Below are 115,343 nucleotides of genomic sequence, written 5' to 3'. Positions count from 1 at the left end.
GAACCAAACTATTGTAGAAGGCAGTTCAGCTCCCCGATACAAAAGGTAGCAACAAATGATGGCGGACAGCAAGATGTTAAAAGGAATGGTCTTTACCGATGTTTGGAGGAGCAGTAAAAAACATTCCTGTTGCAGTTGCAGTATTTTCTTCATGAAAGTACTTTTATCAGCCCTTGGTTATAATTAAATTTCCCTATTTAATTTAATTTTAGCCAATTTTTGACTGTTGGCAGGCAAAGACTAAGCTAAGAAGATTGAAACAGGCTTGCCCCCGTTCATTTCACAAGCTTTGAATAAAGGGAAATACCCCATCTTCCGGGATAGTAACTTACCATCATCATTTATGAAATTGTAACAACTCTACTCATGGTTCCCGGGATTTTCCAAACTTAAAATCCCTGTATTGAAATCATAGGCGAAAATTTCGGCATAGCGCCCCCAGTCAATCATGGTCCGTAATACCCTGTCCGCTTCTTTTTCACTGAGATAATCTTCAAGTTTGCTTAAAAATCGTTCCTCAGAAACCCGATGGCCGAATTTTTCATCCAGCACTCGACGAATGTAGCGGGCCAGTGGCACTTTTTCGAGCAAACATCTCGCAAAGAGTTGCTTGCGGGCTTGCAAATCGGCTTCGGAAAACTGCTTGCCTAACTCACTCAATTGGATATCCCCATCTGAAACTTTGGCAAAACCTAAGATTTCCAAGGTTTCAAGAATTGGGAACAAGTCATCAATATTCATCATGAGCTCATCGGCAAGCTCAGGCAAATCGATGCGCTCCTCAAAGGATTTCATGGTTTCGATGAGGCCGGATAATTCTGAAGGCTCCACATCTGGCAATCGGTAACCCAGGCCGATTTGCCACTGTCTTTGTGCGCGTTTTGCTTTTTCTTTTGGCCCTGTGGTCATTAATTTATAAATTTTGTCGACCAGATCGCGAAACTCAGGGGTCCCACTATCGCGCGGTTGCGGCAGCGTGACTTGCAGCTCTGCACGGATATAACCTGGATCACTGCCAAAAATAACAATGCGATCAGCCAAGGTTGCTGCCTCTTCAATGTTGTGGGTAACCAATAAAATGCCGTTGGTGTTGGTTTTCTTTTCCTTCCACAATTCCAACAAATCGGATTTTAAATTTTCGGCAGTAAGGACGTCTAAAGCGGAAAAAGGTTCATCCATTAATAAAACGTCAGGATTAATCACCAAGGCACGTGCGAAACCAACGCGTTGACGCATCCCCCCTGACAATTCCTTGGGAAAAGCCGATTCAAAACCATCCAGGCCAATGGTATCAATGGCTTCAATCGCCCGGCGTCTTCGCTCTTCACGATTGACCCCTTGAGCTTCGAGGCCAAGCTCCACGTTTTCAAGCACGGTCAGCCAGGGCATTAAAGCAAAGGATTGAAACACCATAGCAATGCCTGGCACGGGTCCTGTTACCGGCTTACCGCGATAAGTGATTGTTCCAGCCGAAGGTGGAACGAGACCGGCAATGATGCGAAGGAGAGTCGATTTGCCGGAACCAGACTTACCCAGCATGGCGACGATTTCACCTTCTTTCAATTGAAAATTTACGTCTTCCAGTACTAATAAATCCTGATCAGAAGCCTTTTTAAATGATTTACGGCAATTTTCAATGGCGATAATTGTTTCTGACATAGATGCCTCAGTACCTAATTAAAATGGAAGCGTTCTTGAGCCAAACGGAATAAGGGACGCCATATTAAATGATTAAACATCAACACATAAAGACACATCATCGCCGTCCCTAAAGCGATTTTTGGAAAGTCACCGGCAATGGTACTGGCTTGAATGTACTCACCCAAACCCGTGGCCCTCAATGTCGTATTACCCCAACTCACCCATTCAGCGACAATGCTCGCGTTCCACGCGCCCCCTGCTGCAGTAATTGCGCCTGTAATGTAGAAAGGGAAAATACCCGGCAAAGCCAATCGTTTCCACCATTGCCATCCGCGCACGCCAAAATTATCAGCAGCCAAATAAAGATCCCGTGGGATATTCGACGCACCGGCGATAACATTGAATAAAATATACCACTGGGTACCAAGAATCATGAGCGGAGTCACCCAGATTTGCACATTCAAATTAAATCTTACGATGGCTATTACAAATAAAGGATAAAACAAATTAGCAGGAAATGCTGCGACGAATTGGATAACCGGTTGAATTTTTTGCGCCAAACGTGGTCTTAATCCCACCCAGACACCAACAGGAATCCACAGCAAGGAGCTTAAGACAATCAGCACAATGACACGAGCGGCCGTAGCCGAACCCAATACAAACACATGAAAAATTTCGCTCACTTTTACTTGAGCCAGTATAAATTTTAACAAAAGCCAACCACCCACAATAATGGTCAGTAAAACAACGGTATTCCAAAGCCAATCCATGTGTTTTTGATGACGATAATCAATTTCTTTGATGGGCTTGTTATGTCTCTTGCTGAGCCAGCGAGCATTGATAAAACGTTCCTTTAAACGGGCTGCCGGTTGGCTTAACCGTTTAACAATGCGGCTGCCCCGAACCAAGTCAATCAGCCAGGATTGATATTCTTCCTCATCAGGTGAAGGCTCCATTTTGAATTTTTCAGACCAGGCGATTAAAGGTCTAAACAGGATTTGATCATAGAGGAAAATAACAATAACCATAGTTAAAATGGCATAGCCTACTGCGTGTAAGTCATGGCGTTCTATTGCAAGCGCAATGTAAGATCCCACCCCGGGCAAGCGAATTTGTTGATGCGAAACGGCAATGGCTTCGGATAAAACAACGAAAAACCAGCTGGCAGACATGGACATCATCATGTTCCAGAGCAAACCGGACATGGAAAAAGGGACTTCAACTTTCCAAAATCGTTGCCATGCGGACAGTTGGAACATGGCTGCTGCTTCTTTTAAATCATGGGGTAAAGTCTTCAGCGATTGGTAAAAACCAAAAGTCATATTCCAAACCTGGGCCGTAAAAATAGCAAAAATGCTGGCGCATTCAGGACCTAACAAACTCCCAGGGAATAAATGAATAAAACCCGTCACGGTAATGGATAGAAAACTTAAAACAGGGACTGATTGCAAAATATCAATGGCCGGAATAATGATTTGCTCTGCTCTCCTGATTTTGGCAGCCATTGCGCCAACAACGAAAGTAAACGTCAGTGACAAGCAAAGAGCAATAAACATCCTGAGAACAGTCCGGGATGCATAAAAGGGGAGTTTCCAGGGATTAAGGGAAATTGGCAAGGGTTCACCCAATTGGTAAGGACTTGCCATTTGTGTCCCTGCCCAACCGAGAAAAAAAAGAACAGAAAAAGTCAAAATTAATAATAAAATATCTAAGCGGTTAATATAGCGACTAACGTTTTCACGGTTGGCAAAATAAAAACGGACGTTGTGCACCACAACCCTCCCTTCTCTTTTTATTATTAAACTGATTGAAAAACCTATACTCAACCAATTAAATCATTTGATTGGCTATAAAGGGCGGGGATTTGTTAAGCACCCGATTTGGGTAGATCAGATCCCAAACCTGTATAAAATACCATAAATACCGACGTATCGATACAGAGAGGTCCATCTATAAGACGAGGAAGGATAAAATAGCTTGTTTTGCTTTGCAAGATTATTCTTAATGAGGGTTTTTTTGTTGGTCAAAGCTGTTTAGAATACAATTTTTTAGCGGGGGACATTGTATGCAGCGAAGCAAATTTTTTGCGATTTTTCTTTTCCTGGTATCCTCCATGCCCTCTTTTGCAGCCCCCGATAATACTCAGCTTGCAGTTTGGGCCAATGAAGCCATTGTAGCCACCTATACTTATGATTACAAAAATTTCTTAACTCGCCAGAAAGAAATTGCCAAATATTTCACTGCATCGGGTTGGATTGCTTACAGCAATGCATTGAATGCGGCAAAACTTCCGCAAATGGTGCAGCAGAACTCTTATTTTGTAAGCTCGGTAGCCACCTCGCCTCCAGAGGTTAAAACCATCAAAACCGATCAATGGCAAGCCAGCATGCCTCTACTGGTGCTTTATAAAAACCCGCAGTATCAGCAAACGCAGCATTTACTGGTAACCATTAATTTCATTCCAGCACCATCAGGACAAGGAGTACGAGGGCTTGCAATTGAGAGTTTGCAAGCAAAGATCAGCAAGCCTCCTTGTCGTTGTCAACCCGCATCGGCTGATGAATCCACTAAAGCAAACGATAAAAAACAATCAACAAGTGAAGTAAAATAAGGAAAGTCAATAAAACTATAATGAGATTAAGCTTGCGAGGCATGGTCGTATCGAGCACCGCCTCATTGGGATTGTCCGGGTTGTAAAACACATCCACTTCCTCATCTTTTTCATAAGCCATGGCCGCACGGTAAGCTAAATGACGCGCGTATTTGCTATTTGGACTGTTGTGTGAACTGTCTAAAAAAAGATGTTCACCCTGATAATCCTGCTCATAGACACGATAACTGTATTGAATTTTTGGCCAAAGCCGATGCCCTTCCTGTGTCCATAAAAATTGAGTAATACGCCCTTTGGTGGCATGCCAGTTTTTGGTTTTTTTTAATTGTTGTCGATCTCGCCAGAAATAACGCAATAAGGCCATTAAAAAAAAGAGCCAAATGAAGTCAATTAACCAACGCCAGGATGTCCAATAGTTCACTGCTGTCCTTAATTAAATTTACCTAATCCTTCCTGATGGGTTGTACAGGAGCGATTGGTTTAGTTTTTCGCCGCTGATAAACAAAATATATGATTATCGCAGCAACTAACAACAAACCCAATGACCATAAAGGCCGAATGGCAAACCAGGCAATGGCCGTGATTAAAACCCACAGACTGAATCCACAGAGAAAGGCCACTACACCCGTACCAAAACCGGCAATGCTGCCCAATATTGGCAAAACATCAGCCAAGACAACAATTGGCTTTAGAATGAGGGAAAATCCCAAAATCATCATCGCTAAGGAAGCCCCTCGCAAAATCCAGGTGATGATGCGATTTTCCGTTAAAGCATTCTCAATCATTTGATCCGAGGACTGTTGTCCTGAAGCAAGCAGAAGAACAGATTGGCCGGCTTTGGCCATATAAGCCTGCAAACTGTTACCCGTTTGTTGGGCGATGATGCTAACCGTTTGCGCTGGGATGACCAGAAGCGAAATGCGTACATCACCCACCTGCGGGTTTTGATAATCCTGGCCTGCATAAAGCTGATTATTGATAAGTTTTATGGGCTTATTCAAGCGGCTTTGCAAATTATTAATATTGATCTTACTTAAATCGACGGCTTTTGCCTCACTGATTTCCCTTATCAATACTTCGGGCAGTAAAAAGTCGCCTACCTTTACGGTTTGCGCATATTGCTGTTCGGATTCAACAGGCAAGGCAGCAGGGTTTTCATGACCTGGCTGTTGTTTAAATTGACTGCTGTCAATCAAGCGGCTGGACCAGACTTTTTGATAGGAATAAGTCGTAACTTGCTTTTCAGAGCCACCCAATTGAGATTCCGTTTTGGTCTCTTTATTTTCCTTCCACTGGTACATCAGAACTTTTCGTTGCAAGGAAATTGCATTTTCAGAAACCCCCAGTAGAGTATCTCTGAGTATATCCTTAGTGTTGGCGAAGCCGCTAAAATAAACGACTTTTAAGTTATTTTTGGGATCAATCGGTGAGGTCGGGACTGAAATCAGCTGTTGTTTCGCTTCAACTAATGACTGGGCGGTGTGCAAACCATGGCCTTCATTCCAGAAAGTGAGAATAATGCCGGCAATGATCAGAAGAATACCAAAGAGAATGCCCATAAATGCATCCTTTATGCGGCTCCCCCAGGATTTGCTGATGATTTCCTCTGCCATAGTTTAATTTCCCCGCCAATGTGACCGTCTTTAATGAATTGCTGGCAAAAAACATGCCGAAGAGCGATAGCTCCTTGGGCATGTTTGAACATTTAACTGCATGAAAAAGTTGTTTCTGCTTGTTGAGCTAACCCTTGCTTAAGACGAGTTTCAAACTCGGTCAAAAGTTGAGTCTCTGGTTTCGACAATCTTAAAGATTCATTTTGAATCTCAACAAGCATTTTTTTCGCCATTGCCTCTCCTTGTTCCAGAACATGCTTTTGATAAAAAGCCTGGTATTTTTTAAATTCATTTTCATCTTTCATCGTATTGATGCCTGCAAACTCTAAAGCGCCGTTAAATGGATACTGAAGATCATTCTGCTTGGCCAAAGAATTTTCCAAGGGATAAGTTCTAAAATGTTTGCGAATTCCAATATACAGATCAACACAATGATTCTGCCGATTGGCAACGAAAGTGAGTTGGCAGGATTCACTAACCTCATCAGAAATGAGCTCATTGGCAATCCCCTCTATCATTTGCAGACAATCCACAGCAGGGCCATAGTCAATTAAATGCTCTTGCAAATGGACAGTCAGGCGATAACAAGCCCCTTGCCATTCAACCCGTTCAAGCATGAATTTGTCCGATTGATAAAGCCCATAGGCCTTTTTCGCCTGAAACAAGGGAATGCTTTGAACCTTTTCCCCATCAAAAAGGAATTTATTTTTATTAACCGCATAGAAATGATAATGCTCAGGAATTGAAGCCGTGTCTGAGGAATTTTGAAACAAGGCGTAATTGGCTTCAAGTGCTGTTGCAACCATCAACAGATATTCAGCATGCTCATTTTTTTTCATAGGGAAGGCCGCTTTTTTGCGAATAGGAAGATTTCGAAATACCATTTTCGCCTGGCTTTTTGGAAACAAATCATTGCTCGAGACAGGTTGCGGGGATTTTGGAGCATCGTTTTTTTCTGTAAAAAAGGAAGGGGTTGTCGATAACAGAGAGGTTGAGCCTCGTCGCTGCAGGCATTTCACTGGATTTAAACTTCGTACCAGATTGCGATGTTTCGCCTGAAGGATTTCAAACGCGCGCGAGTAATGGCCCGTAAGCAAATAATGATCTAGAGCCTTACTGATTGAAGTGATTTCTCGAACCAATTGTTCCGTTTGCAGCTCTGGCATACTGCTTGGCGCGACAAACATGAATTGCCCACCCACGATTTGAGAGGCGTTGCTTTCAAATAGACAAAGCTCTTGCACCCTACCGTTTGGCAACTTTATCTTGAAAGGAACCACCCGATCAGAGGTATAAAATAGAGACGCATAAGAAAGGAATTGTTTATCTTGCAGGAATTTATCAATTTCAGTCTGATTTTCACTATAAAAATTTTGACTTTCCACATCAAGTTCCTGCTCTTCTAAAAACTCAAGCCAAAACTCCTTGCTTCCACTCATGGCAGTAACTAGAGGATTAATCCTTCCAGTATCCGGATCCTTATATTTTTGTCCAGGCAAAACACTGAGATTTTTTCCTTTCGGACAATAAACAATCGTTTGGCCACAGGAAAGCAACTGCGCTGAGGAAAGATTTGAAGAAAATCGGCCATAATGCCCTGGCAAGGAGTAGTGTTCCTTAAGCTGACTAAACAGCCGGGAAGCGATTTCAAACAGCCTGCCCTCTTTGGTATTTTGGCTCTCTGCTTCTTCGCTTTGAGCCTGAAATGCTCCTTTTAATTTTTGTAGAAATTGATTTTTGCTGATTGGAAGCGTATTTAAATCCGTCAAGCGTTTCAAAGCACGGGCAAAATTTTGTTGCTTTGCGCAAGAAAGTTGCTCACAAGCCTTTGAGAGGGAATTTTCGTATAAATAGGAACTGTCTGTTATAGAAACTGCCATCGTTTTTCGACGAGCCGGTTGCAATAAGTCCCTTTCGATTAAGGCTTGCTTCTTTTTACTTGCCTCAGAATTTAAATCAGCATGGCCGAAAGTAAGCAGCAATTTATTGATGTAGCTATAAGCATCTGCACGGATAGCCCTGGGAACGGATAATTTATCAAGATAAATTTTAAAGAGCAGCAATTCCACGTCCGTTCTGTATTTCAGCTCACTGCTGCTTAGCCTATCGATTGAGGAATAGTTATTGATGTTATCCAAAATTTTCAGGACTTGACTGCGAACATCCAGGGGATTATCGAGCAAGCGTGAGTAGTGTTCAATTTTGGTGGCGATGTTTGCTATGGCTTTAACTTGCTCGTCTGCCAGAGGAAGGCTTAAATCCCAACCCAAATACTTGGCAATGATTGTGCTGTTAAAGCCATGCTTGTCTAAATCTGCCAGCGACATCGAGAGCAACTCTCGACGCTGAGAAAGATCACAGGCGATGTTTAAAACCTTAAGACCAAAACTCTCCTGCAATTTTGTTGCTTCCATCTCGGTGTATTCAAGCAAATCATGCAGGAAAGCCGCTACAATCAATTCGCTATCATCTGGAGATAACTGACGAACAACCTGCCCTGCAAGCTCCAGCGGATGCCAAATGAAATAACGGGAAGGTTCGTCAGGCCGGTATTTAAAACTTGCCTGTTTGGGCCGGTGACTGTGGAAATGATAAGCACAAAGAAAAGCTTTTCTTAATATTTTCTCGTGCAAAGCAGAGGCTTTGTCCTGAGCTAATCTGGCCTTGTCAGCAATAATCCGATTAAAAAGACTCCATAAGCGCCGCGGTTGATCACCGTAATAGGCCGCCCCCAAAATTCCATCGTTATCGTCGTCTAAAGCCCAACTAAAAAGCGAATGCACCCGTTTAGCAGGAATTTTATTGTTCAAGCAAACAGTTAATAACGCCGTTTCCAGCCGCTCTTTAATGGCCCTGGCAAAGCCTCCCATTAAAATAATGCGATCGGTTCCCCCTCTTGCGATTTGCAGGATTTCCTCGCCAATTTGTTCAACAATCTGCTGAAACAACGGCTCAACAAAGGGATCTTTTTTATTAATGGCTGCACAAAGCAATTGGTTATCCATCACGACGGCACAAGCCAATGCCTCAATGAGTTCAGGATCGGAAGAGCACTCCGTTTTACCTTGGATAAAGTATGAACTCATTTCATCAATGGGGGCAATGGGGATTCCTTTTTCGTCTAGAATTTTTTTGATGTAGGGATCTTTTAGAATGGCCTCTATCTTTGATGGAGATAAAGACAGTAATTTTTGCTTTGCCGGGTAAAATAAAAAAGACTGTTGAAAAGCAGCACGTTGTGAAGATTGGGTGGCATCAATTGCCATGCGGATGATCTGGTGCAGGGCTCCTCGTCCAGACACATAAGGTTCCAAATGCCCATATTCGCCACAATCGCATTGCAAACTGTTTTCTTCATTGAATTTTTTCTTATGGCCGATGGAGATGACTTCCTTATCCTGATTTTGTTCACCAATTGAGAAATAAGCGGCGCCAATGCCTGTGCTTAGAGTGAAGATACAAATGCTATTCAGTTGCGAATAATAGGGGTCAGTGCCATAACGCCATGCGGCGGCTATTACGTCATTGATTAAAGTAAACTTTAAATTGGGCATGGCTGACTCCAACATATCCTGCAAGGGCACATTGGAAGCTTCCCCCCAAAGGGAGGCTGATTTTAGCACCACGCCTTTCTTTAGTGTGCCTGCAAAAGAAATAATTACTTGTTGCAAGTCCTCTTCGGGAAATTTCTCTTGAGCTTGCCGCACATATTGTTTGATAGCGCCAATTAATGACCGTTGAATTTCCTTAAGTGAAGCTTCAGGCATTGATTTTATGGAGGGCGTAGGATTTCTCGTTTCATACACCAAGGTGCCATTTGACAAATAAACACCGCAGCGTAAATTCGTGCCTCCAACGTCGAAAACTATTGAAGCTTGTGCTTCAGTTGGCCTGAATTCATCGACTATAAACTGTTGGCCCTGCTCTTGCCATTTGTCTTTATCCAACTGCTCTTTTTCATCAACCAGATAGGAGAACGCTCTCTCGAGTTCTTCCAGGCTGATGTCACGAATAAAACTGCCCTGACCCACTTTAACCGGAGCTACAACCGCGGAATCGCCTCCTTTATTGGCTTTAGCATCCCTCATTTTTTCAGCAATGTGCCCAAGATGATTTTGCCCATATAATTCATCTGCTATGGGCAAACCAATGGCATGCAACAACCTTAATATGTTATCAAGCTCTGCCTTAGCCAGTAATTGTCGGTGGTAAGCTATTGTCGAAGCCACAGCCATTCCGAGGGAAACCGCTTCTCCATGAAGCAGGCGATATTCAGACAAATATTCGAAGATATGCCCAATTTCATGGCCAAAATCAGCCAATCTTTCTAAAGTTCGATCTTCATAAATGTTGGGTTGCAATTGATGGAGCATGCAATAAATGGCAGCGCTCATCAGCACTGAGGTATTCTCGTTGAAATCCTTTGTGAGAAACTGTTTAAAATGCTTCTCCAAGCGATAAAAAGAGCTGGAATCAGTTACGATAAAGATCTTTATCATTTCTGCCAAACCGCTCTGAATGTTTCTTAATGCTTCGGTTTTAAGGAATTCTTGATCGTAAACCACAGCGCGTGGTTTATAAAAAGCACCAAAATCATTTTTGCCGTTTAAGTTAATCCCAGTTTTAATCCCTACCGCAGCATCAATAACGGCCAGTAAGGTGGTTGGCACTCTAATGTAGTCGGTATCGACCAAAGCTGCAGCCGCGCCGACTGCATCTAAAACAACGCCACCACCAAAAGCAAGGATAGCGCCTTGGCGATTATCCACACCCACGGTGAAGGCCTCGTCCATAATTTTTTTGAGAATGAACTGATTTTTGTTTTCATCCCCACCTTCAAGAAACAGAATTCGATATGTTTTCTGCTGTAGAAGAAGATTGTGACGGAAATAATCGTCCAATTTCTCCTTATGGGATTCATAAAATTTCCTATCAATTACTATCAACAGGCGTTTTTCAGGACAAGCCTGAACAATCTGATTATTATCGGGTTCTAAGGCTTTTGTGATCTCCTTTACGGTTAATGACTGCGGCAAGTGTTCGCAAAGCTTGCTATCGCCTAAAGAAACATCAAGGCTTTTCTCAATGATCACCCAAGTTGCAGGATAAAAAGGGATTGCTCTTGCTTTAGAATCCCATTGAATTTTAGGATTCAATTTAAAGGCTTCTTTAAGATCATCTTGGGTCAGTGGGTAGTACATGCAACTTGCCCCACGTCGAAATGTTCTGGCGGTCATACCCACCATATTTTGGATTGCCGCCCCCCCTACTGCGACAAAAATACCGCGACGATTGAAATTCCTTGTTTTGGCTTCAGTTGAAAGGGCAATCAGTTGCTCCCAGGCTTGCCCTGGCTGATTTGTATCGATTTCAAAAAGGATCGCCTGACTGTTCTTATGACCTTCCAGATACTTGATGATTTGACGTTTCCTATCCTCACCAAGATTTTTTTCCACGCAAATAAAGAGCTCTTTGTCCTCACAAAAAGCAGGCAAACCAAAGTGATCGTCCGGATTATTAATGATCTCGGTTTCTAATGTTTTAGGAATCAGCACCTGTTGTTCTATCCGCTGGTCACGGAAAATTGCCAGTGTAAGTCCATATTCTTTGGCATTCAGTTTAAGGCTTTTGAGGATTAAAGCAGGCTGGTTCTTGTCGGCATTAGGGGCAAACTGAAACTGAAGGGAAGAAAAGACCAGGTGATTTTGCAATCGAATTTGCTCCTCTTCGTTTAGCGCCAAACGAATTTCACAGTCACTAAGGCCTGGCAATGAAGCATATTGGTTCAGTGTATCAATAATGAAATTAAAGTTTGGACTGGCAGCTGCTCTTCTTGCAAGAAACATAGTAATTCCCATGAATTAAATGCTCGTTATATTATCATTCTGAAATTTTGTTGGCTAACGTGTTTGCCTGTCTCTCACTACGGTTTGCTATTTGGATTTTCTCCCGCAGCAGCTAAGTTGCTGTATAAATTGTATGGTTCAGATGGTTTTACACAGCTGGTGGGAAAGCCATTCCTATAAGCTTTACAGGCATGCCCAGATGTGTTTTGATTTTAATGGATTGCAAGGAGCCTAAGGGAATGTACTACTTTTATATTCTTATTGTTGGTATGGCCGTAATTATTCTGTATCAGGTGGTCTTGCGGCAATCTTTTTTTCAACGAGCCTACGCTTCACGGTCTAACCGAGTTTTAAGTCACCATGATTTACTAGACCTCATCAGCCGCTTTCATTACGTTCGCGACAATGGGGTTTGTTTCGGTTTCACCCTCACATGGGCTCAAGATGCAGCACTGGATTATGATGATGCTTTCTACCAAAGGCTAAATATCATAAAAAATCAGAAGCAGGATTTGCCCCATAAACTCTCGCAAATCAACCACAAAATAAAATTTAAAAAGCGCATCAGACCACAAGAAGATGAATTACTTGAAATCGGCAGTTTTCTTGATGCCTTATGTCTGGCACAGACCCCTGGATGGTTTCCAGACATCTACGCCTCTCATTTAACTCAGACGAGCATCAATCAAATTTTGAGCATGATTGCCTCAAGATTAGCAGCAAACAAACAGGTCTTTTGCGCATTTCGTAAAGTGTTTTCATTTCCTTCACCATTAAAGCTGCTTAGATTCATAGAAGATTTGCATGAACTTCTAAACAATGAAGATAACATTGCGATGCTTATTAGCAGTGAAGAACATACGACGGGATTCAAAAAACTGCAAAAAGATTGGCTATTTATTGATATTAACTATCTCTATGGTCAACGGCAGGACAGACCTTATCTTGTTTTAAACCATCAGGAGCTTTGCCAGCAGTTATACCTCAGTTTTAAAGAAAAGGAGCAGATTGTTTTTAACATCGATTTCATCAGTGCTGATTCTTCTTCAAAGCTGACAACCAGATTGCATCAGCTTCATAACCGTTATCCTGTACTTTACCAACATATGACCATTTTAAATAATCGCAACCTGAGTGCTTTGGTGCTTGCCGCTCAAAATGGTGAAGAGGAAACGCTAAGGGAAATCATCAGGCTTAGTAAAAAAACCAACTTTCTTACAGAGCTCCAGTTCTCTGCAGCTTTCGTCTATGCCATGGCCAATCAGCAATGGCAGGCTGTGAGACATTTACTGAGAGCACCCAATCTTGACATCAACCTTCGTTGTGGTGCAAAAAAGGAAACACCCTTGGCATTGGCTTGCCGCCAGGGACATTATCAAATCGCCAAAGAAATATTAAATATGCCGGGTGTGGAGGTGGATGCGGTCAATTGCAAGCAATTGACACCCTTAATGCTGGCTTGTCGCTCTAAATTAAGCAAAGAAAATCGTGAATTATTTCGTCTATTGCTGGCCAAGGGAGCAAGCCTGAAGAGCAGAAATTTAAATCAGGAAGACCCTTTAACAATTGCCCGAAAACACCATAATCAAGCAGCCATCTTGGTCATCGAAGCTCATCTTGCTGTACAGACGAAAAAAACGCGCCCTATTCGGGCTGCAATGGTGAACAGAAATAGAACCGGGTCGACAGGGCACTCCTATCACTTCTTTCCCAAGGGGGATAGCATAGCCAGGCAGGACAACCAAGCTCATCTTTCTCAGCCTCACTTTTATTGATGCCTTAATCAAATGGTGGATGGTAGATGCTTAAGGCAAACATGGTTTAAGTGCAATCCCACTGATGGGGGTAAAACAGAAAAATACCCTTTTATTCTTGTTTTTTCTTTTTACGAGCTTCTTTCTGGGTGATAAAAAATCCTGGGATCATCGGCAGCCAGTACGTTAAGCCTCGAAAAAGAATGGTTGCTGCCAAAGCAGGTTCTATGCTTAAGCCCAGCAAATGCAACACCCCCGTTAAACTTCCTTCAAAAACACCAAGACCTCCAGGCACAAAGGAGAGGGTTGCAACCGCTTGTGCTATGACTTGCGCTGAAAAAACCAAAGCAAAATTTAAATGAATGCCTAGAGCCAAAAGAATCATCCACAGGGTTAATGAATCAAAAATAAAAATGGCAATTGATAACGCAATGGCAGGCAAACTAACGCGTACATCCAACAGCAGCCTGGGATTTAATTTTTTAATGGCCGAAACAAGTGATTCGAGGTTTTTATGGCGTTTAAGTATCGAAGGCAGCTTATTTTTGCGTGCCAGAATCCAAAGAACAGCTGCCCCGGCAAAAATAATGACCATGATGCTGGTAAAAATTACCGTCAAAATAATCAGCGCCTTACCCAAGCCGTGGTTCAGCCAAAGAATCGCAATTGACAAGATGAATACTAAAATATAGGAAATCTGGCGCGCGAAGACATTTAAAGCAATGGCTAAAGCGATGGCTTTGGTCGATATGTCGCGCTTGAGCAAAAATTGCGTGACCACGGTTGTTCCGCTTAAGCCACTACTGGGGATGGTTTGATTTACAAATAATTGCGCAAGGCTTAATAGCAGAAGATTCTTAAAAAGAATGTTTTCCTGCAAATAGCTAAGAGCAATCCACCACACAGCAGCCAGACAAGCGTAGGTGCCAACTTGAAATAATAAGGCAAGCAAGAACCAAAGCGGTTTTATTTGCCGCAATAAAAGTACAAATTTGCTCAGTTCTGTAAAGTGAATGTAGACAAGCAGGATGAGAATAAAAACAAAAAATCCAATTATCCATTTGCTTATTTTTAATTTCTCAAACAAAACGATCCTCATTTGCTTATCTCAGGCATTAGCTGATTTCAACCGATTGCATGTTAAAATTCAAGTTAAACCGCCTCCTTTCCTGTAAAGCAATTCAATAACCGATCTGAAGATTTATGGATAGCTATGCTGCCAATATTGTGTAGAATTAAAACAGATAAAACAGCTGGATTATGAATGAATAATGAAGAATTAATTTATGGTGTCAATGACAAACCACCTTTGGTGAAACTATTTCTACTTGCCTTGCAACACGTATTATTGATGTCTGTCTATCTTGTACTCATCATCATTGTTGTTAGAGCGGCTCATTTGACCAGTGACATTGCTTTGGATGCTGTAAGGATGGGCATGATTGCCCTAGCCGTAGCCACTTCCATCCAGGCTTTGCGGCCTCCTGTGGGTTCAGGTTATCTGGCCGCACCTGTGGTATCGGCCATTTATCTTAAAGCTTCTCTTTTAGCAGCAGACGCCGGAGGATTGCCTTTGGTTTTAGGAATGACCATTTTTTCTGGCTTAATGGAAGTGCTTTTTTCGCGATTTGTTTATCAGCTGCGTGCCATTTTTCCTCCTGGAATTTCAGGATTTATCATTGCAATTGTCGGCATTGAATTGGGTCTTGAAGGTTTAAACCAGTTTTTAGGGATTGCACGCGTTGATTCTTTAAATTTTGAAAGACATATTTTTATTGGCCTTCTTACCTTAGGCACGATGGTAAGCCTTAGCATCTGGTGGCGAGGCATCATTAAATTGGTTTGCTCTTTCCTGGGCCTTGCAATTGGCTTCCTTAGCGCATACTTATTGGGCTCCATTGCGCCTGAGAAAATTGCCGAACTTAAAAACATACCGTTTTTTGCCCTGCCTCATGTGCAATTTATCTCTTATCACTTTTCTTTTTCCCTTATCCTGCCCTTTTTTGTAGCCAGCATTGCTGCTGCATTAAGAACTGTGGGGGTGATAACTACCTGCCAGAAAATCAACGATTCTTCCTGGAAAAACCCTGATTTAAAATCCATCAAAGGAGGCGTTTTTGCTGATGGCCTTGGCGCAATTGTGGCGGGCTTATTCGGTATACCCGGGATTAGCACCGGACCAAGTCTGGTGGGAGTCTCCACAGCAACAGGAGCTACCAGCCGTTACATCGCCTTTGCAGCCAGTGTGTTGTTGCTGCTTTTATCCCTGCTACCAAAGTTCGCGTCTTTACTGCTCATCATGCCCATGTCCGTTATAGGGCCGGCGTTGATGTTCACCGGTAGTTTTATGATTGTCGGTGGCATCGAAGTCATGACCTCCCGAAACATTGATACCAGGATGACTTATGTAATCGGTTTGGCGTTATTGTTTGGTCTCAGCAAGGAGATTTATCCTGGGTTTTATAATAGCTTGCCACCCCTTTTACAAGCCATTACCTGCACTTCCCTGTCCTTATCGGTGATTGTCGCCTTATCCTTGCATCTGCTATTTCGTTTAGGCATTCGTAAGCAAGCTGTATTCAGCTTTGGTGATGAACAAGAGTCCTCTGCCGAAAAGCTGAAAGAATTTATCTTGGCACGTGGCAAACAATGGAAAATTGATTCTTATCATATGGAAAGAATTGCATTGACTATTGGTTCCATCATGCACCATTTGCTTCATGGCCATCTGGCGATAAGCAGCATCAATGTTATTTTGTCCTATGATCAAATTGATGTGGCAGTAAAAATTCAGTATGAGGGGGATTTATTGATTTTGCCTTTTGTCAATCAAAAGAAAACCTCTTTTTTGGAGGAGGAAGCCTTTTCTTATGGCCTGAGTGACTTCCTAATCGGCGTCTATCCGGATAAATTTGAACGCTCGATGGTTGATAATAAGTCCGAGATCAATCTTTATTTTAATGTTTGATGTCCTGTTATTGAGCAACAAATGAATAAAGTATGGCTGCGTTTTTATGAAGAATTAAACGATTTCCTCACCTTGCAGAAACGTAATCAAGGGTTTGAACACGCAGTGGCAGCAAGGACAGCGATTAAAGACCTGATCGAATCCTTAGGGGTTCCTCATGCTGAGGTGGATCTCATTTTGGTTAACGGACAATCGGTTAACTTTTCCTATCAAGTTAAAGGTGGGGACCACATTGCTGTTTATCCTGTTTTTGAGTCGTTCGACATCAGCACCTTGACTCATTTAAGGGCGAAGCCGCTTCGCAATACTGCATTTATACTGGATGTCCACTTGGGGAAATTGGCAAGATATCTTAGGCTCCTTGGCTTTGATAGCGCTTACCAAAACAATTTTGCTGACTCCGAGATTATCCAGCGAAGCCAAGCGGAGAAGAGGATTATTCTTACACGGGATGTGGGTCTCTTAAAACATAAGATCATTACACATGGCTATTGGCTAAGAAGCAATAAACCTCTAACGCAGATTTCAGAAGTATTAAAACGGTTTGATTTGTACCAAGCCTGTAAACCCTTTAGTCGATGCTTGGAATGCAATGGTGAGCTCAAAGCAGTACCTAAAGCGGAAGTCATCATGCACCTTCAGGCCTTAACCAAAAAACATTATGAACAATTTACGCGCTGTATAAATTGCCATCGTATTTATTGGCAAGGAACACATTACCAAAAACTGAAACGCTTTGTTGAACAAATCTTAGACGAAAAAATTGCCTAACGGCCCTAGATAAACCTGGATTATCATCTATCATAATAGTACTTGCCCTTTCCATGTTAATGGAAAAGGTCTTCAGCCCCGTTAATAGGCCCGGCTCTTTATTAGCAAATTAATAACTGCGAATACAAAGATGAGTCATACGCTCTTGTCGCGGCAGTACATCTCGGTATAATCATTCGCACCAACGCGCCAAAAGAGGGATATTATGATCGCAAAGACGCCACTGCATGCTATGCATATCGCAATGGGTGCCAAAATGGTTGATTTTCATGGATGGGAAATGCCATTGCATTATGGTTCACAGCTTGAGGAACATAATCAAGTACGCGAACATGCAGGTATATTCGATGTTTCCCACATGACAGTAGTCGATGTCTTAGGCGCTGGCGGTCGTCAGTTCTTAAGAAAATTACTAACCAATGATGTTGATCAATTGTCACATACGGGGCGGGCACTCTACAGTTGCATGTGCAACGAGCATGGAGGCATCATCGATGATTTAATCGTCTATCAAAGAGCATCAGACAATTATCGTCTGGTATTAAATTCAGCCACCCGCAGTCGTGATTTAGCCTGGATTCGTGAAAAAAGTGAAGGTTTCTCAGTTGGTCTTCAGGAACGCAATGATTTGGCCATGGTAGCTGTTCAAGGTCCGGAAGCCATTGAAAAAACCCTGGCCATTTTAAGTCCGGCACAAGCAGACGCAGTATCCACTTTGACCAGTTTCGAATGCGTTGACGTGGGCCATTGGTTTTTTGCACGCACAGGGTATACCGGAGAGGATGGCCTTGAGATTATTCTTCCGAAAGAAGAGATTACTGAATTATGGTCTTCTCTCATAAAAGTGGGAGTCAAACCCTGTGGTCTCGGAGCAAGGGACACACTTCGACTGGAAGCAGGCCTGCTTCTTTACGGGCAGGATATGGATGAACTTAGCACTCCCTTGGAATCTGGACTTGAATGGACTGTAAAATGGCAGCCTGAAGATCGCGGTTTTATCGGTATGGGGGCATTATTATCCCAGAAGCAACATGGCATTAAAAGAAAACTCGTCGGTTTGCTGCTTGAAGATAAGGGAATTATGCGCTCCGGTCAGCGCGTTATTGTCGAGGGCATTGGGGAAGGCCTTATAACCAGCGGTGGCTATTCTGCCACTTTAGGTCAATCCATTGCTTTAGCCAGAGTACCTAACGCGACTGGAGATAAAGTCCTTGTAGAAATTCGGGATAAACAAATTCCGGCTAAAGTGGGCAAACCAAGATTCGTGAAACAGGGAAAAATACTTGAGCGCTGGAGTCAGTTAAAAATTAATAATAAGAAATGAGGTTAACATGGCAGATTTAAAATTTACTAAAACCCACGAATGGTTGAGAGCAGACGGCAACGAATTCACCGTTGGCATTACCGAACATGCACAGGAACTGCTCGGCGATATGGTTTTTGTTGATTTGCCGGAAGAAGGTGATGAAATCAACGCAGGCGAAGAAATCGCAGTAGTTGAATCTGTAAAGGCAGCCTCCGATGTTTATGCGCCAATAAGCGGTGTCATTGTCGCGGTCAATCAGGAAGTTAGTGAAAACCCTGCTCTCTTGAATAAAGATCCTTATGGTGAGGGCTGGCTAGTCAAAATTCAGGCAAGAGATGAAGAAGAATTAAATGACCTCCTAAGTGAAGAGGAATATCAAAACGAAATTGATGAGGAACATTAATAATGCCTTATATTCCACACAGCAAAGCAGATACCGAAGCCATGCTTGAAAGCATTGGTGTAGAAAAAATAGAACAATTGTTTGATGAAATCCCTCAGTCCTTGCTTTATGGCGAGCTAAAGAATATTCCGGAGGGACTGTCTGAAATGGCCATGCTCAAAGAAGCGCAAAAGCTGGCTCACAAAAATCAATCGGGAATCTGTTTTTTAGGCGCTGGGAGTTATGAGCATCATATTCCTGCTGCCGTGTGGGATATTGCATCTCGTGGTGAGTTTTTAACCGCATATACCCCTTATCAAGCAGAGGCAAGCCAGGGAACGCTTCAACTGCTTTATGAATTTCAAACCATGATTGCTGAGTTGACTGGCCTTGATGTTGCTAACGCATCCATGTATGACGGCGCATCAGCCCTGGCTGAAGCGGTATTAATGGCCGTGCGACTGAATAAAAAGAGCAAAAGCAACCGCGTGCTGGTTACAGGAACACTTCATCCGCTTTATCGTGAAACTTTAGAAACCATTGTACGCACACAGCACATTGAGGTCACCACTTTGCCTTTTGACCTTGAGGCAGGCATTAGCTCTATGACTGAGCTTGCGAAGTTCAACAATGATGATATTACAGCCCTTGTGATTCCGCAGCCTAATTTTTTTGGTTGCCTGGAACTGGTTGACGAATTAAGCAATTGGGCTTATGCCCATGGCGCGATAAGCATTGCCTGTGTTAATCCAACTTCTCTCGCCCTGCTTAACCCCCCTGGAGAATGGGGGGAGCATGGAGTCGATATAGCCTGTGGCGAAGGACAACCTCTTGGTGCTCCGATTGCTTCTGGTGGACCTTACTTCGGCTTTCTAAGTACCCGATTGCAATATGTGCGTCAAATGCCGGGCCGTCTAATAGGCCAAACGGTGGACAAAGAGGGCAAACCTGGCTTTAGTCTTACTCTGCAGGCACGAGAGCAACATATAAGACGGGGCAAAGCAACTTCCAACATTTGCACCAATCAAGGCTTACTGGTGACTGCAGCGACCATCTACATGAGCTTATTAGGTGCAGAAGGATTGTTTGAGGTAGCCCGACAGTGCCATCTTAATACCCAAAAACTTAAAACCATGCTCCTTGCCATCAAGGGCGTGGAAGCAGTATTTACGGCACCTTCTTTCCACGAGATGGTGTTGAAATTATCCCAGCCTGCAGACGAGGTTCTATTGAAATTGCGTCAGTATGGAATAATAGGCGGTTACGCTCTGGAATCGCATTTTCCCCAACTTAAAAACTGCATTTTAATTTGCGCAACGGAGATGCGAACGCCCGATGAAATGCAACATTACGTCGATTCACTTAAACAAATTCTGCATGTGGGAGAACATGAATGATCATTATCCAACTGACTTATAAAACTCCTTTAAGTGACGTTGATAAGTATTTGCAAGCGCATCGGGAGTTTCTTGATTACTATTACAAGCAAGGCATTTTATTAGCCTCTGGACCAATGAAACCACGCACTGGCGGCATCATTATCGCGCTTAGCAATGACAAGGCTTATGTAGAATCCGTTTTTCGCCAAGATCCTTACTATCTGGCTGAGATTGCCGACTATCAATTTATTGAATTTACCCCGGTTAAACATTTGGATGAACTGAAGGATCTTATTCAGAAATCGGAGGGCAAATTATGTTAATTTTTGAACGCTCAAAGCTTAATAGAACAGCAACTGCCCAAATTCCCAAACCTGTTCAGGGAGAATTGTCCATTCCCAGCGCATTTTTACGGACAAAAGCCCCTCGTTTACCGGCCTGTTCCGAACTGCAAGTCGTCCGTCATTTTACTGGATTGTCCCAATTGAATTTTTCAATAGACAGCCATTTCTATCCCCTGGGCTCTTGCACCATGAAATACAATCCGCGTGGGGTACACAAAGCAGCGTCACTGCCTGAATTTTTAAACCGACACCCACTCGCGCCTGAGAAAGCGAGCCAGGGCTTTTTACAAATTCTCCACGAACTGCAAGCTTATATTACTGAGATAACCGGCATGGCAGGCGTTTCCTTGACTCCTATGGCAGGCTCTCAAGGGGAATTTGCCGGCGTGGCAATGATAAAAGCCTACCACCAATCCCGGGGGATAGCGCAAGGGACGAAATTCTAATCCCTGATGCAGCTCACGGTACAAACCCTGCTTCGGCTGTGATGTGTGGTTTTAAGGTGATTGAGCTCAATACCGGCAAAGAAGGTGATCTTGATCTTGAAGAATTGCGTACCAAAGTAGGCCCTAAAACAGCGGGAATTATGCTGACTAATCCCTCTACTTTGGGCTTGTTCATGAGGCAAATTAAAGACATTGCCGAAATCGTCCATCAGGCAGGCGGTTTGCTCTATTACGATGGTGCCAACTTAAATGCCATTCTAGGCAAGGTGAGGCCAGGGGACATGGGCTTTGATGTTATGCATCTTAACCTTCATAAGACCTTTGCCACGCCACATGGCGGAGGCGGCCCCGGGGCAGGTCCGGTGGCCGTAAGCAAGCGCTTACTGCCTTTTCTCCCCCTGCCCTTTGTCGTTAAGGAACATAATGAATATCGCTGGGCAAATCATGAGGATTGTCCACAAAGCATTGGGCGCTTGTCTTGCTTCATGGGCAATGCAGGAATTTTACTGAGGGCTTATTTCTACATTCGCGTACTTGGCAAGGAAGGATTACTTCGCGTTTCTGAATACGCCACACTGAATGCCAATTATTTGCTTGCGGAGTTGAGTAAGGCGGGCTTTAAACCGGCTTACCCTGGAAGAAGGGCTACGCATGAATTTGTCATTAGTCTTAATCAGGAAAAAAAGACCTTTGGGGTTACAGCGATGGATTTGGCCAAGCGTTTGTTGGACTATGGCTTTCATGCCCCTACCACCTATTTTCCTTTGCTGGTACCAGAATGTTTATTGATTGAGCCTACTGAAACTGAATGCAAGGAAGAGTTGGATGCATTTACGAAAGCCATGAAGCAAATCCATTATGAAATGGAGCATTGTGCTGATTTGCTTAAAGAAGCACCCCATAACTTGCCCGTACGCCGTTTGGATGATGTTAAGGCTGCAAGAGAGCTGAACCTCAATTATTTTAACCAGCCAGAAGTATAAGGACGTAAAGAGCATTTCTCCAACCGCCGTGTTGGAGAAATTAACATGAATATTAGCTGGCTTAGGTCATCGCCTAATTTAAATCCCTCTGCCCATTGCTGAGACAGTCATTCCAAAAAAAAACCTGCAGATTTAGGCTGTTCCAGGCTTCATAAAATTAAAAGGACCTGAGGATCATTATTCCCAATAACTGGTTGTTTAAAATAGCAAAAAATACTTTGCGACAATAAAAAAATAAGTTATAACAGATTTACCTGTAAAGGATAGACGGGTTAGGGGTCAGCGCAGAGCTGATAAGTTATTTTTTTCATGGAGTGAAAGCAGTGAATAGTAAAGTATTTTCACAACGATTTAATCGTGAGCTCTCCTTGTTAGGATTTCCAGAAGAGCTTTCTGAGAAAACCAAAGCTGTTGCCAAAGTATTTGGTGTAACCCGCCATTTGGCCAATGCGATGATATTTGGTCATTTGCTTCCTTCTCCGGAACAATTGGATAAAATTGCTGAAGTATTGGAAGTTTGTCCTCAATGGTTAAGTGGCGCAACGGATCGAAAAAAAGCTTATCCTGGAAGAGAAACGACGGAAAGCGTGTAGTCTTAGGCAGCTTGGGTTATAATCTTTGTTAAAGTACTCGTGGTATGGCTTATACCACGAGTGAAAATTCAATAAAGGTTACACATCATGGAATGCTTAAGTTATTGCATTGCCAACTCAATTGATTTATCACGCTTAGATGCGCATTTAAAAAAAAGCTTAAAGGGTTTTAGCTCCGTAAAATCCAGGGATGTGCTAAAACTTACCCCCGATGAGCTCCCCAATGTGCAAATTTTTGTTTTTAAAAATGGCACGGTGGTATCCTGGGGCATTAAGCGCTATCAAATTAATAATTATCTCGACATCATTCGCCCTTTTGGCGATAAACTGGTAAATTTTTTGGTTCGGGATGAATTCAGTTATCAGATTGGCGATCGCACCGCGATGAAGCCTCATGACTATTTTGACGTAGACTGTTTGACCATTGATGGTGACAGCGATGAAATCAAGTTAAGTTTATCCTATGGATTTTCGCAATCCGCCAAACTGCAATATTTTGAAACCATCATTGAAGCATTAATTGAAAAATACAATCCAATGATATTAAGTCTCTCGAGCAAAGGTGAAATGCCAGTCACCCGTAATCAAATACGACAGGTCATTGGTGAAATTCTAGGGGCCAAAAGCGAAATGAACCTAATCAGTAATTTCCTTTATCACCCCAAGTACTTTTGGCAGCACCCAACACTGGAAGAATATTACACCATGATGGAGCGCTATTTACACATTCAACGACGGGTAAATGCCATCAATCACCGCCTCGATACGCTCAATGAAATTTTTGACATGTTTAATGGCTATCTTGAGACCAGACACTCCCATAGCCTGGAAATTATCATCATCGTACTTATTACCATAGAAATTATTTTTGCCGTACTCAACATTCATTTTTAAGCCTTGCAGGCTATGAACAACCCTAGAATTTCGCCATTTTGGATGCAGCAGCACAATCTGCTGCATAAGCGAGAACGGGCTGTTACTAATCCGTGATGGTTACATCAGCTGTCACCCCATGCATAGATCATGAGCCAACAGGCAAACTAATTTTAACGCTGAGGCCGCTACCCGAAGCATTGCTTAATAAGATGCTCCCTTGATGCATTTGTATTATTTCCCTGGCAATGGTAAGGCCAAGTCCCGTCCCTCCTGTGCTTCGCGAGCGAGAATTTTCACCTCGGTAAAAAGGGTTAAAGGCGTTCTCCAAATCAGCCTCAGAGAGTCCGGGGCCTGTGTCGACAATTGAAATTTCAACCTCATCCTGATGTTTTTTTAATTCTATGAATGCGCTTTGGCCATAATATACGGCGTTATTGATGATGTTATTAAAGGCTCTTTTTAACAGATTGACCGCGCCAGTTATGATGAGTTTATCCACAGTGCTTTTAAATTCGACCGGGTGATGCAAATCCAAAGCATCCTCTTTTAAGGAATTGAGCAATGCTACCAAATCAAAGCGTTGCATTTTTTCTTCGCGATGAACATCCTGAAAGTAGTCTAAGGTTTCACGAATCATTGATTCCATTTCATGAATATCCTTTAGAATTTTCTGATGATTAGCGTCTTGCTCCAAGTACTCCGTTCGCAATTTCAATCGCGTTAGAGGAGTACGTAAATCATGGGAAATGGCAGTAACGACTTGAGTTCTTGTGGACAGCAGTTTACTTAACTTGCCTTGGAGGCGATTGATTTTTTCCAAAATCGCTTTCTGATCGGCGTTGCCGCTAATGGGAATGGGCGACCAACCCTCCTGGCTCTGGTCCTCATTGAGACTGGTTAATAGTGCTTGGACTGGTGCATTTAAGCTATACACAACCCAGTAATTCAATGCAAACAAAGCGGCACACAAAATTAATGCAATCAGAATAATTAGTTCTGTATTTTGCACATTTGGAGACAAAATCTCGATGTTTAACCACACGTTCTTGCGAATAAAAACAGAAGCCTCCAGCCGGCGGTTTTCTTTCACCAAATTAAAAAGATTGGCCGGGTTGGCCTGCAATAATGCATTTTGTGGATACAGCGGTTTTTCAGACCAGGTGATTTTTGACCAAGGCACCGCTTGGGTTTTGATAATCATAGGCCAATACATTTGCGCTGTTGTTTGTAAACGTCCGATTAAGTGAAGCAGGGAACGTATGCTGTGTGGCGGAATCATGGGGGGTTTTGTTTGCACATAGTATTGCCCTAACTGCAGAAAGGCTAAAAGCAACAATAAATTACCAAGAACAAGGCTTAAAAACATTTTCCTGGCACTGGGAGTTAGCTGCTTCATATCGTTGTTACCTTGCCTTTAAGTTGATACCCCCCGCCGCGAATGGTTAATAACAAATGCGGATTACGGGAATCGATCTCGAGTTTTTTGCGTAAACGGCCAATTAACACATCAATGGTTCTATCCTGAGGATCGCAATGTTTGTCGTACAATAGATCCATGAGTTGGTCGCGACTCAAGATCCTTTGAGGGTGCTCCAGAAAAATCAACAGCAATTCATATTCTTTTTGACTAAGGGGAATGGCTATATCGTCTTTGTCTATCAAAGAATGAGTGTCTCTGTCCAAAATCCAGCCTGCAAATTTAATTTGTTTCAGGGGTGCAAGCCGTGGGCTATCACTGCTGAGTTCGCCACAAGTTCTTCTGAGTTGCGCCTTGACTCTCGCCAGCAATTCCCGTGAACTAAATGGTTTTGAAATATAATCATCTGCCCCCAGTTCCAAACCAGCCACGCGATCAGCAGTGCTATTGGCAGCGCTTAACATGATGATGGGCAAGTTATGGTTCTCCCGAATCATCTGGCACAGGCTAAGTCCGTCTGTTCCCGGTAACATGATGTCCAGAATAACCAAATCAAAATTATGTTCCCTTAATAATGATTTGATGTTTAGACCATTTAACGCGTAAGTACAGCGAAAGCCATGCTGACTCAGGTAAGTGCTAATAAGCTCACTGATTTCCTTATCATCATCAATGATTAAGATGTGATGTTTTTTGCTGTTCATAATTAAAGGGCTTGGGTAATTAGCGCAATTATAGACGCAGTTCCAATTCTAAAAACAGCTTTGTAACAGCACTGTTACAATTAGAGAACGGATTGTTATATTGCCATTACATTAAAACCCTAAGCTTCTCCTTGAGAAAACAATTTGGAGAACACAATGAATTTAAGACGTTTGTTATGCATGCCTGCTTTCCTCCTTAGCTTAGGTTTGTCACCATTGGCCTTGGCAGACGACGGTCCGCAACACAATCAAACCCTGCCAACTGGCAAGATTCACAAATCGCATGCCGGCCATTTACTGACGGCTGAGCAAAGGGGCGAAGTGGATAAGATGATTGAAACCATGCATCAGCAACTGAATCCCCTAATTAAAGAAAGACAAGCACTGCGTTTGCAACTGATGGGCAAGCTGGCAACTGCGGGAATGCAATGGGACGAGCTCTCACCCCTTGTTACCAAGATCAATGCCAATAACAGCCAAATTACTGAATTGCTGGCAAAAACACAATTACAAATCTTTCAAAAATTTGGAGTTCTCCTCCCTCCTCGACCAAGGGCGGTAATGTTTCATCACCATCACAGAGCTTTTATTTAATCTCCACTGCTTTGGGAATTCTGGTTGTGGCTGGAATTCCTAAAGCCCCTTTGCGTCTCTTAGAAGGAGTAAGGCTCATAAAAATATTTGCTTTTGTCCTTTCTTCGACGCATCAGGATCACGTAAACAACTGACTTGCTCCTCAGCAACAGCAACTAAATTCTTCCTTAGGCCAGGAAATGTTAGAATTTTTTCCGCTCTTTGTTTAGTGATCTCCAAGGCTGAATGCTGAACAAACGTGCTATCCTGTTTTTCCTGCATTGATAAGGAAGGCAACCTGGTCATTAAGAGCTCGCTCTCTTCATCTATACCACTATTGGGATTGCTCAGCTTGTAGCGTTCCTCGGAAGAAAGCAATTCCTCCTGGGTGGGAATATCCTTCTGCCCGATGCAATCGCGTACTTTTTGAAAACCAGTTGGCATAGACAGAGGATTGCCATTGAAATCAAGCAATTCTTTGCTGGATGCGCGGGTGTAATATACGGGCACACTATTATTTTGATACTCACTGAAAATATTAGAGCTCCGATCATCGTTTGCAAAAATAATCCCATTCGGTACCGGATAGGGAGGTAATTCGCGGCTCACATAATCATAAGCACTGTCCTCAGCAATTGCCATTCCGCTGGAGTGCATTTCTTGTACCGCATCAGGCTCTTTGGAAACCATTTTCTGCTCATCCTGGGCGGTAATTTGGCGGGTGGAATTATATTTCACTACCGCATCGTAATATTGATCAATGCCATTTTTCCTTAAATTCGCCAGGCAATATTTTTCATACCGGTCATAGCTGTATTTTTCCCTTTTCATTTTTTCAATTTCACTGGCGAATGCCGATGTCTTCTGGGGAATCACGCGAATCATCATGTGCATAACATGGGGCTGTTCAAACCAAGCCAAAAAGGCTTGGCCATGTTTAGCCATTAACTCCAGCCCATCACGATAACCTTCTTTTAACAACTCTTTATCCGGTTGACAGGCCACTACCTCCCCATTCTCGTCGATTTCATAAAGAACGTTTTTTGCGCCTTTACTAATGGAAATCTTTTGTATTCCGGTGATATCAAATAAAAAATAAAAATCTTCATTTGCTGTTGATAAAGCATTCATTGAGCCGCTGACAGCATCGAAAGCAGAAAAATCCTGAGGCGTTGGGCTAACCCGCTGACAAAAGCAAGCTTCTCCATCAATTAACATGGGTCTTAACTCATGAATGATTATGTTTTCAAGATGGCTGTCAGAAAGTCCTGTAAGCGTCATGACCGCAAGTAACATTCCACAATCATAGGAATACTGCTTTCGATCAGAGTCCCCTTTTACCAAAAAATCGCAAGCGGCATGTTTGCATGCCAAGGCCAAAAATTTTTCTTTCGTTGTCTCCAACAAAGCTGTAATGTCATCTCTGAATGCATCGTTTTCCATCTCAGATGGCCGTGCCTTTTTTATTCTTGTCAAAAGTAAGTCTTCGTACTCAGTGGGATCGCTTGGTGAATGTGACAAATATTCAATGTAGCCGTAATGATTTGCTAACGAATCCTTATCATCATCAATCCGTGGAATAATTAAGTAAGTTGGTAATGGTTTTGCAATGGGCTGTTTGACGGAGGGCAAAACATTTAAGTTTACGAGTTCTATAAAACTTGCCTCCCCTGTAAATGCGGGATCAATTTTTGAAAGACGCTGCAAATCACCAAAGAGCATGGCATCAGCTGTTACTGGCGAAGGTTTGTAAATCACTTTTCTTAAGCCATTTTTTCCGTCGGTAAACTCAAGGATTAATACTTGTTGCCCATGTTTGTGAAAATCGCTGCCGGAAGAAATAATTCTTCTCAGCTCAGGAGTTTGCCAATCTTCTAACAGCGAATGCTTGAGTAAATCCCAATCCTTTTTTAATCGCGCTAATAAGAGCAGCGAGTTGTCAGTGCTATTTTTACCAAGTGCCGCAAAATGAATGGACATATTGGGATAATTCTTCTTCATGTTTTTAGCGAACAACTCAGCATTATTTTTATGCCTTACATTGAAGTATTCCGAATAATCTTTGGAAGCTTGCTCCCTTGAGAGACTATCGCGGTAGTATCTTGCTTTTGAAGATAGTTTTCGATCTTGCTCAAGATATTGCATCATGTCCTTATCAAGATAATACATGACTTCTTTATCCAGCTGCCTGGCAAAATTTTCCAATAATGACTTTAAAACACTTGGCTTGAACCCATCTTGCTTTGGAACCGTATTTTTCTTAAAAAACTTAAATGTAAGATGGGGATCCATGGCAAATTCTTTTGTCATGCTTTCATACATTTTTTCCAATGTTTCCAAATAGCAAGCCGCGCGCATGGCATCAGGGACTTCGATCTCAAGGCTTTTAACTTTTAATTTAGGCATAGGTTAAAAAATAAACAGGATATGATTAGTTATAGACCATAGCCTGCTTGTTTTTTAATCAATACCGAGGAATTGCCTTCTGTAAAATTCAGAACACACTGATTGCCAGAATCGATGAACTTTTGTAGTATCAGCTTTTACGCCAGAGCTCAGTGTATGAATCTTAAAGCTCGCTTACTGAAAGAATCCTCTCTTAAAACAGAAATAGTGGCGGGAATCACCAGCTTTCTGACCATGGCCTACATCGCCTTTGTCAATCCCGCCATTCTCCATGACGCAGGTATGGATTCGGGCGCTGTATTTACAGCAACCTGCCTAGTGACCGCTTTTGCTTGTGCCTTAACTGGAATTCTTGCCAATACCCCCATTGGTATTGCTCCTGGCATGGCCTTAAATATTTACTTTGCTTATGGTGTGGTGCAGGGAATGGGCATAGATTGGCCTCATGCTTTGGCCATGGTGTTTATTTCGGGACTCATGTTTTTATTCGTCAGTTTGACCCCTTTGCGTCGCTTGCTACTGGAATCCATTCCCTACAACTTGCAAGTCGCAATACTGATTGGCATCAGCCTGCTCATCGCTTTAATCGCTTTGCGGACCAATCAGATTATCATCGCAAATCCCCATACCCTGATGAGCTTGGGTAATCTTGCCACGCTTGAAAGCGGATTGTTTTTCCTTGGTTTTTTGCTGATTCTCATTTTGGATTATTACCGGATTCCTGCGGCCATCATTTTAGGTATTTTAAGCATCAGCGTGCTGAGCTTGCTGCTTGGTTTAACCCATTGGCAGGGCTTGGTTTCTCTCCCCCCCTCCATGGCTGCCACTTTTTTACAATTTCAATTTGCAGGTCTCGGAAGCATTGCGGCCATGAAAGCCATTTTTACCTTCTTTCTGATTGCTATTTTTGATGCCACGGGAACGTTAATTGGTTTATTAAACCAGTCTGTGTTCAAAGACAGTAGCGATTATCCATTAAAGCTTAGCAAAAGTTTAACCGCAGATGCTGCCGCATCGGCCTTGGCTGGTGCATTGGGCTCGGCAAGTACTTCCCCCTATATTGAATCAGCAGCAGGAATTAAAGCGGGAGGACGCACCGGACTAACTGCCATTGTAATTGCCATCGGCTTTATCCTGATGTTATTTTTTTTCCCTTTGGCCCAAATGATTCCCAGCTATGCCGTCGGCCCGGCACTTCTGTATGTTGCTTGCAGTATGATGAAGCATCTAGGGGATTTAAAATTGACTGATTTCACAGAGGTAGCACCTTGTATGCTTACCATCATGATGATTCCTTTTACGGCCTCAATCGCAGATGGGATCGGCGGCGGTATCATTTTCTATACCCTATTGAAGCTCCTGACGCGCCAGAACGTTAATCCCTTACTTTGGATTTTAACGTTCTTATTTGTTGCCTTTTTTGCGATTCGCTAAACTGGGCTACTTGCAGCAAAACGCAAAGTTCACTGCAACTATGTATAATTACAATTATTTAAGAAAATATGCCCTATGATCATTTGCAAACCCCAACTGGATGAACAGGAGCTCAAACAATTAGAAACCTTGACTTTGGACAGTCAAAAAGTCGATGGCGGTCTCCCCAGCATTTATTTTCATCTCTTAAGGCAAAAACGTTTGGCCAAAAGCAATGTACTTTACTATCAAAATGAGCAATTGATTGCCTTCGTAAGTGCATACTTTTTTTATACAAATGCTTGTGAGCTCAGTCTTTTAGTCTCGCCCTCATCCAGACGCCAGGGAATAGCCAGGAAACTGTTCAATACCATTCTGCCCTTACTGAGGGCAAAAGACATGGAGCATTTGATTTTTTCTGCCCCTAGATTAGCCGACAACCGCTGGCTAAAACAGTTAGGCTGCAGTTATAAAAACAGTGAATATCACATGGAAAGAATCAGTTATGAGCCCATCTTGATTACCGCATCTAAACTGCAAATCCGAAAAGCTGAAGTTAAGGACATTCCAATATTATGTGCCCTAGACGAAGCTTGTTTTGCCAGTCAACCAGTCGATATGGTTTCCCGTTTTCAACTGTTGCTTAATGACAGCAATTACACGCTAATCCTGGCGATGCGAGACGAAGAACCGATCGGGAAGGCACACATTCATTGGCAAGAACACAGCACCGCATTATCCGACATCGCTATACTGCCGCAATACCAGGGTCAAGGCTTTGGGGGTGAGATGCTGGCTTACTGCATTAATCATGCGCTGATGCAAGGTAAACACCATCTGAATTTGGATGTGGAAACATCAAACCAGAATGCATTAAATCTCTACCGTCGATGCGATTTTAAGACGAGTAATGTGTGTGATTACTGGATAATTCCTTTAGAAAAATTAAGCTTACACTGGGAAAATTAATCTCGAAGACCAATTCTTGTCTACAATTAGGATAAACGCTTCCTAGCAATCGATGACAGGGATGAATCATGAAATTACTTAAAGCACTTCTGTTTTCATTACCCTTCTTGTTTTCAACCACCTTCACCTACGCAACGGTCAGGGTTGGCACCGTTTTTTTCTTTCCCCCATTTGTCACCTCTCTAAACGAGGGTTTTGATATCGAGTTAGTGCGTAGCATTTGTCAACGCCTAAACTTAAGTTGTGAATTACAACCCATGGATTTCAATAAACTTTTCCCCGCGCTGGACAATGGCAGTATAGATTTAGCTATTGGCGGTATTGTGATTAGCCAGATTAGACAGCAGAAATATGATTTTAGTTTGCCTTATATGTTGAGCAAGGGTCAGTTTCTTGTTACGCAAAACAGCAATGTCCAAACCGTTAACGATCTTAAAGGCCAAAAAGTCGGTGTAATTAAAGGCGAACAAGACAATGGTGTTTTTATCAGCTATCTAAATGACAACTTTCCCGGCCAATTTAGCGTTTCCCAATTTGATGATATGGAAGACCTTATTACCGCATTAAGTGCCAATCAAATTTCCGCTGCTTTCACTCATGAATCAACCGCATTGTATTGGCAAGAAAATGGCGGTGGCCAATTTAAATTGCTGGCAGGCCCCGTATTATTAGGTCAGGGCATTGGCATAATGGCTCTGCCAAAAAATGCGGCTTTACTCCAGCAAATTAATCAAGCTCTTCAAGACCTGGAGAAAGATGGTTCTTATTTGAACCTGTATCAAACTTACTTTGGCAATGAGAAATAAACGCAGGACTTAAACCGTCTCTTCACAAAAATGATCAAAACAGCAACATTCACTTAAGGTTCCCTTAATTATTGCATCATAAAATGGCAGTTTTTTGATTATTGGTTGATTTTAAATCATGACTATAGTTTACAAGGGTACAGAATTAACAAAAATTCGCGCAAAAACAGCTGGAAAAAACCAAAGCTCTGTAGACGGTTTTTATCGTGATTCCGACAGCAATGAGTATTTCATAAAGAAACCAAAAGATAAAAATGAATTATTCACCGAATTATTTGCGGGCTTGGTATTGAACCGATTTAAAGTCCTTATTCAGGAATTAATTAAGGAGGGGAAACTTCCTCCTGGTTCGGCTGATTCTCTGGTAACGGCCGACTGGATTAAATTCGAAGATGGTTCTTATGGTTTAATACAGCCCAAGGTTGATTTCACTCCTTTATATAAAATTATTGGCACCGGGAACTCCAGTGGCTCGGATAGGGATGCCCTCTATGAGATTTTAAATGGTCCTGCAAGCTACATGCGGCTTAAGAGCGTTGGAGATTATTTTGGTTTATCCATTTCCTTATTGTTTTCATTAGTCATCGGGGCATACAGCGTTCACAGTTCCAATATGATTGTCAAAGAAGGCGACCCTCTTGGCTATCGTCCGAAACAATTTGGCCGAATTGATTGGGGGGATGGCTGGCGGCATTATGGTGCCCCTGAAAACAATAGGGATATTCTGTCCCCCTATGAATATCAGGGTTTGGCTATATGGAAAAGAGTGACTAAAAACTACATTAGCAATTACAAAAACTTACCTGGCGTTTTTGCCTCGATAGGGCAAAAAGCCAAGCTGTTTGTTGATGCTATGACTAAGAAAGCTCAAGCATCCAACCCAGAATCCAGCATGGAATCCGTATTGACTGGCATCATCAGCCAAGCACTTGCCCAGATTCCTGCTGATTTCGTCTCTGAAGAGCAAAAAAAGAGTTTGGCAGCTTATATGCATATCCCTTCTTTTGCCTCCATCCAGTTTGACGGCAACGTCGAGGCAGTTGCCAAGGATTTTGCCCGGGTGATGCAGGTTCGTTTTGAACAAGCAGAGAACCTGCGCAATTATCAAGTGGCACAAAGTTCAACCCCAGTGGCAGAGGAAGATTTATTTCAAAGCATTCTTTTTAATCCCAATAGCGGCCCTGCAAATGCCAGTCAAAAGACGAACGCTAAAACAGTGTTAAAACTGGATGGAACCCTATCCCTACCCGCCATTGCCGAAGCATGGACTACAGACCTGGCGTTGGCCAAAGCAGCTGAGATCGATTTCTCAGAAATCCAACTGCATGCGTTGATTGAACGGTTCAATAGCTATATTGAAGCCATTGCAGCTCATGCAGAAGCTTCTAACTTCTGGCAAAAAAACAGGTCTGAGGACGATGGGATTCCTGCAAACCACAATATGTTATCCCCACACCATGATGGCAATAATGGGCTGCAATATGGACATGCTTTCGTACCACAGTATCGTGAAAGCACCATACTCTGCCGTTTGCTGACCCTAAATCCACAAAATCAGGGAGCCATCCGGATTAAGCCTTATGAGGAACCCAGCCGGTTATTTAGTAGCGAACACGAAGAATCAGTCTGGAATATTCTGCAGACCATTTCTCTAGCAGGCTTAGACATCTTCACCTCTGTCAGGGCGGTAAAAAAATTACAAGAGGATAACAGTTCCGATCTAACCTCCCAGGAAAATATTGCAATATCCATTAACAATTTAAAACAAGCTTTGCAGACATTAAAAGAATCTCATGGGAAATTGCTGAAATTGTTTGAACATTCTGAAGAGGCCTCATTTCCAGAATACGACAGCTTGTTTTTCTATCCCATTAGCGATAAGGAATTGGCTTTAATGAACGGGGCACAACTGGCTACCATTTGCCTTGAAGAGTTAAATGCAAGCCAACCCAGTCTGTTGATTTACCGTATCGTTCGGGACGAGCAGCTTTGGCAGAAATTAAAAACCGCTCTTGTTGAACACCGTGCAGAATTTTTAAACCGACAAGATCAATGTGAGAAAAAAATTGCTGATTTGATGCTGTTTAGGCAGCAAATTCAAGCATTCCAAATTGCCCATACTGCTTTTTCCGTAGAAGAAAATCTCGAACAAAAAGAACTTGCTTTGCATGAGCTTGAGGAAATGTTCGCAGTTTTGCCAGAGGCTTTCCAGGCTGAAAACAATTTGCAACTCATTAAAGCCAAGGAAGAATTAAGGCTCTTGCATTTGCAGGCTGAACTTGACATTCATTTTGCAGAATTCAATGCTGCATCCTTTGAAAACTTCTCTCAGAAATACCACAGCTTATGTCAATTCTTTGAGGCCTTGCCCCATGAGGTACAGAGCAACACCCGGATTAAATTTAATAAACAAGGGCTTATTCATCTGGCTTATAAAACCATGGGGGACTGGATGAATCCCGCTTCCTTGTCGAGCAAAATCAGCAGTTTTGAACAGGTAAGAAATACTTTTGGACAAGTTGAAGAAGCACCACGAGGTCTGATTGATCTCTTCCAGCAACTGGAAAAACAACATCACATTTATCAGCTGCTTGCACAAATTCTGCCCCAAAACAGCCCAAGTGAGCAACTGAATATAGACATTACAAAGCTTGAAGAATGCACAAAACATCTTGAACAGTCGCTACAACAGCGTTTTAAAACTGCAGTATTTGGCGATCTCATTCTTTGGAATGCTTTAAAAGCCAGCCCATTGTCACAATTAAGCGCTGAAGTCGTAGAAGATATTCTTGCCCTTAGAGTATTCCATCAACAAAAATTGGAATTGAATAAGGAGAATGAATTTGGCGAGAAGTATAGTGCGTCCCTGAACAAATTCTATGAACAAGCCGTAGGCATTCGCCTATCCGATAAACCCGCCAAACAACAAGCCGATGCCATTCTAGAGGCTGCACATAAAGAGTTTAGCCATCGTCATGACACAAGAAGACTATTAGCCGATGTGTTGCTAGTCATTGCAACCCTTTTTGGCGGCTTGGGTGCCATTTTTATGGCGGCTCGCGTATTCATACAGAAACAACCGGCTTTCTTTAGTAAAACAGCCACTGAACGGGAAGTGGATTTGAGAAAATGGGTCAATATTCCAGTAGAAGACGAAGCTAATACTCGATTGGTTTCCGTGCCGGCCTAATTCACACCCACTCTGATTTTGGAGGGAGAGTTTCTCTCCTTCCAAAGCTTTCTTGCACCTCCTTGATTAATCGTGTTAGTTTATTGGCTTATGACGCTGACTGGCCAATGGGCCAGAGTCCAGGAAGACAGCAACAATGAAATGTTTATATTTTCTTTTTTTAGCTTCGATTTCAACCTGCCTTTCTGCTTCCACTCCACCAACAAAGGCCCCCCTAACTCCGAATGCAGCCATCACTCGAATGCTGCAAGCTCATCTTGAAAAATATGGAAAGGATGAATTTTTTTCAGCCATCCAGGTTTCTGTCAAAGTTAAGGATCAGTTAAATACCTATGTTGCGGGTAGACGCTCAAGGCAAGCGGATAGTGAACCAATCACCCCTGAGGATTTATTTGACATTGGCAGTATTACCAAATCGTTTACCGCCTCATTGGCCTTGTTAGCTGAGGGGGAAAATAAACTCAAACTAACTGCCCCAGTCAGCAATTATCTTAACGATTACCCCCATTGGGGGGATATAAACCTAAACCGTTTATTAAACATGAGCAGCGGTATCCCCAATTACAGCGATGCTCCCAAAATTAATTATTTAATGAGTCAAAACCTGCGGCAATTCTGGAATGCAACTGATCTTTTGGCCTTGGTTTATCCAAAAAATGTGAACCCTCCTCGCAAGCCAGGCTATTTCTACAGCAACACCGGTTATATTTTAATTCAGTTAATCCTCGAAAAAATTCATCAAACCCCTTTCCAGGCTCTCATCACCGACAAAATTATTAAACCTCTGGATTTGAAAAATACCTTTTATCCTGTTCCAGAGTATCCAGCTGAAGTCAGTAAACGGTTGGTTCATGGCTATTCTTATAACATTTATGATAATCCAGAGTTACTAGGCCAAGACGTGACGGATAACAATCTCAGTTGGGCGGGAGCGGCTGGTGCTGTTGTTGCCAATAGCGAAGATGTCATTCATTGGGTTTATGAATTATTCCTTGGTAATAAACTGCTCAATGCCCATCAAAAAGAGCAAATGCAAACTTTGGTTTCGCTGTCCTCCGGACTGCCTCTAAAGATTACTCACAGCAAAGAACCTTATGGCTTTGGCTTGGGAATTGCTCAAGGTTTTGACGCCAAAATTGGCCATTACTGGTTTTATGAGGGGGAGACACTAGGCTATCGAGCCATCTATATGTATGTTCCTTGCAATGAAATCATTATCAGTGCGTTATTTAACAGCGCCACCAACCAAGAAAATGATCATGCTCGAGAACTCGTGCAAAATATATATCATTACCTCTTACAGCAAAATCAGCTTTTAATCTGTGAAAAAAAAGAAGATGAAGCTTAAGCTCAGAGAATTGAACTTGACAGATTTTCTTATGCACCTTTAGTATTTGTTTTTTTTAGCCTGCAATGGAAAGGCCAAAGGGGAAGGAATGAAAAAACGCGTTGTGATTACTGGAATGGAAATAGTTTCTTCCATTGGCAATGGCTTGGAGGCCTTCTGGGAAGCAGCTGTAGCTGGCCAATGCGGCATTGAACGTATTCAATTGTATGATCCCAGCCCTTATCCAACGCAAATCGCTGGCGAAATCAAACAGTTTTCGCTGGACCACTTGCCGGAGTTCGCCAACAGCAAACGCTATCCAAGAGTAGCTCAATATGCGCTTTTCTGCGCGTCTCATGCCATTGAGCGCTCCGGTTTAAGCAAGGCAGAATTAAGCCAGGCAGGAACCTATATTGGCACCAGCTTAGGCGGCACCCCAGAACTTGAAGCGGCTTATCAAGCATTTTTCAGCCAGGGTTGGAAAAAAGTTCCTCCTCTGAGTGTGATTCGCGGCATGCCAAACTCTGTGGCTAATCATGTGGCCATTGCTTTTGGACTTGGTGGACCGAACTCAACCATTTCCAACGCTTGCGTTTCCTCCGCTGAAGCCATAGGTTCCGCTTATCAGCAGATTGCCCACGGTCAGTTGAAAGTGGCTTTATGCGGCGGTACTGAATCCCTTCTTTGGGAAACAATCATGGCAGCCTGGTGCAAATTAAGAGTCATGTCGACCCAAAATGAAAATCCGAAGCAAGCTTGCCGACCCTTTGACATCAACCGTGATGGTTTGGTTATGGCTGACGGAGCCGGAATTTTAATCCTCGAGGAGTTGCAACATGCTAAAGCAAGGGGAGCTAAAATTTACGCTGAGATCATTGGCTTTGGGGCAAGTTGTGATGCCTACCATGTAACCGCCCCGAAATCAGAAGGACAAATCAAAGCCATCCAAGCCGCACTCGATGATGCCAGGTTAGCCATTGGTGATATCCAATACATCAATGCTCACGGAACAGGTACCCAGCTCAATGACATCACTGAAACCGAAACCATTAAGGCGGTTTTTGGCAAACTAGCCTACAAAATTCCAATAACAGCCCAAAAATCCATGACAGGCCACGCTATCGGTGCAGCCGGTGCAATGGAAATTATTGCCACTGCATTGAGTTTGCAACATGATCTTCTTTTGCCAACCATTAATTTGCATGAGCCGGATCCTGCTTGTGATTTGGATTACGTGGCCAATGAGGCTCGAAAGCAACCGATTAATATTGCTTTGTCCAATCATTTTGCCTTTGGTGGCGCAAACGCGGCTTTGATCTTGAGACGAGCCTAATAGTGGCGATGTGAATTTTATAAACAGGTTCGGAAGTTCTTTATTGATTTAAGATTCGCAACTGAAGCAGCATCGGAGTATAATCCCGTTATTTTGCAAAATTTATAGGGTTTATCTTAATGAATGCTTCGTTGTGTGAGATTGCCAATTTAGTGAATGGTTCAGTAATTGGTGATGACAAAGTTACTATTTCTTCGTTAGCACCAATTGACAACATAACGGCTGGCTCTTTGGTTTTTGCGGATGGTGATGAAAATTTGCTGATTGCTGAAAATTCTGCGGCTGCAGCAATTTTACTCAGCCATTCATTCAACAGCTCTTCCAAGCCTGTTGTCCAAGTATCCCACCCATTCAAAGCATTTATTCAGCTGCTTAACCATTTTTACCCTAGCCAAAAACCCCAGGCTCAAATTCATCCTACTGCCGTTATTGATCAAAACGCCGCGATCGGCAAAAACGTGAGCATTGGTCCTTACGTCGTGATTGAGTCAGGTGTTAAAATTGCTGACAACTGCATTATTAAAAGCCACGTTCATATTGCTGCCAATGCAAGCATCGGTTCGGATACAACGATTCATCCGCAAGTAACCATTTATGAAAATTGTCAAATCGGCTCTCGAGTGACCATTCATGCATCCACAGTCGTGGGTTCAGATGGTTTCGGCTATACTTTTGTAGATAATCAACATTTAAAAGTACCCCATGTCGGGAATGTGATTATTGAAGATGATGTAGAAGTGGGAGCCAACACGGTAATTGATAGGGCGACCCTAGGCTCAACAGTAATAGGCGCGGGTACTAAAATTGATAACCTGGTACAAGTCGCCCACTCCGTAAAATTAGGAAAGCACAACATTCTATGTGCTTTTACGGGTATTGCAGGCAGCACCACCAGTGGTGATCATGTTATTTTCGCAGCCAATGTAGGCGTAAGTGATCACGTTCGCATCGATGATGGCGTTATTCTAGCCGCTCGTGCGGGTGTCCCCCCCAAAAAACATCTAAAACGAGGAAATGTCTACTTGGGTAACCCTGCTCGACCTAAAGACAAAGCAATCGAACAGGAGCTTTCCGTGACAAGAATTCCTCTAATGCGGAAAAATTTAAAAAATTTAAGCGAAAAAGTTGATAAGCTCAGTCAACTTTTAGCACAGCAAGAGACGGATAAATGACGGCACCTTTGATTCTTATTGATGGCTCTTCCTATTTTTTTCGGGCCTTTCATGCTCTTCCCCCTCTAACGACCTCAAAAGGCCAACCTACCGGTGCAGTGTACGGGGTGGCCAATATGGTCAAGCGTTTAATCAAAGATTACAACCCAACGCAAATAGCGGTTATTTTTGACGCCAAGGGAAAAACATTTCGCGATGACTGGTACCCAGAATACAAAGCCCATCGTGCCCCCATGCCTCATGACTTAAGTTGCCAATTTCAACCTCTGCTAACGCTCTTAGAAGCAATGGGTTTGCCTATTTTGATCATTGAAGGCGTTGAAGCCGATGATGTTATTGGCACTTTGGCTCATTGGGCAACCGCACAAGGGCAGTCAGTACTGGTTTCCACAAGTGATAAAGACATGGCGCAACTGGTCAATGAGCATGTCACTCTCGTCAATACGATGACGAATCAAACCCTCAATAGAGAAGGAGTCAAAACAAAATTTGGCGTGGCCCCAGAGCAAATTATTGACTATTTAACGCTTATTGGCGACAGCATCGATAATATTCCCGGAGTCAATAAATGCGGGCCTAAAACGGCGGCCAAATGGCTGGAGGAATACCAAACCCTCGATAACCTTAGTGCCAATGCCGATAAAATTAGTGGCAAAATTGGTGAGTATTTGCGCGCAAGCTTAGCCCACTTGCCTCTATCAAAAAAATTGATAACGATTAAAACCGACGTGGAGTTGCCACTCACGCTTGCCGATTTAACCATTAAACCAAGCAATCGTGAGCATCTCATTGCCCTCACACGGGAGATGGAGTTTAAAACCTGGCTTAAAGAGTTATTAGGGGAAGAAGAAATTGAAGCGGCCAGCAATGGCGATTTGGCACCTTTATTTAAAATTAATTTTTCACTGATTAATACTGAAGAAGCTTTATCCGATTTTGTTGCTCAGCTGGGTCATTGCTCTTCTTTTTGCCTAAATGTAGAAACGAATAACAACAATTCCTTAGATGCTGATCTGGTCGGCCTAGCAATAGCCAGGGACGACAATCTCCCTGTTTATATTCCCCTCAGTCATCAAGATGCCAGCGCGCAGTTGCCAAGAGAGAAGGTTTTACAAAGCCTAAAACCAATATTGGAGAATCCAGGCATCGCCAAAATTGGCGAAAACTTGAAGTACGATGCCAATGTACTAAAAAAACAAGGCCTCTTTTTAAGAGGAATCACATTTGACAGCATGCTTGAGTCCTATGTATTAAATAGCAGTGCAAGCAAACACGATCGCGACTCACTCTCTTTAAAATATTTAGGCCTTAAAACCATCAGTTATGAAGACATTGCCGGGAAAGGGGCAAAGCAGCTGGCTTTTGATAAAATTCCGGTAAGCCAAGCTGCTCCTTATGCAGCCGCCGCGGCTGAAATAACCTTAAAATTGCATCATAAATTATACCCCATGCTTGATGCGCCTTTAAAAAAGGTTTTGGAAGAAATTGAAATCCCGCTATTGCCAGTCCTTGCCGACATGGAATTCAAAGGTGTGCTCATTGATGAAAACAGCCTGGCGCAACATGGCGATCGCCTGAAACTGCGCATGCTTGAGCTTGAACAGGAGGCAGTCCAGCTTGCCGGGCGCCCATTTAACTTAAATTCACCCAAGCAATTGCAAGAAATTCTTTTTGATGAGCTAAAACTCCCAATCATTGATAAAACACCGACAGGTCAGCCTTCTACGGCAGAGTCCGTTTTGCAGGAACTTGCCTTTGACTATCGTCTACCTGCAGTGATTCTCGAATATCGAAGCTTAAGCAAACTGGTTAGCACTTATATCGATGCCTTACCCAAATGCATCAATCCAGTCACACATCGCGTACATACTTGCTACAATCAGGCGGTGGCCGCCACGGGGCGCTTATCCTCAAGCGAGCCCAACCTGCAGAACATCCCCATCCGCAATGAAGAAGGCCGTTTAATCCGCAAAGCTTTCATCGCTCCAGCCAATCACGTTTTAATGGCTGCGGACTACTCGCAGATTGAGTTAAGGATTATGGCCCATCTGTCCCAGGATGAAAATTTATTGAAAGCCTTTAGCATGGGTTGGGACATTCATGCAGCCACGGCCAGTGAAATTTTCCAGGTACCACTTGATCAAGTGACTAATGAACAGCGGCGACGTTCGAAAGCCATAAATTTTGGTCTGATTTATGGCATGTCTGCATTTGGCTTATCCAGGCAACTTGGCATTGAACGCCAAGATGCACAAATTTACATGGAGACCTATTTCAAGCGCTATCCTGGGGTTCTTCAATACATGGAGCGCACCAGAAAACAGGCTCATGAACAAGGTTATGTGGAGACTTTATTTGGCCGAAGGCTCCATTTACCCGAAATTAATACCCGCAATCTTGTTCGCCAAAGAGCAGCTGAAAGAATGGCCATTAATGCTCCCATGCAGGGAACTGCTGCGGACATAATAAAAAAGGCAATGATTGCCATTGCGAAATGGCAATCTTCGCAAGCGCAGCCCTTTGCAAGAATGATAATGCAAGTTCATGATGAATTGGTGTTTGAAATCCATAAGGATTTTGTCAGCTCAGCCATGCAAGGCATACGCGAATTGATGGAACATGCAGCTCACTTGCGTGTCCCCTTACAAGTATCTATCGGAGTGGGACAAAATTGGGATGAAGCCCATTAGAGTGCTCCATAGGGAGAAGAGTGCAGGGTTTTTCTCCCTAACAATTTTTCTAAAGTCTTGTTCTTATTCCTGTAAATTTTACCTGCCTCTGAGGCTAAAATTCTTGTTCCCATAAGGCTCTAAACTCATTGCCTTTTAAATCCCACTAGTACACTATAAGCTAACTCCCTGTCTGATTGATAATATGAGTCAAGAGAAAACAGAACTGTTTCCTTTGGAAGTCTTACCTGCAGAGCTCATAGTAAAGATTACAAGTTATTTAGATGCTGCAGATGAATCGCAAAAGATAAAAAGCATTCGCAGTAGCAACTTTCCTTTATTTCGCGATGGTTTGATTCGAAAAAACCGCATTCTGGCGAGATTGGCGCAATACGCTGCCGAAGCGAATACAACACAAATTACAGCTCTCCTTAAGATACGCCCTGATTTGCGAAGAGAGGTACTCTTTTGTCTTGCAGGTTTAGCCGCGCAAGATGAAATGGAAGCCATTCTTAAGGAACATCCCGAGGATTTATTGGTTAAGGGACGATTACGAGATATTTCAGGAAGAATATTTACATCGATTAGCGTTTTTCAACATGCAATATGGACAAAAGACATATGCTATATGGCTAAAATGATGTTGGATTGCCTACCACAGGATTCCAAGGGTGAAGAGATAAGGCGCCAGCTGTTAGGCCAATACAAGGAGCTCATGGCTAAAGGTGTGGCGTATCACTTAAAGGGGGTCTGCTATGAGAGTAAGGGACAGTTTAGCCTAGCCCCCTTCATTGCAGCGGTCGCAGATTATAAAAACAAATTCAGCAGCCTAAATTACAAGGAGAAAACTATCTATTGGCGCACTGTAATTGGCGCAGCCCAAGCTCTATTTCCTGCACACATACGTCATTATTATTGCAATCCGCTAAACTTTCTTTTGAAAGATCTGAACGTTAAAGAACCCAAACTAAAGCGTTCACTGCAAATTTATAATCAAGAATTAAATGTATTTCAGATGTGGAACGAAAATTTAGCGGGGATTGGCCAGGCTTGGGCTGTGGCTTACATACCGGGGCATCGTCCTACTGCCGCGCAAGCTCTTACAGCCTATGGCATTACTGAGGCCCCCGATTTGGCAGAAATAGACATTTTGCGGGCCCTGGATGAGCGCTGGACCACAACCGATTTGCCGGAGCTTGTTGAGCGCCTGCAGCTCCAAAATCCGCAAGGGCAGAAAGGAATAGAGTGTGGTTTTTGATCCTGTTCCTGGAGATTTCATGAGCGGAGTGAAATAGGCGTATCCTAAATCTGTAGTCCGATTTAAAAAAGGAGTTTTAAATGATTATACCTATTCTAGTTTTTGCAGTTCTTGCGTTCGTCACCTTGTTTACCAAGCATGATGAAGAGAAAAACAATGAAGAAAATTTTGAGTCGGCACAAGATAAAACAGAATAATCCTGCTACCGGATTACCCATGATTGGGGCATTGGATTGTTTGGGCAATTCCATGGGTTCCACTGCCTCTGATCATTACTATTGGAATAGTCATCGTTAGCATTTACTGAGTGGTCAGAAGTTATTCCTGAAGAATTCAATTTTTATCTGAATGGAAAACGTTTTAAGGCTGCAGATGATAAAGTGTATGGGTTTAATATTCGTAATGAAAAGTTTGGTAAAGACTCGTCTTTCGAACAACAAGAGTGTGTGATTCATGCTTGTTTTTCTGTTTACGGATAGGAATTGTTGTTTGAATTCCAAGACCTATTTTGGGTAAATTAGAAATTCTGAGAGTAATGCAACCGATAAAAAGGAAAAGTTATACACAGGAAAAAACAGATGGATAAAAACTATCCCCCATCATCATAATTCAAAATATTCAATTAGGCAGACTTGCCTTTAGATTTTTAACCATGGAGTAATTTGTTACTACTAAAAGCCAATTACACTACCTGCTGGTGTTGGCGCTAGATCGATTAAACATACCTGATTAGAACAGTTTTTCCCTACATTAAGTGAATTAAGCCATTCAAACTGCGCGTCTAAACTTTTCTTGGTATACTGCATTCTTAAGGAATCAGGAAAGGATTCTTCTACTTGATGAAGACATGCACATTCATTTCCATTTCCTTCTATATACGCCTGACTTCCGAATAACTGTTTTTTCCAATACTGACTAAGTAATGATCCAAAGTTAAAGCGACCAAATATTTCGCCTTACTTACACCTTTTTCCTTTGCTAATAGAGCCCAGTGAAATGCCTGGTAATAATGATCTGAAACATCTCCATGTTGATAAATAAGAGAGGCAGCCGCATAGTCTTCACCATTATTAATACAACCCTCTCCAAATATCTCTCCTATTCTCTTTCGTCGTTCAAGATCGTTTTTTCTTATTTGAAGCCACATCTCGTCCGTTAAATTTTGCCAGTTATCCCGCTCACTTGGTCTGCTTTAAGTAAGTCTTGCATTTCTTGTGAGCGAGTGGCTTGCAGGTGGGAATCATATTGACAAGAAGATAGAGGATTATCCCCTTCAGCAAAACAACTGCAGGATACAACAGTAAGTAATGAAACAACGAAGCCATAAAAATTTTTTCAATCTGACCCCTTATACCAGTTTTAGAAGATGCTCGGCTATTTTTGATTTTAACCTTAAAGCATGCCTTCTCAAATATTGTTATTGAGTTCGTCTAATCCTTATTGGTTTGAGATCAGTTGTGTTTCAAGCCAAGCTTGTTGCCCCTCTTTTGTAAGGATTACAGCATCTGATTATGTGAAGCATTGATGTGGGAAGGTCCATTCGAACTTCATGCTCTAAACAATGCCATTGACCAAATGATTGCACATGGTCTTTATCTAACAAAAAACAGCATTTAAAACGGCATTTCTTGAAAAACTTCATTCCAACGATAAGGAAAATGACAGGCATCGAGAACAAGGGAAAATTATTGTAGCCAATGTTGCGATAGCATTAAACCGGCTTTGGACTCTTTGCCTTAGGCCTTGATCTTCTTAGGACAGGCCAAGTATTTTTGCAGGCACCAAACGATTAGTTACTTCTTCTATTTTCTGTCTTACCAGCTCCTTTTGCGCAATGATTTACAATTGGATTTCCCCAGCCTGGCGGCTATAATTTAGTCACTTTATTTTCTTGGCGCACATTTCTATGGCTCAAAGAACAGGCAGCGCTAACCTTCCCTTGCATTATGGTCGTGTACCCTCATGGCTTGCAGACCGCATGACCAGATTGGGTGCAGTCATGAGTCAAGCCATCGTCCATCACTACGGACGAGATGAATTTTTGCGGCGTCTTGCCCATCCTTTCTGGTTCCAGTCTTTTGGTGCAGTCATGGGCATGGATTGGCATTCCTCAGGCATTACCACCAGTGTCATTGGCGCTCTTAAACGGGGGTTAACACCGATATCGTCCGAATTGGGCATTCATGTCTGTGGAGGCAGGGGTAAGTATTCACGTCAAACCCCGCAGGAACTTGCAACCATTGGTTTAAGGGTGGGTTTTGATGGCCAGCAACTTGCCCAGTCCAGCCGCCTGGTGGCCAAAGTAGACAGCGCCGCGGTTCAAGATGGTTTTGATCTTTACTTACACGCCTTTATTGTGACCGATGAGGGGAAATGGACGGTTATTCAGCAGGGTATGAACACTGCCAACAAGCAGGCACGTCGCTACCATTGGTTATCTGAAGGTTTAGATAGTTTTATCGATGCGCCTCATGCCGCCATTGAAGGACGTCCACAAGGCAATATTATTAATCTTACCGATCAAAGAGCCCAGCTGTCGCGCTTAAGGCAAATTGATCTCTTGAAAACATGTTCTCCTGAACGCATCCTTGCAGAAGCGTCAAAGACTCAAAATGGACTGATTGGTTCACAGCCTTTAAACAGCGGGCAAATGGCATTTCCGCATCTGGAAATGCCAGTGCACCATGAGGTTAAGGCTGAAAATATTTCGTTAAAGCGCTTGCATGGAAACATTGCTGCTGCCATTGATCGTGGGCCACAAGATTTTTCAGAGCTGCTTCTGGTCCCAGGAGTAGGTGCAAGGACAATTCTTGCTCTTGCGATGGTGGCTGAGGTCATTCATGGTGCCCCTTATCGCTTCTCCGATCCGGCCCGTTTTTCACTGGCCCATGGGGGCAAGGACCGCCACCCCTATCCTGTCCCATTGAAAGTCTATGATGAAACCATCCGTGTTTTGAAAACCGCAGTTCAACAAGCAAAGTTAGGTCGCGATGAGAAATTGGGAGCGATTAAACAGCTCGATAATCAAGCTCGCAAACTGGAACAGCACATTATCAAAGGACCAAGCCTGGAAGAAATCATTGCTCACGAAAAAGAGGTCTCACCCCTTTATGGCGGCAGGAGTGTCTTTGGTTTTGAATAGCACTGGCTGAACTTAAGACATCTTACAGAATCCATCAATGGCTTTCTGCAATGTACATTTAGAAAAATGAAATAAGGCAGCTTGCTGTTATAAATCGAGGTTAAGGCAGCTTAACGTCTTCTCGGTGGCTCATAGGGATCGCCGCCTGGATGGCTCGGAAGTGAAGGGCCTATTGGCTCTCCCTCAAGTGGATCAAATCTTCTCGAAGATCCCCGGTTATTACCACCGGAAATATCCTTTAAATTTTCTTTTTTTATTTCTTTGTTTTGTTTTTTGGTGGAAGTTTTAGAAGAATTGTTCATGATGCTGTCCCATAACAAAGAAAATACAAAATTAAGTATAGTTTACTTTCGCTCGATTTCCGTCCAGCATTTGCAAGTGGTGTTGGCATAAACCCTAAATCGTATGACCTTATTCAATACAAGATAAGAATTTACCCGATGCAGTAAATTGCTCGATTTATTTACCTAAAATCAGCGCCCTGAAAGGAAACAGGCTTCTTCAATTGATGCTGCGTTTACGTCCCTCATTTCCAACCAGATGGGATTCAAGAGGTTCTTCAATGGTCTTGTTGCGAGGAGAAGGCAAATCAGCAGGAGAATTTTTCGTAACACGCACTTTGAATTCAGGGTTTTTCAGAGCCTGCTTTCTTGCTGCCTCCAGATCCTCTGCCGATATGTCCAGCAAACCGCAGAGGGTAGAATAGCTTGAGTCACAATTGCTTCTTCCTGAGGGCAGTTGTTGATAGCTATCATCCCTTGAATAGCTTGGCTCATCACTCCTTAGTTCTTCAACGGCATCTGAGCCAACATCTATCTCTTCAATTTTTCTAAACGATCGGATTGCTTTACTTAGGAAATTAAACGGCGTAGCCAGGACATAAACATAGGTGTTTGCCATATCTGCCAAAAATGAAAGAATTGCATTCCACGTCTGCCTCAGAGAATTTTTTTCTGTCAGCTGATAAGAACTGACTTCATAAGAGTGATATCGGTCCGTATAACCCATTTTTTTAAAATAAAAGGGCAGCCATCTCTCAATATCATTTTTACTCTCGAAGGTAAACCAGCCACCATTCGCATCTAGGAAATGATAGGTCCCATTCGCGTCTCTGCCAAAACCCATTGCATGTCCAGAATGGTTTGAGTTCATGGACAACATAAAATATTGATTAGGATAATTGCTGATCATGTCCAACATGTCGACTGCGACTGCCTTCGGATTGGAAAAATAGCGCAGGCGACGCACGGATTCACTTGCTATTGCAAATCCTTTGGGCGAATCCTGACTTATCTTGCTCAGCAGCTTTTCAGGACTTCCTTGCGCCTCTTGTAAATCAAAAATGTCATCCCTAAGAGGAATAACATGATTGACTCCAGGGAAGCTATTGAGCACAGGCTTGCTGTACTTTATTGGTTTGAAATAGGGAGGATTGAGAGGGTTAATACCAAATGGCTTCTTGCCGTTCAACATGCATCCCAGCCACTCTATGACATAACCGAAACAAACCCCTTCGGCGTCTCCCAAGCGGGCATCGGCACTCTGGAATAAAGGCAAAACTAATTTGCCGTTATATTTACTAGCAGTCTCCTGATATATGCCATTAAATACCTGAAGTCTTTTAACCCGTTCATTCGTGGGATTTTTAATGGTTTCTGCGGACTCGATAACGACTGTAATATCCATACTGACTTCATTTAAACAATCGAGATAAAGCTTTGAGGTGGGATTTGAACCCGTCATTTCGGCCAAGACCAGTTCTTTAATTTGCTTTAATTCATGGATTTTGGGATTCTTTTTTTGCTCATGCAGTGCATTTAAGAGGGTTTTAATCAATTCCTTTTGTTGCGCAGACAATCCTTTTTGCGGCAATTGCTGCAGTCTTTTTACTGCAATGATGATATTTCTCATATCAAAATTAATTTAATTAATATGATTAATTTTAGTACAAAATTTAAAGGCCATTTGCCCCATCCATAGTGCCAAACCCATTTAAGACCTACTCTGTGGCTTAAAGGTTTCTTCCATGCCTAATTCTCGCAAATCCACTTCTTCAATATCTTGAGCTTCATAAAGACTTTGTGTTGTTCTATCTCGCACAATGCTGTCTTTTATTTCCCCAAAAAAAGAGAACAGGGACCCCGGTTTTTGGTTGTCTTTCCTAGAGCGTCTAATCGCATCTAATCCATTTTTAAATTCCCTGAAGCTGGCAAAAGAATCCACTTCCAGTTGCATCATTTGAGCAATTTTTGCCGGAACATAATAACGTATGCCACCACAGTTTATGGATGTCCCGCCAAGTTTGACCTTCTCTTGCCAGTACATGAGGTGCTCAGGATTGCCTTTGTCTAATTTAAGCCTTGTCTTCAGCTGACCCATTTTATGCAATTCTTCCCCATGTGCTGTATTTAGCTCCCCCACTTCCGTTTTAATTGCTTCAATGGTCTGCACCATCGGTTGAAATAAATTATCGCCCTCCTCGACATAGGCTTTATTTTCTGAAAAAAATTCATTGAGTTCACTTGCAAACTGGTTTTGGCAGTCGTTGAGATCCAGATTACTGATAAAGCTCCTAAACTCCTTACTCTTCAATGATTCTGCTCTTAATAACTGCATTCGCTCTTGGATAAACTGTTGCACATCCGTTTTTAACTGAAGATCAGAGGGGGCATTTACGTCTTGAATCCTGGTTAGAATTTCACTGGGGTAAACCATAATCCTTAAGATTTGCCGGTAAACTTCCACTCTAAATTCTTCATTGTTTTGCAGGCCTTCTTTAATGTCTTTGCTAAGCCCTCCTGCCCATACAGCCGGCTTAAAGGTTTTTGGCTCCAAAATGTTGTCGAGATCTTCATAACTGAAATTCGTTTGATTGATATCATTCTGCACCGACATAATTCTTAAAACGAGAGGCCATAATGAGGAGTCGTGATCGATTTTGACGCTTTTTCCATTGTCATTATCGCCGATGTTATCCGCCTTTAAATCAATTTCAGCAAGAACTAAGGCACTCACGAGAATCCGAGCCAAAGTTTTATAATCGCTGGGTTTCCCCCCTTGTTGCATGATTGAACTGAAGGTTTTGAAACCGGGAACACCTTCGGAAGCCACATAACGGTTGCCAGCACCATCAATGACCAACCTTGTTTTAGGTTGTGTATTGCCAATCCAGTAGCGATAGATTTCACCAGGAATCACCTCCAATTCCAAAGGCTCATCCGGAGAATAGGATTCTTTGACATACCAAACCTTGTCATGGCGCTTACTCTGCGGGTGAGTTTTTTTAAAGGCCTTCTGATAAATACTGGCTTTATGTCCTCCAGAAGTATCTGCTGCATTCAATGACACAAAATTTTCGAGGGATTTTTTTAGCCTCTCATCTTTTGAATTCATACTGTTATCCAGAAACTTCTTAAGAATTAAGTATAGCAGCGCAAGATTATCGAAAGATTAATAGCCAAATTGAACTTTTATTTGGAAATAGCTGAAAAAATCACCCCTTAAAGGGCACCGTGAAGTAAAATAGGGATCATTTAAAAATGCCTTGGGTTTAATCATGCCATTTGACTCTCTTAAACCTTTTCATTCCGTTCACGATATGAAAATTGCCTGGAGAATAGCCATGCATTTCGTGAATCTTATTAAAGATGAACAAAATCATTCCACTCCGGATTGTTCTATATGCATCGATGCTGAAACAAAGGCCGAGTTAATCCATCGGTTGCAATTGACCCTGATTAATCCAGCTTCCCCTGATTTATCTTCATTGGCTCATTTTTGCTTAGGCGTTTTCCACATCCATTCAGCTGGAGATGAATCGGCTTTTATGCGCGGACTTGAATCCTTAAAACAAGCCATGTTGCATAACAATAAGCATGCTGCCTATTGTTTGGCGATAATCCATGCGGGTTATCATCAAGACAAGCTAAGCCAGGCTCTTCATGATCAGGAAAAGGCGATTCAGTATTACCTCATTTCCTACAAACTGGATTACTACGAAGCCTTACAGGATCTTATGCTGGGTTTAAAAGAAGGCGCAGGCGTTATTGCTAAAGACGATGCCCGTTGGCGTAACTGTTTCATTCAATTGTTTATTGAGGCGGGGCAACATAAGGACCTTCGCCTTATTCCCCATTTAATTCGTTGCCTGATTCAACAAAACTACAGGGCTTCAAGCAATGAACCCTTTTTGCTTCATGCCATATCCATTATAAGTCATTGGATGAAGACCGGTTTCTGGTCTGAATCCCATACTCGCCTCCTTAAAGACTACCTACAACAAGAGCGAAAAAAAGGTCATTTTGGGAGTATTTATTTATCTTATAAACTCGGATTCTTCCAGCCACAGGGTGTTCTTTTTTTTAATTCTGATGAAATCCAAAGCCAAAACGAGGTGGAGCTCATTCATTCCCTTGAACAACTGCAGGGCAAGCAGGGAAACAAATAAGAGGCAAAACAAGTGACTCCATCATCTTGGAGAAAATGTGGTTTCTAATTGGCTGATGGAGTCGATAATTAGTGATTGTTCATGGAAAAATGAATAAGGGTTTTCTTTCGTAAAACAACCAGAAGCAATTTTCCCCATTAAAAAGAGAAGGTGCTTAAGTTGTGGATGTTTCCCCCATCGCTTGATTAAGTCTTGTCTTGCCTGCTGGATTAACTGGGTGCATGTGATGCCAAAATCCTGGACTTCGCCAGTTACACCTTTTTGAGCGTCAATCCAATTATGCAGTTCTTCCTTTAAAAGAGATAAACAAGTTAATGAATATTTAGCATCCTCTTTAAATTGTGGGGCAAGCGTTTTAAGTTTTTCCTCCAGGCTGTGAATTATGCCGCAGGCAGAGAAAAATTTTTGCGTTCTTTTGATCAATTGCGGATGATCCTCATTCCATTTCTGGATGGATGGATTGCGGGCAATCATCAAAATAGCACGCCTCAGATGCCGATGCTTTTCGAGCAAATTAATCAATCTTTGTTCGTCGCCATGAAGCAAGCAAGCCCTGTCATTGGGCTGCAATGCTTTACCGATTAGTGAATCAATAAATTCACCAAGATGGGAAATGGGGTTTGTTAAAGGGACAAATAAGGAATCCGTCAAGCTTCTGACATTCTTCTCCTGTCCTGCTTGCATGACCCAATTTTGAAACTCTTTTTGATGTAGAAATGGAGCACAAAAAAAGTCCAAATTTGCCTTTATAAAATCCAACGCTTTCCTAGAATCTTTTTGCATCTCGTGGAATAAAAAATTTACCTGGGAAAGCATTATAAACTTCAGTGCAAAAACTATCCATAGTTGAATCAAAATCAGGCTGCTGTTTAAGCTTTAACTATCAATATTAGGAAGCTGTACATGAGGAGAGGATGCTACCTAAATGCAAACCTAATTTTCCTTAAAAAGAATTAATTTAAAATTTAAATTGAGTGGCTTGCACATCAAGCACAACACCACTCTCTAATCGTCCATAAATTTCAACCAAGTCAGAGTGCAAATAGCGCCTTTCTTCATAGTACACTTTAAATCCAGGCAATTCATTTGCAACCTTAGCAAATAAATCAATGCGATTGGCTAATGCATTTTTTAATTTTAATTGTTTCCTTGGATCCATTGGCACTTCGTCTACCAAATTCATGTAGGCAGGAAGAGAAGTATTAAGGATGCAGGATAAGCCATAAAACAATTCTTCTTGCCTGACAGGAAGCAGCTCATAAAATCGCTTGGATTCATTCAATTGAGGATATGAAAACACATCGGCAAAGTAGCCAGGTATATCGCCAAAAAGCAATTCCAAAAACTCTTCTTCAGATTCATAATCCAAGTCATCAATTTCATCAACCGATACCTTGGCGGTGAAATACATTAAGAAAAAAATATGTTTTTTCACCTCTTCATAATCTTCAAAAAAACAGTCATCGCAAAATGAAGATTCAGGATCAATCTTTATAACAATCGAATCATTGCCTTTAATCACAAAACCAATGTTGTTTGAAAAGTCAGTATCGCCTACAAAATAAGAAAGCAAAAGGGAAAAAAACAGGCCTCTTATATTCTTGTCCTCAGGCGTTTTGTTCAGATCAATTTGTGAAAAATTATCCACCTTTGAAGACAAACGATAAAACCGTTCATCTTGCTGGCAGGGTATTTGCTCTGCAACTTTGTATTTAGGAAGAAGTTTACCCATCACCAAACGGAGTATATTGCCTCCAACAACAGCAAGTGCAATCTTGTCCTGATTGCTCGCTTCCACAAAATTTTGGGCTTTTTTACTCCTATGAAAAAAACGGGATTGCTCAGTTTTATTATTGTAATAATAAAATTTGGTTCTAGCTGGCAATTGGGTAACGACCTCTTTTTCATTGAAGTCTGACTTCACAAACAAAGCGGATTTAATATATGTCTGTTTAAATTCGCTAGAAATAAATAGGACTTCATCACCGCTTCTTTCCGGTATTTTGCAAACACGAGGCTCATTGCCGGTGAGTAGGTCAGGGTTAAGCTTTTGATTTAAATCCTGTAAGGAAGGATCCTGCTCTTGGTTTTCAGAGCTTAACCTGGATTTTTTTATAATTAATTCTTCTAATAAATCTTCTTCAGGGGAAATTCTCTTCTTCTCTTTTGAATTGAGTAATTGGCCTGAAACAGTGGCAGGGCTACTGCTTTTCTTTTTCATACTTTTCTCTGGAATTACTGGAAGATTATTCTAGCAAATAAAACTTAAGGAATTTTTAAATCAATTCAGCAAGATACAGGCATGGAATGTGAGATTTTGAATAAATATTACAGCAAACAAAGAGATGCAAATTTATTAAATTATGAGCTTAATTGGCTGATGAATTTAAAATTTTTCCAGGATGAAACAGCAAAGATTTCTTTTATTTCAGAGCCGTTAAATTATCTCTAATCTACAGAACAAGTCTGAAAATTTCTCAAAATTTTCTTGGGTATCATTGTTGACGATTGAACCGTTATAGTGGGCCATTTGATTATATGCCCTTGCCAACATCCAAATGTAGAGTCCTTCAAAATCATCACTACTTCTTTCACCAACTGATATTTTTTCTATATATAATTTGGCGGTGTAAATAGCCATAATTGTCCCCTTAATAACAAGTAACTGTGTGATAAACAAAAGGAACAATTATTTATATTTTTTTCCCATTCATTAAAATTTTATTTCACATCCTGTAGTTAAGTATGGCATAAATAATAAGGACAGGTTAATTCGCGTTGCAAATACTATACTTTAGATATTTAAAATTGATGCTATGCTAAAAGCAACTTCTTGTGCCTTCCCCCATAACGGCAGTATTTTCGTAGGGCATTTATGGCCGTTTAACTTTAAGCCCCTCATTGGAGCATTGCATGTTTAGTCTTTTAAATTTTCCTTGGTGGGCTTATCTCTTGGCGTGCCTGATTCTTACACAAACCACCATTGCCTCAGTTACCATCTATTTGCACCGCTATCAAACGCACCGTGCTTTAAAATTACATCCTGTTGTTAGTCACTTTTTTCGTTTTTGGCTGTGGTTGACTACCGGTATGGTCACCGCTGAATGGGTTGCCATTCATCGTAAACACCACGCAACCACTGATGTTAAAGGAGATCCGCACAGTCCCAAAGTATTTGGTATAAAAAAAGTGTTTTGGCAGGTGCCCGAGTTATACCGGGACATGGCTAAAGATAAAGATTTGATTAAGAAATATTCGCATGGTACTCCGGATGATTTCATTGAGCGAAAGCTTTATTCCCGCCATAATAAAAAAGGCATCTTGCTGATGTTTTTTATCGATCTCCTGCTCTTTGGCAGCATTGGAATTACCATTTGGGCGATTCAGATGATGTGGATACCGCTTTCTGCGGGAGTGATCAACGGCATTGGACATTTTAGGGGATATCGAAATTTTGAATGCCCTGATGCATCAACCAATGTTTTTCCCTTTGGCTTATTTATTGGTGGGGAGGAATTGCACAATAACCACCATGCATTCGCCTCTTCGGCAAAATTCTCCATGAAGTGGTGGGAAGTTGATTTAGGATGGTTTTACATTAGATGCTTATCCCTCTTAGGCCTAGCCCAGGTCAAAAAATTACCCCCCCAGCTTCGTTTTAATAAAGAAAAAAACTGTGTGGATCTAGACACGGTAAAGGCAGTAATTGGCAACCGTTTCCAAATCTTGTCCGAATATTATCGTTTCGTTATGAAGCCTATTGTTTGCCATGAAACAAGAAATAAGGCTGTAAAAAAGACAGACAAACGTGCACTTAAAAAAGCAGGAAAGTTACTGAAACGTGATGAAAAACTCTTATCTATAGAAGCCACCTCACAGCTTCATACTTTGCTAGGACGCTATCATAATATTCAATTGGTCCATCATTACCGGCAGTCCCTGCAAAAAATATGGTTAAAAACTTCCCCCTCGCAGGAGCAATTGATTGAAAGTTTACACCAATGGTGCAAACAAGCCGAGACATCGGGTTTGGAAGTACTTCGCCAATTCGCATTGCACCTGAAAGGGTATGGGATTCAACGAGCATTCACATAAAATGCAAGGCTGCTGTTGTCCATTCAACAGCAAATCTTAATACCAATGTTTGATTGCTCAGTCTTTTCCATTACATTTTGGCCACCTACAATATACCTTCGGAAAATTGCAGTCCTTGTGGAATGCTGAATAAATTATGCTATAATTCGGCCCATTCTGATTAATTTGCAATCTATTGGTAATTATAAAATCCATTTCACCCAATCTTCTTTGTGGCTCTACTACACAGAAAGAAAAGAGGTGCAGTGGCAAAATTCTTTTCAAAGCATAGAAGCACCATCTAAAGAGATGATCATTGTTCCACCTAATACAATGCCAGGCAGTTGAACTATTTCTTTTGTGTTGTAGTAAGACATTGCGCCTATGCGGATCTGCAATGAAATTATTTATTTAAAGCTTAGAGGTTTATCATGTTAGAAAAAACTCCGGAAAAACTAAAACTCTCATTTATTTTATCGTCCAAAAATCAAGAGCCATCCGTTGAGCAATCGCGCAACAAACAAAAACTGTCCTTTATCCTATCGCCCACAAACCAAGAGCCATCCGTTGAGCAATCGCGCAACAAACAAAAACTGTCCTTTATCCTATCGCCCACAAGCCAAGAGCCATCCCTTGAGCAATCGCGCAACAAACAAAAACTGTCCTTTATCCTATCGCCCACAAGCCAAGAGCCATCCCTTGAGCAATCACGCAGTAAACAAAAACCGTCATCTATTCCATTGCCTACAAATCAAGCGTCACCCGTTGCGGAATCGACCAACATACAAAAATTATTACTTGAACAAAGACTCAGTAAACTAAAAAAAATCGAAGAAGCCCAACAAAAGAATAAAGAATTAAAAAAAAGATGGCATGAAGAAGCTTTAAAGGCAGGCTCAGGAAATCTTCCGACAAATCAAAAGCAAGTGACTGTAGTAAAGGGTACGAACATTGTCATTGATGATAGGCGACCGTTGCAACCCGGGGAAACTCCAGAAATAATCACCCGAAAGGCCTTAAAACAGAGGTGCCCTGTAACCGTGGTGAAAGGTACGGCCATTGTAATTAGCGATATGCGGCCTTTACGACCGGGAGAAATTCCAGAAATAATTAGCAAATCAGCCTGGAACCAAAGACGCCCCGTCACTGTGGTGAAAGGTACGGATATTGTGATTAACGCTTGGCGACCGCTGAAAGCGGGTGAGACTGCAGAAACAATCACAAAAGGGGCATTAAGTCAAAGACAGTCTATGACCGTAGTAAGAGGCACTGATATTGTCATTTGTGACGCTCGCCCGCTAAAACCAGGGGAAGATGCAGAAGTAATTACTAAGACGCAATGGTCTTACAGACATTCAATGAAAGATGCGAGTGAAGAAGTCGACCAAAGGCCGTTAAAACACAGACATGTTAGTAGTTTGAACTCTCAGCAAAACGGTGACGAGGGAAGAAAAACCACCCCAACAACAGCACAGGGGAGAATAAGCTTTTTTTCTTATGAACGTCCAGCGTCTCCGGAGCTTCCCAGCACACCGGCTTCATCCGCAGCAAATGTTCTTCTGCAATTTAAACAAAGATAAGAGCATGTGAGCAGGGATGTGTTTAATATGAGTTGAACACATCCCTTAAGCGTTTAAGCTTATATCCGTTCTAATCTCATCAGATAAGTTTAAAACAACTGTCCTATTTTCTCTGCCTAGAATATCGACCTTGCTTTCATTTACTCTTACCATGTCCCAGTCCAAAGATAGCCCCTTGGACTCCACATGTTGCTTAAGAGCATTTAAGAAAGAAATTGCGTCCTTTGAACTGGAAAACCAGATGGGGATGTTTACATTGTGAATGTAAAACCGCTCAGGCTGCACCCCGGCTATTTGAAAGAATTCCTCCAGGGCTTTTTCATGTGCATCCATTATTAGTGCAGAAGGGCTTTCATCTGGTATTTGAAAGAGCTTGTTGACATTCTTTTTTGGAGTTTTTTGAGAGGGTGTGGGATATCGTGGAGCAAAGAAAGCCATACCATTTTGTTCAGTATACGGCAGCCAGGTATTAGCAGAACTTTCTAGACGCACATAGGGAAAAAAACCCATGCAATTTATCGAAGCAACGTAATCCAGATGGTTGGCAAAGGTTGTAAAAGCGACAAGCTCCTGGTCGTTTTTTTCTATGAACCGGAAAAAAGAACGTTCAGTGGAGTTGGTTAAATTGCGAGCCAATTCTACAGCTTGAGAATTGGTTTTAGGTACAACATAGTCTTTATGATATTGTTCTAAATGTTGCTCATAATATTTTAAATAATCATTAAAAAATGCCGGCTTTATTTTCCTTAAGGCTATTAATACATCGTTACGTGTATAAACCATCCTTTCCTCAGGATGAGCGACAGCTTGAAATGAATAACCCAAGTTGCTTCGTTGAGTAAATGCATCTAAATTTTGCAAATTTTTTTTAAGATCCAAGAAAGCTGTGTCATTAGCATCAACATAAATAAAAAACTCATCATCCGGTGTTAACCCTAATATGCACATTCTTAGAACATCAGAAGCCAAAGCAAAAGCCGCTTTATCCCCTTGCAAACCTTTCTCAAAAAAAAACAGGAAATACGGGTACAATGGGCTTGGATTACAGGCACTGTGATCCCGGATAATTATATTATTCAGCTTTAAACTTTCAATTTCAGATGGCAACAATTCATTTAGGTTTGTCCACAGTTCGATTGAGAAATCATTGCTGATGTTTTTAGACCAAGAAAGCAGGTTTGGAACAATTGCAGGATGAAGTTTACCGCTGGCTTGGGTGAACCATATGCTGTGAATTTTGCCTGGCATGATTTCCCTATTTAAAATGCCAATTTTATAAGAACCGAGCAAACTGTCAACCAAGCCTTACTGTGTGGGATAGTAAACTGATTACTATCCCCTGACTGATAAGCAGAACCCTAAAACAGGAATGGTTGATTTCAGATTAAGAGACCAATAATCTAGAAGCGCTCATCAGGTCTTAAGGTAAGTATTTCGTAACCCTCATTGGTCACTAAAACAGTATGCTCCCATTGTGCCGATAACCGGTGATCCTTGGTGACCACAGTCCAACCATCCCCCAGGGTTTTTATTTCCCTACCTCCTAAATTAAGCATGGGTTCAATTGTAAACGTCATGCCTGCGCGCAACTGCATGCCAGTATTTGGCTTGCCAAAGTGCATCACTTCGGGCTCTTCCCACATGGTTCTGCCAATTCCATGACCACCATATTCACGCACAACGGAATAGCCGTGCTGCTCTGCATGTTTTTGGATTATGCTTCCTATGTCTCCAAGATAAGTGCCAGGACGAACAATCGAAATCGCTTTGTAAAGGCATTCCTGGGCTATTTTCACCAGTTTTTTAGCGAAAGGCTTTACTTCTCCGACAAGGAACATTTTGCTTGTGTCTGCAATATAGCCATTTTTTTGTACCGTCACATCGATATTGATAATATCGCCCTGTTTAAGCTTTTTATCGGAAGGCAAGCCATGGCATACCACATGGTTAATGGATGTACAAATGCATGCAGGAAAACCGTAGTGGTTTAAGGTCGAGGGGATGGCTTCTAAATCTTCGATTATGTATCGACGGCAAATTCGTTCGAGCTCATTAGTGCTTACCCCTTCAGTCACATAGGGTCCTATCATTGCAAGAACCGCGGCAGCCAGTTTACCGGCCACCCTCATCTTTTCTATTTCCTCAGAGCTCTTCACTAACATCGCGTATCTCACCTGATGAGGCCTGATTTATTAACATCTTGAGAATTTCAGAATAGGTGATGGAAGGATTTTCTTCCGCCAGTTTTCCTATTCGAATCCAATATTCTGCTTGAGAATTGATTGAACGACTCATGGCTCTTGCCATCAATTTAGTTGCCTCATGCAACTCGTCAGAAATTTTAACTATACCCATGATGTCTCCAAAAAAATATAAAGATATAGTTATTTGATACAAAATGCTATATTTTGAAATAAAAATATGTTTGTCACTGATTTTTCAATTGCATAAATTGCAATCCCTAACCAGAATGAGAGGCTTGAGTTGCAGACCTGTCGATTCAAGTGCAAAATTTTATTGAAACTGTCTGGGAGAGTTCAGCTTGAAGACATAAACTTTTGCCGGCTTAAATTGGGTTAAAATGTCGGTAGCAGCTATTGCCGATGCAGTAACAATCTGTGAAGGACTAAATGTAAGGCTTGGCAACTTAAATTTCAGATAAATGTTATGCGCTCACCACTTCACCTTCTTGCCAGAAGTAATCTTAAGATTGAAAAAGCAATGGCGCACAATATCCGTACTTGCCATCAACATTAAATAAACCTAAAGGCTAAATCCATTGGTATTCTCAGTTGTTAACCTATCTTTTCTTTCCATGTCCTTTTTTTCTTTAAAAAAAACGAAAGAATTTTTTTTCTCATATTGGCTTTTTACAAATGACTGAATGCTTGAAAAAAATTCATCTGGGACATCAGACTCCATGGAATGATCTGAATGGGGAAATACGATAAATTGATTATCGGGAATCCTGCTCGCCATAAGTTCAGAATGTTTTTTATCCGTAACCCAATCTTCCTCCCCTACCAGAATGAGCGTTTTGCAGCTAACTTCGTGCAGGCGATTTTCAAAATCGAACGTGCGCAAAAATCCCTTGAAGCCTTCGTTTAATGGCTCAAAAGCAAAACTGTATTCTGCAGCCGGGCGATTTACGGCTAAATTATTTCTTTTCCTATAGGAATACATGCTATCCATTACCGCAAAGTATTCATTTATCTCTTCTTCACTTTTAAAGCTTCCTTGCCACAATCGTTCGCAGACTTCTTGTTGTTCAGGAGTTCCTCTTTTTTCTACATTTAGACGAGCGGTCTCAAGGTTTCTAAAGCTTGGCGAGCCTGCTGCCAATATCAGGCTGGAAACATGTTTTGGATAAGCCAGTGTATATCCCAATGCGCACATTGCCCCGTAGGATTTACCTAATAAAATCAGGTTTTCCAAGTTTAGCTGCTTACGAATTTCTTCAACATCCTGAATATAATTGTCCATGTTGTAGGAGGACGGATCCTGCTTATTGCTTAATCCACAACCGCGAGGATCAATGAATACGATATTGCCTGTTGTAGATAAGCATTCATAATGCTTATAGTGAGAGTGGTTGGCGCCAGGTCCTCCGGGAAGCATAAAAATGTAAGGCATTTTAGCGAGATTGCCCTCATTTTCACTCACAATGCGTATATGCAGTCTGGTTTCCGGGGCATTTTCTCGCGAAGGTATATCAATAAATAAGTCCTTAACCAGCATCTAAGCTCTCCTTTTGTCTAACGGGATTTTGAAATTGAAGGTCTATTCTTCATGAAGGTTGACACTATAGCACCTGGAGAAATTACTTCCTATAGCTGAAAACAATGAGGCCCTGAGGAGCGAAATACAGTCTGTCTATGCGATTTAGCAGGGATTTCCTGTTGCTGCATCCCAAAGATTCTGCGGTTTTGACCAGCCATTAGCTGAGTAAAATCAATGAGGGAAGAAAACCCATTCTAACGGTAGTGACCTGTTGCATTAATCCAGGTACTGCGCCGGAGATGAGGGTAGAACAAAGGGGTACGAATCTAAAGATTGGTATTGGATTATTTAAGAAACCCAATCAGATTTTTCTGATTGGGTTTCTTAAGCATAGGACTTACTTATTGGCTGCAGCTTTCTTTTCTTTTTCTTTGGCAATTACCGCTTCAGCTACGTTGCTTGGGCAAGCCGCATAGTGAGAGAATTCCATTGAAAATTGACCACGGCCAGAAGTTAAGGTACGTAAGGTACTGATGTAACCAAACATTTCTGAAAGAGGAACATCAGCCTTAATACGAACACCGGCTGCACTGGGCTCCTGACCAGAGATCATGCCGCGGCGACGGTTTAAGTCACCGATGACATTACCTACATCTTCTTCGGTGCTGTAGACGTCAACCTTCATGATGGGCTCAAGCAATTGAGGACCAGCTTTTGGCATGGACTGACGGAAGGCCCCTTTTGCAGCAATTTCAAACGCAATCGCTGAGGAGTCTACGGCATGGTATGCACCATCAGTGAGGTTAACAACCACATCCAACACTGGGAAGCCCGCTAAAGTACCTGTGTTCATCATTGAGCGGAAACCTTTCTCAATGGCAGGGAAGAATTCTTTAGGAACATTTCCACCCACAACGGAAGTAAGGAACGTAAATCCGCTGTTTGGCTCGCCTGGCTCAATCGTATAGTCGATTTTACCGTATTGGCCCGCACCACCTGATTGCTTCTTGTGGGTGTAGCTGTCTTGGATCGACTTGGTTATGGTTTCACGGTAGGCAACCTGTGGTTGACCGACGATTAACTCAACACCGTAAGTACGCTTCAAAATGTCGACTTTAATATCGAGGTGCAATTCACCCATACCACGAAGAATGGTTTCACCTGAATCTTCATCTGTTTCAACTCGAAACGTGGGATCTTCTGCAACCATCTTGCCAATTGCAATACCCATTTTTTCAGTGGATCCTTTATCTTTCGGCGAAACGGCAATGGAAATAACAGGCTCAGGGAAAACCATTGCTTCCAGTGTGCACTCGTGATTTGGATCGCAAAGAGTGTGTCCGGTACGGACGTTTTTCATGCCTACGATAGCAATGATGTCGCCTGCCTCAGCACTTTGCAATTCATTACGCTCATTGGCTTGCATCTCAACCATACGGCCGACACGTTCGGTTTTGCCAGTAAAGGAATTAAGAATGGTATCACCTTTATTTAGTCTTCCTGAATAGATGCGTACGAAGGTTAGGGCACCAAAGCGGTCATCCATAATTTTAAAGGCCAGGGCGCGGAATGGCTCGTCAGGAGAAACAATGGCGTATTCGCCGTTTGGCTCACCTTCGGCATTGGTCAAAGGTTGCGGGTTAACTTCATGGGGAGCAGGCAAATAGTCAACGACTGCATCCAATAACAGCTGCATCCCTTTGTTTTTAAAGGCTGAACCGCAATAAGTCGGGAAGAAGGCTAATTCAAGTGTACCTTTACGGATGCAACGCTTGATGTCTTCTATTGAAGGTTCTTCGCCTTCTAAATAAGCCATCAGCAATTCATCGTCCATTTCCAGAGCTGTTTCAATAAGTTGTGCACGATAGGTTTCAACATCGTCATGCATATCGGCTGGTACGTCGGTGACGCTATAATTTTCTGGTTGGCCGCTTTCATCCCAAACGTAGGCTTTACGGGTCAATAAATCAACAACACCTACAAAATTGTCTTCGATGCCAATGGGCAAAGTCATAATTAGAGGATTTGCACCGAGGACTTTTTTGATCTGCTCAGTGACTCTCAAGAAATTCGCGCCGATTCGGTCAAGTTTGTTGACGAAAATCAAACGGGATACTTTTGAATTGTTCGCGTATCGCCAGTTGGTTTCTGATTGGGGTTCAACACCGCCAGAACCACAGAATACCCCGATGCCACCATCGAGTACCTTCAATGAACGATAAACCTCTACAGTGAAGTCAACGTGTCCTGGGGTATCGATGATGTTAAAGCGATTGCCTTTCCAGAAACAACTGACTGCAGCTGACTGGATGGTAATGCCACGCTCCGCTTCCTGTTCCATGAAGTCGGTTGTCGACTCACCTTCGTGAACCTCACCCATTTTATGGATTCTACCGGTGAGCTTAAGGATACGTTCGGTAGTGGTTGTTTTTCCAGCATCTACGTGGGCGAAGATACCAATATTTCTGTAAAGGTTTAAATCAGTCATAGCCACTCTTATTTAAAATTAAATGGATAAAAAATTGTCACATATTGTACAGTATTTTAGCCCAAATTGCAGCAGTTCTTTTGCCATTTATCTTTTTTTATGATTATTTTATCTATTGATTTACAAAGCATGGCCTTTCGCACTTGTAATTAAAGCCCGGGACATCAAACCAGGCTTAGCTATTTTCCTATTTACAGCCTTGCTTAAGGTACTGATTCAATTGATGGAAATTCATCATCAATTGCCAGAAAATCATCATTAGCAGGGGGGTATTGCTTAAAAAAATTGCGGTTGATGCAAATTTTTGGCAGAAAGGGTCAATGCACTGTCATTGAAGCAAGCCATATGGTCTGTTGCAATGCTTGCAGCAAAGCTTGAGCTTTCCTCAATAATAATTGATGCTCTATTTTAAAGCAATTACAGGCCCATCCGAGGCTCCTAAAAAAGGTGATTTTGCTCACAGGTTGAGGAGGGAACGTATGGCTTGAGTGGAGAGTAGCCATACCTAAACCATTTTATGTCTGCAGAGCACAGACAGCGCTAAAATAATAGGAATGGGTTTACCAAATTCTTCTTGTGAATTAGAGTTCTTGCACTAATTCAGTAAGTTTTCGAATTTTCAGCTTTTGCTACAATCGGGTAACTCGGCAAATCGCTCTAAGCCTGCTAATTTGTCCTCCCAAGATGAACGGCTTGCATAGTAAATATGCGCTGTTGGTTCTAGAGAACTGTCATCATCCATTGTACCTGCAGGTAAAACCACATGAGAATTGCCTTCTTGCCTAGGGAGAGGGCTACCGCAAATTTTGCAGAAGGCACGTTGCTTCCTTGTTCCTGCCAATTTGAAATAACTGAGATTATCTTGACCATTTTCCCAGGATAGGAGGGCATTGTTAAAGAACACAGTTGCCCCGTGAATGCTACCCGTTTCCTTTCTACAACGACTGCAATGGCATAAGTACATTGCCTTTGGCTTATCCCCCGTAATGACATATCGACAAGAGCCACATAAACATTTACCGGTATAACGATTCATTACCAGACCTCTTTCAATTAATTTTGCTAACTTCAGAAACACATTGCATGTTGCAGAATACCAGAATTAAAGAATGTATTGCTTCGTTTTTATCCTTTTGATGTTAGACGTCTTTGATTACTTTACCTAGATGATTTTTATTCTGGGTTGGCTTATATTTTTCTAAAACAGGTTTTTGGGGGTACCATGGCAGATCTTATTAATTTTAATAAAAAAAGAAAGGCTAAAATTCGTCTGGAAAAAGAAAAAAAATCGACTGAGAACCGGATTAAATTTGGGAGAACAAAACAAGAAAAACAGCTGGAAAAACAAGACAAGGACCGTAATGCACGCTTTCTGGATGGCCACAAGCTGGAAAAAGATCAAGAACAGCCTTAAGGATTGGAAATCTTAGGTATTAAACTGCGTTGGAGATACAGTACATTTCAGTCCTGCTAAGCGATTGAATTTAAAGGCCCGGGTACTGCATTCTACCCGAGCCTCGTATCGATTATAGTGATTTCAAGAACGCCAAAATGGCGTTGCGGGAATTAATGGATAAATTGCTGTAAGCGGTACGGCTCGCGCTGCCTTCACCGCCGTGCCACATGATGGCTTCGTTAAGCGTGCGTGCCCTGCCATCATGCAGATAAGCCTCAGCACCACTAACTCCTGCGGTTAAACCAATGTTCCATAAAGGTGCCGTACGCCATTCAGAACCAGAAGCTTGCCCTTCACCTAAATTGTCTGCAAGCTCTGGTCCCATGTCGTGGAGTAACAGATCGGTATAAGGATGAATAGTCTGATTGCGCAATTCAGCATTTGGATGATAAGGACTGGTTGTAAAGGTTGGATTGTGACATCCAGAACATCCAATTTGACCAAACAATCGCTCACCCTCCTTAACGACAGGATCTTCTGAGTTTCTTTGGGCCCTTACACCCAATAACGACACATAGGTTGTTAGCGCATCTAAATACTCATCACTTAATACCGAACCTGAAGGCCCACAATTGCTTTGCTGCGAACCGCAATCCGGTTCAGTAAGGATGGAATTGGTGACCCCCATGTCATCAAGGAAAGCTGTCGCAACCTGCTGTTTTACTGTGGCTTTGCCAGCTTTCCAGCCGAATCGGCCTACCCGGGGTTGGCCTGTGACTAAATCTTTAACGATATTCACACGACCCGACAAACCGTTGGCATTGTTTGCATTGGCTAAAGCGATGATGGCCGTTTCAGGAATGGCTTCAAGCAATCCCATTCCCACAAGTTGGGTGGCAATTCGGGGTGAAACTCGTTCTGGAGTCACTCCGGTATAACTGTATACAGGCTTTCGCAATCCAGCTTGCTCAGTCCAAGCTTGTAAGCGGATGGTCGCCTCAGGTTGTCCTTGCAAAGAGCGTGACTGCAGTATGGATCCTAGTTTGGGATGAGGATTAGCATTAGCATCAGCAACCATGACCGTGTAATTGCTAAGGATGTTGCCAGGAGCTGGTGGAAGCCCCCTTCCATTTCCAGCATGACAGCTGATGCAAGAACGATTGATGTAATTATTGCCAAGCTTATTGGCTAAAGCTGGAAAGGAAGGATTGGGCTGTTCATGGTGAGAGCCGTCCCCTACATCGGTATGATGAACCCTTCGGCCCAACATGAAACGTTGTCCATTAATATTAGAGGTATTAGTGGCCATTTGTTTAAACAGATCGGCAGGCTCATTTGAGTATTGATGATGGACAGTAGTCATTCCACCAAGGCGCGCATTCACGGCTATGGGATAAGAATCTTCACGTTCGCTGTTCGGGTCCCCAAACACACCGTGTGCCTCCCATGGAACCAATCCTTGACCAACAATGTACAAAAATGCTGTGCCGTAATAATTGGCACGGCCATTGGGAGGATTATCCAGGAATTGGCTGATTTCAATTTCCATCCGATCCCCTATGCGAATCGCCCGATTTTCTTTCGCATTGTAAGTTACTGTAGTTTGATACTGCAGGCGATCAGCTGGATTTCTGCTCATAAGTACGTTATGCCAATACTCCGCTACCGTGTTTATACCACGATAAAAGGCTCGGAATTCAGGAGCGCTCAATGGCCACTCTGTTCTGACATTAAAAACAATTTTATTCCCACCTTTGGCAATTTCATCCACAATTTCAATTTGTGCAGTCCGATGTTCCCAGTAAAAACTTAAATAGTGATCATAAGCATGGAACTGATCTTCCCGAGCATGCCTGTCACGAGCCCGATCAGCAAAACGGGTAATTAAAGCAGAAGGAGTATTGATGACAGTATCCGGTTCTAAGACCGTAGTATCCGTAAATAAAGGGTCATAATTTTCAGGGGGATTCGGCTCTTCATTGCCATAAACTTCCAGTTCCCATATCGAGTATCCCCAGCTATTGCCTTTACTGCGTTTAATTCCATAAATTCGTAGGTAGCGATAATTTCCGGACACATCAATCGTGTCGGTGCGATTACCAAAAAGGCCGCCTGTTTTGCTTACCAAGGTTTTCCAATCCTTAGCATCATTTGAAGCTTGTACTTCATAAATTTCAGCATTGGCAGCCTCCCAGTGGATTACTACCTTGGATAAGGGGCGGGCTGCACCAAGGTCAACTGCAATCCAGGAAGGATCTATCCCCATGATTGAGCCCCATCTCGTTTTGAGATCGCCGTCTACAGCATTGCTGGCTGGCAATCCTTCCGTACTCGCCCAGACGCGAGCGTGTAATGCCAAATTCTCAAGCGCGTAAGCGCAATGAGCAGAAAACAGCAATAGCAAGCTACAAATTGCAGTACAACAAGAGCGTATCAGTGTCATAAAATGAATTCCGTTTAATGTTCCAATGGTTGCTCGTTACCAGCAGTTCATCTTAAATGCTGGAAAAATAACCAGCTCTCATTAACTTAGCCCGAAATACAGGCTAGGCATTAATGCCGGCAAAAAGTTTGTTCCTTTATCTTGTCAGGGAGTATTTAACTGGATTGCATGCTGCCAGAAAGTAAACGGGGGGGTGACTGAGTGACGTAAATAATAATTCCAAGCCGGGTAGCTTCCCTTCATATCCTCTCCTTAATTCACTATTGATTGTCTTAATCAAGTTGCCCTTGAATTTACAGGCTAACTTCAAACTCCTGAAAATGCAATGAGTTAATTTAGCGGGGTAATCTGGCATTTAAACAGAGGCCAATGTGGTAAAGACCAGCCCTTTCATTTTTATCAAGGATAGTTTAATGATGCCTTGCTGAACCAGGGTATTCACTCCCTGCACCCAGGACTAGGAACTGATTTCTGCTCTTCTTTTTCTTTTGTCTGCTTTCGCGGACTCAGAGTAGGAGGCGTCAACTTGATTTTTGGGAAAAAGGACAGGGAAAAGCTCACAGGCATACGACAGCTTTCCTCAGGATTATCTTTCAAAAGTGGTAATCGCAGAGGGGTTTCAATGTCAGGAGCATTCTTCCTTTCTAGCTCTCTTACTTTAGAGCGGGCTTGGCTAACTGTTCGCGCCACCTGATGTACGGGGCACAATTCACTATAAGTCAGGGTGTTTTGAAACCAGTAAGATTGGCTAAATTGCTGGCAAATTTCAAGAGTCGGTTGAATGACCTTTCTTATCTCATTTCTTCTAGGAAAAATAAGAGGAACAATAAGATTTAGTGAAGTATCGGTGAAAGGAGTGGATAAATCCCTATCTAAATGTTCTAAATTCTCGGTGAGGAATAGAAGTTTAGCCAATGGTTCTTCCAATTTTGCAAGGGATTCACCCATTGCCATCAATTTTTTAACTGTATTGGTCGTGTCTTTATCGGCGAATGTGTGCGCCAAACTTTCCATGAGCTCCTTATACAACAAATCGAAATCGGTCGCCAACAATTGAGTGAACTGCCGCTGCACCGTGTCTAAGTGAATTTTTGCCACAGCGGCTACTGCGGATTTCCATGCCGAATTGACCAGGCGCAGGGAAAACCAATCGCTTTCGGATAAAAACAGGACAATTAAGACTTTTAATTCATGGGGAAGGCTGATAAAGGGTGATAACGCCTGGTTTGAGGGATTGGTATGCATTTATCTTATGTAATAAAACTGTTGGCCTATGATGAATAGTAGGCAAGACGCAGATTTGATTAAAATGGGAATTTTACCTACAACCAATCACCTGTAGCAATTGCGATCTTCATTTTGGGAAGCAATTCTTGATTCACCATCTATTAGCTTGCCAAGTGTCCTGTCTTTTCTATTTAGTTTGAGGTGAGTATGGGTTATTCCTCCCTGGAGAAATCAGCCTCAATTTCGTTTAAATTAAATGATTAAAACCCTGGCCCCAGGATTGGCTTTTAGCCAATTAGCGACGTACTCAATCTGGTTATTTTTACCTACAGCAATGCATCCACGTGTGGAGTAGGGTAAATGGTTTAACCAGCCAAACAAACTGGGGGTTTGGGTGGGGCCGTGAATCCCTACATCCCTACCGGTATATCCCGCGGCCAATTGTTTTGAAGTGGGGTAAAGAATGGGAATAAAGACTTTAAACTGACTGGATTTTCTTGGGTGTGCTAATCCGTATAAACCAATTGGCGTCTTATTATCGCCTGCGCGTTTTTTCCCAACGCCTTTGTATCCCAGAGCTACTTTAAAAGCCTTAACAACAGTACCTTGTTTACAAATATTTAAAATTCGTTTGTTGGTAAGCACATTGATTCCGTTCGATAACGGACAAGCTGCCGTAGAAGCAAACAAAGCAGCTGGAAGGACCATAGAGAACATTAAAAAAATTGCTTTTATTTTCATAATAATAGACAAATAATATTGCATTTGGGCAATAATTATTCCATATCAGGGCCTTTATGCCTAGAGTTGGCAGACTAAAAAAGAAAGGCTGGCAATTGTACTAACTATTCTTCCAAAGCTTCTTGAATCATGTATTCACCCTGAAATACTCTTCATGAAACGATTTAAGGAATTATTCATGCCCAAAAGTAATGAAATGGCCCAGCATGCAAACCTTCCTGAAGAAAACATTAAGCAGGAGTATAAAGCAGTTTATGAATTAGCCGAAAAATTAGAAACTATATGGCCAAAACCACTCGAGGATTTTGATCCGCATTGGCGCCACTCTCCTGTGGCTTTCCATTATCGAAAGAAACCTTTTTTAAGTTTCTTAAATCAGGCAAAACCGAATGCTTCAGACGTTGAAGAATCCAACTCCTTAAAGCCTTAAATACCTGATCTATTTTGCTAACCGGCAAAACCAACCTTAACAACAGTCTGGAACAGGTTGAAGTCTTATGACGATAAAGGCCATGAATCTCATCTGCTCTTGAGACAGCAGATGAGAACCACTTTTTGCTTAAATTAGTTTAAAAAGCCTTTCTTAAAACCAAACTCATTGCTGTCATTTTCCGGTGAGGAATCTGCCCTCTTTGCGGAGTTTGAATTCTTATTTCCACGAGGCCACATGGTAAATGGCTGAACTAAGCTTACTTCTGCTTTCCTAGTTTTATCCCTAAGCTCGGTGATGACCTTGTCTGCACTTAAACAGCTACTGCCTGGCACACAATGTGTTTGATTATAAATTCCAGCATGGAGTACGTCTTCCTTAAAATTCATTTTTATATTCACAGGCCCTACGTAGCCAATTACTGCATTCTTTAGCAATACTTTATTTGCCTCCACCAAATCAAAAGTTTCGAGTATCTGGGAGGAAGATGGAAATTGAGACGTTACATATTGTACGGCAGGGCTTTTTCTTGCATTGTTCACTAAAGCCAGTAAAACAGAACCTTTATCTAATCCGGTGATATCCACTTTTGCAGCCAGTGTCGGCGGTTTTTTTACAGTATACCAATCGATGCCTAAAACCATCCCTAAGTCTGCTTTATTTTGCAGTTGCTGCATGTCTTCTAAATTTTCACAAAGATACAATTCAGCCTTACCTTTAATCCCGGTCATGTTAACAGCACATACGATCGCCTCATCGGCGGCTATTTTTGGGACTTCAAGAATATTTCCAGCACTTAGTGACACATTCAGTTTCTTTAATGGAACAGTTACATCCTCTTCTTTACCAATAAATTTCATTGCCTCATCCCAAGCATTAAAAAATTGGAATACTAAACCTCTCTTAAAATTATGCCATGGGCATTTTTACCCACATTGCGGGGTTAGCAGCGAAGAGCCATTCGGGATAATTCTAATCCCAAGCCAGATCAACTTTAATGTTCGATTTTTTAACTCTATTTTCGAGTCCAGGGAGGGTTTGGCAAATTTGGAGGGTGGAGCCGGCCTTTCGTTGTTTCACTACCCCCAGAGATATTTTTTAAATCCTCTTTTTTCAGCGTTTTTTCTTTATTTTTATTATTCATTGAATTTGCAGAAGGCCGTTTCATAATTGAACCTATAAGTAAGAAACCACTTGTTAAGCATAGCCCAGTTTCAAAGGAAGGCTTCAGCTATTATTCATGAATAAATAGTGAAATCTTATGCTGTCGCGACATTAACATCGACTCTTTGCCCAGTCCTCTATCGCGAGTACCAATGAAGCCTGCATCCTTTTAGTTGCGGCTTTAAGAAACCTGCCTGTTTCCGTTTGGCATCCTGAATTCTCGGTGCCCATCCAAAGTTGCCCCATTCGAAATGCGCGGTAGGCAACTCGATAAATGCTTAGAAGTTCCTGTGTCCTCCGTCGTCCTGTCCGATTAAAAATAATTTCTTGAACGACATTGGACTCATCAACAGTTAATTGCCACTCAGTCTCAAGACCTGCTATGTCCCAAGCAATATCCTGCGGTCCTATTAAATCATGTCCCAAATGGCAATCAGTTGCATTCATCTTAATCAGGCATTCGTCTTCAGTGATGAGCCATTCATATGGCTGCAGCCGAGCGTCTTGAGCGATGGGGCTTACCTCAGGCTCAAGAGAGGTAAGCCAGCTCTCTGTGTCTAAAAGAACCTTTGGAATTGAATTTAAAGCTATATTAACGTTTGTTTTAACCATATTCCAAAGTACTTGAAGACTTGCACCGCGTATACCCTCGGGGGGATGGCAGTATTGAGCCCTGAATGCCAAATATTCCGCTGCTCGTACAATGGCTTTGCTGCGTGGAAAATCAGAATCATTCCCTGTGTAAGCACAAGCCTTGTCTGGCCAGGAAATAAGGCTAAAGCCGTGCACCAGAGCAATCGTTTCAAGAGTCCATCCATGTTCTCCTAAACGCTTTGCCAACTGGTATCGGTGTTCTCCCCAACGTCCTAACCCACAAAATTTCACCAGCCATTTTTGTTTGTCCGTGCTTGCCATAAAGCAAAGCGAGCTATCCAGTGATTCAATAATTGACTCATCCGAAATATAAAACTGCTTTCTCCAGCGCCCACATGAAACGTCTTTGAAATGAAGCACTGGGCCGACTTGCTCCTCAACCCATTGCTTAAGGGCCCGTTCAGACTGGCCCATCCCCTCAAGCACAGCAAGGCTATCTGCCGGTACTCGACAAGTAGACTCCCATTTGGCCTGTGAATTAATATTGCCCGCTCGGCCAGGGGGATTGGGGTGACTTGGAATAAGGAAGACCGTGCAGCCCCTGTCCTTGAGCGCTTGGCTAACTGCTAGAAAAGTACTTCCCGAAAGTCCGGGGCCTTCATCAACCACGGCAACCATGGCATCTTGTGGCAAGCGCTCGATGTCTTGCGGGCTGAGTTTACGCTTATACGGTTTGCCGCTCGGACGTACCGTAATCAGGTTCGAGGATTTAAGAACGGCAGCAACGACAGCAGCGAGTGTGGTTCCAATGCTTCGAATTCCTACAACGTGCCATATGCCTTGAGGAAGTTGTTTTGCTGCCTCCAAATAGGCTTCAATGTAAAGGGCATAATGAAGAAATCCTTCTGGAACTCGCGCTTTACAAATCAGATCACAAGAGAGCTTGGGCCCACTCCTAATGGCAATAACCTCGCGAAAACATGAGTTCCAGCTGTGGACCACCGCTTTTGCAATTTCCATTGTCCATTTGGAGATCTGGGCTATGTCCTCAATGCATTCATTCGCATTGTCTTCAAGTGCCTGCCAGAGCTGTCCTGCGTCAATTAAAGACTGAACCAATAAACTATGGCGATGTATTCCGCGCCTCAGCCTTGCTTCCGCTAAGGCTAATTGTATACAAATAACTCTCTCTCTGGCATTAAAGACCTCATCATGGTCTCCAAACACAAGCATTACGACGCTCTCAAGTGAGCATAAGCGATGTATGATAAGGCTTCGAAACTCGGAACCTTGAAGGCAGTCTTAGCATACGGCCAGTGTTCTATCCAACCGCGAAAAGCCTCTAGCTGCTCAGGTGCAGGAGAAACTACAGGTCTGGCTTTCTTAAGCCTTTCCATAGCATCAAGAGGTTCTATCCCTTCTGAAACCAGTGTACATAAAGCCAGAAGCGCACTTCGACCAATGCCATGTTCACAGTGAATCAGGACCTTAGTGCCCGCATGAAGCCGATTTCGAACCCACTCTACACCATCATTAATCATTGGTGCGGCGATGGCACAGCGATCTTCAGTCGGTAAACGAAGGAATGAAATGCCATGCCGTTGAAGAATGTCTTCATTATCAGAAGCTTCCATCCGTAGATCGACGATGGCTCTTATGCCTTCTTTCTGCGCAAGCTCCTCAGCAGCCTCCATGGGAAAACGGCCTCCAACGGCCAAATTTCCCTCTACCCAGTTGAAATTAAGTGTTGAAGCAATCATGGGATCAGCCTCATAAAATGCGTTTGAAAATTGGTATTCCATTACCACTAACTACTATCTTAACGACTGAGTTATAAAATGCCATCCTATTTTTTAGGAAAATCAACTATCCCATGTCCTTGTTTAAGCCGAATTGCATTTTACAATTGATTCCCGGGACTTTGAGAAGAAATATTAAACATATCTTTAAGGCGGGTGATAACTGCTGGGGTATAGGAGGGTTCTAAATCAATTTTATTCCAATCTAATTCAGCTATTTGTCGATAGAACTGATTGGCTGTTGAATCTCGTCCTCTAAAAAACGAGTGCGCCCAGGCGAAATACACGCTATGTTTGTATTTAGCGACTGCAATAGTATTTTTAAGACCTGTATACTTAGTTTTAGTTAGACTGAACTAATATGTTTCTTATTTTTCTTATGCCATCCGGTAATTTATCTTCAAATTTTGGACAGTGCTTAACTTTGTTAACCAAAATTGTTCCCCGCTGCAAATTGTTGTTAGTAATTGGATTAATTCAATTTTTCGTTCTGCTTGAGCTATTTCTTTTTAATTGCATTTAAATGGGGTTCAATCAACTTCTTAGTCAATCTATGTAAAGTAAGTGCATGACAGTAATGTTTTAAACCCAGAGGCCAACCATTGTATATTTGTTATGCAAAATTTTTGATGGCTAAGCTACCCAGGTCATTGCGTTGAGTTTATAAAATAGTTAAAGATGAACAGGATTGTTAAACTAAAGTTTGCTTGTTTGGAAAAATAGTAGTATGCTGAAGCCAGCTAGAAAAATGTCTAAATTTAATACTCTTCAAATCGTTGTTTAATATTTACTTAATCCTTCGTTCTGTAGTTTTTAATTCTTGACCTTTCCCGCTAAAGTCGCCTGTAAAGGTATTTTAAATAAAATCTTAAGGATGTATATGTCTAAAACAGTATGTGGAGTTGTTAAATGGTTTAACGATGCCAAAGGATTTGGTTTTATCGAGCAAGATTCCGGTCCGGATGTATTTGCTCACTTTAAAGAAATTTCAAGCCCTGGTTTTAAAACCCTTGCCGAAGGTCAAAGAGTACAATTCGTAGTCACCCAAGGTGCAAAAGGCCTTCAGGCAGAGAATATAACTGTCATTTAAATTACATGTTGATTTAACAGTATCTTTTCTGTTGAGGCGGTGGTCTATCTAAAAGATAGACTACTCGCTTCGCCCCGTCGCAAACCATAGCCACAACCATAACAACTGCTCCTGTATTCAAACAAGCTGGTATGCAGCTTTCAACCCAATTCAATGCATGGACATTTATCATTTTATGAGAACACTCCTGGAAAATCATCTTGTGGTTGAAATGCGCCCGCCCATTATTTAATTTATGAGAAAGACACATGATCGCAGTGGCAGCACACTGCAGGTTTCTTCATGCTCAAATTTGTCAGAACATGAAAAAGAATTCATTCAACTTATTGACTCCCAAGTCAGGCAATTGCTTGAAAGGAATGCTCCTGATAATGCAATCGTATCCACTCTTATCGATTTCGCCCCTAACGCTCGCTGCATTGTGAAAGCAACTGGCAAGAAGCAATTGGATCGATGTTGCAAGGAATACCCGCATTTTGCTTATTTCCTGCAGTTAATCAATCCGAATTAATATTCCTGAGCCTAGTTTGCTATTTTTAAAAATTTATTGGTGGAACAATAGCAGTCATATTCCGGGGCTGATGTTCTCGATTATAAGTTTTGAAAACACTAGGGGTGGAAAAGCCTAGGGGCTTTGCAATTATTATCTCCTTCTCATCTCGAGATAATTTCATAAATAACCGTTCTATGGGAGCACTTAATTTTAAGTTAAGGCTATCTAGATATAATTTAACCCTGAATAGCCATTTTGAGCCAATAAATGCCATTATATAAGCTCATCAATAAACGCTTGCGCCAAGCCGGTTTATTGTACCCAGAAGAACAACTTCAAGAATTTGACATCATTGAGTACATGGTACTCGAATCAGTGGGTGCATTGCATCCCTTGCAAGGCAAGGCCCTCAAATGCGTCTTTCGCCCAGGCCATACAAGCAACATGGTCTTTGAAGATGGTAAGAAGCGCTCAAGCCTGGAATTCGGCCTTTGGGATTGCGAGCCGTCTACGTCAAATCCAGAACTAATCCAAATTGCCAATATTGTTAGGGCCATAGAAGATAAATACCCAAACAGTTCTTCCGATGATGAACACCGGTTTTACAATATTTATAAAACAATTTATGCAGTTATTATCACAGACGAAGATATTGAAAAGGCCATCACGTCTTCTTCCTTGTTTGCGGCAGCAGGTGATTTATCGGAATTTAATCTGGAATCTCTTCTTTTACTGCGATTAAAACTGAATCTTTATAAAATCACTGATGAAAGGCTCTCAATTTTAGTAGATCGTTTAGCCGATGAAGTTAGCTCTCATTTAACGGCACATTTTGATGAAAATGCGATTCAAAAGGCATTGCCGCAAGCTGAAGAACAATTTCAAGCGATGTTGGCAATATCAGAGGAAGAACGTAAATTTAATCGCTTGCTAACCAGGTTAAACTATAAATTGCATGCGTTAATTGATAAGGGTAGGGAAGCTTACGACAATGGAATGCAGAATGAGGATTATGATCCCAGTTATTCAAAGGTAGCGGATATTGCCCAGCTATTACGTTCTACATTGATTGAGGCTCGTGATCAATTTTTTAACAATCCTGTTTCACAAACCAGTTTTAAACAGTTTAAGCAAACTTGTCTGGATGCAATAGAAAATTCTAAAGATGAGTTTGCCAAATTCCGTGGCTGGGCTAAATGGTATAATGAATTAAACCCTGTATTGAAAGCACTTCTCCTGTGCCTAAAAGGAATGGCTGGTATTATCGCTGGACTTACTGTTATACCTGCTGTATGTACCGAAATTTATTCCACACGGGGCTATATCGGAACTTTTTTCAATAATAAAACAGAATCTTATAGGACATTAAACGTGTTTGCAGAAAGCCTTTGTGCTGCGGGCGGTATTTTGGATGGATTGGAAGAAAACATACCCTCTATGGAAAAGACAATCTAGATTCATATGGCTGGCAAAAGATTTATAATCCGGCCACTCTTCTAGCTTATCCTGCCACCCTTGCGTTACAGGTTTTAGTAATGCAACCATTGTAGCCATAATCTGGGGCAACCATACAGCAGTAAGATTTATGGCGTTTGCTGTGGTTTATCGTTGGATGCATTAAAAATCTCTTTTCCTGGTAAAAATCAGCAAATATTGAACTGCAAAACTGAATAAATAAATTAAGCTTTCTGCCACTATCTTACTGATATAAAGATTTATACCAAGAGAGTTAATCCCGATCATCAGATAGTACGAAAGAATAACCGTTGCGATTACCAGAGTGAAATACTGCATACTCGCAGGCAGCAATTTTTTATTCGATCTGAAGGAAATATTCTTGTTAAGAAAAAAATTGACTGGCGAAGAAATTAATCTTGCTGTAAAAACCGACCATGCTGGCTTAGCTGAAAAATAATAAAACATTGAGAACAGACCAAAATCCAGCAGGAAAGAACACATTGATGCCGAGCAAAAACGTAAAAAGATGAAATAGATCCGCAAAGAATCCCATACAGGGTGGAAATGTGAGCCTTTATTGTTCTCAATGTAGATGGTGTCAATAAGTGTTTCTTGAATTGGGATATGATGCTCCCTGGCGGTAAAAAACATTTCAAACTCAAATTCATATCGGGAACCGGAATTGGCAACTAAATATTGAGTTAATTCCAGGGGAATGGCTCTTAAACCCGTTTGGGTGTCCGTAATTTGACTTCCTGTAAGTAAATTAAACAAGAATTTGGTCAGGTTATTACCAAATCGGCTGCGAAAGGGCACTTCTTTGTTTCCGAGTCGACGTACGCCAAGATGGAGTTTTAATGGTTCTTCGCGGAATTTTTGGCTCAGAAGTAAAATGTCCTCAAGACTATGTTGGCCATCCGCATCAGCAGTAATCACTCCAGGAAAAGACTCAGACAACCTTTCGAGGTAATAATTCATGGCGGTTTTGAGTGCAGCGCCTTTTCCCAAATTTTTTGGGTGAGACAATACAATGCATCCTAGCTGTTCAAACTCCTGAAACAAAGATTGGCACTCAGCTTTTGAGCCATCATCAACGATAATGCAAGGCTGTGGACATTTTAATTGTCTATGCGCCTGCAACAATTGCAGAAGTCTCCTATCCGGGTTATAAGCAGGAATTATTAAAACTGGATAATTGGCCAACATGGCAATAGCATCCTGTATGGCTGTACAAGCCTTTGCAAATCTTAGGCAAATAAGGTAAGCATACAGGTTTTTTCCCGGCTTGGCTCCCCTGTTTGCGATTAGAATCTGCTGAGCCTGCCAATTACCACATGAATAGCTGTGAGCAGAATGATAGTCCTACTTTGTTTCATATTTTGCCTGATTGTAATGGGTTGGGCTTTTGTATTTAAAAAAATCTTAAACAGTAGTTTTTCTGTAGGGCTGTTCAATGCCATTGCTTTTTTAAGCATTACCATCTTTTATGGTTTTTTTTCAGCTGCCCCTGCGTGGCTTGCCGCCAGCCTTTTAGCCAGCGGGTTTTCCATTTTTCTGATTGCCCTACTGGGTAAACTGTCACAGAAACCTTTTGATAAGGAAGATGCTTTAAGCATTGCTTGTTTTCTGCTTCTGGCTGTCATTAGCTTTGCTATTACACTCGGCCTTAAATTCAGGAGTATTGATGACTTTTCTTATTGGGGGGTCATAAGCAAATACTTATTTGTTTTCAATCGGCTCCCGACCAGTGATAACTACATTCATGCGAATTTCTTAAGCTATGTTCCAGGAATGGCTGGTTTTCATTACCTGCTTTTCCGCCTCGCCAACCAATATTCTCAGCATCTGGGCTATTTTGCACAATCCCTCATTTTCATTGCAGCTTTACTCATTGTTTTTGAGCCTAAACGATTGCTGCGCTCCATTCTTTATTTATGTATTTTTGAAATTGTATTCAGCTTTTCCTATGGAAGCGTTTTTGCGCGCATGGAGGTTGATGCTTATGTGGCGGCCTATCTATTTGCCATTTGCTGGTTAATTTATAAAAAAGAGGCCACAAAAGAAGTTTTTTTGCCCATTGTGTTTCTTTCTTTGATGAAAGAAATTGGGCTGTTTTTTGCTTTTCTTGCCATTTCTTTGTTGCTTGTGAGGAAAAAAAGCCGCAAGACGGTTGTCATCGCCGTCGCCGCAACTCTTGCTGTATTAGGGAACAAACTGCTATGGCAACACTATATTCAGGCACAGCATTTTCACAGTTTTGCACCGCAATTAAGTCTACATAGCGCAAGCTTAGTCTTTAACCCGTTTAATAGCTATTATCAGCCGGCACAATGGCTTTATCTGAAAGCAATTTTACTGGCGAACTTCGATTACCTGCTTAAACTCCCCTATCTTGCCATTTATATAATCCTTTTTGGCTTAGCCTATCGTCTAAGCCAGGATGTAAATTCGAAAAAAAACATTCGCAATCTAATGGCGGTTTTTACCCTCTTTGCCGCGATTTATCTCTTGATGTTGTTTGCTTTGGAGGCTATCGCCTTTGATCTTGGCCATAGCACCATCGAAGTCCTGTCTTTTCACCGCTATTTTAATATGCTGTGCCTTCCCTGGCTTTGCATGCTTATTTTTTTAACCCTGGATTCGGTACCAGAGGACACGTTTCAAAGGAGGGGTAAAGCATTATCCGTAATCAGCCTCGGGCTTAGCCTTTTGTTTTTGATTGCGGGTCGAATTGAGCGAGAACATAGATTTTACCATCCTCATCAACTTTATGAGCTGAAAGAAATCATTAATAACGAGATTGCACAAGCGACAAAGCCATTGTGGACCCTTTGCTTAGTCAATCCACCAAAACCTGAATTCCAACTGCTAATGCCGCTTAAATATTTTTTTATGCCGAACCCGATTGTTGCGACTGCCACAGAGAAAGCAACAGATTGTGACTTTGTTCTAGCCTGGCCAGACCCTTCCCATGCGGGAGAGGTTCGCTTTCTTTCACAGCTAAGCTCCCCCAAGAGTCATTGATAAATTTTCTGCAACTCGATGGGAATTAAATGCTGCAAGCGCTCATACACGTCCAGAATTTGGCTGCAAAACACATGCAATTGTTGACGATCATCCCAAAGCTCATAATCCAAACCTTTGCGGAAAGCTTGTTGCTTGGCCAGGCTTTTAATCAATTGTTTGTCTTGAGCCGACATGTCCAGTTCACTGTTTAGGTCCACCAATTCCATCAGCCGTTTTGGCGGTCCAATTTTTTTGTGATCCTGCAATAAACAAGCTTTTAGTGTTAATTCAAAGGCAGTATACATGAGTGAAGCAATGGGCATTAAAGCATCAACCATTTCATGCCCAGAACCTGCAACCTCGGCATTTTGCTGCAGCAGATGCTGTGCGCAGTAAGCATGTTCCGTGGCAATTTTTATCAGTTCCAATGGGGAAAGACTTTTTTTATCCATAATGATATTTTTTACTCACTTAATTCAATTAAAAAAAAGGGTCAATTAACCTATAATGCAGCTGCCCAAAATGACTGATAGAAATTCAACCATGACCCGCCTTTTTCAAAAGCCTTTTCAGCTGGGAAACCTTAATTTAGCGAGTCGTCTTATTCAGGGTCCTTTGGCTGGTTTCAGCTGCGCCCCTTTTCGTGCGTTATTCTCGCACTACCAGGCACCGGCTTACTGCGTTACTGAAATGCTCTCAGCTCACGATGTATTATACAAGCATCACGGTCATTCTCGTTATCTTTTTCGTGCAGAACAAGAAAAACTTCTTTGCTATCAAATAGCTGGCAGCGATCCCCAGCTCATGGCCCAAGCTGCTGTTCGTCTGGAAGCCCTTGGGGCTGATCTCATTGACCTCAATTGCGGCTGTCCAAAACCTAAAATTCGCAAAAAAGGGGCTGGAAGTGCATTGCTTGCCGAACCATCAAAACTCTGCCAGATTGTTGCTGCAGTCAGGAACCGTATTTCAATTCCTTTAACCGTTAAAATCCGCCTTCAAGGAGATTTAGCAGACACGCAGCTGGCAAAACAAATCGAGGAAGCTGGCGCCGATGCCCTTATTGTTCATGGTCGGCATTGGACACAAGATTACGACCAACCGGTTAATCTTCAGCAGATAGCCAGGATAAAACAAATTCTCAACATTCCCGTTATTGCCAACGGTGACATTGCTGATCAAGCAAGTCTTGCAACGGCGCAACATGAAAGCGGCTGCGATGCTTATATGATTAGTCGTGCGGGTACCGGAAAGCCTTGGCTTTACCAGGAATTGCTGAATTCAGAAAAAATTACAGTGGATGAAACAACTTTAAAAAACCTTTTTCTGTCGCACCTGCAGGCATTGGCTGACCTCGAAGACGATTACAAGGCCATGCTGCAGAGCAAATCCTTGTTTCGATACTATTTTAAACCTTGGCTCAGTGCAGAGCAGCTGCAGCAATTTTATGCACTGGACTGCTTAAGCAGTATTGAACGGTTCTTAAAACAAATAGTTTTCTTTTAAAAAAGACTCTGTCAAGACTGTTTTTTTAGAATTTTATAAGCTATGATTTTCGACCCAGTAAATGTTTCTCCTGAAAAATTATCTGTGGATAAATTTTCAAATTTCATTTTACTGTTTTCCTTCTTTCCTCAAAAAATCCTTATTTTCCTTAGCATTATGACGATTAACCAGTGGTTTCTTATCCACAATTTCTGTGGATAAGTTTGTGCATAGTTCTGTAGGGAGGGAGCACTGAGCGCATTTAGAAACAATTTATGCCGCAATTAGACAATGCTTCTTCCCCCATCAACATTTAGAACCTGACCGGTGATGTAAGGATTTTCCAGTAAAGCGATTACTGCTTGTGCAACGAAGTCTGGATTGCCATGGCGCTTAAGTGGAGTGCTTGCAATAATCTGCTGTTGCTTGTCCGGGCTTAATGCATTCTCATGCTCTGGCCAAATAATTGCACCGGGAGCGACAGCGTTTACGCGAATCTCCGGAGCAAACTCGCGAGCTAACGATTTGGTTTGCATCAATAAGGCAGCCTTAGTTTGACAATACACAGAGTAGCCTTTGAGTGGCTTTTCAGCGTGAATGTCAGTAATGTTAATGATTATGCCCCTAGATACAGTTAAAAAGGGGTAGGCGGCACAACTTAACAGAAAGGGAAGTTGGACATTGAGCCGAAACATAGCCTCCCAGAGTTCATGCTGATCTTCTCCAAAGTCGCTTGCTGCGAACATGGAAGCATTGTTAATGATGGCATCAAGCCTTCCCTTCCAGCTAATGGTTTTGTCTATTAATTGCTTGGCCGCATCAGCCTCATGCAAATTTTGCTGAATGACGCAGGCACTGTGGGCCCTCCTTAAATTCAGTTGCTCCGCCAAAGCCTTTGCTTGCGGCAATGAATGATGGCAATGAATGGCCACATCAAAACCTGCCCCATGCAAAGCTTTAACAATGGACGCGCCAATGCGTCGGCCACCCCCGGTCACCAAAGCCACCCTTAAAGCTTGTTTGTTCGCCAGATTCAAGGTATGTTCCCCGTTTTATTAATAGTATAAGCTATGAATCTCTTGTCTCTCATCAGTGAGCAAATCCAACATTCAGGTGATATGCTTTTTGTTGAATTCATGCAGCGCGCCTTATATGAGCCACGTTATGGCTATTATAGTGCCGGATTACAAAAATTCGGAGCTGCTGGTGATTTTATTACCGCTCCTGAATTAACCCCTTTGTTTGGCCAAGCTCTTGCCAATCAATGTCAGCAAATCCTCCCCCAACTTAATCGAGGAGTTTTGTTTGAATTTGGCGCAGGCTCAGGACGGCTTTGCGTAGACTTACTAAGCCAACTCGAACGCAATAATGGCTTGCCAGAGAACTATTATATTCTCGAGGTAAGTAGCAATCTTCGTCATCGTCAGCAGGAGCTTATTCAGCAAGAAATACCGCATTTGTTTTCAAGGGTAATCTGGCTGGATCGCTGGCCGGAAAAACCTCTTTCAGCCGTTGTAATTGCCAATGAAGTGCTGGATGCCATGCCAGTACATCGATTCATGCAAACTGAAGACGGTATACTTGAGAGCCATGTGGGCCTGGACGATAACCAGCAGTTAATAGAATGTTTCAAGCCTTGTCAAAATCAGCGTTTGCTGACCTACCTCAAGCAGGCACTTCCCGCAACATTCAAACCTTATTTATCGGAAGCCAATTTATTCATTGAGAACTGGATAAAACAATGTTACGACATGCTTTCACAAGGAGTCATGCTTATCCTTGATTATGGTTTTCCAAGACATGAGTATTACCATCCGGATCGCAACAGTGGCACGCTAATGTGCCATTATCGCCATCACAGCCACAGCAATCCTTTCATCCATGTCGGCGAGCAAGACATCACCGCACACGTGGATTTTACCCACGTCGCCGAAGCAGCTCATGATGCGGGATTCCGTATCGCCGGTTACAGCAGTCAAGCCTCTTTTTTGCTATCTAATGGTTTGCTAAGCTTGCTTGAACAGCGAAGTGATCTTGAGCCAGTCCGAGCAAGCCAAGCTGCCAAAAAACTGCTTCAACCCAGTGAGATGGGTGAGTTGTTTAAAGTATTGGCTTTAGCAAAACAAGTCGAATTACCCTTACTTGGCTTTCAATTGCAAGACAGACGAGCGAGTTTATGATGAAAAGATACCTAACAACCGTGGAATTGCAGAAAGAGTCTATGAAGTTTTCTGCAGGACATACAACCATTTTCTCAGCGACTGAGCGTGAGCCGCTCCATGGCCACATGTATGCGGTTTATTTGGCTTTAAGCACTTGGGTAGAAGAAAACGGGCTAACCTTTGACTATCGTTATTATAAGGAACGAATCCATAAATTATGCCGCTCCTTAAATCAAACGTTTTTGATGCCGCAATATTCTCCCTTCTTGCAGTATGCCGAAGACGATGACTATTATTATTTTACCTTTAATCATAAAAAGATACCCTTTCTCAAAGAGGATGTTACCCTCATGCCTTTGACCAATATTACGGTTGAGGAATTGTCGCGTTGGTTTGTTCAGGAATTGATTAAAGATAAGGAAGAGCTGGATAAACACCGTATTGAAAAAGTGGTCGTTAAAGTGTTTTCAGCACCTGGTCAGTCTGCAAGTCATGATTGGCAGCGGCAGGCATAATGACTTAACTATTTATGGAGAAGCACATTCAAACTCCTGTTGCAGAGGTATATCAAGTCTGCATCCCGCATACGCATCGAGATTTTTTTGATTACAGCATAGCACCCCACCAATCCGCTTGTGTCGGCGCACGAGTTATGGTGCCCTTTCGCAAACAAACCAAGCTGGGACTGATCATAGGCAAACAACAGAGTTCTTCCATACATGAGCTCAAATTGATTCAAACGGTCCTTGATAATGAGCCCGTCATGCCTGAGAGCATGCTTAATTTGTGCCGTTGGGTGGCTCAGTATTACCAAGCGCCCTTGTCGGAAATTCTCCCCCTGGCACTACCTAAGGTTTACCGCCAAGGCAAAGCCATACAGATAGCTAAAAACATTTATTACCAATTGACTATGCCCAGCAGCGAAGCCCATAAACTGCTTACATCAAGAGCCCATAAGCAACATGCCATCATTGATTTCCTGGCACAGCAGCATAGCGCAAGCAAGGCGCAGTTAAAAATGCAAGGGTTTAACCAAACGCAATTGGATCATTTGCTAGCGCAGCAAATCATTAGCAGGCGTGAAGAAATTGACTTCCCCCATCAGGCGGACACAGAAAAAAACAGCCGCTTATCTTTAAATGCTGAACAAGAGCAGGCCGTTAAAGAAATTAGCAGGCGCCTGCATGAGTATTGTTGCTTTCTGCTTTATGGGGTTACAGGCAGCGGCAAAACAGAAGTATATCTGCAGGTGATAGAGCAAGTCTTAGCGCAAGGGAGGCAGGTTTTGGTGCTTGTCCCGGAAATTGGCTTAACCCCCCAACTACTGCAGCGGTTCAGTGCCCGCTTTTCCAAACCCATGGCGGTAATTCATTCCGGTTTAAATGAAAGTGAACGGCAATCAGCCTGGCAATTGGCAAAGGATAATTTGATTCAATTGATTATCGGCACACGCACAGCCATTTTTACTCCAATGCCAAACCTTGGCCTGATTGTGATTGATGAAGAACACGACTCTTCGTTTAAACAAATGGAAGGGGTTCGTTATTCCGCTCGCGATACAGCACTGGTTCGAGCACAAAGAGCCGACATTCCCATTATCTTAGGCTCGGCCACCCCAAGTCTTGAAAGTTTGCACAATTGCGCTCAAAACAAGTATCAGTTATTACGTTTAAATTCAAAAGCAATTAGTAAAACCCCCCTGCATTTTCAACTGCTGGATGTTCGCAACAAACCACTGCAACAGGGATTGGCCGCACAAACACTAACGCTGATTGGCCAACACCTAAACCATGGCAACCAGGTGCTTGTTTTTATTAACCGCCGAGGCTACTCACCCGTTTTACTCTGCCATGACTGCGGCTGGATTGCTGATTGTTCGGCTTGTGATAGCCATCTCACCCTCCATCGGCAATCTGGGCGCCTCATTTGCCATCATTGCGGCTTGATGACTGCCATTCCTCATTCTTGTAAGGCATGCCAAAATAAGGAACTCATTCCTATCGGTGCCGGAACACAAAGAATTCATGAATACTTAAGCCAGCATTTCCCAAACACCACCCTGTTGCGTATCGATCGCGATGAAGTACAGAGAAAACATGCTTTGGATGAACGGCTGGAGCAAATTAATCGCGGGGAGGCACAATTGATTGTAGGGACGCAAATGTTGGCCAAAGGGCATCATTTTCCAAAGTTAACTTTGGTCGTTGTTCTTGACGCAGATGCTGGTTTTTATAATCAAGATTTTCGCGCTTTGGAACGACTGGGCCAATTATTAACGCAAGTTGCCGGTCGCGCCGGACGAGCCGAGCAAGCCGGTCAAGTTTTGATTCAAACCCATCTTCCTCATCATCCTTTATTGAATTTGCTTATCCAGCAGGGTTATGAAGCGTTTAGCCAATCCTTGTTGGCTCATAGAGAACAAGCTCAGCTTCCTCCTTATCATTTTTTAGCATTGGTACGCGCCCAGGGCAAGATAGCTCAAAACGTGCTTTCTTTTCTTCATCTACTGAAAGAACAACTCATGCTTGCAGGATTGACCATTTTAGGCCCTGCTCCGGCTCCTCTGGCACGTAAGGCCCATTTATACCGCATGCAATTATTAATCAAAGCCCCTTCGCGCAAAATATTGCAAACACGATTGACGCAGATTAGGGAGTGGTTAACAATAAACAAACTAGGCAAGCAGGTAAACTGGAACGTGGACATTGATCCAATGGATTTATCATGACCGATCAAAAAATTGCAGTACATAAGCGAATTTTTTCAATTGAATGGGGCGACATGGATGCCTTGGGGCATGTTAACAATGGCCGTTACTTTGATTATTTTCAACAATCAAGAATCGAGTGGCTGGAAAGCCTGCACATGGATATGAAACAATCCGTTGGACCAGTAGTTATTCATGTGGCTTGTACATTCCTAAAACCCATCGTCTATCCCGCGACATTGACTCTTGTGAGTAGTGTTCATAGCCTTGGGAATTCCAGTTTCATGATGGATCACGAGATTTTTCAAAATGAAACCTTAATGACTCAGGGAACAAGCAAGATTGTTTGGGTTAATTATCTTGAGAATAAATCCGTGGTGCTCCCGGACTCCATTCGACAATTATTTAATTAATTATTTAGGCAATCCCTGCCATTTTAAGATTAACGTTCATCACAAACGGTGAAATACCCATGGCGGTAAGGATTACTGCGCGAACGAAACACATAATCTCGACAACGCTCCCCACGATCGTCGACATAGCGTTTATCCAAACGAAAGGCAAAATCCTGAAAGTTCATGTCCTGTTGCCATTCGCGTTGTTGACGTGCCTTATCTTCAGCGTCCATTTTGTCAAAGAACTTGCTGAGCTTACTGGCATATCCCAATGAAATAAACAAACTGGCCAAAACGAAAAGGGCGATTTTTTTCATGCTTATATCCAAAAAAAGAACAGGAAGGACGATATTAAACCATTAGCAGGCAAATAAGACAAGCCATTTGGACAAATGGCTTCATTCCTGTGGCTGGAACAACCGCCTGAGAGTTTCTCATTTAGTCCTATGAAAATTCTGGTCTCCTGAAACCTCCTCCGCTACACTGGTTAGCAACAATTTCAAGAAAGCTATGGCAAAGCTTGAAAGCCTAAATTAAGGACGTGCTATGTTAGGGAAGACTTCAAAAATTATTATCGTTTTATTCTTGCTGACTTCACTGCTGTATTTATCTCTTCTCCCATTTATTCAATACCCAGTCACTACCGTATTAAAGCCCATGCCGATTATTTTTCTTATTATTCTTGTTTGGCAGTCAATGGCCAAATCCTCAGTAAGGCTCCTGCTGTATGCAGCACTCGGTTGTTCATTACTCGGAGATGTCATCCTGACCTTGCCGATTAGAATGGCTCTGGAGGGAGGAATTTTGAGTTTTATGCTGGCCCATTGCGCCTACATCGTTCTTTATTACCAAGACTCACGTTTTCAAATTAAACGTCTATTTTATTTTTCGATTGTGTTGCTATTTATTGCTTGCAGTTACTGGTACTTGTCTTTTTATTTGGGCAACATGCTGATTCCAGTCAGCATCTATTTGCTGTTTTTAACCTTGATGGTGTTCAGTGCCTTTCAAGTGCAACAGAACGCGGCCTTTATTATTGGCGGAGCCTGTATTTTTCTGTCCTCAGACTTCATTTTGGCTTTAAACCAATTTGTGTTCTTAAATCATCCCTTGGCCAATTTTCTGGTTATGTTGAGTTATTTTATGGCGCAATTTTTATTGGTGTATGGGCTAAGTCAAAGGCAACACAGGGAAGAATCATTTCAAGGCTCAACTGATACACCATCTCTTTAAAATCGTATAGCCCTGGATTGAATCGCAAAAGGGTTATCCCGTTCACGGCATTCCCTCATGCGGCCATTCCCTGAAATGGCTCGCATCAAACCGCAATAGGCGCTTTAATGGAAGGATGCGCCTGATAATCCAATATTTCAAAGTCCGCAAATTGATAATCAAATAAAGAAGAAGGTTTTCGTCTGATTTCAAGCCTAGGGAGAGGAAAAGGTTCTCGCTGAAGCTGGGTACGAGCTTGCTCTAAATGATTTAAATAAAGGTGGCAATCCCCTCCTGTCCAAATGAAATCACCCACATCCAAATCGCATTGCTGGGCAACCATATGCGTTAACAGCGCGTAGGAGGCGATGTTAAAAGGGACGCCTAAAAACACATCGGCAGAACGCTGGTATAGCTGACAGGACAATCGTTTATTCGCAACATAAAACTGAAACAGCGCGTGGCATGGCATTAAAGCCATTTTGTCCAGCTCACCGACATTCCAGGAGCTCACCAATAGACGGCGTGAGTCTGGATTGCTTTTAATTTGTTCAAGCACTTCTGCGAGCTGATCAATATGACGTCCATCGGATGTGGGCCAGGAGCGCCATTGATGCCCATAAATAGGCCCTAAATCGCCATTGCTGTCAGCCCACTCATCCCAAATACTCACGCCATGCTCATGCAGATAGGCGATGTTCGTATCACCACGTAAAAACCAAAGCAATTCGTGAATGATGCTGCGGGTATGTAATTTTTTGGTGGTAAGCAAAGGGAAGCCTTCGCGCAAATCAAAACGCATTTGATAGCCAAAAACAGACAGAGTCCCGGTGCCGGTTCTATCTGTTTTTTGCGTGCCATGAGTGAGGATATGATCTAACAGGTTTAAATAAGTTTTCATCGCTTAGCCCACCATAGCCATATGCCGGCTATCAACATTGGAATTGACAGCAATTGTCCCATAGTCAACCAATCGAAGGCAATAAAGCCCAATTGTACATCCGGCTCGCGGAAGAATTCGGCGCAAAGCCTGCAAATGGCATAACCAATTAAAAATACCGCAGATACACAACCGGCTGGCCGCGGCTTGGAGGCATACCACCAAACCAGAATAAACAATAAGACTCCTTCCATACCCAACTCATAGAGTTGCGAAGGATGCCTTGGCAAGCCATCCGAATGAGGAAAAACCATTGCCCAAGGGACATCGCTAACGCGCCCCCACAATTCGCCATTGATGAAATTCCCAGCACGTCCAGCCGCAAGACCAAGTGGCACTAAAGGGGCAATGAAATCCCCAACTTCCAGAAAAGGTTTTTTGAATTTTCTTGAAAAAATCCACAAGGCCAGTGCGACTCCCAGAAGCCCGCCATGGAAAGACATTCCACCTTCCCATAATTTAAATAAAATCCAGGGTTGGGTAAAAAATTGTGCGCTGTTGTAGAAAAGCATATAGCCTACTCTGCCGCCAATAATGACACCCAGGGCGGCATAGAAAATCAAATCACTAATCTGCTCTTTCGTCCATGGCAAATGATAATGTTTGGCTCTAAAACGCGCGAGAACCCAGGCTGAAAAGAAACCTAGCAAATACATCAGTCCATACCAATGGACTTTAATAGGCCCCAGGGAAAAGGCAACGGGGTCAATGATTGGATAGTGCAGCATTCAAATGCCTCATAAAAGTTAGTTGTCCTAAACCATTAAATCCAGTGCAACGATTAGCAATAGAATAACGAAACCATACTTTAACTGCTTCGTTGGTATTAGATAAGCCATTTTAGCTCCCAGGGGAGCGAAAATGCTACTGAGCAAGGCCAAACTGATGACAGCCGGCCAATATACATAACCTGTGCTGTAAGAAGGAAGGCCTTCTTCGGACCAACCCGTCATGACAGAAGCCAGCATGCCCACCAATGCAATCGTCATGGTGGCCAAAGCGGAAAGTGCTATTGTTTTTCGCAACTCAACCCCACAGTACTGCAAGTAGGGAATGACCAAGGTCCCTCCTCCAATCCCCAGTAACCCTGAGATAAATCCAATTGAAAAACTGATTGAGCGATTAATCCAGAGGCGTGGAAAAGCAGGTTCAGTGCTGGAGAAAGCAGGATTAAAAATCATTCTTCCGGCAACAAACAATAAGAATAGGGCCAATATGCCTTGCAGCAAGCCTCTTGACAAAAAATTAGCACATAAGACCCCTGAAATGCTACCTAGTGCCAAACCAGGCCAGAGGAGGCGAAAAACATCCCATGAGATGCCATTTAATTGATGATGAGCGCGAATGGAGGATTGTGACGTTAAAAACATAACGGCCAACGAGCTTCCAGCAGCCAGGTGCATCACCAGATGAGAAGGTATATCGGGATTGTGCTGAAAAATAAAAACGAGAGCTGGAACCAAAATGATTCCTCCCCCAATGCCCAGCACACCCGCTAAAAAACCAGCCAAACAGCCAGTCACAGCATATAATCCACCGCTCATCGCCAGCGCCAACATTACGATTTCCCAGCTCGAATTAAACCACCCAAACCTTCTTCCTCCAAGGCTTTTTGCAAATAAAGTCTAATTTCAGCAGGGTGTTCCAATTCAAGCACATCGGCTAGTATTTTCCGCGCATAGGCAAGCGAAATATTGCGAATTACCCACTTGATTCGCGGCAAACTGGTGGAATTCATACTCAAGGTATCATAACCCATAGCCAACAATAATATGACGGCCAAAGGATCACTGGCCATTTCACCACAAATGCTGACCTCAACACCTGCTGCATGGCCTCCTTCTACCACTTTCATTAGTGTGCGCAGCATGGCAGGATGAAAGGCATCGTATAGTCCTGCGACACGAGAATTATTTCGATCCACGGCTAACAAGTATTGCGTCAGGTCATTGCTGCCGACTGAAATAAACTCCACCCGTTTTGCTAACTCTCGAGCAAGATAGACGGCCGCGGGAACTTCGATCATGACCCCTAGCTTGGGCTTTTCTATACGACAGCCTTCTTCCAGCAATTCCTTAAATGCCTGATCAAGTAAATAGGAGGCTTCTTCCACTTCACTAAGTGTGGTGACCATGGGCAACATGATGCGCAGGTTGTTTAATTCTTCACTGGCTCTCATCATCGCCCGAACCTGCATTAAAAACACATCAGGGTGATCAAGCGTGACGCGAATGCCACGCCAGCCTAAATAAGGGTTATCTTCCTCAACGGGAAAATAAGGAAGTATTTTATCACCGCCAATGTCTAAAGTGCGCATGGTTACGAAGCGAGGTGCAAAAGCTTTAAGAATTTGCCGATAAATAATGTATTGCTCGTCCTCCGAAGGAAAGCGATCCCGGCTCATAAATGGAACTTCGGAACGATAAAGACCCACTCCTTCAGCACCCACACTTAACGACAAGCCCGCATCCATGGCCAAGCCCGTATTGACCTGCAGTGATACCCGGTAATTATCCAAAGTTTCAGCAGGCTTATCTCTTAAGCTTACGAGGCTCTGGTTTAATTCATCCTCTTCTTGCGCCAGCTTTTTAAACTCAGCCAGTACGGTTCTTGATGGTGAAATATAAAGATGACCATAATAACCATCAACCACTACAGCACGACGGGACATTTGCTCTACCTTTAAGCCGCGCACGCCCATGACAGTGGGTACACCGAGTGCTCGAGCCAAAATGGCTACATGGGAATTGTTTGCCCCTTTTGCAGACACAATTCCTGCCAATTGGCCTTCCGGGACTTCCGCAAGAACAGAAGCAGTAATTTCCTCACCAATTAAGACAGTGCGTCGCGGGTAAACAATTTCTTCGCGCTGTGACAATTGCAGCTCAGCTAAAACCCGGCGTCCTAAATCGCGAAAATCGCTTGCACGTTCACGAAGGTATTCATCTTCCATGTCTTCAAATTGCTGCACGTGTTTTTTAATCACCACTGATAAGGCAGCTTGAGCACTCAAATGTTCCTCGCGAATTACCTGCTCAACTTCTGCGCCTAAGCTTTCCTTGTCAAGGATGCGCAAATAAACATCAAAAAGAGCGTGTTCGTCTTCAGCCACAGTAGTTTTCATACGGCGGCTTAGGCGCAGCATGTCTTCGCGAGCGGCTTGAAGGGCTTCAAAAAAAGCAATGATCTCTTCTTCGATGTTCTCCACCATTTGACGAGGAACCGCGTCAATGTCAGCCGGAGGATAAATAACAACTGCGGTACCAATACCGACTCCTGGTACGCACCCGACGCCCACCAAAGCGGTGGAGGGCACCTCCAGTTTGCTGTTATTTGCGCTAGCTCCCTTAAGCTGTGGCTGGGTTAAAACAGCAAGTTCCCCAGTGGCCTCGGCATGCGCAATAATTCCACCCAGCTGAGCTGCAAGCGTGATGAGAAAAGCCTCCTCGGCATCATCAAAGCATCGTTCCTCAGCCTGCTGGGCCGTTATCACCCCATAAAGTTTGCGGTGTTGGATAATAGGAACACCGAGAAAACCTTTTAAATGATGCTCACCTAACAAAGGGTTGTCATGGAAATCAGGATGAGATGGAGCGTCTTCAATGTTAATGGGTTCTTCACGTCGACCCACCAGGCCGATTAAACCATGATCAAGGCTGACGCGAACTCTGGAAATCGCCTGGTTGTTTAATCCCTCTGTGGCAATCAGAACGTATTCAGCGTGTTTGTTATCAATAAGATAAACGGATACGGCTTCAGCATTAACGGCTTTGCGCACTCTTTGCACTAAAATAGTTAATGCCTCATCGAGGTGATTTGCTGTAGTTACATCTTGAACGATTCGTTTTAGTATTTTTAACATTTATCGATTATGATTACCTCGCTTACGACGGGCGCCATAGGGGGTGCGCCTCCTTTTTAACAGGTATTCAAGTTCTTTCATGGCCTGAGAATAAACTTGTCGTTTAAAGAAAATAACCTGCTCTTGTGGTTCGTGGTAATCAATCCAGCGCCAACTATCAAACTCAGGTGAATCGCTCAAGTCCAAACGAATTTTTTGCTCTGAAGCAATTAACTTTAACAAATACCATTTTTGCTTTTGGCCTATTACCAAAGGCTCGCTTCCGTGACGCAGATATTGTTTGGGTAGACGGTACTTCAACCAGCGCTTGGTTGAACCTAGAACTTCAATATCTTCCTTATCCAATCCAACTTCTTCCTTCAACTCCCGGAACATGGCTTCCAAAGCAGTTTCACCTGTTGCCAACCCGCCTTGGGGAAATTGCCAGGCATCGTGACCATGCCGTCTTCCCCAAAAAACCCGGCCTGAGAAATTCACCAGAATAATGCCGACATTTAGCCGGTATCCGGCGCGATCAATAATCATATCTACACTGCTTTAATAAACTTTTTTATAGCTTGATTTTTTCATAAAGTGCAAGACTTTGGCAAATAAAACTATCAAATTTAGCCTAAATTTCAGCCCTTCGGATAAAACCGGTATGCCCTTCCTCTTCCTGATGAAATATTCCTTGAAAAAGCCTTTGTCGGAATCAAAAAGGATCAATTCAAAGACAAGGATGGGCAAGGGATTTTGCCTTGTCCGCCTTCTGCAATATTCTTATATAATAGCATCCCTGGGTATACGGAAGATTTGTAAAAAGAATCCGGCGCCTCATGTTTTAATTCTATGTTTTTGCATTCGGCCTCGATTTTCAAATTCGTCAAACATTCATTGATTGACGCGAAGGCTCGTCGCAATAACTCCTTTTTTAAGTTGGGTAACTTGTTTTCCAGTATGTCATCCATTTTTTTAATGTCTGCAAGCAACCATTCAGGGCAGGGAGAATTGATGCTAATGCTGTCTGAGTACATTGAGTGGCTAACCTTATTGGGATAAAAATCGCTGCTGATTTCCTTGATGAATCGATGCCAGGGGCTATCATACAAAAATCGTGAGGCGGATGAATTCGGGAATTTATTAAAGCTTTTTTGCAACAATAATGCACCTTCGCCAAACAATAATGTCAACCGTTTATTTTGTTCCTCAACGGTTTGACGCAGTGGGGTAGTAAACCCCTGCACTTCTTTTTTTAATTGTTCCAAATGGCTTTTAATGGCTTTAGCCTTGTTCCAGGATGTATTAATTGGATCAGGGTTTTTGGGATCGCTAAGTCCCTCAAGATGGGCTTTAGCAGCACTAACCGCGTCCTCGTATTTGTTAACATCCAGATTTGGATGCACAATCATTAAGCGGTAAGCGTCTAAAATATTTAAATTGAATCGGTAAATGCTCAAGGCACAGAGAAATTGCTGCATGTATCTTTTCACATGGGGTTTAGAAGGTTTTTCAATAAAAGTATAGGCATTTTGCTTCAATCGCAAACTCAAGCCAGACTGCTGCACAAAATCATCCAATGCCGCTACCAAAGACGGAGGCGAGCTGGTTTTATACGCCAAATGCTGCGCCCTTTCAGCCAATTGTTCTCCTTCAACAAAACAGCTTTGAACGAGGGCGGAATATTCCTGTAAATCCGAGGTTTCCATAGCCTCTTGCGAATTTTTAATCAGGGACGCCCACAATTGTGGATTGAGAAAATACTCAAGGGATATTTTTCTAATTTTGCCGGCAGTGGTGGTGAACTGTTTGGCTTGCTCGAGCAACTTGGCTATTGTTTTCTTAACTTCCTCTTGCAGCTCCTGTAATTCCTTCTCATCCATAGTCATCTCCCTTAATCCATTTTGATTTCATTTTCTACAGCCCAAGCCAACCCTTGTCAAGATGAAATTCTTCATTCCCGAAGCCTGTTAAGAACGCTATAATTGCGAAAAAAGTGCAAACCATGGTTGTATGAAAAAGCGCGTTCTCATTATTAACACCGGCGGCACCATCAGCAGTGTACAAACAAACAAAGGCTACGAACCTGCCTTAGGTTATGTGCAAACTGCTCTGGCTCAGATTCCGGCTTTAAACCACCCTCACATGCCAGATTATGTCATTAAAGAGTATGAGCCATTGCTAGACTCTTCCAATATGACTTTAAGTGATTGGAATCGAATTGCCAGTGATATTGCTGCAGAGTATGATGCCTTTGATGGTTTCGTCATTTTTCATGGCACAGATACCATGGCATATACGGCATCTGCACTGTCATTTATGCTTGAAAATTTGGCCAAACCGGTCATTGTCACTGGTTCCCAAATTCCACTTTCGGAAGTGCGAAACGACGCCTTTGACAACATCATCACCTCCTTATGGCTTTGCGCGCACAAACCCATTTATGAAGTCTGCATTTATTTTAATCAAAGATTGTTGCGAGGAAATCGCACGCAAAAAATCAGTGCGCAACGATTCGATGCCTTTGATTCACCCAATTACCCCCATTTAGCCAGTATTGGCATTAGCATCGAACTTCAACAAGACATCATGTTGCCCAGACCCCAAAAACCGTTTCAACTGCAAACGCTAAGCCCGCAATTTATTGCCAACTTCCGTCTTTTCCCAGGCTTGGCCAGTAAAGTACTGGACAATATCTTGCAGCAGCCTTTAAAGGGCTTGGTATTAGAAACCTATGGTGCTGGTAATGCACAAAATAATGACGCCCATTTTTTACAGAGCCTTAAAGCGGCCTGTGACCGAGGCATTGTCATTGTCAATTGCAGCCAATGCCAGCAAGGTTGTGTTGAAATGCAGCAATATGCCACAGGTTACACCTTAAAACAGGCGGGATTAATTAGTGGGCATGACATGACACCAGAAGCCGCACATTGCAAATTATTGTACTTATTCAGCAAGAGCCAAGACATTGCGCTAGTAAAGGCCCTCATGGAGAGTAATTTATGCGGGGAGCTTGGCTGTTAATCCGGACTATTGATGTGTCGGAGTCAATACCAAGCTTTCATCCTCGTCGTGCTTTTTATTGACTTTGGGTGCTTTTAGCAGGCTTAAATTGGAGTGCACAGAAGTTTTAGCTGTCTTCTTCGATTCGGCATTAAGCGCTGCGGCATCCTTCTCTTGTTCATCCGTTACTTGTTTTTCTTGGCTTAAAGACTGGTTGGCATCATGTCCAGGAGGTTTATGGGTATTTGATGTCTGCTCCCGCGTTCTTAATTCCAATTCCAATTTCGTTTTAAGCCTTTCTATTTCCGTTTCAGCACGTTCCATATAATACTTAAGGAATCCGCGGGTAGGTTTTAGAGTGGGGGTGATATTAACGTTTGCTAATGTTCCTGTTACAAGAGGTACTCCATCTTTCAAAGCCGCATGGTTCACACAGACCGCGACATTGCCACGGAGGACCCCCTGCACAAAATCAAGGACGCGATTGGCCCGGGCTATGGCATAGCGTTCTTTTTTAGTATCCAGTTCATCGAGGGCATTTTGGCAACTGTGCAGGCTACGCAGCAAAATGTCGTCTTTTTCCTCGCTGACTTCAACTGAATTCCATAGTAGAAAATCCAATAAACCAGTGAACCAACTGTTGTTTGGATTGACTGCTTTGTGGCAAAAATAAAAAGCGGCGTAATAATAAAAACGGTGAAGGGGATCCACATATCGTTCGCTGGTTAACAGATGGTAGTTGGGTTCAACTTGGGAATCAATTTCCAAATGAATATCCAATAATTTTTTTTCTTTTAAAGTAAGGTAAATTACATCAACATCGGAAATTACCTTTGTCAAGGCCTCACCGAACTTACCTTCACCGAGTTTGTTCCTCTTGCATTCCGCCGCAACTGTGGTCTTGTAGTTCAGTACTAACTCTCTAATGTCCTCTAATAATTGTTTATCCTTTTTATCACCAGGGAGATTCAAGACCTCTGATTTCAATTTTTCGGCCTGATCGATTTTGTACTGGGAAAACTCGGTGTTTCGACGAATACTAAAAGCGGATTTGTTTTTAGCTTCAGCCCTGCTCTGCTCATCCCTAAGCTCATGAACCACAAAAAATACCACAATGTCGCGAAAAATGGTTGTCATAGCACTACTCCTTTGCTTTCAATTTTTTTATCATATCCACTAATTTTGTCATTCGCAACATAGATGCAGATTGTTTAATTAGCTGACTAATTTTGCACAAATGCTTGCATAACAAGGAATAATAAGAACTTATGTCATTACAAATTGTCATTTTAGCGGCGGGTAAAGGTAAGAGGATGATGTCCCAAACGCCTAAGGTTCTTCATAAAATAGCCGGTAAGCCGATGCTCGTGCATGTAGTCGACACTGCTCAGCAATTAAACCCAGATGGCATCCATGTTATTTACGGCAATGGCGGCGAGAAATTAAGAGAAGCCTTGCCGGACTTGCCAGTTAACTGGATTTTACAGCAACAGCAACTCGGAACTGGCCATGCCGTGATGCAAGCACTCCCTGCTATTCCAGCCCACTCACAAGTGCTGGTGCTGTACGGGGATGTACCTTTAATAAGTATAGAAACACTTAAAGCCCTGATTGAGTGCAATCAAGCCCATCCAGGGCAGCGTCGTCCACTCAGTTTATTATTGGCAAACCTGGATAACCCTTTCGGGCTTGGACGGATTGTTCGCAATGATCAAGGGGAAATTCGTGCCATTGTTGAGGAGAAAGACGCCACCGTTGAACAAAAACAAATTAAGGAAATTTATAGCGGCATTTGTTGCGCGCAAGCCGACGATTTAGCGAGATGGCTTCCAGCCCTTGGCAATCACAATGCACAGGGAGAATACTATTTAACGGAAATCATTAGCCTGGCGGTGGAAGACGGTGTGCCCATCACCTCCATGCAAGCCAAAAACAGCATTGAAATTCAAGGTGTAAATGATCGTTTGCAATTGCATCAGCTGGAGCGCGTTTGGCAATTGAATTTTGCCAGAGAATTACTTCTCTCAGGAATTTCCATCGCCGACATCAACCGCATTGACGTACGAGGAGATCTCCGTTGCGAAGAAGATGTCTTTATTGATGTAAATAGCCTTTTTAGTGGCTCTGTACGCATCGGGAAACGCTCAAGAATAGGCGCCAATTGCGTGCTTAACAATGTAGTTATTGGGGAGGATTGTGAGATTTTAGCTAATTCGGTGTTGGATGGTTGTGTAATTGGCAATGAATGTGAAATAGGACCTTTTGCGCGATTGCGCCCCGGCACACAGTTGGCACAGAATTGCAAAATTGGTAACTTTGTGGAAGCCAAGAAAGCGGTGTTCTCCGAGGCTTCCAAAGCAAGTCACTTAAGTTATCTTGGTGATGTAGAAATTGGCAAGCACGTCAACATCGGTGCGGGAACCATTACCTGTAATTACGATGGTGCCAATAAGCATCAAACCATTATTGAAGACGGCGTTTTTATTGGTTCAGACACCCAATTGGTTGCCCCGGTGACGGTTGGTGCTAACGCAACAATCGGTGCTGGCAGCACCATTCGAAAAAATGTACCTCCCGGAGAATTGACGCTCACAGAGAGCCGGCAAAAAACCGTTTATGGGTGGAAAAGACCAGAGAAAAAGAAGACGCCGGAATAAAGACGTTTAAGATTTAAAGCGGGTTGTAGCTTATTTCTTAACTAGCAACCGCCTTCGGGTCAGGCGGTTGCAAACAACAGTTATTTTAACAATAACCAGCACTCAGTTAATAATTCCGTTTCAGCAACCTCATGATCTAAATTGTAATAGCAAAAAATGCAGGGCAACTCTCCAAGTTCCTCACCGGATTGAGTCAGCCAGTTTTTATACAAGGCATAGACGGTATCGCCAATGTTATCGCGAGAGCCCTTATGCACAGCCACTGCGTAACGTCCTGCAGGTAACCGCTTTTCAACAATCATCCCCTCTAGTTTTAGCTGCTCAGGTACTGTAATCGCTAGATCAAAACGAAAATTGGCAGCGGCTGTGGTCTTTGGATCATCATAGGCGAATCCAAAGGCCTCCCCTGCTTTAGGTTTTAAATTCATAGATTGTGTTTTTGCCCAGTGAATTAGTTTATTTACGCTTTCACCCACCTTGGCAGGATCACCGCGGTGCTCAAACACAGCCAAGCGTCTTGCCTTCATATTTTTGATGGTTACATTCATTATTTCACCTTGTTTTGCTAAACAATAAGGCGGGGTTTCCCAGGCTTGCCAACTGCACTGAGCTCTAAATTGGCTTGGGCTAAGGTGGCAGGCATTTTTAAATGCTCTCGTAAAAGCCTCATGAGATTCAAACCCCGCATGAATTGCAATTTGAAGAATGGGTTTATCCTTATAAATAATTAATTGATGTGCAGCTCTTTTTAAGCGCAACCAACGAATGTATTGTTGCAAAGATAAACCGGTATACGCTGTAAACAAGCGATGGAAATGATGTTTTGAAAAACATGCAATTTTACTCAGTTGGTCTAAGCTAAGCTCATCATCCAGATGCTTGCCGATAAACCCGAGAACTTTTTCAAATTGCAGTTGATAATTCATAACTGTCTCAATGTGCTTGATTACCTAAACAAGATTACTCGGGCCAAGTCAGGTTTGTTTGATTATTTTTGCTATTCCTTCAAGAAATAGGATGGCATGTGTTAGTCTGGTTAAGACAAACGTCATGAAATACTTCATTAATAGCGCCCATCAAGATGGAAACTGCCGCAATGAAAAGCGTCTTACTGTATCAAGGGAGCAGGAAAATACCATGCGGCTCCTTAAGAAATACTATTGAGCAGTCGAGCTGAGGTTTGTTTTTGCAAAGAATTATAGAGCCACCAAAAGACAGGCAAGCCAAACAAAGTCGCTGCTACCTTGAAAGTCCAGGCGCTTACCGACAAGCCCAGAACTTGCTCGTATGGATAAATACCAGCGAATAATAAACTGTAATTCACCAGGCAAAGCAAAGACGTAGCAATCACATTGGCAATGAGGATGCGCCAACTCCGAGAGATCCCCAGGGATGTTTTCTTCAAATACTCAAGCAGCATGGCATTGCTGACAAAAGTTACAAAAAGACCCAGGGTTGCTGCCGGAATACGTCGCGGAATTATAAAAGAATAAAAGGGATTGAGATTAAAAAATTCTGGTGAAGGCAAATACACTGCACCCATCAACAGCAGGTCAAAACTGAGTTCAACCAAAATCAATACAGCCGTTAAGCGAAGATTAGCCTTATAGCCATATAACTCGGCAATTAAATTGCTCACCATCATTGCCAAAGGAAACAAAATCCCACTGGCTGCCAAGGTCCAGCCATTGGAAAATGAAACCAGGCGATACTCACAAGCCAAACAAATCAGCATGATGGTCACTGCAAAACCCACCAGATAATGGTAGGATGGTTGCGTCAAATACTCAGGAACAGCTTTGTCAAAAGACCAGGTAATATGCTTGGCAAACAATAAACAACTGAGATAAATGATGCCTGTGGTAAAAAGAATTACGGCCACAATCAGTAAGGAATCAAAATAAATGCGATCAAAACTATGGGCATGAGGATCGGAAAATAGCAAAAGAAAATCTAATGTAAAAAAGAAAAAACCGCCAAAAAGAGCCAGTAAAAGTCTTTTTTTGGAAGAAAAAAGTAATTCCTTTTTCTTGGCGCAACATATCAAATGAGGCAAATAAAAGCCCAAAGCAAAAGCTAAAGTAGATGCAAAGAATTTTTTCGGAATGTCTTCAAAAACAATTTGATAGGCAGGATTATCGTGCATGTATTCTGCTGCCGGCAAGTTGACCAGCAAGTAAATTCCAATTGAAAACACATAAAGGGCTAGCAAGGACTGATTGAGCACATGTCTTTGTTCAGTGATGGTGCATTCCTTCAACACGAATAAATAGATGATGGCCACAATAGGACAGACAAAGCTACTGGCGGTAAAAATTAGTCCATGAAGCTCAATGATTTTGAACGATACATTGATGAGTAGGATTAGACAGGTAATCATACTCATTGTGAGGAACAGATAGCTTTGCGTCTGAGGTCTAGTCAAGGAAGTGGTCATACAGTAAGGATACTCACGTTACAAAGACCCAACCATGCACGGTTAAGTTCTAAAATGCGCAGTAATATAACACTTCCAAGATTCTTTTTGCAAATTTTGGCAATTGCGCCCAATAATCTGGCAATGTACTTCGTTTATCCCCACGCATGGTAGATGGGGATAAACAGCACCCTCAGTTAAACAGGGAAGAGTTGGTTTGCAAACTACTTCTGTCTGGAGAAACATTCCCCCTGGGTGCCAATATAAGTTTAGGATCAAGCTGGGTTTTGAAAATTCCTCCGTGACTTGGCCTGCTTTCCATTGCTGAGTTGCTCTGTTCTGGCCGTCTTCTGCGAACGGTACTGATAACCATATCCGGCGTGAGCTCTTGCTTGAACGTATCCACAGAGTCTTTCTTCTCTTTATCCTCAATTTCTTCTATTTTTACTGCAGATTTTATAGGCAAAGGAATCACGAGATGCGGGTCCAGAGTTCCTTTGTCAGCAAAAACCGTTAAATCCTGGGGTTGACCCTTAATTTCAGCAAGCCCTCTATGAAGCGGAAAACCGGTAAATCTGGGAAGAGACGGTCGCTCACCTGGATAGTGTGCCTCTACTCTGGTACGTATGGAATGCAAAGCCATATATAAATCTGAATTACCCAAAAGATTCAACAGCAATTCCACCAAAAATTTGGGCAATTTTGGTACGCCGAAATAACTCGCTATAGGGGGAAGCACCACATTGGTTGTTGCACTTGTCGGCAGCAAAAGAACAGGCTTCGCCTTTTCATGGATGTCTTCAATGATTGAAGTAATCTTAATCACGCGATTTCTGAAGCTTGCCCAAGGAATAACCGGGTCTCGCTTAAAATGCTCCAAATCATGGAATAAACTGGGCAGCAGCGGTTTAAAATAATTTTGAAAATGTGGATGGAACCATAAAGCCTGGATCCGTCCTGGTATTTCTTTCCAGGGCAGCAGTGGCGCAGGGTTATCTTTGAACAGAGGGGGAAGCTTTTTTCTTAGGCCAATAATTAAGGCATCGACAAGAAAAATAACCGTTCGCTCCCACAGCTCAATCGGATCACGAGCCCGCTGTGAGGCTTCCACTGGTGGAGGTAAAACCCTTTGCGAAGTTATGGCCACCATTGCAATCATTAAGAGACTATCAATATAAACGGCATAATACTGGGACGGAATTCCCGCATGGATTCCAAGATATGACAGCACATGATCCGTACTGCTCTCCATTAGAAAGAGTGTCAGGCAGGTGAGAAGCTCATGGGCAATTCCGAGGGACAAAGCTAATTCTGGATACTCCCGGCGGTATTCCTCTTGGTGAATACCACAAAGCCTGGGAGTTGTCAGCGTAAGTATATAGCGGCCTTTTAGATAAGTTGCTCCTGCCCTGTGGGCCATTTCGCCGACGATAGGAATATGCCGTATAGGGCTTAAGGCAAGTAAAGACGAATAGTGGCCTAAGGAAGAGCCTTCTAGAAGCCCTTTTATGCCATGGCTCTCACATAATGTCATGGTAGGAGTCTTGCTGTCTTTATCAAAAATATTGCTGCTGTCCATTACCAAAATGGCGATCCTTAACGCGGTTTGCGCACGTTTTGGGTAGGAATATAAGTAGTAGGCGGCACTTACTCCCCATAATCCAAGTTGTATCGTTGTGGAAGCACTCACGAAGGAGGGTTCTCGGTGTTCGTCCAAATAGTCTTGCCCCATGTCTTGAATGTTGGCATAAACCCAATCGACCAGGGCCAACACAGCAACATCCTCAACTAAGATGCGGCCTGCTCCTCGCAATAACCTGCGAATCCTTGGGGTGAAAACGCTGTTTACTGCGGTTCGAGGGATAGCAGGAATTAATTCCAGTCCTTCGCTGATTGTTCTATAGGAGAAATTGGCCACACTGGTTACGCCATTGCTGAATGAGGCATTGTTCCAAACAGCAGCCCCCCATTGAACAGCCTTATCCTTAATTTTATCCCACCAGCCCATGATGTTCTCCTGCAAATCCTTTGGAATTTTCCATTCTATGAGTAACGATAAAAAATTACCAGAGTAGCTGAATTTTTGCATGTTATCCCCACAGAGGAGCAATATGCCGAAAAATAGCGGCATGCAAAACTGGCTTATTTTGGCAATTGGGGAGGAGTTAAGTTCTTTTCTTTATATTCACAAAGATCACAGATGAGACATTGGTAGCATTTCGGTTTACGAGCTATGCACACATAGCGACCATGGAGAATAAGCCAGTGGTGAGCATCATGCAAAAACTCCTTATCCACATGTTTTAATAATTCTTTTTCTACGGCCACGGGAGTTTTGCCTTTAGCAATACCCGTGCGGTTTGACACACGAAAAATATGCGTATCGACTGCCATGGTGGGCTGACCAAAGGCTGTATTCAAGACGACATTAGCAGTTTTACGGCCTACGCCAGGAAGTTCCTCCAAGTCCTCCCGATTATCGGGCACTTGGCCACCATGTTTTTCGACCAGAATCTGACAGGTTTTAATTACATTTTTGGCTTTATTATTATAAAGGCCAATCGATTTGATGTAGGATTTAAGCGTCGCCTCCCCCAAATCTAAAAGGGCTTGGGGGGTATTTGCTATAGGGAACAATTTCATTGTAGCTTTATTGACGCTGACGTCTGTTGTATGTGCGGATAAAATCACAGCGATGAGCAATTCGAAAGGTGTGTGATAAACCAATTCCGTCGTAGGGTGAGGGTTTTGCGCCCTAAAACGCTCAAAAATGGCGCGTCGCTTGGCCTTATTCATGGCTTTTTTGCCTGCACTCGCTCTAAAGCCTTCAAGATGTACTCCCGTTTGGCTTTCAAATCCAAATCATTCTGATTTTGCTGGGCCAATCTTCGTTTCTCTCGGTACAATTGTTGTTTTTCCTGCTCCATACGTATAAATCGAGCCTTCCTTGCATTGAATCGTTGCCTTGCCAAGGCTTTATCAAAGCTGGACTCAGGAAGTACCTGCATTTCAATGCAATCAACCGGACAGGGCTCAATGCAAAGACCACAACCGGTGCACTCCTGGCTAAGAACGGAGTGCATTAATTTACCACTGCCAATAATGGCATCCACAGGACAAGCTTGAATGCATTTGGTACAGCCAATGCATTCTGCTTCGCGAATCAATGCCACAGAGGGTGCACGTGTATTCGCTTGGGCATTGGCCAAATAAGGGTGTGGATCAACGTCTAATAAGTTGCCCAGGGCTTTAACCAGGGGCGCACCACCAGGTGGGCAAAGATTGATGCAAGCACTGCCCTGAGCCAAGGCTTCAGCATAAGGCAGGCAGCCCGCATAGCCGCATTCACCGCATTGCGTTTGGGGCAAAAGCTCATCAATAACTTTTACTTCAATCATTTATTTGACCTTCATGCCGGGCTTGGCACCTTCGTCTGGTTCAAGTAAAAAGATCCCTTTTCCATCTCCAGCGGCCAAGACCATACCTTCAGACACCCCAAAACGCATGGTTCTCGGTGCCAAATTGGCGACCATTACCGTAAGGCGCCCTAGCAATTGCGAAGGTGAATACGCCGATTTAATGCCGGCAAACACCTGCTTTTGACTATCCCCTAGATCAAGTTGCAAGCGAAGCAATTTATCGGCGCCTTCCACTTCTTCTGCGGCAATAATTTTAGCCACCCGTAAATCGATTTTACCAAAATCTTCGATGCTGATGCTGGCATTGTTATCAGCCGGTTCATTCTTCTTAGGTTCAGCCATGACATGTTCCTTCGTTTGTTGCAGCATAGCCTCTATTTTTTCTTTTTCGACGCGTGAGAGTAGAGGGCTAAAACTGTTAATTTTATGATTGAGCAAGGGACTGGCACTGTTTTGCCAGTTTAAAGGCTCACAATTTAAAAATTGTTCCGCTTCTTTAGCCATGCGGGGAAGCACAGGTTTTAAGAAGGTCATCAATAAGCGGAATAAATTAAGGCCCATACTACAAATATCCTGAACCTCAGCCAAAGAATCCGCATCTTTCGCCAGCACCCAAGGTTTGTTGGCATCAATGTATTGATTAACCTTGTCAGCGCATTCCATAATTTGCCGGATGGCCTTGGCATAGTCTCTTTGCACAAAGGCCTCAACAATGCCTTGTTGTTGACTTAATACCGTTTGAAACAATTCAGGCTCGGACAGTTTGGCGCTTAGCTGGTTATCAAAGCGTTTGTTAATAAAGCCGGCGCAGCGACTGGCGATGTTAACCACTTTGCCGACCAAATCCGCATTCACGCGGTTGGTGAAATCATCAAAATTTAAATCCAGATCATCCACTCGGCCATTTAGCTTGGCTGCAAAATAATAGCGCAAATATTCGGGATCTAAATGGGCCAAATAGGTTCTTGCCTCGATGAAGGTGCCGCGTGATTTGGACATTTTCTGTCCATTAATGGTTAAAAAGCCATGAGTAAATACGGCTGTGGGCAAGCGATGATTGCTGCCAGCCAAAATGGCAGGCCAGAATAAAGCATGGAAATACACAATGTCTTTACCGACGAAGTGATACAATTCGCTGCTGCTGTTTTCTCCCCAGAACTCATCAAAAGACAAGCCCTGCTCGTCGCAATACTTCTTAAAGCTCGCCATATAACCAATGGGGGCATCAAGCCATACGTAAAAATATTTATCTTCAGTTCCAGGAATTTTAAAGCCAAAGTATGGGGCATCACGCGAAATGTCCCATTGTTTCAATCCGGCGGCAAACCATTCATCCAGTTTGTTGGCGACTTCCGTTTGCAAATGGCCCTGGCGAGTCCAGTTTTTTAATAATTGTTCATATCGGGGTAAATCAAAAAAATAATGTTCGGAATCCTTCTCAATGGGTTTGGCACCGGAAATTGCCGATACAGCATCAATTAATTCGGTGGGCGTGTAAGTCGCACCGCAAGCTTCGCAATTATCGCCATATTGATCAGGGGTTTTGCACTTAGGGCAAGTTCCTTTGACATAGCGATCCGGCAAAAACATTTGTTTAACTGGATCATAGGCTTGCCGAATGGTTCTTTTCACAATATCGCCAGCCTGTTGCAAACGTTCGTAAATTTGCGCTGATAACAATTGATTTTCGGGAGAATGGGTTGTGTGGTAGCAATCGTAATCAATGGCAAATGCCGCGAAATCCTGTTCATGGCTTTGCTTCATTTCTGCAGTTAATTGCTCTGGTGTAATTCCGAGCTGCTCAGCTTTAAGCATGATGGGAGTGCCATGGGCATCATCACCACACACGCTGATGCATTGGTGACCCAACATTTTATGAGTACGCACCCAAATATCGGTTTGAATATGCTCAACCAAATGGCCTAAATGCAAATGACCATTGGCATAAGGCAAAGCGCTGGTGACCAGCATTTTACGGATTGTCATAATGAAAAGCCTGTAGCAAATAAATCGCCGATTATAACGTATAGCTTAGGAGAATGCTGCATTCAATGCGGTGAATGCATTTAGAATAAAAAAACGCGGCACTTGGCCGCGTTTCAGAAACCTACCTTGTTTAGTACATCAATACCAGTTTATTGGTGGGTAGGTGTAGTACTACTAGGGTTAAACGTAGGAGGAGTAGCAGTGTCTAAAGGCTCGCTACCAAATAGAGTTGTGTGCTTAGGTGGAAAAACAGGCTTCTCTTCAGGTTTGCCACAGCAGCCATTTGGAAATAGCTTTGACCAAACACTTGGGCCTTTTGCTTCTTCTGGAGAATCTTCCACGTCAATTAAAGAAATTTCCTCTTCAGGATTAGGATTGTGAGCAGGAGCTGGGGTAATGGCTTTATCCAACAGATTATAAACTGCCACAGCAGCATTCCACAAAGAGCTCATTGTCAAACTGGCAGCAAAAGTAATAGCACCCAACGCAGCAACGGCATAAGCTGTGCTTAAAGATGCCAAAAACGCAAATGGGGTGAAGCCAAACGCAGTTAATCCAGCAACAGCTAAGATGGCTGGGGGAAAAGCAATTGCCAGGGCAACTACAGCAGCCGTAGTCAGAGTAGCCAACAGTATTGCCAGGGATGCTGCCCAATGCCTTCTAATAAAGTCTAACATAGATTTTTTTCTCCTTGGTTGAAAATCGCTGCGATAATACCAATCTGTTTGGTGAATGTGAAACGGAACTGCGCAATTTGTTGTAACATTTCTGTAAAGTTTTTGATTTGTAAGTATTTTTTATAGATATTTTGTCGGGTCTGGATAACCTGCCATTAAAAACCCTTGTTTGCGAAAAATGCAGCTGTCGCAGCGCCCGCAAGCCCTGCCTTCTTCCGTCGCCTGATAGCAGGAAACCGTCAAAGAATAATCCAGTCCTAAACGTAAACCGGTGCGGATGATTTCACTTTTATCCAAATGCTGCAAAGGGGCATGCAAGTGAAATTTATCGCCCTCAACGCCAGCTTTTGTGCCTAGATTCGCCACCTGTTGAAAAGCATCAATAAATTCGGGTCGGCAATCCGCATAATGGGAATAATCAATGGAATTGACACCGATAAAAATGTCACGTGCGCCAATTACTTCAGCCATGGCAAGGGCAATGCTTAAAAATATGGTATTTCGTGCAGGCACATAAGTGATTGGGATTTCTTTTGAACCCGAATAATCAGGGACTGCGATGCTTTTATCGGTTAACGCTGAACCACCAAAGGCACTTAAATCCAGTTGCACAATACGATGCTCAGCAACCGACAGAACCTCGGCAATGCGTTTGGCTGCCAATAATTCGGCATTATGCCGCTGTCCATAAGCAAAGCTCAGTGCATAACAGGCAAAACCCTCTGCCTTAGCAATAGCCAGTACTGTTGCAGAATCCAACCCCCCTGATAATAAAACCACTGCTTTTTTCATTGAAATTTCCAAAAAATTACCATCGCTGTCGTAACCAACTCAAAAAAAGACCAATAAAGACAAGAAATTACTTCAAACATTCCTTAATACTCAGTTTAAACGCTTAAATTAAGTAAATAAGTTTTCAATAGTGTAAATTTGGCCTTTGCCAGCTTGTCCTTGGATTACGTGCTATGTTATAAAAAAGAACAAATTGAGCATTTTACATGTTCTCGACATCAGCCACCAGATTTTTTTGACGAGGTGCCATTATGAGCGGCAGCAACCCGGTTAATCAGACTTCAACATTACTTGCTTTGGGGGACACACTTTATGCTGCTCTTCCTACAGGCTCCCTTGACATTCCTGCTCATGATTATAAAACATTCTTCTATCAAAGAAATGAAATTGCCAGTTTATTAAGCTACTACAGTGCTCAATTGAATAGCTCAAATCCCTTCATGTTCAAATACCTCAATGAAGCCCAAAAAATTCAGCAACAGAAACAATTGCTGTTTACTCTCTACTTATATAGTGCCCAAGCCAAAATTGATGAAGTCGAAGGGCGAACTCGAAATTTAAAAGACCACATGGAAGGCATGAACAAATGCCTGCAGCGTTTAAGAGAATTACAGCCTCATCTTAATGACAACCGAGAAGAGGCGCAGTTGCAGCAAGAAATTTCTACCTCCAATGGTTATCTGGCCTATCTTGGTTTAACCATGGTTGCACCCTGGTTGGTTTCCGAAATCATGGAATTCATTGATCCTTCTGCAAAAGGCGAAAATGCTAAAGCCGCAAGCAATGACAGAATATATGAAATAAGAGCAAAAGACGGCGAATTAGACGGCTTTGCTGAAGGGAAAAAGACCAAAGTTGCGATTGAAGGCATGAGTCAGGTCAATGCACGCCGTTTATATTGGGTCTGGGGGGGCGGCATGCTTGCCTCCATACTTGAATTGATGGCATTTAATGAGACCCTGCCTTTGGATCAAATTGGCCAAGCCCAAAAACATCTTTCCACGCCCTCATCCATGACGGGTACCATGAGTTGGGCTCTTTATTACACGCGCTTTGGCATCCAGGCACTTTTATTGATGAAACACTCCGGCCCATGGGTGAATCAAACCGAAAGCCAAATACCTGCCTGGGATAGATTTAAGACCCAATGGCAGCAAAGAAAATTTGCCATACTCAATGATTCAATCTGGGCCACCGCCAATTTAGTCTGCTTTTTCTGGCTCAGAGGTGTAGGCGCAATGGGCTATGCCGGTAATGTGCTCACTGCTTTGCTGTTATTAATGGATTTAACGCTCACCATCTGGCGCTTTGTTGAGGAAAGCACCAAGCACAACGTGGAAATGCAGGCTTTTGAAACACGTAAAGAGAAGCTATTAACCGATATCAGTAAGTTGGACGGTGAAATTGAAGCCAACAAGAAAATTTATGACAAGCTTGAAAATAATGAACAGCAGCAGCAGTTAAAATTGGAGCTGGAGCAAGAAATTAAAGAAGCCGAAAAGAAAAAAGCAATTCTTCAGGCTGAATTGCTGCAGTTTTCCAAAGTTATGAAGCAAAGCCAAACGGCTTGGAAATATAAAAAATATGGATTAATCAATGATACGGTTTATGCTGCAGGTTTGTTATTCGCCTTCTGCATTGTTTGCAGTTTTTTCTTCCCACCCGCGGCAATCGCCCCGCTTGCGGCATTAATTATGGCAGTAGGTGGTGCGGCGCTTTGCTTTAGCTTAACCATCGCCGCGGCGGCCGTTGGTGGTGGACTTGAGATAGCCAAAACCAAAGAATCCATTAGAGAAGCTCGTGAGGATTGTCGATCATTATTACAAGAGTTCAAGGACTGTGCAGATGAAAATGTCCGAAAACAGCTTTACCTGGAAATGAAAGCTTTAATGGCTCAAACCAGTTATCAGGAAGCCCTGGTGAAGCATCAAGCCATCAAATTACTGCGTTCTGTCTTTGTCGATGCAGTCATACCGGCTTTGGTTTTTGCCTCTTTAGTGTTCATGCCATTAGGAATCGGTTTAGCAGCCATGGCTGTTGGGTTGGCGGTTGCTTTGATTTCACACCTGATCATCAGCCACTTTGAACCTAAAAAAGACGATTATGAAGAACTTAAAGACGTCAAACAGCAGGTAAAATTTGAATCTGAATACAATGAGTTTGTGCAAAGGCTTGAGACGAGTGATTCAACTCTCACGGATAAAGATTTGACGCACTTATTTGCCACAAATGAAAACAGGGCATCTCGAACTTGTGGCATTCCCAGTCTGTTTGGCGGCCATGGTTACACCAAACTGGAACCCAGTTCTAACGGACCTGATGCCGCTATAAAAAAGCAGCAATAACCAAATTCCTTCTCTCTCGCAGCATAGTCAACCAAATGGTTTGGTATGCTGCTAAAAAAGTGTATAATTGAAGGATTTGTTGCGCAATTCTTTCCTCATATGAATCTTGAAACAGTATATGACGTCATTGTGGTCGGCGGAGGCCATGCTGGAACCGAAGCCGCTCTCGCGGCTGCTCGCATGGGCGCAAAGACTCTTCTACTCACCCATAATATGGACATGCTTGGTCAGATGTCTTGTAATCCTGCGATTGGCGGCATAGGTAAAGGCCATCTGGTCAAGGAAATTGATGCTCTGGATGGGGCTATGGCCTTGGCGGCCGATGAAGCAGGCATTCAGTTTCGCATTTTAAATGCATCTAAAGGCCCTGCCGTTAGGGCAACCAGAGCGCAGGCGGATCGTGTCTTGTATCGTCAAGCCATTCGCCACCAACTACAAAATCAAAGCAATTTAACTTTGTTTCAGCAAGCAGTGGACGACATTTTAATTGAAGGAGACCGAGTGAGCGCGGTTGTCACGCAAATCGGTTTAATTTTAAAAGCTCAGGCCATTGTGTTAACAGTTGGTACATTTTTAGGTGGCAAGATTCACGTGGGTATGAATCAATATGCGGGCGGGCGCGCAGGCGACCCTCCTGCCATTGCCTTGGCGCAACGCCTGCGGGAATTAGCCCTGCCGGTTGGCCGCCTTAAGACAGGAACACCCCCAAGGATTGATGGCCGCTCACTGGACTACAGTCAAATGAGCGTTCAACCTGGAGATGAACCTGTTCCTGTGTTTTCCTATCTGGGAAATCCCTCTTTGCATCCAAAGCAGGTGCCTTGCTACATCACGCACACCACAGCGCAAACTCATGAAATCATCCAGCAAAATTTACATCAGTCTCCGATGTATGCCGGTGTAATTGAAGGGATTGGACCCCGTTACTGCCCTTCCATTGAAGATAAAATCGTTCGCTTCGCGGATAAATCATCCCATCAAATTTTTGTGGAGCCGGAAGGCTTGACCACACATGAGATTTATCCAAACGGCATTTCAACTAGCCTACCCTTTGAGGTTCAAGTGCAATTCGTACGCACGATAAAAGGCTTTGAGCAGGCACACATCACGCGTCCAGGATATGCCATAGAATACGATTACTTTGATCCTCGCGGGCTAACTCCTTACCTACAAACCAAAGCCTTGAGTAATCTTTTCTTTGCTGGCCAAATTAACGGTACCACAGGTTACGAGGAAGCAGCCGCTCAAGGCTTAATTGCCGGCATGAATGCCGCTTTGCAAACACAAGACAAAGAATTGTGGTCGCCGCGCAGGGATGAGGCTTATGTGGGCGTGTTAATTGATGATTTGATCACCTGTGGAACACAAGAGCCTTATCGCATGTTCACTTCACGGGCAGAGTATCGTTTGCTGTTGCGCGAAGACAATGCTGATCTCCGTCTAACCGAAAAAGGCCGTGAACTAGGATTGGTTGGCGACAAACGCTGGCAGGTCTTTTGTGAAAAAAGAGAAGCCATTGAAAAGGCTCGTGCACAACTTAAAGACAGTATTGTCCGCGTCTCGCACAATGAACAATTACAACATGTACTCGAGAATCCTTTGCAACAAGATTGCAAGGCAGCGGAGCTGCTCAAACGCCCGGAAGTCCGTTATGGCGATTTACAAGCCGTTGAGGCACTCAATTTAGCTGCCTTGCCTGATGACGTGGCAGAACAAGTGGAAATCCAAAGTAAATATGCAGGTTACATTGAACGGCAATTGCTGGATATAGAACGTTTGCGCAAGCATGAGAATACCCAACTCCCCGCTGATTTGGATTACAACAAAGTCTCTGGTTTGTCGAATGAAGTGATGCAAAAATTAAGCCGCATTAGACCCACCACTCTCGCCCAAGCTGGACGGATTTCAGGCGTTACACCGGCTGCCCTATCCTTATTACTCGTTCACCTGAAAAAACATCGGGAATCCGCATGAGCTTTCCTCCTGAAATCAGTAGACAACTGGAAAAAGGCTTTAAGGAATTGGCGATTGACCTGGACCCGGCACCTTTTCTAAATTATTTGTCCTTATTGCATAAATGGAATCGCAGTTATAATTTAACAGCGGTACGCGATTTGGATAGTATGGTTACGCGTCATCTGCTTGATAGTTTGGCTATCATTCCATGGGTTAAGGGACCTGCTATTCTTGATGTAGGCAGCGGAGCTGGCTTGCCTGGAATTCCCCTGGCTCTTTACAGTTCGAATTGGCAGATAACCCTGCTGGATAGCAATGGCAAAAAAATTCGTTTTTTACAAGAAGTTAAGCGCAGTTTAAATCTTAATAATGTCCATATTGTGCAATCTCGCGTTGAAAACTACCACCCGCCCTCAGCTTTTGATACAGTAACAAGTCGGGCCTTTAGTGATTTGGCGCAAATGCTACAGTGGACTTCTCACCTTGTTCATCGAGAAGGCATTTGGCTTGCCATGAAAGGCCGCTACCCTGAAACCGAATTAGCGAGCATCAACCTGCCTTATCAAGTCGAGTCTTATTCAGTACCAGGACTGGATGGCGAGCGTTGCTGCGTGATCATCAAAAATGCAACCGAGGAATAACCATGGCCAAAGTCATAGCCATTGCTAATCAAAAAGGAGGCGTGGGTAAGACAACCACCGCAATCAATTTGGCGGCTTCTTTAGCGGCCAACCGTCATCCAGTGCTGTTGGTTGATCTGGATCCTCAAGGCAATGCCACCATGGGCTCAGGCGTCGATAAAAATGCCCTGGTTCTAACAGCTAATGATGTCCTTCTTCGTGATTGCCTGGCAGAGCATGCCTCGGTATCCACTTTATGTGGCTATGATTTAATTCCAGCGAATGGCGATTTGACGGTAGCAGAAGTCAGTTTGATGGAACGGAATCACCGCGAAACCTTTCTGTTTAAAGCATTGCAGTCGGTACAAAGCGCCTATGATTTTATTTTGATTGATTGTCCACCCGCTTTAAATACTCTCACCATCAATGCCTTGGTAGCCGCAGATTCGGTTCTAATTCCCATGCAATGCGAATATTATGCTTTGGAAGGATTGGCCGCATTAATCAATACCATTGAACAAGTGAGAGCAAGTGTTAATTCACGTTTGCACATCGAAGGCTTGCTTCGAACAATGTACGATGCGCGCAACCGCCTATGCTCAGAAGTTTCTAAACAACTTCTTGAACACTTTGGTAATAAAGTATATCGCACCGTCATACCGCGCAATATTCGACTGGCTGAGGCGCCCAGCCATGGTGTACCAGCGCTGCAGTATGACAAAAGCTCCGCAGGAGCTGCAGCTTACATGGTTTTGGCTTCTGAAATCATTAACAAACAGGCTGTTGCTTCAGTTTGAGAACAGGTCAGTCGGTTTTTGAATTTCAAATTGCACAATAAGTGCAGAATGGTCATGTTCATAGCATTTTGAAACACGCCTTTCAGAGGCTTGGCGTTATAGCCATTCGTACTGATTGGGCAGTGACCCGTTAATAGAGGTTATTATGACAGTTAAAAGCAGAGGTTTGGGACGTAATTTATCAGCTTTATTGGGCAGCAGCCACACGGGGCTTTTAATGGATAAGCCAAGTTCCGAGCATTTGAAACTAGCTGTTCATTCTCTGCAGCCAGGAAAATATCAACCCCGCGGGGAAATTGAAGAGTCCACTCTCAATGAATTGGCTTCTTCAATCAGGCAGCAAGGCTTATTGCAGCCTTTAATAGTCCGCGAAATAGACAATGGCCGCTATGAGATTATTGCGGGGGAACGGCGGTGGCGCGCTTCCCAACTGGCAGGATTAAGTGAGGTGCCTGTCGTTCTACGCCAGGTGGATGATGAAACCGCCATGGCAATGGCTCTTGTTGAAAATTTGCAACGCGAAGATTTAAATCCAATGGATCAAGCGCGTGCAATGCATCGCTTGACTACCGAATTTGCCCTTACGCATCAGCAAGTTGCCGATCTTCTCTCTAAATCACGTGCTGCAGTCAGCAATTATTTGCGTTTACTCTCGTTAAATCCCGAGGTGCGCCGCTTACTGGAACATGGTGATTTGGATATGGGACATGCCAGGGCTCTACTTATTTTAGAACCAGAACAGCAAAGTCAAGTTGCCAAATTGGTTGTGGCACAGAGTCTTTCAGTAAGAGAAACAGAAAAACTGGTCGCTCGAGTTAAAGCCGGCAAACCTGAGCCTGTACAAACGAAAAGAGAATTATCTCCACAGGTGCAGGTTCAATTACAGGCATTATCCCACCAACTCAAAACCAAAGTAAAAATTAATCAGGCAAGCTCGGGCAAAGGAACTTTGGTCATTCACTATGAGGATTCCGAGAGATTGCAGGCACTGATTAATGAGCTGCTTAGCCAATAGGTGTAAGCTTTAAGCTTGCCAGCTCTTGATTTGGAATGCAGCTGCCTTTAGGTGATTAGCGTTGCATAAATTGAGCGACAGCATCCTGTATCCAGGATAGTTTCCCAGGAGCGGTAGTTTATAAAATTCCTTGTTTTTATCCCGGAATGCTTAAGAATTGTGCAATACTGCCGATATAAAAGTATATCGCGGAGATGCTCATGCAAATTGAACCACTTCAACCTGTGGCGGTAACACTAAAATGCAATGAAAATTATGCATCCAGTCTGCTTTTAGAATTAACAGACAGCAAAATGAAAGTGAGCAGTGAAGACTATCTTGATAAAGATAGTTTAGTGACATTTAAAGCGCAATTCTTTTATGGAGAGGCAATCGTCAGCAGCGTGCAGTTTCAGGACAGGAAATTTACTTATACCTTGGAAATACGCTCGATTAAATATCAACCTGGATTGTTGGTCAATCAGAAGTTGTAGTGCAATATGGCGAACCATCGCTCGCCATATTGAGTGAACGTGGATTAGAGCCAATACACAAAAATAAACAAAAATAACCAGACGACATCCACAAAGTGCCAATACCATGCCACGGCTTCGAAGGCAAAATGCCGCTCAGGAGTAAAATGACCACGGATGCAACGGATTAGTATGACGATTAACATGATAGTACCGATGGTCACATGCAAGCCGTGAAAACCCGTTAACATAAAAAAGGTAGTCCCATAAATACCGGCATCGAGAGTAAGATTCATGTCTGTATATGCTTCATGGTACTCATACGATTGGCATGCCAAGAAGGTTATACCCAAGAGAATGGTCAAGATCATAGATATGATCAATTGCTTACGCCTGTTTAGCTTCAGCGCCCAATGCGCCCAGGTGATGGTTGCGCCGGAGGTTAATAAAATTAAGGTATTCACCGCAGCAAGGCCCCAGGCCTTCATTCCTTCGGCAGCACCAACGAATACTTCATTATTAGGATTAATCAATAATGGCCACTGCGCTTTAAAATCATTCCAAAGAGTAATATGCGTGATAGGATGGATTTCGCCTCCTAGCTCCGGAACCGACACCAGTCGAGTAAAAAACAAAGCACCAAAAAAAGCGCCAAAAAAACACACTTCGGAAAAAATAAACCAAACCATTCCCCAGCGAAAAGAACGGTCGACTTGCAAGTCGTACAAACCTTTTTGATTCTCATAAATGACTTGGCCAAACCAGCCAAACATCATGATTGCAAGAATGGCCACACCTAATGTAAATAGATAAGGACCATACCAATCATGGTGCAGCCAGGAAGCAGCCCCAACCAGAGTCGTAGTCAAACCAATCGAACCCACTAATGGCCAGTGACTGGGTTTGGGTACATAATAAGTGCCATGTGCTCCCATTATTGATAATTCTCCTCTTCTTGCTCTTACTAAGCCTAATTAATTATTTTATCGCTTACATCAAAGAGTGTGTAAGACAAAGTAATGGTTCTAACACTCTCTGGCAAATCTGGATCAAGGTGAAACAACAGCGGCATGTCCATCGCTTCATGTCCGTTTAAAGTTTGTTGCGTAAAACAAAAACATTCCGTCTTCTTAAGGTATTTTGCCGCTATTCCGGGCGTTATACTCGGTATAGCTTGTACGGTCATTCGATGATCAGCCTTGTTCTCGGCATAAAACGCCAATTTGGCGATTTCACCCGGATGAACTTTAATCTTATGAGTCTTTGGGTAAAAAGCCCAAGGCAAGGAGCTGTTAAGCGTAGATACAAATTCCACAGTAATGACTCTGTCTTGAACAATTTTGGCATCAGGAGTACTGGCATTCGTTGTCTGGTAAATTTTGCCATTGATACCAAGCGCCTTGCACAAACTATTATAAATCGGCACCAGCGCGAAGCCAAAAGCAAACATGGCAATCGTGATCACCGCTAATGTGATAACTAATTTTTTATGACTTTTTTCAGCCATTATACCTCTCTTCTGAAAACTGCCATGTATAACCTCAACGATAATCCATCCGTGGTCATAAGACTACTGACCAATAGATGGATTTATCTTGCATTTATGCAATTCTGCCCGTTCTCGAAAATGACATCAATGGCCATTTGATGCCATACACAGCTAGTGAATTTCCGGTGGAATTGTAAAACTGTGATAAGGTGGTGGAGATGGCAAAGTCCATTCCAGACCACGAGCTCCCTCCCAAACCTGGGCATCAACTTTCTTACCGCCACGGATGGTTGCGATTATATTATACAGGAAGATCAGTTGTGACAGTCCAAAAATGAAAGCGCCGATCGAAACGATCATGTTAAAATTCGTGAATTGCAGGGCATAATCAGGGATTCGCCTTGGCATACCGGCTAATCCTAGGAAATGCATTGGGAAAAAGGTTAAATTCACTGAAATCACGGATAACCAAAAATGCCATTTGCCTAAGCGCTCATTGTACATGTGCCCGGTCCATTTAGGCAGCCAGTAATAGGTCCCAGCCATTAAAGCGAAAATAACTCCCGGCACCAGCACATAATGGAAATGTCCTACTACGAAATAGGTATCCTGATATTGATAATCTGCAGGAACCAAGGACAACATTAATCCGGTAAACCCACCAATAGTAAACAGAAATACAAAGGCGATGGCAAAAAGCATGGGTGTTTCAAAAGTCATTGCCCCTTTAAACATGGTGCTAACCCAGTTAAAGACCTTAACTCCAGTAGGCACCGCAATGAGCATGGTGGCATACATAAAGAAAAGTTCACCGGCTAAAGCTATGCCGGTGGTAAACATGTGGTGCGCCCAGACAATAAAAGATAAAAATGCAATGCTGGCGGTTGCATACACCATAAAATGGTAGCCGAACAATGGTTTTCTGCTAAACGTAGGTATCA

At 42.8% G+C, this 115,343-nt stretch carries 95 protein-coding genes and 1 pseudogene (2 of these 96 cut by a window edge); 45 read left to right on the top strand and 51 right to left on the bottom strand.

The features are described from left to right. From EL203_RS00740 to EL203_RS00730, 3 genes are all read right to left on the bottom strand, one after another. Positions 1 to 153 carry the beginning of a GGDEF domain-containing protein gene (locus EL203_RS00740; protein WP_058471455.1) on the bottom strand. It extends 984 nt beyond the left edge of the window, so 153 of the gene's 1,137 nt are visible here — the first part of the coding sequence; its start codon is at positions 151 to 153; the stop codon falls past the left edge of the window. A gap of 207 nt (positions 154 to 360) precedes the next feature. Next, the gene (locus tag EL203_RS00735) at positions 361 to 1,659 is read right to left on the bottom strand and encodes an ABC transporter ATP-binding protein (RefSeq protein ID WP_058471456.1); all 1,299 of its coding nucleotides are present in this window, start codon (positions 1,657 to 1,659) and stop codon (positions 361 to 363) included. A 14-nt stretch (positions 1,660 to 1,673) separates the two neighbouring features. Next, positions 1,674 to 3,413, bottom strand: a complete 1,740-nt coding sequence (locus EL203_RS00730; protein ID WP_122224973.1) for an ABC transporter permease — start codon at positions 3,411 to 3,413, stop codon at positions 1,674 to 1,676. A 293-nt stretch (positions 3,414 to 3,706) separates the two neighbouring features. On the opposite strand from EL203_RS00730, the gene EL203_RS00725 reads away from it, so the two are divergent. Next, the gene (locus EL203_RS00725; RefSeq protein ID WP_058471458.1) at positions 3,707 to 4,252 is read left to right on the top strand and encodes a DotI/IcmL family type IV secretion protein; all 546 of its coding nucleotides are present in this window, start codon (positions 3,707 to 3,709) and stop codon (positions 4,250 to 4,252) included. On the opposite strand, the gene EL203_RS00720 is transcribed toward EL203_RS00725, so the two are convergent. The 3 genes from EL203_RS00720 to EL203_RS00710 all read right to left on the bottom strand — a co-directional run bounded on the left by EL203_RS00720 (position 4,209) and on the right by EL203_RS00710 (position 11,711). After that, on the bottom strand, positions 4,209 to 4,673 hold the full coding sequence (locus EL203_RS00720) for a DUF3592 domain-containing protein (RefSeq protein ID WP_232003980.1): 465 nt from the start codon (positions 4,671 to 4,673) through the stop codon (positions 4,209 to 4,211). The two genes, EL203_RS00725 and EL203_RS00720, sit on opposite strands and share 44 nt — an antisense overlap. Positions 4,674 to 4,695: 22 nt before the next feature. Further along, positions 4,696 to 5,865, bottom strand: a complete 1,170-nt coding sequence (locus EL203_RS00715; RefSeq protein ID WP_058471459.1) for a TMEM43 family protein — start codon at positions 5,863 to 5,865, stop codon at positions 4,696 to 4,698. 92 nt (positions 5,866 to 5,957) lie between these two features. Beyond that, positions 5,958 to 11,711 carry an ROK family protein gene (locus tag EL203_RS00710; RefSeq protein WP_058471460.1) on the bottom strand — a complete coding sequence of 1,918 codons (5,754 nt, stop codon included), beginning with the start codon at positions 11,709 to 11,711 and terminating at the stop codon, positions 5,958 to 5,960. A gap of 239 nt (positions 11,712 to 11,950) precedes the next feature. On the opposite strand from EL203_RS00710, the gene EL203_RS00705 reads away from it, so the two are divergent. Continuing rightward, positions 11,951 to 13,486 (top strand): ankyrin repeat domain-containing protein, encoded by a 1,536-nt coding sequence (locus EL203_RS00705; protein WP_058471461.1) that lies wholly within the window; start codon positions 11,951 to 11,953, stop codon positions 13,484 to 13,486. A 91-nt stretch (positions 13,487 to 13,577) separates the two neighbouring features. On the opposite strand, the gene EL203_RS00700 is transcribed toward EL203_RS00705, so the two are convergent. Continuing rightward, positions 13,578 to 14,564, bottom strand: a complete 987-nt coding sequence (locus tag EL203_RS00700; protein WP_064108354.1) for a lysylphosphatidylglycerol synthase transmembrane domain-containing protein — start codon at positions 14,562 to 14,564, stop codon at positions 13,578 to 13,580. Positions 14,565 to 14,729: 165 nt separating this feature from the next. On the opposite strand from EL203_RS00700, the gene EL203_RS00695 reads away from it, so the two are divergent. The 9 genes and pseudogenes from EL203_RS00695 (at position 14,730) to EL203_RS00655 (ending at position 23,531) form a co-directional block, all read left to right on the top strand. Then, the gene (locus tag EL203_RS00695) at positions 14,730 to 16,433 is read left to right on the top strand and encodes a uracil-xanthine permease family protein (RefSeq protein WP_058471463.1); all 1,704 of its coding nucleotides are present in this window, start codon (positions 14,730 to 14,732) and stop codon (positions 16,431 to 16,433) included. A gap of 21 nt (positions 16,434 to 16,454) precedes the next feature. Further along, on the top strand, positions 16,455 to 17,204 hold the full coding sequence (locus EL203_RS00690; protein WP_058471464.1) for a Mut7-C RNAse domain-containing protein: 750 nt from the start codon (positions 16,455 to 16,457) through the stop codon (positions 17,202 to 17,204). 205 nt (positions 17,205 to 17,409) lie between these two features. After that, positions 17,410 to 18,528, top strand: coding sequence for a glycine cleavage system aminomethyltransferase GcvT (gene gcvT / locus EL203_RS00685; RefSeq protein ID WP_058471465.1), 1,119 nt, complete (start codon positions 17,410 to 17,412; stop codon positions 18,526 to 18,528). 7 nt (positions 18,529 to 18,535) lie between these two features. Continuing rightward, positions 18,536 to 18,913, top strand: coding sequence for a glycine cleavage system protein GcvH (gene gcvH / locus EL203_RS00680; protein WP_058471466.1), 378 nt, complete (start codon positions 18,536 to 18,538; stop codon positions 18,911 to 18,913). A gap of 2 nt (positions 18,914 to 18,915) precedes the next feature. Further along, the gene (gcvPA, locus tag EL203_RS00675; RefSeq protein WP_058471467.1) at positions 18,916 to 20,289 is read left to right on the top strand and encodes an aminomethyl-transferring glycine dehydrogenase subunit GcvPA; all 1,374 of its coding nucleotides are present in this window, start codon (positions 18,916 to 18,918) and stop codon (positions 20,287 to 20,289) included. Further along, complete coding sequence (locus tag EL203_RS00670; protein ID WP_058471468.1) at positions 20,286 to 20,594, top strand: YciI family protein; 309 nt, start codon at positions 20,286 to 20,288, stop codon at positions 20,592 to 20,594. Before gcvPA ends, EL203_RS00670 begins: the two co-directional genes overlap by 4 nt. Continuing rightward, positions 20,588 to 22,044, top strand: a pseudogene (gene gcvPB, locus EL203_RS00665) (aminomethyl-transferring glycine dehydrogenase subunit GcvPB). The gene EL203_RS00670 and the pseudogene gcvPB overlap by 7 nt, the downstream one beginning before the upstream one ends. Positions 22,045 to 22,367: 323 nt before the next feature. Further along, on the top strand, positions 22,368 to 22,637 hold the full coding sequence (locus tag EL203_RS00660; protein ID WP_058471470.1) for a hypothetical protein: 270 nt from the start codon (positions 22,368 to 22,370) through the stop codon (positions 22,635 to 22,637). Between the two features lie 87 nt (positions 22,638 to 22,724). Continuing rightward, positions 22,725 to 23,531: an RMD1 family protein gene (locus tag EL203_RS00655; protein ID WP_058471471.1), complete on the top strand. Its 807-nt coding sequence runs from the start codon at positions 22,725 to 22,727 to the stop codon at positions 23,529 to 23,531. Between the two features lie 127 nt (positions 23,532 to 23,658). Here the strand turns inward: EL203_RS00655 and EL203_RS00650 are convergent, their stop codons facing one another. Continuing rightward, positions 23,659 to 24,909, bottom strand: coding sequence for a sensor histidine kinase (locus tag EL203_RS00650; protein ID WP_058471472.1), 1,251 nt, complete (start codon positions 24,907 to 24,909; stop codon positions 23,659 to 23,661). Next, on the bottom strand, positions 24,906 to 25,634 hold the full coding sequence (locus tag EL203_RS00645) for a response regulator transcription factor (RefSeq protein ID WP_058471473.1): 729 nt from the start codon (positions 25,632 to 25,634) through the stop codon (positions 24,906 to 24,908). The genes EL203_RS00650 and EL203_RS00645 overlap by 4 nt, the downstream gene beginning before the upstream one ends. 156 nt (positions 25,635 to 25,790) lie before the next feature. Here EL203_RS00645 and EL203_RS00640 point away from each other — a divergent pair, with 156 nt between their 5' ends. Beyond that, positions 25,791 to 26,228, top strand: a complete 438-nt coding sequence (locus EL203_RS00640) for a hypothetical protein (RefSeq protein ID WP_058471474.1) — start codon at positions 25,791 to 25,793, stop codon at positions 26,226 to 26,228. Between the two features lie 75 nt (positions 26,229 to 26,303). Here the strand turns inward: EL203_RS00640 and EL203_RS00635 are convergent, their stop codons facing one another. Next, entirely contained in the window at positions 26,304 to 28,613 is a 2,310-nt protein-coding gene (locus tag EL203_RS00635; RefSeq protein WP_058471475.1) for a DUF4135 domain-containing protein, read from the bottom strand. Between the two features lie 156 nt (positions 28,614 to 28,769). On the opposite strand from EL203_RS00635, the gene EL203_RS00630 reads away from it, so the two are divergent. From EL203_RS00630 to EL203_RS00590, 9 genes are all read left to right on the top strand, one after another. Then, positions 28,770 to 30,047: an NCS2 family permease gene (locus tag EL203_RS00630; protein ID WP_058471476.1), complete on the top strand. Its 1,278-nt coding sequence runs from the start codon at positions 28,770 to 28,772 to the stop codon at positions 30,045 to 30,047. A 75-nt stretch (positions 30,048 to 30,122) separates the two neighbouring features. Beyond that, entirely contained in the window at positions 30,123 to 30,995 is an 873-nt protein-coding gene (locus EL203_RS00625; RefSeq protein WP_058471477.1) for a GNAT family N-acetyltransferase, read from the top strand. Between the two features lie 68 nt (positions 30,996 to 31,063). Then, positions 31,064 to 31,801, top strand: coding sequence for a transporter substrate-binding domain-containing protein (locus EL203_RS00620; protein ID WP_058471478.1), 738 nt, complete (start codon positions 31,064 to 31,066; stop codon positions 31,799 to 31,801). Positions 31,802 to 31,919: 118 nt separating this feature from the next. Beyond that, complete coding sequence (locus tag EL203_RS00615; RefSeq protein ID WP_058471479.1) at positions 31,920 to 34,991, top strand: LepB GTPase-activating domain-containing protein; 3,072 nt, start codon at positions 31,920 to 31,922, stop codon at positions 34,989 to 34,991. Between the two features lie 136 nt (positions 34,992 to 35,127). Next, a complete protein-coding gene (locus EL203_RS00610; RefSeq protein ID WP_082647181.1) occupies positions 35,128 to 36,339 on the top strand; it encodes a serine hydrolase domain-containing protein in 1,212 nt (403 codons plus the stop codon). Between the two features lie 88 nt (positions 36,340 to 36,427). After that, entirely contained in the window at positions 36,428 to 37,651 is a 1,224-nt protein-coding gene (locus tag EL203_RS00605) for a beta-ketoacyl-[acyl-carrier-protein] synthase family protein (RefSeq protein ID WP_058471480.1), read from the top strand. 119 nt (positions 37,652 to 37,770) lie between these two features. Further along, entirely contained in the window at positions 37,771 to 38,823 is a 1,053-nt protein-coding gene (gene lpxD, locus EL203_RS00600) for a UDP-3-O-(3-hydroxymyristoyl)glucosamine N-acyltransferase (RefSeq protein WP_058471481.1), read from the top strand. After that, positions 38,820 to 41,513 carry a DNA polymerase I gene (gene polA, locus EL203_RS00595; protein WP_058471482.1) on the top strand — a complete coding sequence of 898 codons (2,694 nt, stop codon included), beginning with the start codon at positions 38,820 to 38,822 and terminating at the stop codon, positions 41,511 to 41,513. Before lpxD ends, polA begins: the two co-directional genes overlap by 4 nt. 184 nt (positions 41,514 to 41,697) lie before the next feature. Next, entirely contained in the window at positions 41,698 to 42,750 is a 1,053-nt protein-coding gene (locus tag EL203_RS00590) for a hypothetical protein (RefSeq protein ID WP_058471483.1), read from the top strand. A gap of 871 nt (positions 42,751 to 43,621) precedes the next feature. Here EL203_RS00590 and EL203_RS00585 read toward each other — a convergent pair. Next, entirely contained in the window at positions 43,622 to 43,897 is a 276-nt protein-coding gene (locus EL203_RS00585; RefSeq protein WP_058471484.1) for a hypothetical protein, read from the bottom strand. 759 nt (positions 43,898 to 44,656) lie between these two features. Between EL203_RS00585 and EL203_RS00580 the strand changes: the two genes are divergently transcribed. After that, entirely contained in the window at positions 44,657 to 45,892 is a 1,236-nt protein-coding gene (locus EL203_RS00580) for a DUF763 domain-containing protein (protein WP_058471485.1), read from the top strand. A gap of 110 nt (positions 45,893 to 46,002) precedes the next feature. On the opposite strand, the gene EL203_RS00575 is transcribed toward EL203_RS00580, so the two are convergent. From EL203_RS00575 to EL203_RS00565, 3 genes are all read right to left on the bottom strand, one after another. After that, positions 46,003 to 46,194: a hypothetical protein gene (locus EL203_RS00575; protein ID WP_058471486.1), complete on the bottom strand. Its 192-nt coding sequence runs from the start codon at positions 46,192 to 46,194 to the stop codon at positions 46,003 to 46,005. Positions 46,195 to 46,393: 199 nt separating this feature from the next. After that, positions 46,394 to 47,803, bottom strand: a complete 1,410-nt coding sequence (locus tag EL203_RS00570; protein WP_058471487.1) for a YopT-type cysteine protease domain-containing protein — start codon at positions 47,801 to 47,803, stop codon at positions 46,394 to 46,396. A gap of 81 nt (positions 47,804 to 47,884) precedes the next feature. Continuing rightward, a complete protein-coding gene (locus EL203_RS00565) occupies positions 47,885 to 49,285 on the bottom strand; it encodes a hypothetical protein (protein ID WP_058471488.1) in 1,401 nt (466 codons plus the stop codon). A 163-nt stretch (positions 49,286 to 49,448) separates the two neighbouring features. Between EL203_RS00565 and EL203_RS00560 the strand changes: the two genes are divergently transcribed. Beyond that, positions 49,449 to 50,339 (top strand): hypothetical protein, encoded by an 891-nt coding sequence (locus tag EL203_RS00560; protein ID WP_058471489.1) that lies wholly within the window; start codon positions 49,449 to 49,451, stop codon positions 50,337 to 50,339. Positions 50,340 to 50,360: 21 nt separating this feature from the next. Here EL203_RS00560 and EL203_RS00555 read toward each other — a convergent pair whose 3' ends face one another. The 3 genes from EL203_RS00555 to EL203_RS00545 all read right to left on the bottom strand — a co-directional run bounded on the left by EL203_RS00555 (position 50,361) and on the right by EL203_RS00545 (position 52,980). Further along, positions 50,361 to 51,155 carry a hypothetical protein gene (locus EL203_RS00555; protein WP_058471490.1) on the bottom strand — a complete coding sequence of 265 codons (795 nt, stop codon included), beginning with the start codon at positions 51,153 to 51,155 and terminating at the stop codon, positions 50,361 to 50,363. Positions 51,156 to 51,297: 142 nt separating this feature from the next. Continuing rightward, positions 51,298 to 52,560 carry a hypothetical protein gene (locus tag EL203_RS00550; RefSeq protein ID WP_058471491.1) on the bottom strand — a complete coding sequence of 421 codons (1,263 nt, stop codon included), beginning with the start codon at positions 52,558 to 52,560 and terminating at the stop codon, positions 51,298 to 51,300. A gap of 216 nt (positions 52,561 to 52,776) precedes the next feature. Further along, positions 52,777 to 52,980 (bottom strand): hypothetical protein, encoded by a 204-nt coding sequence (locus EL203_RS00545; RefSeq protein WP_058471492.1) that lies wholly within the window; start codon positions 52,978 to 52,980, stop codon positions 52,777 to 52,779. Between the two features lie 272 nt (positions 52,981 to 53,252). On the opposite strand from EL203_RS00545, the gene EL203_RS00540 reads away from it, so the two are divergent. Continuing rightward, the gene (locus tag EL203_RS00540; RefSeq protein WP_058471493.1) at positions 53,253 to 54,434 is read left to right on the top strand and encodes a DesA family fatty acid desaturase; all 1,182 of its coding nucleotides are present in this window, start codon (positions 53,253 to 53,255) and stop codon (positions 54,432 to 54,434) included. Between the two features lie 410 nt (positions 54,435 to 54,844). After that, positions 54,845 to 55,993 carry a hypothetical protein gene (locus EL203_RS00535; RefSeq protein ID WP_058471494.1) on the top strand — a complete coding sequence of 383 codons (1,149 nt, stop codon included), beginning with the start codon at positions 54,845 to 54,847 and terminating at the stop codon, positions 55,991 to 55,993. Between the two features lie 45 nt (positions 55,994 to 56,038). Here the strand turns inward: EL203_RS00535 and EL203_RS00530 are convergent, their stop codons facing one another. The 6 genes from EL203_RS00530 to EL203_RS00505 all read right to left on the bottom strand — a co-directional run bounded on the left by EL203_RS00530 (position 56,039) and on the right by EL203_RS00505 (position 63,237). After that, positions 56,039 to 57,241 carry a glycosyltransferase family 32 protein gene (locus EL203_RS00530; protein ID WP_126320071.1) on the bottom strand — a complete coding sequence of 401 codons (1,203 nt, stop codon included), beginning with the start codon at positions 57,239 to 57,241 and terminating at the stop codon, positions 56,039 to 56,041. A gap of 152 nt (positions 57,242 to 57,393) precedes the next feature. Further along, positions 57,394 to 58,155, bottom strand: a complete 762-nt coding sequence (map, locus tag EL203_RS00525) for a type I methionyl aminopeptidase (protein WP_058471496.1) — start codon at positions 58,153 to 58,155, stop codon at positions 57,394 to 57,396. Continuing rightward, positions 58,136 to 58,348, bottom strand: coding sequence for a ParD-like family protein (locus EL203_RS00520; RefSeq protein WP_058471497.1), 213 nt, complete (start codon positions 58,346 to 58,348; stop codon positions 58,136 to 58,138). The genes map and EL203_RS00520 overlap by 20 nt, the downstream gene beginning before the upstream one ends. A 408-nt stretch (positions 58,349 to 58,756) precedes the next feature. Next, positions 58,757 to 59,731, bottom strand: a complete 975-nt coding sequence (locus EL203_RS00515; RefSeq protein ID WP_058471498.1) for an alpha/beta fold hydrolase — start codon at positions 59,729 to 59,731, stop codon at positions 58,757 to 58,759. A gap of 379 nt (positions 59,732 to 60,110) precedes the next feature. Then, positions 60,111 to 62,201, bottom strand: a complete 2,091-nt coding sequence (gene fusA, locus EL203_RS00510; RefSeq protein ID WP_058471499.1) for an elongation factor G — start codon at positions 62,199 to 62,201, stop codon at positions 60,111 to 60,113. A 619-nt stretch (positions 62,202 to 62,820) separates the two neighbouring features. Next, positions 62,821 to 63,237 carry a GFA family protein gene (locus tag EL203_RS00505; RefSeq protein WP_058472231.1) on the bottom strand — a complete coding sequence of 139 codons (417 nt, stop codon included), beginning with the start codon at positions 63,235 to 63,237 and terminating at the stop codon, positions 62,821 to 62,823. 186 nt (positions 63,238 to 63,423) lie between these two features. On the opposite strand from EL203_RS00505, the gene EL203_RS00500 reads away from it, so the two are divergent. Beyond that, on the top strand, positions 63,424 to 63,615 hold the full coding sequence (locus tag EL203_RS00500; protein WP_058471501.1) for a DUF4169 family protein: 192 nt from the start codon (positions 63,424 to 63,426) through the stop codon (positions 63,613 to 63,615). Positions 63,616 to 63,727: 112 nt separating this feature from the next. Here EL203_RS00500 and EL203_RS00495 read toward each other — a convergent pair whose 3' ends face one another. From EL203_RS00495 to EL203_RS00485, 3 genes are all read right to left on the bottom strand, one after another. Beyond that, positions 63,728 to 66,040, bottom strand: a complete 2,313-nt coding sequence (locus EL203_RS00495; protein ID WP_058471502.1) for a di-heme oxidoredictase family protein — start codon at positions 66,038 to 66,040, stop codon at positions 63,728 to 63,730. 438 nt (positions 66,041 to 66,478) lie between these two features. Then, a complete protein-coding gene (locus EL203_RS00490; RefSeq protein ID WP_058471503.1) occupies positions 66,479 to 67,285 on the bottom strand; it encodes an F-box protein in 807 nt (268 codons plus the stop codon). 234 nt (positions 67,286 to 67,519) lie between these two features. Further along, positions 67,520 to 68,008 carry a L,D-transpeptidase family protein gene (locus EL203_RS00485; RefSeq protein WP_058472232.1) on the bottom strand — a complete coding sequence of 163 codons (489 nt, stop codon included), beginning with the start codon at positions 68,006 to 68,008 and terminating at the stop codon, positions 67,520 to 67,522. Between the two features lie 178 nt (positions 68,009 to 68,186). Between EL203_RS00485 and EL203_RS00480 the strand changes: the two genes are divergently transcribed. Next, positions 68,187 to 68,438 carry a hypothetical protein gene (locus EL203_RS00480; RefSeq protein ID WP_058471504.1) on the top strand — a complete coding sequence of 84 codons (252 nt, stop codon included), beginning with the start codon at positions 68,187 to 68,189 and terminating at the stop codon, positions 68,436 to 68,438. Between the two features lie 134 nt (positions 68,439 to 68,572). Here EL203_RS00480 and EL203_RS00475 read toward each other — a convergent pair whose 3' ends face one another. The 3 genes from EL203_RS00475 to EL203_RS00465 all read right to left on the bottom strand — a co-directional run bounded on the left by EL203_RS00475 (position 68,573) and on the right by EL203_RS00465 (position 71,956). Further along, positions 68,573 to 69,298: a hypothetical protein gene (locus EL203_RS00475; protein ID WP_058471505.1), complete on the bottom strand. Its 726-nt coding sequence runs from the start codon at positions 69,296 to 69,298 to the stop codon at positions 68,573 to 68,575. 415 nt (positions 69,299 to 69,713) lie between these two features. Then, the gene (locus EL203_RS00470) at positions 69,714 to 71,429 is read right to left on the bottom strand and encodes a phosphoribosyltransferase (RefSeq protein ID WP_058471506.1); all 1,716 of its coding nucleotides are present in this window, start codon (positions 71,427 to 71,429) and stop codon (positions 69,714 to 69,716) included. Next, positions 71,429 to 71,956, bottom strand: a complete 528-nt coding sequence (locus tag EL203_RS00465; RefSeq protein WP_058472233.1) for a protein-tyrosine phosphatase family protein — start codon at positions 71,954 to 71,956, stop codon at positions 71,429 to 71,431. The genes EL203_RS00470 and EL203_RS00465 overlap by 1 nt, the downstream gene beginning before the upstream one ends. 919 nt (positions 71,957 to 72,875) lie before the next feature. Here EL203_RS00465 and EL203_RS00460 point away from each other — a divergent pair. The 3 genes from EL203_RS00460 to EL203_RS00450 all read left to right on the top strand — a co-directional run bounded on the left by EL203_RS00460 (position 72,876) and on the right by EL203_RS00450 (position 75,033). After that, the gene (locus EL203_RS00460; protein ID WP_058471507.1) at positions 72,876 to 73,085 is read left to right on the top strand and encodes a cold-shock protein; all 210 of its coding nucleotides are present in this window, start codon (positions 72,876 to 72,878) and stop codon (positions 73,083 to 73,085) included. Positions 73,086 to 73,320: 235 nt separating this feature from the next. Further along, positions 73,321 to 73,596, top strand: a complete 276-nt coding sequence (locus tag EL203_RS00455) for a hypothetical protein (RefSeq protein WP_058471508.1) — start codon at positions 73,321 to 73,323, stop codon at positions 73,594 to 73,596. Between the two features lie 249 nt (positions 73,597 to 73,845). Further along, entirely contained in the window at positions 73,846 to 75,033 is a 1,188-nt protein-coding gene (locus tag EL203_RS00450; protein WP_058471509.1) for a hypothetical protein, read from the top strand. Positions 75,034 to 75,195: 162 nt separating this feature from the next. Here EL203_RS00450 and EL203_RS00445 read toward each other — a convergent pair whose 3' ends face one another. After that, complete coding sequence (locus EL203_RS00445; RefSeq protein WP_058471510.1) at positions 75,196 to 76,242, bottom strand: bifunctional glycosyltransferase family 2/GtrA family protein; 1,047 nt, start codon at positions 76,240 to 76,242, stop codon at positions 75,196 to 75,198. A 147-nt stretch (positions 76,243 to 76,389) separates the two neighbouring features. Here EL203_RS00445 and EL203_RS00440 point away from each other — a divergent pair, with 147 nt between their 5' ends. Beyond that, the gene (locus EL203_RS00440; RefSeq protein WP_126320070.1) at positions 76,390 to 78,060 is read left to right on the top strand and encodes a hypothetical protein; all 1,671 of its coding nucleotides are present in this window, start codon (positions 76,390 to 76,392) and stop codon (positions 78,058 to 78,060) included. Here the strand turns inward: EL203_RS00440 and EL203_RS00435 are convergent. Further along, positions 78,054 to 78,494, bottom strand: coding sequence for a hypothetical protein (locus EL203_RS00435; protein ID WP_058471512.1), 441 nt, complete (start codon positions 78,492 to 78,494; stop codon positions 78,054 to 78,056). The two genes, EL203_RS00440 and EL203_RS00435, sit on opposite strands and share 7 nt — an antisense overlap. Before the next feature lie 91 nt (positions 78,495 to 78,585). Between EL203_RS00435 and EL203_RS00430 the strand changes: the two genes are divergently transcribed. Further along, positions 78,586 to 79,545: a tRNA dihydrouridine synthase gene (locus EL203_RS00430; protein ID WP_058472234.1), complete on the top strand. Its 960-nt coding sequence runs from the start codon at positions 78,586 to 78,588 to the stop codon at positions 79,543 to 79,545. A 263-nt stretch (positions 79,546 to 79,808) separates the two neighbouring features. Here EL203_RS00430 and EL203_RS00425 read toward each other — a convergent pair whose 3' ends face one another. Beyond that, a complete protein-coding gene (locus tag EL203_RS00425) occupies positions 79,809 to 80,561 on the bottom strand; it encodes a pteridine reductase (protein ID WP_058471513.1) in 753 nt (250 codons plus the stop codon). Positions 80,562 to 80,594: 33 nt separating this feature from the next. On the opposite strand from EL203_RS00425, the gene EL203_RS00420 reads away from it, so the two are divergent. Genes EL203_RS00420 through EL203_RS00405 form a run of 4 tightly spaced genes read left to right on the top strand, consistent with a single transcriptional unit; the run spans position 80,595 to position 84,806 of the window. Further along, complete coding sequence (locus EL203_RS00420) at positions 80,595 to 81,704, top strand: class I SAM-dependent methyltransferase (RefSeq protein WP_058471514.1); 1,110 nt, start codon at positions 80,595 to 80,597, stop codon at positions 81,702 to 81,704. Next, positions 81,704 to 82,201: a 6-pyruvoyl trahydropterin synthase family protein gene (locus EL203_RS00415; protein WP_058471515.1), complete on the top strand. Its 498-nt coding sequence runs from the start codon at positions 81,704 to 81,706 to the stop codon at positions 82,199 to 82,201. The genes EL203_RS00420 and EL203_RS00415 overlap by 1 nt, the downstream gene beginning before the upstream one ends. Positions 82,202 to 82,215: 14 nt before the next feature. Continuing rightward, on the top strand, positions 82,216 to 84,414 hold the full coding sequence (locus EL203_RS00410; RefSeq protein WP_058471516.1) for a primosomal protein N': 2,199 nt from the start codon (positions 82,216 to 82,218) through the stop codon (positions 84,412 to 84,414). Further along, positions 84,411 to 84,806 (top strand): acyl-CoA thioesterase, encoded by a 396-nt coding sequence (locus EL203_RS00405; RefSeq protein ID WP_058471517.1) that lies wholly within the window; start codon positions 84,411 to 84,413, stop codon positions 84,804 to 84,806. Before EL203_RS00410 ends, EL203_RS00405 begins: the two co-directional genes overlap by 4 nt. Before the next feature lie 29 nt (positions 84,807 to 84,835). Here EL203_RS00405 and EL203_RS00400 read toward each other — a convergent pair whose 3' ends face one another. Beyond that, positions 84,836 to 85,105: a hypothetical protein gene (locus tag EL203_RS00400; protein ID WP_058471518.1), complete on the bottom strand. Its 270-nt coding sequence runs from the start codon at positions 85,103 to 85,105 to the stop codon at positions 84,836 to 84,838. Between the two features lie 229 nt (positions 85,106 to 85,334). Between EL203_RS00400 and EL203_RS00395 the strand changes: the two genes are divergently transcribed. After that, positions 85,335 to 86,021 carry a lysoplasmalogenase gene (locus EL203_RS00395; RefSeq protein WP_058471519.1) on the top strand — a complete coding sequence of 229 codons (687 nt, stop codon included), beginning with the start codon at positions 85,335 to 85,337 and terminating at the stop codon, positions 86,019 to 86,021. Between the two features lie 85 nt (positions 86,022 to 86,106). Here the strand turns inward: EL203_RS00395 and thyA are convergent, their stop codons facing one another. The 6 genes from thyA to EL203_RS00365 form a co-directional block, all read right to left on the bottom strand. Then, positions 86,107 to 86,901: a thymidylate synthase gene (gene thyA, locus EL203_RS00390; RefSeq protein WP_058471520.1), complete on the bottom strand. Its 795-nt coding sequence runs from the start codon at positions 86,899 to 86,901 to the stop codon at positions 86,107 to 86,109. After that, complete coding sequence (gene lgt / locus EL203_RS00385) at positions 86,898 to 87,668, bottom strand: prolipoprotein diacylglyceryl transferase (RefSeq protein WP_058471521.1); 771 nt, start codon at positions 87,666 to 87,668, stop codon at positions 86,898 to 86,900. The genes thyA and lgt overlap by 4 nt, the downstream gene beginning before the upstream one ends. 27 nt (positions 87,669 to 87,695) lie before the next feature. Beyond that, on the bottom strand, positions 87,696 to 88,484 hold the full coding sequence (locus EL203_RS00380) for a sulfite exporter TauE/SafE family protein (RefSeq protein WP_232003971.1): 789 nt from the start codon (positions 88,482 to 88,484) through the stop codon (positions 87,696 to 87,698). 14 nt (positions 88,485 to 88,498) lie between these two features. Next, positions 88,499 to 90,802 (bottom strand): phosphoenolpyruvate--protein phosphotransferase, encoded by a 2,304-nt coding sequence (gene ptsP, locus EL203_RS00375; RefSeq protein ID WP_058471523.1) that lies wholly within the window; start codon positions 90,800 to 90,802, stop codon positions 88,499 to 88,501. After that, positions 90,803 to 91,327 carry an RNA pyrophosphohydrolase gene (locus tag EL203_RS00370; RefSeq protein ID WP_058471524.1) on the bottom strand — a complete coding sequence of 175 codons (525 nt, stop codon included), beginning with the start codon at positions 91,325 to 91,327 and terminating at the stop codon, positions 90,803 to 90,805. Between the two features lie 176 nt (positions 91,328 to 91,503). Beyond that, complete coding sequence (locus EL203_RS00365) at positions 91,504 to 92,661, bottom strand: hypothetical protein (protein WP_058471525.1); 1,158 nt, start codon at positions 92,659 to 92,661, stop codon at positions 91,504 to 91,506. A 130-nt stretch (positions 92,662 to 92,791) separates the two neighbouring features. Here EL203_RS00365 and ansA point away from each other — a divergent pair, with 130 nt between their 5' ends. Continuing rightward, entirely contained in the window at positions 92,792 to 93,802 is a 1,011-nt protein-coding gene (ansA, locus tag EL203_RS00360; RefSeq protein ID WP_058471526.1) for an asparaginase, read from the top strand. Between the two features lie 6 nt (positions 93,803 to 93,808). Here the strand turns inward: ansA and EL203_RS00355 are convergent, their stop codons facing one another. Beyond that, positions 93,809 to 94,918, bottom strand: coding sequence for a hypothetical protein (locus EL203_RS00355; protein WP_058471527.1), 1,110 nt, complete (start codon positions 94,916 to 94,918; stop codon positions 93,809 to 93,811). A gap of 131 nt (positions 94,919 to 95,049) precedes the next feature. Here EL203_RS00355 and glmU point away from each other — a divergent pair, with 131 nt between their 5' ends. Beyond that, positions 95,050 to 96,438 carry a bifunctional UDP-N-acetylglucosamine diphosphorylase/glucosamine-1-phosphate N-acetyltransferase GlmU gene (glmU, locus tag EL203_RS00350; RefSeq protein WP_058471528.1) on the top strand — a complete coding sequence of 463 codons (1,389 nt, stop codon included), beginning with the start codon at positions 95,050 to 95,052 and terminating at the stop codon, positions 96,436 to 96,438. Positions 96,439 to 96,518: 80 nt separating this feature from the next. On the opposite strand, the gene EL203_RS00345 is transcribed toward glmU, so the two are convergent. The 8 genes from EL203_RS00345 to queC form a co-directional block, all read right to left on the bottom strand. Next, positions 96,519 to 97,364, bottom strand: a complete 846-nt coding sequence (locus tag EL203_RS00345) for an AraC family transcriptional regulator (RefSeq protein ID WP_058471529.1) — start codon at positions 97,362 to 97,364, stop codon at positions 96,519 to 96,521. Positions 97,365 to 97,585: 221 nt separating this feature from the next. Continuing rightward, positions 97,586 to 98,818, bottom strand: a complete 1,233-nt coding sequence (locus EL203_RS00340) for a VUT family protein (protein ID WP_232003970.1) — start codon at positions 98,816 to 98,818, stop codon at positions 97,586 to 97,588. 229 nt (positions 98,819 to 99,047) lie between these two features. Next, positions 99,048 to 100,943 (bottom strand): hypothetical protein, encoded by a 1,896-nt coding sequence (locus EL203_RS00335; RefSeq protein WP_058471531.1) that lies wholly within the window; start codon positions 100,941 to 100,943, stop codon positions 99,048 to 99,050. 53 nt (positions 100,944 to 100,996) lie between these two features. Continuing rightward, complete coding sequence (gene nth, locus EL203_RS00330; protein WP_058471532.1) at positions 100,997 to 101,650, bottom strand: endonuclease III; 654 nt, start codon at positions 101,648 to 101,650, stop codon at positions 100,997 to 100,999. Beyond that, positions 101,647 to 102,252 (bottom strand): RnfABCDGE type electron transport complex subunit B, encoded by a 606-nt coding sequence (locus EL203_RS00325; RefSeq protein WP_058471533.1) that lies wholly within the window; start codon positions 102,250 to 102,252, stop codon positions 101,647 to 101,649. The genes nth and EL203_RS00325 overlap by 4 nt, the downstream gene beginning before the upstream one ends. Further along, positions 102,253 to 104,259 (bottom strand): methionine--tRNA ligase, encoded by a 2,007-nt coding sequence (gene metG, locus EL203_RS00320; RefSeq protein ID WP_058471534.1) that lies wholly within the window; start codon positions 104,257 to 104,259, stop codon positions 102,253 to 102,255. It abuts the gene before it with no gap. A 149-nt stretch (positions 104,260 to 104,408) separates the two neighbouring features. Beyond that, on the bottom strand, positions 104,409 to 104,936 hold the full coding sequence (locus EL203_RS00315; protein ID WP_058471535.1) for a hypothetical protein: 528 nt from the start codon (positions 104,934 to 104,936) through the stop codon (positions 104,409 to 104,411). Positions 104,937 to 105,056: 120 nt separating this feature from the next. Continuing rightward, the gene (gene queC, locus EL203_RS00310; RefSeq protein ID WP_058471536.1) at positions 105,057 to 105,728 is read right to left on the bottom strand and encodes a 7-cyano-7-deazaguanine synthase QueC; all 672 of its coding nucleotides are present in this window, start codon (positions 105,726 to 105,728) and stop codon (positions 105,057 to 105,059) included. Between the two features lie 251 nt (positions 105,729 to 105,979). On the opposite strand from queC, the gene EL203_RS00305 reads away from it, so the two are divergent. The 6 genes from EL203_RS00305 to EL203_RS00280 all read left to right on the top strand — a co-directional run bounded on the left by EL203_RS00305 (position 105,980) and on the right by EL203_RS00280 (position 112,934). Next, on the top strand, positions 105,980 to 108,073 hold the full coding sequence (locus EL203_RS00305; RefSeq protein ID WP_058471537.1) for a hypothetical protein: 2,094 nt from the start codon (positions 105,980 to 105,982) through the stop codon (positions 108,071 to 108,073). A 99-nt stretch (positions 108,074 to 108,172) separates the two neighbouring features. Further along, positions 108,173 to 110,047, top strand: coding sequence for a tRNA uridine-5-carboxymethylaminomethyl(34) synthesis enzyme MnmG (mnmG, locus tag EL203_RS00300; protein ID WP_058471538.1), 1,875 nt, complete (start codon positions 108,173 to 108,175; stop codon positions 110,045 to 110,047). Next, complete coding sequence (rsmG, locus tag EL203_RS00295; protein ID WP_058471539.1) at positions 110,044 to 110,670, top strand: 16S rRNA (guanine(527)-N(7))-methyltransferase RsmG; 627 nt, start codon at positions 110,044 to 110,046, stop codon at positions 110,668 to 110,670. Before mnmG ends, rsmG begins: the two co-directional genes overlap by 4 nt. A gap of 2 nt (positions 110,671 to 110,672) precedes the next feature. Next, positions 110,673 to 111,446, top strand: coding sequence for a ParA family protein (locus EL203_RS00290; protein WP_058471540.1), 774 nt, complete (start codon positions 110,673 to 110,675; stop codon positions 111,444 to 111,446). A 145-nt stretch (positions 111,447 to 111,591) separates the two neighbouring features. Next, a complete protein-coding gene (locus tag EL203_RS00285) occupies positions 111,592 to 112,461 on the top strand; it encodes a ParB/RepB/Spo0J family partition protein (RefSeq protein WP_058471541.1) in 870 nt (289 codons plus the stop codon). Positions 112,462 to 112,661: 200 nt separating this feature from the next. Beyond that, a complete protein-coding gene (locus EL203_RS00280; RefSeq protein WP_058471542.1) occupies positions 112,662 to 112,934 on the top strand; it encodes a hypothetical protein in 273 nt (90 codons plus the stop codon). 44 nt (positions 112,935 to 112,978) lie between these two features. Here EL203_RS00280 and EL203_RS00275 read toward each other — a convergent pair whose 3' ends face one another. The 3 genes from EL203_RS00275 to ctaD all read right to left on the bottom strand — a co-directional run. Beyond that, a complete protein-coding gene (locus EL203_RS00275; protein WP_058471543.1) occupies positions 112,979 to 113,848 on the bottom strand; it encodes a cytochrome c oxidase subunit 3 in 870 nt (289 codons plus the stop codon). Between the two features lie 35 nt (positions 113,849 to 113,883). After that, complete coding sequence (locus tag EL203_RS00270; protein WP_058471544.1) at positions 113,884 to 114,420, bottom strand: cytochrome c oxidase assembly protein; 537 nt, start codon at positions 114,418 to 114,420, stop codon at positions 113,884 to 113,886. A gap of 153 nt (positions 114,421 to 114,573) precedes the next feature. Next, positions 114,574 to 115,343, bottom strand: partial view of a cytochrome c oxidase subunit I gene (ctaD, locus tag EL203_RS00265; RefSeq protein ID WP_058471545.1) — the final stretch only. 832 nt of this gene lie beyond the right edge of the window; 770 of the gene's 1,602 nt are visible here — the last part of the coding sequence; the start codon falls outside the window, past its right edge; it ends in the stop codon at positions 114,574 to 114,576.

Origin of the sequence: Legionella jordanis (assembly GCF_900637635.1) — a bacterium.
GTDB lineage: Bacteria > Pseudomonadota > Gammaproteobacteria > Legionellales > Legionellaceae > Tatlockia > Tatlockia jordanis.
This window is presented reverse-complemented; position numbering and strand designations above follow the sequence as displayed.

Bases quoted from the DNA above. Each gene is read 5' to 3' on its own strand.
- EL203_RS00555 (WP_058471490.1), bottom strand. From the start codon at position 51,155: ATGCTTTCCCAGGTAAATTTTTTATTCCACGAGATGCAAAAAGATTCT.
- lpxD (WP_058471481.1), top strand. From the start codon at position 37,771: ATGAATGCTTCGTTGTGTGAGATTGCCAATTTAGTGAATGGTTCAGTA.
- gcvT (WP_058471465.1), top strand. From the start codon at position 17,410: ATGATCGCAAAGACGCCACTGCATGCTATGCATATCGCAATGGGTGCC.
- ptsP (WP_058471523.1), bottom strand. From the start codon at position 90,802: ATGTTAAAAATACTAAAACGAATCGTTCAAGATGTAACTACAGCAAAT.
- EL203_RS00655 (WP_058471471.1), top strand. From the start codon at position 22,725: ATGGAATGCTTAAGTTATTGCATTGCCAACTCAATTGATTTATCACGC.
- EL203_RS00430 (WP_058472234.1), top strand. From the start codon at position 78,586: ATGACCCGCCTTTTTCAAAAGCCTTTTCAGCTGGGAAACCTTAATTTA.
- EL203_RS00700 (WP_064108354.1), bottom strand. From the start codon at position 14,564: ATGAGGATCGTTTTGTTTGAGAAATTAAAAATAAGCAAATGGATAATT.
- EL203_RS00650 (WP_058471472.1), bottom strand. From the start codon at position 24,909: ATGAAGCAGCTAACTCCCAGTGCCAGGAAAATGTTTTTAAGCCTTGTT.
- EL203_RS00640 (WP_058471474.1), top strand. From the start codon at position 25,791: ATGAATTTAAGACGTTTGTTATGCATGCCTGCTTTCCTCCTTAGCTTA.
- rsmG (WP_058471539.1), top strand. From the start codon at position 110,044: ATGAGCTTTCCTCCTGAAATCAGTAGACAACTGGAAAAAGGCTTTAAG.
- EL203_RS00440 (WP_126320070.1), top strand. From the start codon at position 76,390: ATGATAGTCCTACTTTGTTTCATATTTTGCCTGATTGTAATGGGTTGG.
- EL203_RS00275 (WP_058471543.1), bottom strand. From the start codon at position 113,848: ATGGGAGCACATGGCACTTATTATGTACCCAAACCCAGTCACTGGCCA.
- EL203_RS00530 (WP_126320071.1), bottom strand. From the start codon at position 57,241: ATGCCAGGCAAAATTCACAGCATATGGTTCACCCAAGCCAGCGGTAAA.
- EL203_RS00435 (WP_058471512.1), bottom strand. From the start codon at position 78,494: ATGGATAAAAAAAGTCTTTCCCCATTGGAACTGATAAAAATTGCCACG.
- EL203_RS00475 (WP_058471505.1), bottom strand. From the start codon at position 69,298: ATGAAATTTATTGGTAAAGAAGAGGATGTAACTGTTCCATTAAAGAAA.
- EL203_RS00470 (WP_058471506.1), bottom strand. From the start codon at position 71,429: ATGCTTGTGTTTGGAGACCATGATGAGGTCTTTAATGCCAGAGAGAGA.
- EL203_RS00725 (WP_058471458.1), top strand. From the start codon at position 3,707: ATGCAGCGAAGCAAATTTTTTGCGATTTTTCTTTTCCTGGTATCCTCC.
- EL203_RS00560 (WP_058471489.1), top strand. From the start codon at position 49,449: ATGCCATTTGACTCTCTTAAACCTTTTCATTCCGTTCACGATATGAAA.
- EL203_RS00345 (WP_058471529.1), bottom strand. From the start codon at position 97,364: ATGAATTATCAACTGCAATTTGAAAAAGTTCTCGGGTTTATCGGCAAG.
- fusA (WP_058471499.1), bottom strand. From the start codon at position 62,201: ATGACTGATTTAAACCTTTACAGAAATATTGGTATCTTCGCCCACGTA.
- EL203_RS00575 (WP_058471486.1), bottom strand. From the start codon at position 46,194: ATGAACAATTCTTCTAAAACTTCCACCAAAAAACAAAACAAAGAAATA.
- EL203_RS00365 (WP_058471525.1), bottom strand. From the start codon at position 92,661: ATGGATGAGAAGGAATTACAGGAGCTGCAAGAGGAAGTTAAGAAAACA.
- EL203_RS00285 (WP_058471541.1), top strand. From the start codon at position 111,592: ATGACAGTTAAAAGCAGAGGTTTGGGACGTAATTTATCAGCTTTATTG.
- EL203_RS00580 (WP_058471485.1), top strand. From the start codon at position 44,657: ATGGCTCAAAGAACAGGCAGCGCTAACCTTCCCTTGCATTATGGTCGT.
- EL203_RS00460 (WP_058471507.1), top strand. From the start codon at position 72,876: ATGTCTAAAACAGTATGTGGAGTTGTTAAATGGTTTAACGATGCCAAA.
- nth (WP_058471532.1), bottom strand. From the start codon at position 101,650: ATGAATAAGGCCAAGCGACGCGCCATTTTTGAGCGTTTTAGGGCGCAA.
- EL203_RS00570 (WP_058471487.1), bottom strand. From the start codon at position 47,803: ATGAGAAATATCATCATTGCAGTAAAAAGACTGCAGCAATTGCCGCAA.
- EL203_RS00455 (WP_058471508.1), top strand. From the start codon at position 73,321: ATGAGAAAGACACATGATCGCAGTGGCAGCACACTGCAGGTTTCTTCA.
- EL203_RS00400 (WP_058471518.1), bottom strand. From the start codon at position 85,105: ATGAAAAAAATCGCCCTTTTCGTTTTGGCCAGTTTGTTTATTTCATTG.
- EL203_RS00380 (WP_232003971.1), bottom strand. From the start codon at position 88,484: ATGAGCGGTGGATTATATGCTGTGACTGGCTGTTTGGCTGGTTTTTTA.
- EL203_RS00505 (WP_058472231.1), bottom strand. From the start codon at position 63,237: ATGAATCGTTATACCGGTAAATGTTTATGTGGCTCTTGTCGATATGTC.
- EL203_RS00480 (WP_058471504.1), top strand. From the start codon at position 68,187: ATGCCCAAAAGTAATGAAATGGCCCAGCATGCAAACCTTCCTGAAGAA.
- lgt (WP_058471521.1), bottom strand. From the start codon at position 87,668: ATGCTGCACTATCCAATCATTGACCCCGTTGCCTTTTCCCTGGGGCCT.
- glmU (WP_058471528.1), top strand. From the start codon at position 95,050: ATGTCATTACAAATTGTCATTTTAGCGGCGGGTAAAGGTAAGAGGATG.
- EL203_RS00585 (WP_058471484.1), bottom strand. From the start codon at position 43,897: ATGTGGCTTCAAATAAGAAAAAACGATCTTGAACGACGAAAGAGAATA.
- EL203_RS00625 (WP_058471477.1), top strand. From the start codon at position 30,123: ATGATCATTTGCAAACCCCAACTGGATGAACAGGAGCTCAAACAATTA.
- EL203_RS00550 (WP_058471491.1), bottom strand. From the start codon at position 52,560: ATGAAAAAGAAAAGCAGTAGCCCTGCCACTGTTTCAGGCCAATTACTC.
- EL203_RS00420 (WP_058471514.1), top strand. From the start codon at position 80,595: ATGAATCTCTTGTCTCTCATCAGTGAGCAAATCCAACATTCAGGTGAT.
- EL203_RS00735 (WP_058471456.1), bottom strand. From the start codon at position 1,659: ATGTCAGAAACAATTATCGCCATTGAAAATTGCCGTAAATCATTTAAA.
- EL203_RS00715 (WP_058471459.1), bottom strand. From the start codon at position 5,865: ATGGCAGAGGAAATCATCAGCAAATCCTGGGGGAGCCGCATAAAGGAT.
- EL203_RS00705 (WP_058471461.1), top strand. From the start codon at position 11,951: ATGTACTACTTTTATATTCTTATTGTTGGTATGGCCGTAATTATTCTG.
- EL203_RS00305 (WP_058471537.1), top strand. From the start codon at position 105,980: ATGAGCGGCAGCAACCCGGTTAATCAGACTTCAACATTACTTGCTTTG.
- queC (WP_058471536.1), bottom strand. From the start codon at position 105,728: ATGAAAAAAGCAGTGGTTTTATTATCAGGGGGGTTGGATTCTGCAACA.
- EL203_RS00540 (WP_058471493.1), top strand. From the start codon at position 53,253: ATGTTTAGTCTTTTAAATTTTCCTTGGTGGGCTTATCTCTTGGCGTGC.
- EL203_RS00395 (WP_058471519.1), top strand. From the start codon at position 85,335: ATGTTAGGGAAGACTTCAAAAATTATTATCGTTTTATTCTTGCTGACT.
- EL203_RS00635 (WP_058471475.1), bottom strand. From the start codon at position 28,613: ATGCCTAAATTAAAAGTTAAAAGCCTTGAGATCGAAGTCCCTGATGCC.
- EL203_RS00315 (WP_058471535.1), bottom strand. From the start codon at position 104,936: ATGTTAGACTTTATTAGAAGGCATTGGGCAGCATCCCTGGCAATACTG.
- EL203_RS00290 (WP_058471540.1), top strand. From the start codon at position 110,673: ATGGCCAAAGTCATAGCCATTGCTAATCAAAAAGGAGGCGTGGGTAAG.
- EL203_RS00545 (WP_058471492.1), bottom strand. From the start codon at position 52,980: ATGGCTATTTACACCGCCAAATTATATATAGAAAAAATATCAGTTGGT.
- EL203_RS00565 (WP_058471488.1), bottom strand. From the start codon at position 49,285: ATGAATTCAAAAGATGAGAGGCTAAAAAAATCCCTCGAAAATTTTGTG.
- map (WP_058471496.1), bottom strand. From the start codon at position 58,155: ATGTTAGTGAAGAGCTCTGAGGAAATAGAAAAGATGAGGGTGGCCGGT.
- EL203_RS00695 (WP_058471463.1), top strand. From the start codon at position 14,730: ATGAATAATGAAGAATTAATTTATGGTGTCAATGACAAACCACCTTTG.
- EL203_RS00515 (WP_058471498.1), bottom strand. From the start codon at position 59,731: ATGCTGGTTAAGGACTTATTTATTGATATACCTTCGCGAGAAAATGCC.
- EL203_RS00645 (WP_058471473.1), bottom strand. From the start codon at position 25,634: ATGAACAGCAAAAAACATCACATCTTAATCATTGATGATGATAAGGAA.
- EL203_RS00465 (WP_058472233.1), bottom strand. From the start codon at position 71,956: ATGATTGCTTCAACACTTAATTTCAACTGGGTAGAGGGAAATTTGGCC.
- EL203_RS00620 (WP_058471478.1), top strand. From the start codon at position 31,064: ATGAAATTACTTAAAGCACTTCTGTTTTCATTACCCTTCTTGTTTTCA.
- EL203_RS00410 (WP_058471516.1), top strand. From the start codon at position 82,216: ATGGAGAAGCACATTCAAACTCCTGTTGCAGAGGTATATCAAGTCTGC.
- EL203_RS00670 (WP_058471468.1), top strand. From the start codon at position 20,286: ATGATCATTATCCAACTGACTTATAAAACTCCTTTAAGTGACGTTGAT.
- gcvH (WP_058471466.1), top strand. From the start codon at position 18,536: ATGGCAGATTTAAAATTTACTAAAACCCACGAATGGTTGAGAGCAGAC.
- EL203_RS00535 (WP_058471494.1), top strand. From the start codon at position 54,845: ATGTTAGAAAAAACTCCGGAAAAACTAAAACTCTCATTTATTTTATCG.
- EL203_RS00325 (WP_058471533.1), bottom strand. From the start codon at position 102,252: ATGATTGAAGTAAAAGTTATTGATGAGCTTTTGCCCCAAACGCAATGC.
- polA (WP_058471482.1), top strand. From the start codon at position 38,820: ATGACGGCACCTTTGATTCTTATTGATGGCTCTTCCTATTTTTTTCGG.
- EL203_RS00355 (WP_058471527.1), bottom strand. From the start codon at position 94,918: ATGACAACCATTTTTCGCGACATTGTGGTATTTTTTGTGGTTCATGAG.
- EL203_RS00415 (WP_058471515.1), top strand. From the start codon at position 81,704: ATGAAAAGATACCTAACAACCGTGGAATTGCAGAAAGAGTCTATGAAG.
- metG (WP_058471534.1), bottom strand. From the start codon at position 104,259: ATGACAATCCGTAAAATGCTGGTCACCAGCGCTTTGCCTTATGCCAAT.
- EL203_RS00710 (WP_058471460.1), bottom strand. From the start codon at position 11,711: ATGTTTCTTGCAAGAAGAGCAGCTGCCAGTCCAAACTTTAATTTCATT.
- EL203_RS00590 (WP_058471483.1), top strand. From the start codon at position 41,698: ATGAGTCAAGAGAAAACAGAACTGTTTCCTTTGGAAGTCTTACCTGCA.
- EL203_RS00270 (WP_058471544.1), bottom strand. From the start codon at position 114,420: ATGGCTGAAAAAAGTCATAAAAAATTAGTTATCACATTAGCGGTGATC.
- EL203_RS00490 (WP_058471503.1), bottom strand. From the start codon at position 67,285: ATGCATACCAATCCCTCAAACCAGGCGTTATCACCCTTTATCAGCCTT.
- EL203_RS00450 (WP_058471509.1), top strand. From the start codon at position 73,846: ATGCCATTATATAAGCTCATCAATAAACGCTTGCGCCAAGCCGGTTTA.
- EL203_RS00280 (WP_058471542.1), top strand. From the start codon at position 112,662: ATGCAAATTGAACCACTTCAACCTGTGGCGGTAACACTAAAATGCAAT.
- EL203_RS00605 (WP_058471480.1), top strand. From the start codon at position 36,428: ATGAAAAAACGCGTTGTGATTACTGGAATGGAAATAGTTTCTTCCATT.
- EL203_RS00335 (WP_058471531.1), bottom strand. From the start codon at position 100,943: ATGCAAAAATTCAGCTACTCTGGTAATTTTTTATCGTTACTCATAGAA.
- EL203_RS00495 (WP_058471502.1), bottom strand. From the start codon at position 66,040: ATGACACTGATACGCTCTTGTTGTACTGCAATTTGTAGCTTGCTATTG.
- EL203_RS00690 (WP_058471464.1), top strand. From the start codon at position 16,455: ATGAATAAAGTATGGCTGCGTTTTTATGAAGAATTAAACGATTTCCTC.
- ansA (WP_058471526.1), top strand. From the start codon at position 92,792: ATGAAAAAGCGCGTTCTCATTATTAACACCGGCGGCACCATCAGCAGT.
- EL203_RS00520 (WP_058471497.1), bottom strand. From the start codon at position 58,348: ATGGGTATAGTTAAAATTTCTGACGAGTTGCATGAGGCAACTAAATTG.
- EL203_RS00370 (WP_058471524.1), bottom strand. From the start codon at position 91,327: ATGATTATTGATCGCGCCGGATACCGGCTAAATGTCGGCATTATTCTG.
- EL203_RS00610 (WP_082647181.1), top strand. From the start codon at position 35,128: ATGAAATGTTTATATTTTCTTTTTTTAGCTTCGATTTCAACCTGCCTT.
- thyA (WP_058471520.1), bottom strand. From the start codon at position 86,901: ATGAAAACTTATTTAAACCTGTTAGATCATATCCTCACTCATGGCACG.
- EL203_RS00485 (WP_058472232.1), bottom strand. From the start codon at position 68,008: ATGAAAATAAAAGCAATTTTTTTAATGTTCTCTATGGTCCTTCCAGCT.
- gcvPA (WP_058471467.1), top strand. From the start codon at position 18,916: ATGCCTTATATTCCACACAGCAAAGCAGATACCGAAGCCATGCTTGAA.
- EL203_RS00500 (WP_058471501.1), top strand. From the start codon at position 63,424: ATGGCAGATCTTATTAATTTTAATAAAAAAAGAAAGGCTAAAATTCGT.
- mnmG (WP_058471538.1), top strand. From the start codon at position 108,173: ATGAATCTTGAAACAGTATATGACGTCATTGTGGTCGGCGGAGGCCAT.
- EL203_RS00405 (WP_058471517.1), top strand. From the start codon at position 84,411: ATGACCGATCAAAAAATTGCAGTACATAAGCGAATTTTTTCAATTGAA.
- EL203_RS00340 (WP_232003970.1), bottom strand. From the start codon at position 98,818: ATGATTACCTGTCTAATCCTACTCATCAATGTATCGTTCAAAATCATT.
- EL203_RS00615 (WP_058471479.1), top strand. From the start codon at position 31,920: ATGACTATAGTTTACAAGGGTACAGAATTAACAAAAATTCGCGCAAAA.
- EL203_RS00630 (WP_058471476.1), top strand. From the start codon at position 28,770: ATGAATCTTAAAGCTCGCTTACTGAAAGAATCCTCTCTTAAAACAGAA.
- EL203_RS00445 (WP_058471510.1), bottom strand. From the start codon at position 76,242: ATGTTGGCCAATTATCCAGTTTTAATAATTCCTGCTTATAACCCGGAT.